This is a genomic window from Reyranella sp. (assembly GCF_965279465.1).
Lineage (GTDB): Bacteria > Pseudomonadota > Alphaproteobacteria > Reyranellales > Reyranellaceae > Reyranella.
This window is the reverse complement of the sequence record NZ_OZ257242.1, coordinates 5,693,411-5,807,396: the sequence shown is the minus strand read 5'-3', so window position 1 is coordinate 5,807,396 and position 113,986 is coordinate 5,693,411. Positions and strand designations below refer to the sequence as shown.

Annotated in this window: 101 protein-coding genes and 2 pseudogenes (1 of these 103 only partly in view); 51 read left to right on the top strand and 52 right to left on the bottom strand. The window is 64.7% G+C overall.

The window, feature by feature from the left end:
- Nucleotides 1–24: 24 nt before the first annotated feature.
- From ACQY8M_RS28335 to ACQY8M_RS28245, 19 genes are all read right to left on the bottom strand, one after another.
- Entirely contained in the window at nt 25–1,254 is a 1,230-nt protein-coding gene (locus ACQY8M_RS28335) for a GTP-binding protein (protein WP_428675518.1), read from the bottom strand.
- 83 nt (nt 1,255–1,337) lie between these two features.
- A complete protein-coding gene (locus ACQY8M_RS28330; protein WP_428662917.1) occupies nt 1,338–2,399 on the bottom strand; it encodes an NAD-dependent epimerase in 1,062 nt (353 codons plus the stop codon).
- A gap of 14 nt (nt 2,400–2,413) precedes the next feature.
- Nucleotides 2,414–2,614 carry a hypothetical protein gene (locus tag ACQY8M_RS28325; protein ID WP_428662914.1) on the bottom strand — a complete coding sequence of 67 codons (201 nt, stop codon included), beginning with the start codon at nt 2,612–2,614 and terminating at the stop codon, nt 2,414–2,416.
- 630 nt (nt 2,615–3,244) lie between these two features.
- A complete protein-coding gene (locus tag ACQY8M_RS28320) occupies nt 3,245–4,606 on the bottom strand; it encodes an MBL fold metallo-hydrolase (RefSeq protein ID WP_428662911.1) in 1,362 nt (453 codons plus the stop codon).
- 496 nt (nt 4,607–5,102) lie between these two features.
- Nucleotides 5,103–6,044, bottom strand: coding sequence for a hypothetical protein (locus tag ACQY8M_RS28315; protein WP_428662908.1), 942 nt, complete (start codon nt 6,042–6,044; stop codon nt 5,103–5,105).
- Between the two features lie 44 nt (nt 6,045–6,088).
- A complete protein-coding gene (locus tag ACQY8M_RS28310) occupies nt 6,089–7,228 on the bottom strand; it encodes a DegT/DnrJ/EryC1/StrS family aminotransferase (RefSeq protein ID WP_428662905.1) in 1,140 nt (379 codons plus the stop codon).
- The gene (locus ACQY8M_RS28305) at nt 7,225–8,241 is read right to left on the bottom strand and encodes an NAD-dependent epimerase/dehydratase family protein (RefSeq protein ID WP_428662902.1); all 1,017 of its coding nucleotides are present in this window, start codon (nt 8,239–8,241) and stop codon (nt 7,225–7,227) included. Before ACQY8M_RS28305 ends, ACQY8M_RS28310 begins: the two co-directional genes overlap by 4 nt.
- On the bottom strand, nt 8,231–9,355 hold the full coding sequence (locus ACQY8M_RS28300; protein WP_428662899.1) for a DegT/DnrJ/EryC1/StrS family aminotransferase: 1,125 nt from the start codon (nt 9,353–9,355) through the stop codon (nt 8,231–8,233). The genes ACQY8M_RS28305 and ACQY8M_RS28300 overlap by 11 nt, the downstream gene beginning before the upstream one ends.
- Complete coding sequence (locus tag ACQY8M_RS28295) at nt 9,352–10,377, bottom strand: Gfo/Idh/MocA family protein (RefSeq protein ID WP_428662896.1); 1,026 nt, start codon at nt 10,375–10,377, stop codon at nt 9,352–9,354. The genes ACQY8M_RS28300 and ACQY8M_RS28295 overlap by 4 nt, the downstream gene beginning before the upstream one ends.
- On the bottom strand, nt 10,374–10,886 hold the full coding sequence (locus ACQY8M_RS28290) for an acyltransferase (protein WP_428662893.1): 513 nt from the start codon (nt 10,884–10,886) through the stop codon (nt 10,374–10,376). Before ACQY8M_RS28290 ends, ACQY8M_RS28295 begins: the two co-directional genes overlap by 4 nt.
- Nucleotides 10,887–11,178: 292 nt before the next feature.
- The gene (locus ACQY8M_RS28285) at nt 11,179–12,399 is read right to left on the bottom strand and encodes a TIGR03087 family PEP-CTERM/XrtA system glycosyltransferase (RefSeq protein ID WP_428662890.1); all 1,221 of its coding nucleotides are present in this window, start codon (nt 12,397–12,399) and stop codon (nt 11,179–11,181) included.
- Nucleotides 12,400–12,403: 4 nt separating this feature from the next.
- Complete coding sequence (locus tag ACQY8M_RS28280; RefSeq protein WP_428662887.1) at nt 12,404–13,450, bottom strand: FemAB family XrtA/PEP-CTERM system-associated protein; 1,047 nt, start codon at nt 13,448–13,450, stop codon at nt 12,404–12,406.
- A 1-nt stretch (nt 13,451) separates the two neighbouring features.
- Complete coding sequence (locus ACQY8M_RS28275; RefSeq protein WP_428662884.1) at nt 13,452–14,318, bottom strand: XrtA system polysaccharide deacetylase; 867 nt, start codon at nt 14,316–14,318, stop codon at nt 13,452–13,454.
- Nucleotides 14,315–15,301: an ExeA family protein gene (locus ACQY8M_RS28270; RefSeq protein WP_428662881.1), complete on the bottom strand. Its 987-nt coding sequence runs from the start codon at nt 15,299–15,301 to the stop codon at nt 14,315–14,317. Before ACQY8M_RS28270 ends, ACQY8M_RS28275 begins: the two co-directional genes overlap by 4 nt.
- Nucleotides 15,302–15,310: 9 nt before the next feature.
- Complete coding sequence (locus ACQY8M_RS28265; RefSeq protein ID WP_428662879.1) at nt 15,311–17,065, bottom strand: TIGR03016 family PEP-CTERM system-associated outer membrane protein; 1,755 nt, start codon at nt 17,063–17,065, stop codon at nt 15,311–15,313.
- Nucleotides 17,049–17,834, bottom strand: coding sequence for a hypothetical protein (locus ACQY8M_RS28260; protein WP_428662877.1), 786 nt, complete (start codon nt 17,832–17,834; stop codon nt 17,049–17,051). The genes ACQY8M_RS28265 and ACQY8M_RS28260 overlap by 17 nt, the downstream gene beginning before the upstream one ends.
- 200 nt (nt 17,835–18,034) lie before the next feature.
- Nucleotides 18,035–19,510: an XrtA system polysaccharide chain length determinant gene (locus ACQY8M_RS28255; protein ID WP_428662875.1), complete on the bottom strand. Its 1,476-nt coding sequence runs from the start codon at nt 19,508–19,510 to the stop codon at nt 18,035–18,037.
- A gap of 3 nt (nt 19,511–19,513) precedes the next feature.
- On the bottom strand, nt 19,514–20,146 hold the full coding sequence (locus ACQY8M_RS28250) for an XrtA/PEP-CTERM system exopolysaccharide export protein (protein WP_428662872.1): 633 nt from the start codon (nt 20,144–20,146) through the stop codon (nt 19,514–19,516).
- A 251-nt stretch (nt 20,147–20,397) separates the two neighbouring features.
- Nucleotides 20,398–21,645, bottom strand: coding sequence for a VanZ family protein (locus ACQY8M_RS28245; protein ID WP_428662869.1), 1,248 nt, complete (start codon nt 21,643–21,645; stop codon nt 20,398–20,400).
- 747 nt (nt 21,646–22,392) lie between these two features.
- On the opposite strand from ACQY8M_RS28245, the gene ACQY8M_RS28240 reads away from it, so the two are divergent.
- Genes ACQY8M_RS28240 through ACQY8M_RS28230 form a run of 3 tightly spaced genes read left to right on the top strand, consistent with a single transcriptional unit; the run spans nt 22,393 to nt 25,403 of the window.
- A complete protein-coding gene (locus ACQY8M_RS28240) occupies nt 22,393–23,169 on the top strand; it encodes an exopolysaccharide biosynthesis polyprenyl glycosylphosphotransferase (RefSeq protein ID WP_428662867.1) in 777 nt (258 codons plus the stop codon).
- 3 nt (nt 23,170–23,172) lie between these two features.
- On the top strand, nt 23,173–24,444 hold the full coding sequence (locus ACQY8M_RS28235) for a glycosyltransferase family 4 protein (RefSeq protein ID WP_428662864.1): 1,272 nt from the start codon (nt 23,173–23,175) through the stop codon (nt 24,442–24,444).
- On the top strand, nt 24,441–25,403 hold the full coding sequence (locus ACQY8M_RS28230; RefSeq protein WP_428662862.1) for an NAD-dependent epimerase/dehydratase family protein: 963 nt from the start codon (nt 24,441–24,443) through the stop codon (nt 25,401–25,403). The genes ACQY8M_RS28235 and ACQY8M_RS28230 overlap by 4 nt, the downstream gene beginning before the upstream one ends.
- On the opposite strand, the gene ACQY8M_RS28225 is transcribed toward ACQY8M_RS28230, so the two are convergent.
- Nucleotides 25,386–25,586, bottom strand: coding sequence for a hypothetical protein (locus tag ACQY8M_RS28225; protein ID WP_428662860.1), 201 nt, complete (start codon nt 25,584–25,586; stop codon nt 25,386–25,388). The genes ACQY8M_RS28230 and ACQY8M_RS28225 overlap by 18 nt on opposite strands.
- Before the next feature lie 144 nt (nt 25,587–25,730).
- Here ACQY8M_RS28225 and asnB point away from each other — a divergent pair, with 144 nt between their 5' ends.
- The 7 genes from asnB (at nt 25,731) to ACQY8M_RS28190 (ending at nt 35,129) form a co-directional block, all read left to right on the top strand.
- A complete protein-coding gene (asnB, locus tag ACQY8M_RS28220) occupies nt 25,731–27,677 on the top strand; it encodes an asparagine synthase (glutamine-hydrolyzing) (protein ID WP_428662857.1) in 1,947 nt (648 codons plus the stop codon).
- Entirely contained in the window at nt 27,674–28,786 is a 1,113-nt protein-coding gene (locus tag ACQY8M_RS28215) for a glycosyltransferase family 2 protein (RefSeq protein ID WP_428662854.1), read from the top strand. The genes asnB and ACQY8M_RS28215 overlap by 4 nt, the downstream gene beginning before the upstream one ends.
- Nucleotides 28,786–29,949, top strand: a complete 1,164-nt coding sequence (locus ACQY8M_RS28210; RefSeq protein ID WP_428662851.1) for a glycosyltransferase family 8 protein — start codon at nt 28,786–28,788, stop codon at nt 29,947–29,949. Before ACQY8M_RS28215 ends, ACQY8M_RS28210 begins: the two co-directional genes overlap by 1 nt.
- A 184-nt stretch (nt 29,950–30,133) precedes the next feature.
- Nucleotides 30,134–31,600: a lipopolysaccharide biosynthesis protein gene (locus tag ACQY8M_RS28205; RefSeq protein WP_428662848.1), complete on the top strand. Its 1,467-nt coding sequence runs from the start codon at nt 30,134–30,136 to the stop codon at nt 31,598–31,600.
- A 248-nt stretch (nt 31,601–31,848) separates the two neighbouring features.
- Nucleotides 31,849–33,000, top strand: a complete 1,152-nt coding sequence (locus tag ACQY8M_RS28200) for a glycosyltransferase family 4 protein (protein WP_428662845.1) — start codon at nt 31,849–31,851, stop codon at nt 32,998–33,000.
- A 158-nt stretch (nt 33,001–33,158) separates the two neighbouring features.
- Entirely contained in the window at nt 33,159–34,028 is an 870-nt protein-coding gene (locus ACQY8M_RS28195) for a glycosyltransferase (RefSeq protein WP_428662842.1), read from the top strand.
- 123 nt (nt 34,029–34,151) lie between these two features.
- A complete protein-coding gene (locus tag ACQY8M_RS28190) occupies nt 34,152–35,129 on the top strand; it encodes a glycosyltransferase family 2 protein (RefSeq protein WP_428662840.1) in 978 nt (325 codons plus the stop codon).
- A gap of 77 nt (nt 35,130–35,206) precedes the next feature.
- On the opposite strand, the gene ACQY8M_RS28185 is transcribed toward ACQY8M_RS28190, so the two are convergent.
- Entirely contained in the window at nt 35,207–36,169 is a 963-nt protein-coding gene (locus ACQY8M_RS28185) for a glycosyltransferase family 2 protein (RefSeq protein WP_428662838.1), read from the bottom strand.
- 745 nt (nt 36,170–36,914) lie between these two features.
- Between ACQY8M_RS28185 and ACQY8M_RS28180 the strand changes: the two genes are divergently transcribed.
- Together ACQY8M_RS28180 and ACQY8M_RS28175 are read left to right on the top strand one after the other, a co-directional pair.
- Nucleotides 36,915–37,673: a YdcF family protein gene (locus tag ACQY8M_RS28180; protein ID WP_428662835.1), complete on the top strand. Its 759-nt coding sequence runs from the start codon at nt 36,915–36,917 to the stop codon at nt 37,671–37,673.
- A gap of 10 nt (nt 37,674–37,683) precedes the next feature.
- Nucleotides 37,684–38,808, top strand: a complete 1,125-nt coding sequence (locus ACQY8M_RS28175) for a glycosyltransferase (protein WP_428662833.1) — start codon at nt 37,684–37,686, stop codon at nt 38,806–38,808.
- Nucleotides 38,809–38,820: 12 nt separating this feature from the next.
- On the opposite strand, the gene ACQY8M_RS28170 is transcribed toward ACQY8M_RS28175, so the two are convergent.
- Nucleotides 38,821–39,771, bottom strand: a complete 951-nt coding sequence (locus ACQY8M_RS28170; protein ID WP_428662831.1) for a right-handed parallel beta-helix repeat-containing protein — start codon at nt 39,769–39,771, stop codon at nt 38,821–38,823.
- A gap of 323 nt (nt 39,772–40,094) precedes the next feature.
- Here ACQY8M_RS28170 and ACQY8M_RS28165 point away from each other — a divergent pair, with 323 nt between their 5' ends.
- The gene (locus tag ACQY8M_RS28165; protein WP_428662829.1) at nt 40,095–41,090 is read left to right on the top strand and encodes a glycosyltransferase family 2 protein; all 996 of its coding nucleotides are present in this window, start codon (nt 40,095–40,097) and stop codon (nt 41,088–41,090) included.
- 108 nt (nt 41,091–41,198) lie between these two features.
- Here ACQY8M_RS28165 and ACQY8M_RS28160 read toward each other — a convergent pair whose 3' ends face one another.
- The 6 genes from ACQY8M_RS28160 to ACQY8M_RS28135 all read right to left on the bottom strand — a co-directional run bounded on the left by ACQY8M_RS28160 (nt 41,199) and on the right by ACQY8M_RS28135 (nt 50,378).
- Entirely contained in the window at nt 41,199–42,491 is a 1,293-nt protein-coding gene (locus tag ACQY8M_RS28160) for a glycosyltransferase family 4 protein (RefSeq protein WP_428662826.1), read from the bottom strand.
- 574 nt (nt 42,492–43,065) lie between these two features.
- Nucleotides 43,066–44,466: an MBL fold metallo-hydrolase gene (locus tag ACQY8M_RS28155; RefSeq protein ID WP_428662824.1), complete on the bottom strand. Its 1,401-nt coding sequence runs from the start codon at nt 44,464–44,466 to the stop codon at nt 43,066–43,068.
- 235 nt (nt 44,467–44,701) lie between these two features.
- Nucleotides 44,702–45,922 (bottom strand): acyltransferase family protein, encoded by a 1,221-nt coding sequence (locus ACQY8M_RS28150; protein ID WP_428662821.1) that lies wholly within the window; start codon nt 45,920–45,922, stop codon nt 44,702–44,704.
- 610 nt (nt 45,923–46,532) lie between these two features.
- On the bottom strand, nt 46,533–47,603 hold the full coding sequence (locus tag ACQY8M_RS28145) for a glycosyltransferase family 4 protein (protein ID WP_428662819.1): 1,071 nt from the start codon (nt 47,601–47,603) through the stop codon (nt 46,533–46,535).
- A gap of 415 nt (nt 47,604–48,018) precedes the next feature.
- Complete coding sequence (locus tag ACQY8M_RS28140; protein ID WP_428662816.1) at nt 48,019–48,681, bottom strand: methyltransferase domain-containing protein; 663 nt, start codon at nt 48,679–48,681, stop codon at nt 48,019–48,021.
- A 332-nt stretch (nt 48,682–49,013) separates the two neighbouring features.
- Nucleotides 49,014–50,378 carry a putative O-glycosylation ligase, exosortase A system-associated gene (locus ACQY8M_RS28135; RefSeq protein ID WP_428662813.1) on the bottom strand — a complete coding sequence of 455 codons (1,365 nt, stop codon included), beginning with the start codon at nt 50,376–50,378 and terminating at the stop codon, nt 49,014–49,016.
- Nucleotides 50,379–50,778: 400 nt separating this feature from the next.
- On the opposite strand from ACQY8M_RS28135, the gene ACQY8M_RS28130 reads away from it, so the two are divergent.
- Nucleotides 50,779–54,834, top strand: a complete 4,056-nt coding sequence (locus ACQY8M_RS28130; protein ID WP_428662811.1) for a hypothetical protein — start codon at nt 50,779–50,781, stop codon at nt 54,832–54,834.
- A 461-nt stretch (nt 54,835–55,295) separates the two neighbouring features.
- Nucleotides 55,296–56,021, top strand: coding sequence for a DNA-binding response regulator (locus ACQY8M_RS28125; protein WP_428662809.1), 726 nt, complete (start codon nt 55,296–55,298; stop codon nt 56,019–56,021).
- A 162-nt stretch (nt 56,022–56,183) separates the two neighbouring features.
- Here ACQY8M_RS28125 and istB read toward each other — a convergent pair.
- The 4 genes and pseudogenes from istB to ACQY8M_RS28105 form a co-directional block, all read right to left on the bottom strand.
- Nucleotides 56,184–56,798 (bottom strand): annotated as a pseudogene (gene istB / locus ACQY8M_RS28120) (IS21-like element helper ATPase IstB); the annotation flags it as partial.
- Nucleotides 56,795–57,061, bottom strand: coding sequence for a Mu transposase domain-containing protein (locus ACQY8M_RS28115; RefSeq protein ID WP_428675517.1), 267 nt, complete (start codon nt 57,059–57,061; stop codon nt 56,795–56,797). The pseudogene istB and the gene ACQY8M_RS28115, both read right to left, overlap by 4 nt.
- Nucleotides 57,062–58,141: 1,080 nt before the next feature.
- On the bottom strand, nt 58,142–58,921 hold the full coding sequence (locus ACQY8M_RS28110) for a Crp/Fnr family transcriptional regulator (protein WP_428662807.1): 780 nt from the start codon (nt 58,919–58,921) through the stop codon (nt 58,142–58,144).
- 704 nt (nt 58,922–59,625) lie between these two features.
- On the bottom strand, nt 59,626–60,579 hold the full coding sequence (locus ACQY8M_RS28105; protein WP_428675516.1) for a Crp/Fnr family transcriptional regulator: 954 nt from the start codon (nt 60,577–60,579) through the stop codon (nt 59,626–59,628).
- A 644-nt stretch (nt 60,580–61,223) separates the two neighbouring features.
- On the opposite strand from ACQY8M_RS28105, the gene ACQY8M_RS28100 reads away from it, so the two are divergent.
- Nucleotides 61,224–61,823 carry a Crp/Fnr family transcriptional regulator gene (locus ACQY8M_RS28100; RefSeq protein ID WP_428662805.1) on the top strand — a complete coding sequence of 200 codons (600 nt, stop codon included), beginning with the start codon at nt 61,224–61,226 and terminating at the stop codon, nt 61,821–61,823.
- A 601-nt stretch (nt 61,824–62,424) separates the two neighbouring features.
- On the opposite strand, the gene ACQY8M_RS28095 is transcribed toward ACQY8M_RS28100, so the two are convergent.
- The 4 genes from ACQY8M_RS28095 to ACQY8M_RS28080 all read right to left on the bottom strand — a co-directional run bounded on the left by ACQY8M_RS28095 (nt 62,425) and on the right by ACQY8M_RS28080 (nt 64,497).
- A complete protein-coding gene (locus ACQY8M_RS28095) occupies nt 62,425–62,658 on the bottom strand; it encodes a hypothetical protein (RefSeq protein ID WP_428662803.1) in 234 nt (77 codons plus the stop codon).
- Between the two features lie 588 nt (nt 62,659–63,246).
- Complete coding sequence (locus tag ACQY8M_RS28090) at nt 63,247–63,663, bottom strand: GFA family protein (RefSeq protein ID WP_428662801.1); 417 nt, start codon at nt 63,661–63,663, stop codon at nt 63,247–63,249.
- Between the two features lie 49 nt (nt 63,664–63,712).
- On the bottom strand, nt 63,713–64,171 hold the full coding sequence (locus ACQY8M_RS28085) for an SRPBCC family protein (RefSeq protein WP_428662798.1): 459 nt from the start codon (nt 64,169–64,171) through the stop codon (nt 63,713–63,715).
- Nucleotides 64,168–64,497 carry an ArsR/SmtB family transcription factor gene (locus tag ACQY8M_RS28080; protein WP_428662796.1) on the bottom strand — a complete coding sequence of 110 codons (330 nt, stop codon included), beginning with the start codon at nt 64,495–64,497 and terminating at the stop codon, nt 64,168–64,170. The genes ACQY8M_RS28085 and ACQY8M_RS28080 overlap by 4 nt, the downstream gene beginning before the upstream one ends.
- 254 nt (nt 64,498–64,751) lie before the next feature.
- Here ACQY8M_RS28080 and ACQY8M_RS28075 point away from each other — a divergent pair, with 254 nt between their 5' ends.
- The 3 genes from ACQY8M_RS28075 to ACQY8M_RS28065 are packed head-to-tail and all read left to right on the top strand — an operon-like array spanning nt 64,752 to nt 66,815.
- Entirely contained in the window at nt 64,752–65,561 is an 810-nt protein-coding gene (locus ACQY8M_RS28075; protein ID WP_428662793.1) for an HpcH/HpaI aldolase family protein, read from the top strand.
- A 28-nt stretch (nt 65,562–65,589) separates the two neighbouring features.
- A complete protein-coding gene (locus tag ACQY8M_RS28070) occupies nt 65,590–66,360 on the top strand; it encodes an SDR family NAD(P)-dependent oxidoreductase (protein ID WP_428662791.1) in 771 nt (256 codons plus the stop codon).
- A gap of 11 nt (nt 66,361–66,371) precedes the next feature.
- Nucleotides 66,372–66,815 (top strand): GNAT family N-acetyltransferase, encoded by a 444-nt coding sequence (locus ACQY8M_RS28065; RefSeq protein WP_428662788.1) that lies wholly within the window; start codon nt 66,372–66,374, stop codon nt 66,813–66,815.
- A 2-nt stretch (nt 66,816–66,817) separates the two neighbouring features.
- Here ACQY8M_RS28065 and ACQY8M_RS28060 read toward each other — a convergent pair whose 3' ends face one another.
- The 3 genes from ACQY8M_RS28060 to ACQY8M_RS28050 form a co-directional block, all read right to left on the bottom strand.
- Entirely contained in the window at nt 66,818–67,579 is a 762-nt protein-coding gene (locus ACQY8M_RS28060; RefSeq protein WP_428662785.1) for an SDR family NAD(P)-dependent oxidoreductase, read from the bottom strand.
- A gap of 30 nt (nt 67,580–67,609) precedes the next feature.
- A complete protein-coding gene (locus ACQY8M_RS28055) occupies nt 67,610–68,770 on the bottom strand; it encodes a hypothetical protein (RefSeq protein ID WP_428662783.1) in 1,161 nt (386 codons plus the stop codon).
- 126 nt (nt 68,771–68,896) lie between these two features.
- Nucleotides 68,897–70,243 carry an LLM class flavin-dependent oxidoreductase gene (locus ACQY8M_RS28050; RefSeq protein WP_428662781.1) on the bottom strand — a complete coding sequence of 449 codons (1,347 nt, stop codon included), beginning with the start codon at nt 70,241–70,243 and terminating at the stop codon, nt 68,897–68,899.
- A 72-nt stretch (nt 70,244–70,315) separates the two neighbouring features.
- Between ACQY8M_RS28050 and ACQY8M_RS28045 the strand changes: the two genes are divergently transcribed.
- Nucleotides 70,316–70,768, top strand: a complete 453-nt coding sequence (locus tag ACQY8M_RS28045) for a GFA family protein (protein WP_428662779.1) — start codon at nt 70,316–70,318, stop codon at nt 70,766–70,768.
- Nucleotides 70,769–71,046: 278 nt separating this feature from the next.
- Nucleotides 71,047–71,448 carry a YciI family protein gene (locus ACQY8M_RS28040; RefSeq protein WP_428662776.1) on the top strand — a complete coding sequence of 134 codons (402 nt, stop codon included), beginning with the start codon at nt 71,047–71,049 and terminating at the stop codon, nt 71,446–71,448.
- Between the two features lie 26 nt (nt 71,449–71,474).
- Here ACQY8M_RS28040 and ACQY8M_RS28035 read toward each other — a convergent pair.
- Nucleotides 71,475–72,446: pseudogene (locus ACQY8M_RS28035) on the bottom strand (LysR family transcriptional regulator).
- Nucleotides 72,447–72,562: 116 nt separating this feature from the next.
- Here ACQY8M_RS28035 and ACQY8M_RS28030 point away from each other — a divergent pair.
- Nucleotides 72,563–73,087, top strand: coding sequence for a hypothetical protein (locus ACQY8M_RS28030; RefSeq protein ID WP_428662773.1), 525 nt, complete (start codon nt 72,563–72,565; stop codon nt 73,085–73,087).
- A 57-nt stretch (nt 73,088–73,144) separates the two neighbouring features.
- Here ACQY8M_RS28030 and ACQY8M_RS28025 read toward each other — a convergent pair whose 3' ends face one another.
- Complete coding sequence (locus ACQY8M_RS28025; protein WP_428662770.1) at nt 73,145–74,143, bottom strand: DUF808 domain-containing protein; 999 nt, start codon at nt 74,141–74,143, stop codon at nt 73,145–73,147.
- A gap of 250 nt (nt 74,144–74,393) precedes the next feature.
- Between ACQY8M_RS28025 and ACQY8M_RS28020 the strand changes: the two genes are divergently transcribed.
- Genes ACQY8M_RS28020 through ACQY8M_RS27995 form a run of 6 tightly spaced genes read left to right on the top strand, consistent with a single transcriptional unit; the run spans nt 74,394 to nt 80,086 of the window.
- Nucleotides 74,394–75,272 carry an N-acyl homoserine lactonase family protein gene (locus tag ACQY8M_RS28020; RefSeq protein WP_428662767.1) on the top strand — a complete coding sequence of 293 codons (879 nt, stop codon included), beginning with the start codon at nt 74,394–74,396 and terminating at the stop codon, nt 75,270–75,272.
- A gap of 22 nt (nt 75,273–75,294) precedes the next feature.
- The gene (locus ACQY8M_RS28015; RefSeq protein ID WP_428662764.1) at nt 75,295–76,227 is read left to right on the top strand and encodes an ABC transporter ATP-binding protein; all 933 of its coding nucleotides are present in this window, start codon (nt 75,295–75,297) and stop codon (nt 76,225–76,227) included.
- The gene (locus ACQY8M_RS28010; protein ID WP_428662762.1) at nt 76,224–76,925 is read left to right on the top strand and encodes an ABC transporter permease; all 702 of its coding nucleotides are present in this window, start codon (nt 76,224–76,226) and stop codon (nt 76,923–76,925) included. Before ACQY8M_RS28015 ends, ACQY8M_RS28010 begins: the two co-directional genes overlap by 4 nt.
- Nucleotides 76,926–76,929: 4 nt before the next feature.
- Nucleotides 76,930–78,465: a GldG family protein gene (locus ACQY8M_RS28005; RefSeq protein ID WP_428662759.1), complete on the top strand. Its 1,536-nt coding sequence runs from the start codon at nt 76,930–76,932 to the stop codon at nt 78,463–78,465.
- Nucleotides 78,462–79,013: a hypothetical protein gene (locus tag ACQY8M_RS28000; protein WP_428662757.1), complete on the top strand. Its 552-nt coding sequence runs from the start codon at nt 78,462–78,464 to the stop codon at nt 79,011–79,013. Before ACQY8M_RS28005 ends, ACQY8M_RS28000 begins: the two co-directional genes overlap by 4 nt.
- Nucleotides 79,010–80,086 (top strand): HupE/UreJ family protein, encoded by a 1,077-nt coding sequence (locus tag ACQY8M_RS27995; protein WP_428662754.1) that lies wholly within the window; start codon nt 79,010–79,012, stop codon nt 80,084–80,086. Before ACQY8M_RS28000 ends, ACQY8M_RS27995 begins: the two co-directional genes overlap by 4 nt.
- 22 nt (nt 80,087–80,108) lie before the next feature.
- Here ACQY8M_RS27995 and ACQY8M_RS27990 read toward each other — a convergent pair whose 3' ends face one another.
- From ACQY8M_RS27990 to ACQY8M_RS27965, 6 genes are all read right to left on the bottom strand, one after another.
- Nucleotides 80,109–80,756, bottom strand: coding sequence for a glutathione S-transferase family protein (locus ACQY8M_RS27990; RefSeq protein ID WP_428662752.1), 648 nt, complete (start codon nt 80,754–80,756; stop codon nt 80,109–80,111).
- Entirely contained in the window at nt 80,753–81,193 is a 441-nt protein-coding gene (locus ACQY8M_RS27985) for an SRPBCC family protein (protein WP_428662749.1), read from the bottom strand. Before ACQY8M_RS27985 ends, ACQY8M_RS27990 begins: the two co-directional genes overlap by 4 nt.
- Entirely contained in the window at nt 81,190–81,504 is a 315-nt protein-coding gene (locus ACQY8M_RS27980) for an ArsR/SmtB family transcription factor (RefSeq protein ID WP_428662746.1), read from the bottom strand. Before ACQY8M_RS27980 ends, ACQY8M_RS27985 begins: the two co-directional genes overlap by 4 nt.
- Before the next feature lie 130 nt (nt 81,505–81,634).
- Nucleotides 81,635–82,690 carry an NAD(P)-dependent alcohol dehydrogenase gene (locus ACQY8M_RS27975; RefSeq protein ID WP_428662744.1) on the bottom strand — a complete coding sequence of 352 codons (1,056 nt, stop codon included), beginning with the start codon at nt 82,688–82,690 and terminating at the stop codon, nt 81,635–81,637.
- A gap of 61 nt (nt 82,691–82,751) precedes the next feature.
- On the bottom strand, nt 82,752–84,125 hold the full coding sequence (locus tag ACQY8M_RS27970) for an NAD-dependent succinate-semialdehyde dehydrogenase (protein ID WP_428662741.1): 1,374 nt from the start codon (nt 84,123–84,125) through the stop codon (nt 82,752–82,754).
- A gap of 45 nt (nt 84,126–84,170) precedes the next feature.
- Nucleotides 84,171–84,626, bottom strand: coding sequence for a GlcG/HbpS family heme-binding protein (locus ACQY8M_RS27965; RefSeq protein WP_428662739.1), 456 nt, complete (start codon nt 84,624–84,626; stop codon nt 84,171–84,173).
- A gap of 236 nt (nt 84,627–84,862) precedes the next feature.
- On the opposite strand from ACQY8M_RS27965, the gene ACQY8M_RS27960 reads away from it, so the two are divergent.
- Nucleotides 84,863–87,715 carry an ATP-binding protein gene (locus ACQY8M_RS27960; RefSeq protein ID WP_428662737.1) on the top strand — a complete coding sequence of 951 codons (2,853 nt, stop codon included), beginning with the start codon at nt 84,863–84,865 and terminating at the stop codon, nt 87,713–87,715.
- Here the strand turns inward: ACQY8M_RS27960 and ACQY8M_RS27955 are convergent.
- Entirely contained in the window at nt 87,712–88,020 is a 309-nt protein-coding gene (locus ACQY8M_RS27955; protein ID WP_428662734.1) for a putative quinol monooxygenase, read from the bottom strand. The genes ACQY8M_RS27960 and ACQY8M_RS27955 overlap by 4 nt on opposite strands.
- Nucleotides 88,021–88,253: 233 nt before the next feature.
- Here ACQY8M_RS27955 and ACQY8M_RS27950 point away from each other — a divergent pair, with 233 nt between their 5' ends.
- Nucleotides 88,254–89,261: a C-terminal binding protein gene (locus ACQY8M_RS27950; RefSeq protein ID WP_428662731.1), complete on the top strand. Its 1,008-nt coding sequence runs from the start codon at nt 88,254–88,256 to the stop codon at nt 89,259–89,261.
- 28 nt (nt 89,262–89,289) lie between these two features.
- Nucleotides 89,290–90,504 (top strand): CaiB/BaiF CoA transferase family protein, encoded by a 1,215-nt coding sequence (locus tag ACQY8M_RS27945; protein WP_428662729.1) that lies wholly within the window; start codon nt 89,290–89,292, stop codon nt 90,502–90,504.
- Between the two features lie 123 nt (nt 90,505–90,627).
- Here the strand turns inward: ACQY8M_RS27945 and ACQY8M_RS27940 are convergent, their stop codons facing one another.
- From ACQY8M_RS27940 to ACQY8M_RS27930, 3 genes are all read right to left on the bottom strand, one after another.
- Nucleotides 90,628–91,494, bottom strand: coding sequence for an HpcH/HpaI aldolase/citrate lyase family protein (locus ACQY8M_RS27940; protein ID WP_428662727.1), 867 nt, complete (start codon nt 91,492–91,494; stop codon nt 90,628–90,630).
- An 80-nt stretch (nt 91,495–91,574) separates the two neighbouring features.
- Complete coding sequence (locus ACQY8M_RS27935; protein WP_428662724.1) at nt 91,575–91,970, bottom strand: hypothetical protein; 396 nt, start codon at nt 91,968–91,970, stop codon at nt 91,575–91,577.
- 243 nt (nt 91,971–92,213) lie between these two features.
- Entirely contained in the window at nt 92,214–93,008 is a 795-nt protein-coding gene (locus ACQY8M_RS27930; protein ID WP_428662722.1) for a DUF1349 domain-containing protein, read from the bottom strand.
- A gap of 20 nt (nt 93,009–93,028) precedes the next feature.
- Here ACQY8M_RS27930 and ACQY8M_RS27925 point away from each other — a divergent pair, with 20 nt between their 5' ends.
- The 13 genes from ACQY8M_RS27925 (at nt 93,029) to ACQY8M_RS27865 (ending at nt 106,230) form a co-directional block, all read left to right on the top strand.
- Nucleotides 93,029–94,147 carry a hypothetical protein gene (locus ACQY8M_RS27925; protein WP_428662720.1) on the top strand — a complete coding sequence of 373 codons (1,119 nt, stop codon included), beginning with the start codon at nt 93,029–93,031 and terminating at the stop codon, nt 94,145–94,147.
- Between the two features lie 32 nt (nt 94,148–94,179).
- A complete protein-coding gene (locus tag ACQY8M_RS27920) occupies nt 94,180–94,620 on the top strand; it encodes an AbrB/MazE/SpoVT family DNA-binding domain-containing protein (protein WP_428662717.1) in 441 nt (146 codons plus the stop codon).
- Nucleotides 94,601–95,131, top strand: coding sequence for a DUF6036 family nucleotidyltransferase (locus ACQY8M_RS27915; RefSeq protein WP_428662714.1), 531 nt, complete (start codon nt 94,601–94,603; stop codon nt 95,129–95,131). The genes ACQY8M_RS27920 and ACQY8M_RS27915 overlap by 20 nt, the downstream gene beginning before the upstream one ends.
- A gap of 77 nt (nt 95,132–95,208) precedes the next feature.
- Nucleotides 95,209–95,541 (top strand): hypothetical protein, encoded by a 333-nt coding sequence (locus ACQY8M_RS27910; RefSeq protein ID WP_428662712.1) that lies wholly within the window; start codon nt 95,209–95,211, stop codon nt 95,539–95,541.
- Complete coding sequence (locus ACQY8M_RS27905) at nt 95,538–97,700, top strand: DEAD/DEAH box helicase (RefSeq protein ID WP_428662709.1); 2,163 nt, start codon at nt 95,538–95,540, stop codon at nt 97,698–97,700. Before ACQY8M_RS27910 ends, ACQY8M_RS27905 begins: the two co-directional genes overlap by 4 nt.
- A gap of 57 nt (nt 97,701–97,757) precedes the next feature.
- Nucleotides 97,758–98,405 (top strand): nitrile hydratase subunit alpha, encoded by a 648-nt coding sequence (gene nthA / locus ACQY8M_RS27900; protein ID WP_428662706.1) that lies wholly within the window; start codon nt 97,758–97,760, stop codon nt 98,403–98,405.
- Complete coding sequence (gene nthB / locus ACQY8M_RS27895; protein WP_428662704.1) at nt 98,402–99,058, top strand: nitrile hydratase subunit beta; 657 nt, start codon at nt 98,402–98,404, stop codon at nt 99,056–99,058. Before nthA ends, nthB begins: the two co-directional genes overlap by 4 nt.
- Nucleotide 99,059: 1 nt before the next feature.
- The gene (locus ACQY8M_RS27890; protein WP_428662702.1) at nt 99,060–99,449 is read left to right on the top strand and encodes a nitrile hydratase accessory protein; all 390 of its coding nucleotides are present in this window, start codon (nt 99,060–99,062) and stop codon (nt 99,447–99,449) included.
- A gap of 218 nt (nt 99,450–99,667) precedes the next feature.
- Complete coding sequence (locus tag ACQY8M_RS27885; RefSeq protein ID WP_428662700.1) at nt 99,668–100,837, top strand: efflux RND transporter periplasmic adaptor subunit; 1,170 nt, start codon at nt 99,668–99,670, stop codon at nt 100,835–100,837.
- Between the two features lie 11 nt (nt 100,838–100,848).
- Nucleotides 100,849–104,001: a multidrug efflux RND transporter permease subunit gene (locus ACQY8M_RS27880; RefSeq protein WP_428662697.1), complete on the top strand. Its 3,153-nt coding sequence runs from the start codon at nt 100,849–100,851 to the stop codon at nt 103,999–104,001.
- A gap of 1 nt (nt 104,002) precedes the next feature.
- Nucleotides 104,003–105,529, top strand: a complete 1,527-nt coding sequence (locus ACQY8M_RS27875; protein WP_428662695.1) for an efflux transporter outer membrane subunit — start codon at nt 104,003–104,005, stop codon at nt 105,527–105,529.
- A gap of 51 nt (nt 105,530–105,580) precedes the next feature.
- Nucleotides 105,581–105,928: an ArsC family reductase gene (locus tag ACQY8M_RS27870; protein ID WP_428662692.1), complete on the top strand. Its 348-nt coding sequence runs from the start codon at nt 105,581–105,583 to the stop codon at nt 105,926–105,928.
- 80 nt (nt 105,929–106,008) lie between these two features.
- On the top strand, nt 106,009–106,230 hold the full coding sequence (locus ACQY8M_RS27865; RefSeq protein ID WP_428662690.1) for a cell envelope biogenesis protein OmpA: 222 nt from the start codon (nt 106,009–106,011) through the stop codon (nt 106,228–106,230).
- 102 nt (nt 106,231–106,332) lie between these two features.
- Here the strand turns inward: ACQY8M_RS27865 and ACQY8M_RS27860 are convergent, their stop codons facing one another.
- The gene (locus ACQY8M_RS27860; RefSeq protein ID WP_428662688.1) at nt 106,333–106,665 is read right to left on the bottom strand and encodes a DUF2794 domain-containing protein; all 333 of its coding nucleotides are present in this window, start codon (nt 106,663–106,665) and stop codon (nt 106,333–106,335) included.
- 107 nt (nt 106,666–106,772) lie between these two features.
- On the opposite strand from ACQY8M_RS27860, the gene ACQY8M_RS27855 reads away from it, so the two are divergent.
- The 7 genes from ACQY8M_RS27855 to ACQY8M_RS27825 all read left to right on the top strand — a co-directional run.
- On the top strand, nt 106,773–107,417 hold the full coding sequence (locus ACQY8M_RS27855) for a tetratricopeptide repeat protein (RefSeq protein WP_428662686.1): 645 nt from the start codon (nt 106,773–106,775) through the stop codon (nt 107,415–107,417).
- A gap of 4 nt (nt 107,418–107,421) precedes the next feature.
- Nucleotides 107,422–108,744, top strand: coding sequence for a PQQ-binding-like beta-propeller repeat protein (locus ACQY8M_RS27850; protein WP_428662684.1), 1,323 nt, complete (start codon nt 107,422–107,424; stop codon nt 108,742–108,744).
- A complete protein-coding gene (gene der / locus ACQY8M_RS27845; RefSeq protein ID WP_428662681.1) occupies nt 108,731–110,170 on the top strand; it encodes a ribosome biogenesis GTPase Der in 1,440 nt (479 codons plus the stop codon). The genes ACQY8M_RS27850 and der overlap by 14 nt, the downstream gene beginning before the upstream one ends.
- A gap of 229 nt (nt 110,171–110,399) precedes the next feature.
- Nucleotides 110,400–111,566 (top strand): ABC transporter substrate-binding protein, encoded by a 1,167-nt coding sequence (locus ACQY8M_RS27840; RefSeq protein WP_428662678.1) that lies wholly within the window; start codon nt 110,400–110,402, stop codon nt 111,564–111,566.
- Between the two features lie 9 nt (nt 111,567–111,575).
- A complete protein-coding gene (locus ACQY8M_RS27835) occupies nt 111,576–112,442 on the top strand; it encodes a branched-chain amino acid ABC transporter permease (RefSeq protein WP_428662675.1) in 867 nt (288 codons plus the stop codon).
- 12 nt (nt 112,443–112,454) lie between these two features.
- The gene (locus ACQY8M_RS27830; protein WP_428662672.1) at nt 112,455–113,453 is read left to right on the top strand and encodes a branched-chain amino acid ABC transporter permease; all 999 of its coding nucleotides are present in this window, start codon (nt 112,455–112,457) and stop codon (nt 113,451–113,453) included.
- A gap of 1 nt (nt 113,454) precedes the next feature.
- On the top strand, nt 113,455–113,986 hold the 5' portion of the coding sequence (locus ACQY8M_RS27825; RefSeq protein ID WP_428662669.1) for an ABC transporter ATP-binding protein. Its footprint extends 245 nt past the window's final position; only the first 532 of its 777 coding nucleotides appear in the window; it begins with the start codon at nt 113,455–113,457; its stop codon lies beyond the right edge, outside the window.

The window sequence follows — 113,986 nt, the reverse complement described above, 5'->3', positions numbered from 1 at the left end:
GTCGAGGATTATGACCGACCATTCTCAGCTCGGGCTGGGATCGAGAACTTTGGGAGTGTTCGCGTAGCCGGCCAGACCGGCGTTGCGGTGCAGGCCGGGCTTCCGACCGATGGGCATCCTCGGGCGCGGAACGAGGCACGCCTCGAGGGCCGCCGTGATCGCCGCGCGATTCATGCCCTTTCCGATGAAGACGAGCTCCTGCCGGCGGTCGCCGAACGGGGCGCGCCAGTTCCCGTGGATCCGGGCGACGGCCTCGGGGATGGTCGGCCAGTCCCTCTGCGGCGTTGCCGCCCACCAGCGTCCGAGGGGACGGAGGTCAGCCAGGCCGCCGGCGACGCTGTATTCGAAGATGAGGTTGGGGTCGGTATCGGTCCAGAGCCAGCCCTTGGCACGGAGGACGCCCGGCATGGCGTTGGCGAGCACGGCCCGGACTCGTCCGGAGTCGAACGGCAGGCGGGCCCGCCACACGAAGGACTCGATGCCGTATTCCTCGGTTTCGGGGACGTGGTTCTCGTGGCCGTTCAGCTCCTGGACCCAGAGCGGGCGGGTCCGGGCCTTCTCGAAATCGAACAGACCGGTATTGAAGATGTCGGTCAGCGGGACGTCGCAGAAGTCGGTCTCGATCAGCCGCGCGCCGGGGTTGAGGCTGCGGATGATGCGGCGGGCGTCGGCCAGCCGCTCTGGACCTGCGGAGGTCACCTTGTTGAGCACGATGACGTCGGCAAATTCGATCTGGTCAACGAGGAGCTCGACCAGGGTGCGCTGATCCTGGGCGTCGCGCTGCTCGCCGCGGTCGCGCAGGAAGTCGTGGCTGGCGAAGTCGCGGGTGAGGTTGGCGGCGTCGACCACGGTCAACATCGTGTCGAGCCGGGCAACGTCGGAGAGGCTGACCCCCGCCGCGTCGCGGAAGTCGAAGGTGGCGGCGACCGGCAGCGGCTCGGAGATACCGGTCGATTCGACGATCAGGTAGTCGAAGCGGCCGTCGGCGGCGAGGCGGCGCACCTCGGTCAGGAGGTCGCCGCGCAGGGTGCAGCAAATGCAGCCGTTGCTCATCTCGACGAGCGTTTCGTCGCGGTGCAGCACCTCGGGGCCGCCGGCGCGCACGCGCTCGGCGTCGATGTTCACCTCGGACATGTCGTTGACGATGATGGCGATTCGCATCCCCACGCGGTTGCGGAGTGCATGGTTCAGGAGCGTCGTCTTGCCCGAGCCGAGGAAGCCGGACAGGACCGTGACGGGCAGGCTGGTCTGCATGGCGCTCACGCTTTCGTTTCGATCGATCCCTGACGGCTGATGCGCCACCGGGACCAGTCCGTTCACCGAGAGGGGGGACCCGCTCACTTGCTGAAGACCGCGTCGCCGACGAGCGCCGGCGGCCGGCGGGTCAGCGCGCGATAGATCTGGAACCATTCGACGAACCGGCCGATGCCGTCCGCGATCGAGGTCGCCGGCTTGAAATCGACCTCGCGCGCGAGGTCGTCGACGTCGGCATAGGTCTCCAGCACGTCCCCTGGCTGCATCGGCAGGAACTCGCACTCGGCCTTGATGCCGATCGCCTCTTCGAGCAGCCGGACGACCTCGAGCAACTCGACCGCACTGTGGTTCCCGATGTTGTAGACGCGCCATGGGGCTGCGCTCGATGCGGGGTCCGGCTTGTCGCCGCTCCAGTTCGGATCGGTTTGCGGCGTGCGGTCGATCAGCCGGATGATCGACTCCACCACGTCGTCGACATAGGTGAAGTCCCGCCGCATGCGGCCGTGGTTGAAGAGCTGGATCGGGCGTCCGCTCATGATGGCGTCGGCGAACAGCCAAGTCGCCATGTCGGGCCTGCTCCAGGGTCCGTAGACGGTGAAGAATCGCAATCCGGTCGTCGGCAGGCCGAACAGGTGCGAGTACGAATGCGCCAGCAGCTCGTTGCATTTCTTGGTGGCGCCATAGAGGTTCAGGGGATGATCGACGTTGTCGTGGACCGAATACGGCAGGCGCGTGTTGGCGCCGAACACCGACGAGGAGGAGGCATAGAGCAGGTGCCGGCATCCGTTATGCCTGCATCCTTCAAGGACGTTGGCGAATCCGACGAGGTTGGATTGCACATAGGAGTGGGGGTCCACGAGGGAATGCCGCACACCCGCCTGTGCCCCGAGATGGATAACATGGTGAAATCGGTAGCGGGCGAAGAGCGCCGCCAGGCCATTGCAATCGGCCAGATCGAGCCTGTGAAACTCAAAGCCGGGGTACATTTCCAGCTCGGCCAGGCGCGCCTCTTTCAGGGCCGGATCGTAATAGGCGTTGAGGTTGTCGAGGCCCACGACCGTATGCCCGTCCCGCAGAAGCCGGTGCGCGACGTGAAAGCCGATGAAGCCGGCCGCGCCGGTGACGAGTATTGGATTCGCGGGCATGATCGGGGCCGCTGCTATTCTTGCAACAGGGCGTCGGCGCAACGGCGCGCGACGCGACCGTGGCATATCTGGCCGGAGGCGCCGTTCCGGCCGGTGACCCGCTTGAGCGGCCGGGCCGGATTGCCGGCAGCGACCAGACCAGCCAGAACATCGCGCAGCACCACTGCGGCCATGCCGATCTCGATGATCGCATTCTCTCGCTTGATCTCGTTCATGCACGCCTCGCAACCACGCATTGCCGACGGAAAAGACCTGAATTGCTCGATGACGACCGCGGGACGTCCTGCTGTCGCCGTGACCCTCGCCCCGCGGGTAAGGGGCACTTTGCCTTACGTCTTTGATGCAGGAAATCCTTAGAAGCCCGGACATTCGGAGTAATCCCTTTTCACCCGGTGGAAACCGCTCTGTTATTCTTTCACCTGGGGTCTCTGAGAATTCGCTGTGGCTGACGATCAATCGCGAGCACGCACTGCGCGGGCCAGCGGCCGTCTTGAGGTTGGCAGGATGGGCTACACTCAAAGATGCAGAACTAGTGGTCGCGCAAGGCGCTCGCGCATTCTGCTGGGGCCGGAATGCGGCGACGAGACAAGCGGTCATCCAAAGTACGCACGGCTCTCAGCAACGGACGAAGACCAGATCAGTCGATGGCACTGCCTGTGCAGGATGTGAGGCTTCACCGCTCGTTCGCCGCGCGATCTCGTCGAGGCGCAGAGGCAGATCGGCAGCGGTCAAATGGCTATCGGTACCCGCTGAGAATCGAGCTCAAGGAACTGGCTTCCAAGGCTCTGTGTCCATTGCCACTCAGGATCGCAGCCAAGCTTAGCCCCGAGATGATTCAAGCAACCTCATCTCCGCAAGAAATCCTTCATGAACTTCTCGTAGCCGAGCCTCGCTCCCGGCGTGGTGTGAAAGATTGAATCCAGCACAACGGTTTTCGCCACACTGTACATATTCTCCCATTTCAGCCCGCCATCGGGCGTCAGGCGTTTGCCGATGTTGTTGGCGTAATAGATAAAGAAGAACACAAAAAAACGGTAGGCCGTTCGATAGTTGAAATGGGCACGGCCGTTGATCGTCAGCGTTCCGCGGCCGAATTTGCTGAGAAGCAAGAACTTCAACACCTCCGACGAGACGGCGATATCATAAGTGTCGTCCACAACGCTTGTCATGGTCCCTTCGTAAAGATCAAGGTGTACAGTCTGACCCAGGTCGGTGATCTTCACGTTGAGGTCGATGGAACTACAGCTGGTCGAACGCGCTAAGCTCAAATCGTTAGTATGCCAGATTTCTGCATGAAAACGCGCAAATTCAGCCCGCAGCTGCTCAAGTGTCAGGTGTTCCTGAGCGTGGTCGATGGGCTTGGACTTACTATGAAGCTCGGTCCAGAAGGCGAGCCCCGTCTCATTCGGAGAGCTGAAATCGGCCTCATCAAGCGCTTCCAGATGAATCACCTGATTCGGCTTGGGCAAAATCAGCTTGGTCGACGGGGCCAACTTGCTTGCGACTTCATCAGCCCAGAAGTGCGCATTCCAGTGGAAGTTCTCATCATGAGAAAAATAGACATAGGAGGCAAATAGCAAGGTGGCCTTTGGCTTGATGGTCGCGATCACCATTTCCATCCGCGCAACTACCTGTTCATGAAGGTAACGCGGGATCGCATCGTCTCCCACATTTCCTGCCCAATTGGCGTAGGAGAACTGGATCGTGAGCAGGTCAATCGGGCCGGAGTCCTTTGCGATCCGTTCGATTAGCCCGTCCAATTCTGCGCGACAATCGTTAAGGTTCAAGACCTTGAATCCGTCTGGCAGCGTAAATAACGCTGCAGAATCGTATCCGTCGGAAGTAAACACTTGGCAGGTTATGTCGCCAAAGCTAACGGTTTCCCAGTCATCGACTTCGCGGACCTCGTGTCCCTTCGCCTGAAGATAGGCGCGGACCTTGCCGTCTGGCGCTGCTTGATAGATGAACCGACTCGGCCGCTTAAGTTGCTTGAGAGTGGGAAGTGAAAAGTGGTCAGGGTGTTCATGCGAGAGCCAGATCCAGTCGAATGCGATCGTGTCGAGATCGTGACTGTCCTCGAATAGGAGGCGCCAGCCACCGTCAAAGGCGGCACCCGTGAACCAGGGATCGCAGAGAATGGTTGTTGTTGCGGACGAGATACTGATGCAACTATGGTTAAGAAAAGTAACTGTTGAAGAATGGGACATATTGCACATCTGGTTGGCCAGCTTACGTTTAGTCTATCCAGATCTACATGGATGCGGCGAAGTCCAGTCGGGCTAGTCGTACGACTTGTTAGTGGTAATTCTATTGGTGGTGCGCTCTCTGCTCGGATTTTGGCATTCATATCGACACTTGAAGCAATTGGCTCGTGCGACAGGAGTGTTGTCGTCAGTTGTCGACTGATCAATATTTTGGGTTCACGCGGGGCGAGGCGAGGGTGCGCAGCATGCTCGAAAAATGCGCGTACTGCCGCACATGTTCCATCCGCTCGGGCACAGCGCCGAGGTCTACATATTCGTCACTTTCAGGGCCTGCTGTCTGCACGCGAACTTCCGCGCCCAGCTGCGCCGGCTCACCTCAGGCCTCACGCCGTCCTCAAGAGATCGCAAATATCACGATGCGCGACGTGCACTTCGCCACCTCAGATGGCCGAATTCCGGTCCTCGCCGGCCGCCCCGCCGATCAGGGCGACACGCATCGTCAGACGAGTTCTGCTATCCCATCGGGCGTAACCGGATCGCCGCGCCATACGCGCGACGCGGCGGCTAGTCCGCCTGCCTGTAGCCGTACGACCGCTTCGGGCCCGATGTCGGACATCAGCACAGCCATGTGGCCTGTGCGTGGCGCCTGCGGCGGCCAGGCCTCGAAGCCATGCGCTGCAAGCGCCGTGCGATCGATGTCGCCCCAGATTTGCACGATCGCCGCATCCGCCGCGACCGACGCCAGCCGCGCCGCTGCCGCCGCGTCGATGCGCGGTTTAGCATGAGGGTGCAACGCGACTAACACGGCATCCCATGCGCTTTGCGGCATTGCGGTCACCTCGGTGAACACCGCAGCCTCTACGCCGTTGTTGGAGAGGCTGCGAAGTATGTATGGTCCGAAGGCATTGTCGCAGAGCAAGGCGACGCGCCCGCCATAGCAGGCGACACCAGCGTCCTGCAAAGCGTGGAGGGACAGTGGGCCGAGATAGGAGAACACGTCCACTGCTGCATGCCGCTCATTCACGGCGGCGATTCGGATGCCGCGTGCCCGGCAGGCATCGATATCGATGTCGCCCTCGCGCAGCTCCCATGCCTCGAACATCAGGGCAATCACGGCATTGCCTGGCAGGCGCGTGATCATAGCCGCATCGATCGGGCGAAGATGCCCACTGTTCGTTACGATCCCGTAGCCGGACAAATCTTGTGGCACTGCCTGCACGATGCGTACCCGCTCCGCCACGCCGGCGGCGCTGGCAAGCTCCATCACGGCATACTCTGCATCGCGCGCGCTGCCGTAGCGGCTGTCGCGAGCGAGCGCCGTGACCTGAGCGCCGGCGAGCGCAGCGATCGGTGCCGTGACGGCGTAGGCGCCGGTCGCCGCCTCGGTCAACACGGCAGTCCCCCCCAGATCGAGGCTGCATCGCTGCACCGCCTCGCGCATCAGGCGGCATATCCGGCCCGCGCTCCAGCCCGGTGCGGAAGGCTTCACTGCCGGACGGCTCCAGCCAGCCCACTCACTACCTGATCCTGCTCGCCCTCCGTCATCTGCGGATAGAGCGGCAATACGATCGTGCGGTCCTGTGCGTCTTCTGACACCGGCAGGGGAAAGCGCGCCGTTTCGGCATAGGGCTTCTCACGGTGGATGCACATGATGCCGCGGCGTGTCGCGATGCCGCGGTCGAGCATCGATTGCATCACCTCGCGCTGGTTCGTCCCGTCGGGAAGACGCACCGCATAGGCTTGCCAGTTCGTGAGCGCGCGATTGGGCTCCACAGGCGCGGCGATCTCCGGCGTCTCGGCCGCGATGCGTTCGCGGTAGCGCTCGGCCAGGGCGCGGCGGCGCGAGACGATCTCCGGCAGGCGCTTGAGTTGTTCGATGCCGACCGCCGCCTGAATATCGGTGAGGCGGTAGTTGAAGGCCTCCGCCTCGTAGGATTCGAAGATCACCTGCGCGCTGCCATGGCGCACCGTGTCCGACACCGTCATGCCGTGCTGGCGCAAAAGGCGGAAGCGCGCATCGAGATGGGCGTCGTGCGTGGTCAGCATGCCGCCGTCGCCGACGGTAACGACCTTGCGCGGGTGCAGCGAGAAGCACGCAACATCGCCCGCCGGGTCACCGACCTGCCGCCACGATCCGTCGAACTGCATTTCCGAACCCAGCGCGCAGGCCGCATCCTCGACCACGCGCAGCCCGTGCGCGCGAGCGACCGCCATGATCCCCTCCATATCGCAGGGCATGCCCATCTGGTGTACGCAGAGGATGGCACGTGTCTTCGGGGTGATGGCCGCGGCGATCAGCGACGCATCCATGCCGTAGCCGAGCGGCTCGACGTCAATGAAGACCGGGGTTGCGCCGCATTGGCGGATGACGTTGGCGCAGGCGACGAAGGTGTGGCTGACGGTGATGACCTCGTCGCCCGGCTCTACGCCGACCGCCAGTAGGGCGAGATGCAGCGCCGTGGTGCAGTTGGATACGGCGCAAGCATAAGACGCACCGGTGATGGCGGCGAACGCTTCCTCGAAGCGCGCGACCCGCGGGCCTTGCGTCAGCCAGCCGGAGCGCACCACCTCGGCGGCAGCGAGGGCTTCCTCCTCGCCGACCAGGGGCTTGGTGATGGGGATCATGCGGCGGCTCCGGCAAGCATGGTCTCGGACCGCCACCAGTCGACCAGCTCGGCGACGCCTTCTTCGAGGGGCTGGGTCGCTTCGAAGCCGATCAGGGTGCGGGCCTTTGACACGTCGGCGAGGCGCTTCGGCACCGGATTCGCAGCGCGCGCCTCCTGATGCACCGGCACGAGCTGCGGTTGGCCCATGACGCGGCACAGGAGCCGTGCAAGGTCGAGCAATGACGTTTCCATTCCGCTGCCGACATTCAGCGCTACGTCGCTGGCCGGCGCGACGGCTGACAGGATGTTCGCACGCGCCACGTCGCGCACATGGACCATGTCCATGGTTTGCAGGCCGTCGCCGAAGATGATCGGCGGCTCGCCGCGGGCGAGGCGTTCCATCCAGCGCACCAGGACTTCGGTGTAGCGGCCGTGGATATCCATGCGCGGGCCATAGACGTTGAAATAGCGCAGCGTGACGTAGTCCAGTCCGTGCATGTCGTTGAAGGAGCGGTACAGCCCCTCGTTGAAAGCCTTGGCTGCGCCGTACAGGGTGCGGTTGTTGTAGGGGTGCTGCGCCTCGGTGGTGGGGAACTGGTCGGCCATGCCGTAGACGGAGGCGGTCGAGGCGGCGACCAGCTTGCGGATATTCGCCGCGAGGCACAGCTCCACGAGATCATAAGTTGCCGCGACCATTACCTCGAACGCGGTGCGCGGTTCCTGGACGCAGTGCGTGATACGCAGCGCGGCCTGGTGGAAGACCGTGTCGCAGCCGTCGACGAGCGGCTTCATCGTTGCCATGTCCCGGATGTCGCCCTCGATCAGGCGCACCCGGTTGCTGGCGAGGGCGCGGGCGAGGTTATCTCGCCGTCCCCGCACCATGTTGTCGATGACACGCACCTCCGCCACTCCGGCGTCCAGAAGCAGCTCGACGATGTTCGAGCCGACGAAGCCGGCGCCGCCGGTGACGAGGCAGGTCGTGCCGGCGAGCACGCCCTGAGGATCGAGGGTTTCCTTGATTTCACGCGGCATGGCTGGTCACCGAGGCAGGAGCGAGGAGGTCACGCAACGCGCCGGCGATATGGCGTTGCTGGTCGGGCGTGAGCTCGGGGAAGATGGGCAGGGAGAGGAATTCGGCGGCGAGGGCCTCGGCCACCGGGAAGCTGCCGGGGCCCCTGCCGAGATCGGCATAGGCCGGCTGCAGATGCACCGGGCGCGGATAGTGCAGACCCGTGGCGACGCCGGCGTCCGCGAGTCCCCGGGCAAGCCGGTCACGCTGCGGATGACGCAGCGCGTAGACGTGGTAGGCGTGTTCCAACGCCTTGGGCTTCGCGGGCAGCTGAACGGGAAGATCGGCAAGCAGCGTATCGTAGAGGGCTGCGACCTCGCGCCGGCGTTCCGTCCAGCGCGGCAGGTGTGCGAGCTTCACCGACAGGATCGCGCCCTGGAGGCCATCCATGCGGTAGTTGAAGGCATGCTCGACGTGGTTGTAGCGGCCTTCCTGGCCCCAGTCGCTAAGCTTGCGCATCCGGGCGGCGAGGGCGGGATCGTTGGTGACGGTGCCGCCGCCTTCGCCGCAGGCGCCGAGGTTCTTGCCTGGGTAGAAGCTGAAGCAGCCGATCGAACCGATCGTGCCCGCGCTCCGTCCTTCCCATGTCGCGCCATGCGCCTGGGCGGCGTCTTCGATGACCGGAAGGCCATGCTGTGCCGCGATCGCCATGATGGCGTCCATGTCGGCCATGCGGCCGTGCAGATGCACGGGGATAATGGCCCTGGTGCGCGGCGTGATCGCGCGAGCGATACCCGTCGGATCGATGTTCCAGGTCAGCGGATCGGCGTCGACCAGCACCGGCGTCGCGCCCGTATAGCGGATCGCCGCGGCTGTCGCGACGAAGGTCATGGCGGGCGCGATCACCTCGTCGCCCGGCCCGATGCCGAGCGCGAGCAGCGCGAGGTGCAGCGCGGAGGTGCCGGAATTCAGCGCCACGGCTTCCCTGGCACCGGTATAGGCGGCGAAGGATTTCTCGAAGGCATCGACCTTCGGACCGGAGACATAGGCGCCGCTCGCGAGCGTCTCGAGCACTGCGGCATTGAGTTCGTCCTTGATGCCGGAATACTGGGCGCGAAGGTCAAGAAGCGGGATCATGAAGCCATCCTTACGGGAGAGATATCGATCGGCTGGCCGCGCTGGCGGAGGGAGCGCATTGCGGCTTCGAGTGTCTCGACAACGGCCAGGCCGCAGCGACCGGAGGTGATCGGCTCGCGTCCGTGAGTCACGCAGTCGACGAAATGTTCCATCTCGGTGAGCAGCGCTTCCTTCACCGAGAGCTGCGGCGCCCACATGTCGCCGCTGCGGTAGGAGATGCGCGCGGTCGCCTCGTCGATGCCGTCGCCGAGGGTCACGCCGCGGTCATAGACCTTGATCTTCTCGGTCGGCTCGAGGTCGTTCCAGACGATCATCTTCCGGCTGCCGCCGATCAGCGTCTGGCGTACCTTTACCGGTGCGAGCCAGTTGACGTTGAGATAGGCGACGGCGCCCGAGGGATAGAACAGGCTGAGATGGGCCATGTTCTCCTGCCGCCCGTGGATGTGCCCCGCGGCGCTGGCCGAGACTGCGGCGGGCTTTTCCTGCAACAGATAATCGAGCACCGAGAGGTCATGCACCGCGAGGTCCCAGATCACATTCACATCGTGCTGGAACAGGCCGAGATTCACGCGGGTGCTGTCGTAGTAGTAGACGTTGCCGAGATCGCCGGAGCGGATCAGCTCGCCGATCTTCTGCACCGCGCTGGTGTAGACGAAGGTGTGGTCCACCATCAGGGTGAGGTTGCGCCGTGCCGCTTCGTCGATCAGCCGGCGCGCATCGTCGGAGGAGGCCGTGATCGGCTTCTCGACGATGACGTGCTTGCCGGCGCGCAGCGCGGCAACGGCCAGGTCGTGGTGCGTCGCGACCGGCGTGGCGACCAGCACCGCATCGACGGCGGGGTCGTCGATCAGCGCCCGCGGGTCCTGATGCAACGCAACGCCCGGATAGCGTTTGCTGGCGCGGCCCAGCGCGGCAGCCGAGAAGTCGGCGATGCCGGCGAGGCGGCAGCCTTCCGTCTCGGCGACCGATCGCGCGAGGTTCGGCCCCCAATAGCCGTAACCGATGACACCGATACCGATCATGGAGTCGCCATTCCTGTTGATTGAGTGGGAAGATCTTCGCGGTCGCGGACATCGCCGATCACCTTGGCCGGCACGCCGGCGACGATCGCGTAGTCGGGCACGTCGCGTGTCACCACCGCCCCTGCGCCGACCAGCGCGAAGCGTCCGACCGTGTTGCCGCAGATGACCGTGGCATTCGATCCTATCGAGGCGCCATGGCAGATGCGCGTCGGCATCATCGTCCAGTCGGCGTCTGTTTGGAGCCGCCCCTCCGGTGTGCAGGCGCGAGGGAAGAGCCCATTGGTGAACATCACGCCATGGCCGATGAAGACCTCGTCCTCGATCGTCACGCCTTCGCAAATGAAGCTATGGGAGGAAATCTTGCAGCGGGCGCCGACATGGCTATGTTTCTGAATCTCGACGAACGGGCCGATTCTCGTTCCGTCGCCAATCGAACACTCGTATAGATTTACGAGATCGGGGTGGGTGATGACGGTCTCAAGACCAAATTGGACATTTCGTAGTGGCATGGCCGGAGTATTTGTTTCCGCCGGTACCGTCGCAATCGAGCAAGAGGAGTAAGACCAAAGTCCACTCGGGCCCGGAGTGGAGGCAGGGGCGCCCCATCGCGGGAGTCTCGAAATCCCCCCCTGTCCGCACCGCTATTCGTTGTATCTGGTGCAACTTTGCCCGCAATCCGGCGGCAATCCTCGACGGAAGGCCGGCAAGCTCGGACGTACGCCAAAGGCTTGCTGCCAATCGGCTCGCTACAAGGTCGCAGGTCGCCTGCGGGATGATCCGACGGGGCTGCGCCCGTCCGGTTCAGGCGGCCTTGCTCCGCGATGCCGCTTCCACGATGCCGTCCAGCCGCGCCAGCGTCGCCTTCCAGTCGTGTCCGGCCAGCACGGCGGCGCGCGCTGCGGCGCCCAGGCCGGGCATTCTGCCGGCCAGCACCTGCGTCACCGCCGCTGCCATCGCTTCCGCGCCGTCCGCCACCAGGAGGTCGCGTCCGGCAACGGCCCGCACGCCCTCGTGTGCCTCCGGCGAGGCGACCACGGGGCGTGCCATCGCCATAGCCTCCAGTACCTTGTTCTGGATGCCGCGCGCGATGCGCAGCGGCGCCACCGCGACCGCCGCATGTGCGAGGTAGGGCCGCATATCCGGCACGCTGCCCGTGACGTGCACGCGCGGCAGCTCGGCCAGCGCCCGCACCGCGGGCGATGGATTGGCGCCGACGATGTGGAAATGCGGCGCCGGCGAGAGCGACGCCAAATGTGGCATCACTTTAGTGGCAAAGAAGCTCACCGCCTCGACATTCGGGCGGTAGTCCATCGTGCCAGTGAAGACGATGGCAGGCGATGTGGCCGCGAAGGGGTCGGACCCGTGGCATTCCGGATCGAAGCGCGCGATATCGACGCCATTCTCCATCCAGTCTATCCGGGACGCGACCTCGGGCGCGAGCGTGGCGAAGGTCTTCGCTTCCTGCTCCGAGACCAGCAGGGTGCGATCGAAATGCGCCGCGACGCGGCGCTCGAAGGCCAGCAAGGTGCGCGCCTCGCGCGCCCAGACGAGCCGCTTGGGCCCGCTCTCGGAAGCGGCGTAAGCGCGCCATTTCTCGGAATCCACATCCACCATGTCGAGGATGCAGAGCGGCCCCCCGGGCCCCGGCGGCACATAGGCCGCCATGGCCGAGGAATAGGCCAGCACCGCCTCGTAGCGCCGCGCGCCGAGGCCGGCACGCACCCAGCGTGCGAGGCCAGGCTCATGGAACCAGGCGAGGCTCAGCGGCTGCCCGGGCCGCGTGCCGAACAGGGTACGGGCGATGCGTCCGTTGCGCGTCACAGGTGCGGCATGGACCTCCGCACAGCAGCCATGCAGGACAGGCAAGTGCTGGGCGTCCGCCGGATCGTCCACCATGCAGCCGAGGTCCACCGCCCAGTCCCGCGTCAGATGCTCCAGCATGTGCCATGCGCGGATCTTCTCCCCCTTGTCGGGCGGATAGGGGATGCGATGCGCGAGGAACAAAAGCCGCGGCTTGCCCATGAGTTCAGCCCAGGCCGCGCACAAGATGCGGGCCAATCGCGTTGGCCACTGGCAACGGCAACCGCTTCCAGGCCGAGATGAAATAGCGGTACTTCGGATTGTTCGGGTTGTTGTCCGGCACCTTCGCGCCCGTCGCGAGGCGATAGCAATAATGAAGCTGCTCCGGCTCGAAGCCCCAGTTTGTCTTGAAGGCGAAGGCGCCGGTATCGGCCTTGCTGCGGCCGAAATCGAACATCGTGGCGCCGCGGTCCCGTGCCGCGCGGCGCATCACCTCCCAGTACATCACGTCGGCCGCCGCAAGGCCGCGCGCTCCCCGCGTGCCGCCGCCGTAGTAGGGGAGTACCTCCTTCTTGAAATGGAAGGAAAGCACGGAGGACACCGGCTGGCCATCGTGCCACACCGTGGTGACGTCCGATTCCTCGGGGAAGGCCTCGAGCAGCGCGCGGAAGTACCGCTTGGGAAAGACCGGGCTGCCGAGGTTGCGCACGCTCTCCGCATAGACCCGGAAAAGCGTCTCGACATCGCGGTCGGTGCGGGTCTCGAGACCACGTTTCGGCCCCTTGCGAACCTCGGCGCGCTGCTTGCGCGGGATGTTGGCGGCCATGTCCTTGGCCTCGTCGCCGGTGAGGGCGGCGATCGGTTTGCGGAATGTGTAGTAAAGCGCCGGCCTTTCGACCCATCCTGGGTCGGCCGCGCCGAGGCGGCGATATTCCAGGCACGGCGCGCGAAGCCTCGCCTGCAGCTCGAGGGCATGCGCATCGAGCGCGGCGCCGCCTTCCGGCGTGGCGGCGATTGCGCCGCCATAGACGCAGTAAGGCGTGGAGGCGAGCACATCGCCGAACAGCAGGGTCTTCATGCGCACCAGCGGCAGCACGCCGACAACCGCGCCATCCTGTTCGGCCAGCGCGTAATGAGTAGAATGCCCGAAACTCCGTGCGATCACCCGGGCCCAGGCCGAAAGATGGAAGAAGCTGCCCTCCGGCCGGGCACGCACGAAAGCATCCCAGGCGCCGGCATTGGTCTCGTCGAGGGGGCGAATGCGGACCGACATGTCAGGCTGCCTCGATCTGCGGCGCGGCAATCGAGGCGCCGAACACTTCGTCTACAGGCCCCCATTTGAAATCGCGCAGGAGCTGCGCCAGCCGCGCTTCCGTCCGGGGAAGCCCGACATAGTGGCGGAAGCGCGAAAGTCGCCCGGCTCCCTCGACGCGGGGTTGGCCGGGGTCGATCTCCCACGGATGGAAATAGAACACACCGGGCTGGCCCTCGGTCGCGTTGACGCGGCGGAGGCCGTGGCGCGTCAACCCATAGGGCATCAAGCGGAACCAGCCGCCGCCAGAGCAAGGCAAGCTGCGCCCGAAAGCCCGTACGGTCGTCATGGGTATCTCGGCGACGCCATCCGGGCGCGGCCGGTGCGGCCGGCGCGGAGCATCGGGGTCGCCGTAGAGGTCGTGGCGCACGGGGAAAACCGAGGAGGAGTAGCGGTAGCCCTCTTCTGCCAGCACCGCATGCGCCCACGGGGTGTGCCTCGCGCTGATCGAGAAGGTCGGGGCGCGATAGCCGATCACCGGCACGCCGCCGATATCCTGCAGGATCGCTCGGGCGCGCCGGATGTCGGCGCGGAACGCGGCCTCGCCGATGGCATTTACCTGTTCGTGGCCATGGCCGTGGCTTGCCAGCTCATGGCCCTCGGCAACGAGACGGCGGATCAGGGCCGGGTGCCGTTCAGCGACCCAGCCCAGGGTGAAGAAGGTGGCGCGCACGTCGGCGGCGGCGAAGAGGTCGAGCACGCGATGGGTGTTCGCCTCCACGCGTCGTTCGCGCGCGTCCCAGCTGTCGCGCGCGATGATGCCGGCGAAGGCCTGGACCTGGAACCAGTCCTCGACATCGACGGACATGGCGTTGCGTATCGGGCTCATGGGCGGCCTCCAAGGATGGCGAACGGCGCCCATAGCTTCCGCAGGCGGCGAGGCGGGGGTTCACGGTTCCCCAACGTGCGTTCCAGCTGGCCCAGACGCTCGGTGAGGGTGCGCAACGTCGTCGTGCGGTCCTCCTGGCTCTCCGGCGGCGGGGCCTCGGCGCAGATTGCGCCGAGATCCTGCGACAGCTCGTCTGCGGTGACGCTGACCAGTTCGGCAGTCAGCACCGCGGCATGTTCCAGGGCGCCGGCAACCAGCACCCGGGCGCAGAGTCGGTTGATCCGCCGCGGGATTCCGCCGGAATGCTCATGCACCAGGTCGAGTGCCGCGTCCTCCCAGGCTGGATAACCGGTCCAGCCTACCGAGGTCATGCGGTGCCGGACGTAGAGATGAGTCTCCTCGCGCGTCAGGGCGGCAAGGTGATAGGCGGCGAGGACGCGCTGGCGGAGCTGGTCGAGATCCGGCCGCGCCAGGGTGTGGCGGAGCTGCGGCTGCCCGAGCAGCAGCACCTGCAGCAGCGCCCGCGCGCCCTCGGTCACGTTGGAAAGCATGCGCAGCTCCTCGAGCGAGGCGACCGGCAGGGCCTGCGCCTCGTCCACGATGAGGACGTGCCGTCGGCCCCTCTCGGCGACGCCGCGGCGGAGCGCGGCGATGATGCCCTCCAGCAGCTCCGCCTTGCCGCCCCCGGCCGGGACGCCGAAAGCGATGGCGACGAGGCGCAGTAGCTCCACGGGATCGACCTGTGTCGTCATCACCCGCGCCATGGCATGGTCCTTGGCGGCGAATTCGGCGCAGAGCCGTTCGATCAGCGTGGTCTTGCCAGAACCGACCTCGCCGGTGACGACAACGAAGCCCTCGCGCTGCGACAGGCCGTAAAGCAGATGCGCATAGGCCCGGCCGTGCGCCGTGCTGGGAAAGAACAGCCGCACATCCGGGGTCATCCGGAAGGGTGGCTCGCGGAATCCGTATTGTTCGAGATTCATGGCGCTGCCTCAGAAGGTTCGTCGCAAGCCGGCGCGAATGACGCCCTGCGTGTAGCCCTGGCCTGCCACCGGGGAGGTGGTGCTGGTCCAGGCGGCTTGAATGCCGGCGGTGAGCTTTTCACTAAGCCGGTGCGACAGCGTTGCCGCTAAAGCATAGGTATCCGTGTCGCCCACGACGGTTTGCCCGAAGCTGGTGTTACCGGAGCCGATTTGTCCCCCGTTGACGTGCCCATATTGCGCCGTCGCCGTCCCGGTGGTGTTTGGCGAGAAATCATGCGCCCAACTGAAGGCCGCATAGCCTCCGTTGCTGGAGGTGCCGAGCATAGTGCTGCTAGCAGAGGTAACAGGATCCTGATCCTGCCAGGTGCCGGAAAGGGTGAAGTTGTCTCTCGTCCAGCGATGGTTCAGCGACACCGTACCGGTGCGCATCCGGTAGAGCGTGTTGGTCAGACCGAGGAAAGCATTGATCAGTACGACAGGCGCACCGGACTGGTTGTCCACCGTGTTGCCGAGCGCATCGGTGGTCGTGGTTGCGAGCAGGTTCTGGCCCTGGGTCAGCGACGTACCGAGCGTGTCGCTATACGTGGCAAAAAGGCTGGTGCGCACCCCGAGAGCGACACCTGCATTCAGGCTGAAGGAGTTGAAACCGTTCCGGTGACCGTATCGCACGATGACGAAAGAATCCGGACTCGGAGTCAGCCGCAGCCCGACCGACCAGACCGCATCCTCGATACTGATCGGGTCGGTCCCGCCATAATACTGGTTCTCATAGCCGATATCACCGACGACGGCGACGCTTCGGAGGATGGCGTAGCGCGCTCCGAGCCCGGCGACGAAGTTGTGGGAGCCTTCATATATGCCGTCGCCGACGTACCAGATGCCGTCGACGCGCGCCTGCAGCGCCAGGCGGCCGAGATCTTCGCCGCTGCGCAATACCGCGAAGCCGCGGTGCGCGGTGAAGTTTGAGGTCGCGTTGGAGCTGGCCAAGTCGCTGTTGTTGAAAACAGCCCCGTTCTGCCCCGAATACTGGAAGGAATAACCGAGCTGGGATGAGGCGGCGCTGCCGAAGTTGTGCACCAGAAAGGGCGTGACCTGTGTCGTGTAGGTCTGCACGGTGTTGCTTCCGGTGACCATCTGCCCGCTGCCGGGGATCAACCCCGCTGTTGCTGGCACCACATTGGCCGTCCCCCGCGCGTCGAGATAGAGCGTCCCGGGAATCAACGCGGCGAGGAGCTGTCCGTCGCCAACCTGGTCCAGGCCGTTCTGGCTGGTATCGGAAGCATAAAGGCGCAGCGCCGGCGTGTAGCGCAGGCTTCCGGACAGGCGAACTGTGGAAACCGCGGCTTCGATACTCGGCGCCAGGGTGGTGACGATATCGCTGCGTCGGTCGGAGCTCGTCTGGAACAGATTGTCCGTGGCGAGAACCCCGACCCCGATCGAGGGTCGGATGGCATAGGGTCGGTTGCCGAGATCGGACGTGCTGATGCCGGCAACACCGAGGCCCGGCGCGGTCGTCGCGAAACCCGGCAGCGCGCCGCCTTCTGATGGGCGGGCAGAGAGCGGGGTATCGCGGCCGTCGAGCGAGCCGATCGCCGGCGATTCCAAGGTTGGCGGCGTCGCTGGCGTGGCGCCGCCATCTTCAGTGGCGACGGGTTTCGGTGTCCCGCTATTCGCCGATGGCGTGTTCTGCGCGCCGGCAGGCAGGGCGACCAGCAGCGCTATCACCAGGCAGGCCGGCAGGGTTGGGTCAGGCTTGATGAGCACCGGCCGCCACATTGCCAGTGTGCGCGGCGCGCGCCCTGAAGCGGTCGCTAACCCGCAGCGCCGAGCGGTTCAGGACGAGTTGCAGCGTCGGACAGGCATCGAGGATGTCGAGGGCCGCTTCCACCTCCGCCCGCTTGGTGCGTTCCGCCTCGACCACCAGCGCGACCTGACCGGCCGCCGTGGCGAGCACGCCGGCGATGCTGGATTCCAGGCAGGCTGGCGTGTCGAGGAGGATGATGTGGTCCGATAGCCGTTTGGCGAGATGGAGCAATGCGTCTGTCATGGCACTGCTCTGTGCGCCCGCAGGCTGAACCGCACCATGCGGCAGGACGAACAGGTCGGGGATTTCGGTGCGCCGAAGCAATCCGATAGGGTCGGGATCATCCGTATCGCGTAGCTGCCCGAGACCCGGGGCATCGCGCAGGCCGAGAAGGTCGGTGAGCGAGCCGGCACTCCGCTCGGCATCTACCAGGATCACGGGGCGATGCGCTCCCTCGGCGATGCTTGCGGCGAGGTTGAGCGCGGTAAACGACTTGCCCTCGCCGCTGCGGCTGCTGGTGATCACCACCAGTCGCGCTTGCCGTCCCTCGGCCGGAGGCGTCGCCTCGATGCTGCGCAGCACCTGCTCGCGGATCAGAGCGATCTCTTCCCACGCTGGGCTTGCCGCGTCGACGAGGCCGGCGCGATGCAGCAGCGCACCGGCAATGGGTGCGAGGTCGTTGCGCTGGAGGGGAGCGGCGGCTTGGCTCCAGCCGGCCGGCGGCACCATTGTTTCGACTGCCGCGGGAGGCGTCTCGATTGACGCCAAGGGCGGGCGTGGTGGCGCCGTTTCAGCTACCAGGGGGAGCGTCCCCACGGGCGCCAGAAGTGGTCGCGGCATGCGAGCGGGCAGCGTATCGGCCGCGATGGCGGCGCGGGCTGCATCGGCGGCACGCTCGACCAGGTGGGAGCGCCGAGGGAAGGTGGGCGTCATGCGATGAACTTTGCCATGAATTCGTACGGTCCAATAGCCGCAACGATGAGGCCAAGAGGTAGCGGCAGCAGGCAGGCGACGACAAGCACGACGTCAGCGCTACGCAGACGGCTACGTAGCGGAGCGGAGAGGGTGCCGAGCACCGGCGGGCCGATGCGACGCAGCTCGCGCAACGTATAGAACGAAGTGTCGAGTTGCACTTGCAGGAACAGCAGCGCGCCCCCGGCACCGAGTGCCGCCAGCAGCACTCCGGCCGCCATCAGCAGGCGCTTGGGGCTGGCAGGGGCGGTCGGCAGCGTCGGCGGATCGACCACTTCGAGCGTCACGCGGTCGGTGCCAGTGCGGGCGGCCTCGGCGATGTTCATCGACTCACGGCGAGCCAGCAGTTCCTCGTAGTTGCGCCGAATGACGTTATAGTCACGGTCAAGGTTGGCAAATTCCGCCTGGGCCTCGGGCGCGTTGCGCGCCATCTCTTCCAGCCGGTCGCTGTCCGATTCCACTTCGCGCAACTGGCGTTCCAGAGAGGCGATTTGGGTCTCGGTATCGATCAGGCGCACTTGCAGTTGCTCGCGCGCCGGGTTGGGGAGCGGCGTGCCGGTGGCCGTGCTACCGCTGCCTACGGCGCGGGCAGCCTCCAGGGCGCCGCGAGCCGCGGTCACTTCGGGATGCAGATCGGTATAGCGCCGGCGCAAGACCAGCAGGCGCTGCTCTGCGTCGGCGACGGATGCCGCAGTAGTCGCGGCGGGCGCCGCGTCTTTCATGTCGGCGATCTGCTGATTCAGCAATTTGCGGCGGTTGGTCGTATCCCACAGCTCACCGCGCAGCGACCGGATGCGCGCGCGCACCGCGTCGAGGCGCGAGCTGTTGCCGTTCATCGCCAGCAGGTCCTGGTAGCGTGCGGTGAATTCCGCGCGCCGCCGCTCGGCTTCCTGGAGCTGCTGTTCGTACGCGGCGAGCTGCTGAAGCAGAAACGCGCGGGCGCTCTCCATCTGGCGGCGGTCCGAGCCTTTGGCAAGCTCAAGGAACAGATCCACTACCTGTTGCACCACATTCTGTGCGATGCGAGGATCGGTGTCCATATACTCGACGGTGAAAAGATTGCGGGTCTGACCGCCGAAGCGAAGATCGCGAGCCAGCGCCTGGACGACCTTCTCGCGGTCGGCGCCGGCGGCGATGCGTTGGGACAGCGCAGAGCGGTCGACCATCCGTTCGAGGTTGGGTCGGCTGACCAGGGTGCGCTGCAGCACCTCGACCTGCGCGGCCGGTGAATTGTCCATGGCGATGCCGCGCAGCAGCATGCCGAGAACCGCATCGGCGTCGGCGTAGACGCGCGCGGTGGAGACGTAGCGGTCCGGGAGCATGCGCACGGCAGTCCAGCCGATCAGCGCCACCAGCCAGATCAGCGCCACGGCCTTCCAGCGGTGCCGCCAGGCTGCTGCGGCGTAGCGGCGGACGAGGTCGATGACAGCCACGGCTCAGAACCAGCCCTGCGGGATCACGATGGTGTCGCCCGGGCGAAGCGGCACGTCCTGACTCATGTCACCGCCGCGCATCAGGTCGTCGAGGCGGACGCGCAGGTTGCTCGGCGCCGTGCCGGCGCCGCCGCGGCGGATGATCTCCGCGCGATTGCCGGCCGCATAGCGGGTCAGGCCACGCGCCTCGATGATGGCATCGACGACGGTCATGCCTTCGCGATAGGGCATGGTGCGCGGCTGGGCAGCCTCGCCGATGATGCGCACCTGCTGTGCCGGGGCGCCGACGAAGTTGCGCACCATCACCGTGACATTGGGTTCGAACACATAGGGCAGCAGACGCGCCTTGATGTCGGTGGCGAGCTCGGTGGGCGACCGGCCGGCGGCAACGATGTCGGGCACCAGGGGAGTCGAGATGCGTCCGTCCGGACGTACCGGCAGGCCGGTCGTGCTCAACTCGGGCGACGAATAGACGACGACGTCGAGGCTATCGCCGGGGCCGATCACATATTCGGGCGCGGCCGCTCCGGTCGGCACGGCGGCGCTGTTGGGCGGTGCCGTGCCGGGATTTGTGCAGCCCATCGCCGAGAGAGCGAGAACCGTGACGACATAGTGCAAGACATTTGGTGACCGCATTGACCCTATCCCCAAAGCAATGGCACCGGATGCCGTGCCTGCTCCAGCGAACGTACGCAAAGTCGAATGCAGATCGCAACGTAGAGGGAGACGACAGGATCGGCTCTTTTGGACTACTCTTTTGGACAATCAATAGCTTAATGGGGTGCCGGATAGAGAATTGAGGCGACATAAGCGGCGCCCCGCCGGAATTCTGCCGCTATTGCCTGGTGCGGGAGCTTGCCGCCGACTGTGCAGGGCCTATGCCGTGTTCAAGCGCTTCGTGGAGTCTCGCGGGTGAGCGCAAAGCCGATCGCAAGCAATAGCGCGATCACCGCGTCTGTAATTTCGGCAGAACGGTCAGGCAAGTACATTTGCGTGCAGCTCGTGGCGAAAAGAGTAAGGCTGACGACGAGCGCGGCAGTCGGGAGCCGCCCGCCGGCTTCAATAAACAGGTATATCAAGCTGCCATACAGGAAAGATTTCTCGAAAAGCGACATGACGTTGACCGCTAGCGATCCCCTCATCAAGCTGAGAAATGGCATCCATTCGAAATCCCGTGGCATCGGCGCGAACTCGAACGGCTGCAGTCGTCCGATGAGGACGGTCACGCCCAGCAAGGCAAACAACGAAGCCGCCTTCTGCCGGCTGGAAAGACGATGTAGAAGCGGCAAAAGGCAAATTGCAGCAGCAGCGCCCGCAACCTCGGAAACGCTGAGCACCGTCCCGACGATCAGCACACGGGCCGTCAGGACGAACCCACAAAACAGAACGGAAAGCATTGCCGCGCCACGTTGCCCGACAAGCGTTCCGATCAGCGCGAAAATCGTCAACCATATCGTCGTATGGCTGTAGAGCGATTCGAACGAGAGAACAGGATGGAGGACGATGGGCTTGAGGGCATTCCAGTACTTGTGCAGGTCGATGGTAGGCACATAGGGGTACAGCCGGTATCCGGTCCATGCCGCGATCAGGGCCAATGGTATCGGCTTTGGCGAAAATACCGCCGTCAACGGGACGCGCCAGGGGCGCGAGAGCAACGTTGCGCCCAGGCCGCCCAGTATCGTCCCCGCCAGGTTCGCGTAGAGATCCGCGGCGCTCGTCACTCTTTCCGCCTCGAAATACTGAATGAGTTCCACACTCGCCGACAGCAAGGCTCCAAAGACGGCGACAATAAGGAGCCGCACCCGGAGGCAGCGAGGGAGCGATAGAACTCCGAAGCAACCAAGGGGCATGTAAAGAAGGACATTGGCGATGAGATCGCCCCGGCCGGACCTGGCCATTCCGGAACGCATGAGGGCGCTTATCGGGCCGTCGCCCGTCGCCGGGATACGGAATTGGAAAGGATACAGGGAACCGTGCGCAATGACGGCAATGATGATTGCCGTTATCAATCCGAAGCTTGCTGTTCGCCGATGATGTTGTTGATTCAAGTGAACCGCCTGCAAAGACCGGGCATTGGACTGCCTGCGATAACTCGAGGCGAAGTCCATGCCGCTTCCCGAATCGGACACCGGCATCCGGCGACGCCGATATTGCCGCCATCGAGCGTCGAGGGATCGTCTTCACAAGGGGTAGCACTCACGAGTGAAGCGTGACCGGTTAATCCCTTCGTAACAAATGGTTATTGCTCCTTGAGATGGGAACATATGGGTTTGTGGCGAGGGCCACACTTGGGGCCGCCGGGCGCGCTTTTTGCCGTTTCAGGCGCCAATTTGCGCCTTCGCCGGACGGTGGACAGGCAGCTCCCGTGGCTCCGCCTACTGGGATAGTTGCTGGGTATGGCAAGTGCAATGCGCCGCCAGAGCCGCGATGACCTCCCCGAATCAGCCGAGTTGGCGTACGGCAATAAGGCGGTGCACGCACCGGTTGCTTTGACGCCGTCGAACGTGAAGCCGTGGACCTCGATCGGTACGGCCGCGATCGACGGCCGCCGGCCAAAGCCCGGAGGAAGGTCATTGCCGGCACCGGCAAAGCCAAGGCCAGTGTGATTGCCGGCACCGGCACTGGCAGGATCCGGCTCCGGGCCTGCCGGCATTGACTGCCCGATTGCGGCGGGAATGGAGCACTGTTTGGCGGCGACAGCAACGACGTCTTGGAGCTTGACGCGCCTTTGGTTGGCTCTGGCTACCGTCAGCCGGGCACATCGGAGGTACCTATTCGGCTTGGATGCCAATCTGCATGCGATGTGGATACGGTGGCCCGCCAAGAGCTGGGCAAAGCGTGCGCAACCGTTGGGGGTGTCGCCGCTATGGGAAGGAGAATCCATGTCCGTATTGAACGTTCCTGGGGCCGTACTCCACGATCACGATTTCCGTGGTGGCAACGTAATCGGGGCGGCGCGGGACTTTTCGGGCGGGAAGGTCGCCGTCATGGTGAGCGCGGAAGGGCAGGTGGTACCAGAAATCCTGCCCAAGACCTGGCTGAGTGGGACCCGCGCCCTGCGCCAGGGCGCACTGGAGCACGTCCTTCATCGCGCCCTCGACATTTCCGCCAGCCTCGCCCTGCTGCTGGGGACACTGCCGCTGCTGCTGCTGGTCGCGCTGGCGATCAAGCTCGACTCACGCGGGCCGGTCTTCTACCGCCAGGAACGCGTGGGGCTGCACCACCGCCGCTTCCATATCCTGAAGTTCCGCTCCATGACGGTCGATGCCGAGAAGCCCGGCACGGCGGTCTGGGCCGCGGCGCGTGACAGCCGGGTGACGCGGGTGGGCCGTTTCATCCGCCTCACGCGCATCGATGAGATTCCGCAGGCCATCAACATCCTGCGCGGCGAAATGGCCTTCGTCGGCCCGAGGCCCGAGCGGCCCGAGTTCGTCGAGAAGCTCATTGCCGCCATCCCGCACTACGCGGACCGTGTCGCGGTGCGCCCGGGCCTGACCGGCTGGGCGCAGGTGAAACACCCCTACGGCGCTTCGATCGAGGATGCGCGGGACAAGCTGTCGTATGACCTGTGGTACATCCGGGGGCGCAGCCTGTGGCTGGATCTGCGCATCATCCTCGCCACGGTGCGGGTGGTGGTGCTGCGGGCGGGAGCACGCTGAGTCATGGCTCGTCTGTCCTCCCTGGCCACCGCGACGGCTGATATTCTGCCCTTTCCCGCTCAGGCCGAGCGCAGGGCCGCCGCACCGCTCCGCTTGCTGACCTTCAGCACGCTGTACCCCAACGCGGCGCAGCCGAACCACGGCATCTTCGTCGAGAACCGGCTGCGCCACCTGGTAGCAAGCGGTGCAGCGACCAGCACGGTGATCGCGCCGGTACCCTGGTTCCCCTCGCGCGATGCGCGGTTCGGTGACTGGGCGCGCTGCGCCGCGGCGCCGGCCGAGGAGATGCGATACGGCCTGCGCGTTCTGCATCCGCGATACGCGGCGCCGCCGCGCCTTGGCATGTATACCGGCCCCTGGGCATTGCTGCGCGCCGGCCGCTCGGCACTCGCCCAGCTGTTGGCCGAGGGCGAGCGCTTCGACGCCATCGATGCGCATTATCTCTACCCGGACGGCGTCGCCGCGACGTGGCTTGCGCGCGAGGCCGGATTGCCGGTGGTGATCACCGCGCGCGGTTCGGACACCAGCCACCTGCCACACTTCGCGGGTCCGCGCCGGCTGATCCGCACCGCGCTACGCGATGCGGATGCGCTGATCGCGGTGAGCGCGGGTCTCGCCAAGGGGCTGATTGCCCTGGGTGCGGCGCCGGGGAAGGTGACGGTGCTGCGCAACGGAGTCGATCTCGACGGCTTCACGCCGCCGATGGATCGTGACGCATTGCGGATGAAACTGGGCCTCTCGGGACCAGTTATCCTCTCGGTTGGGCATCTGATCGAGAGGAAGGGGCATCATCACGTGATCGGCGCCCTGGCGGAGCTGCCCGGCGCCACGCTGCTGGTTGCCGGCGAGGGCCCGGAGCGCCGCGCCCTGGCGGCGCTGGCCGAGCGGCTGGGCGTGGCCGGACGGGTGCACCTGCTGGGCGCCCGGCCCCATGATGAACTCGCCAAGCTCTACGGCGCGGCCGATGCGCTGGTGCTCGCCTCTACGCGCGAGGGCTGGGCGAATGTGATGCTGGAATCGATGGCCTGCGGCACGCCGGTGGTTGCCGGACCGGCCTGGGGCAGCCGCGAAGCCATCTCGGCGCCGGAGGCCGGGCTGGTGCTGGACGAGGTCGGCCCTGGGCCGATTGCCCAAGCGCTACGGCAGATTCTGGCCGACCCGCCGGCCCGCCGTGCCACCCGCGCCCATGCCGAACGCTTCGGATGGGGTGAGACGACGCGCGGGCAAGCCGAGCTTTTCGCCGGCTTGCTGGCGATGCGGAGGGGCGCGGCATGACTCTCTGGCTGGTCACCGGCGGTTGCGGTTTCATCGGCTCGCATCTCTGCGCCGCCCTTGTCGCGGCGGGGCAGCGCGTGCGGGTGTTGGACAACCTGTCCACGGGGCGGCGCGAAAACCTCGTCCCCGGTGCACGTTTGCTGGTCGGGGATGTGGGCGACCCGGAGCTGTTGGCGCGCGCCATGGACGGCGTTGCCGGCTGCTTCCACCTCGCCGCCATCGCCTCGGTTGAGCGCGGCGTGCGGGAGTGGCGGGAAACGCACCGGGTGAATCTCTCGGCGTTCGTCGCGCTGCTGGACGCGGCGCGGGCGGTGGGAGGCATACCGGTGGTTTACGCCTCCTCCGCCGCCGTCTATGGCAGCAACGACGCGGTCCCGCTGGCGGAGACGGCCGACACCCGGCCGCTTTCCGGCTATGGCGCCGACAAGCTCGGCTGCGAGCTCGAGGCGCGGGTCGCCGGCACGGTGCACGGCATACCGACGCTCGGGCTGCGTTTCTTCAACGTCTATGGCGCTCGACAGGACCCGGCCTCGCCCTATTCGGGGGTGATTTCCATCTTCGCCGACCGGCTGCTGCGCGGCGAGGCGCTGACGGTGTTCGGCGACGGGATGCAGACCCGCGATTTCGTGCATGTCTCGGCGGTCGTGGCGGCGCTGCGGGCCGGCATGGCCCGGGCGGATACCGCGGCGCCGGTGTTCAATGTTTGCACCGGGCGCAGCACCACGGTGCTGGATCTGGCGCAGACCTTGGCCGAAGCCTGTCACAAGGTACCTGTTATTCGCCACGCGCCCGGCCGCGCCGGAGAGGTGCGCCATTCGCTCGGCGCGCCGCAAGCCGCACGTGCGGCGCTTGATCTCGACGAGCCGTTGGGACTGCTCGAGGGGTTGCGGGACGTAGTCGGTTGGATGCGCGCCGGGCGGCTGCCGCTGGCGGCTGCCGAGCTAGTCGAAAGCGAATGATATGATGGCCACGATGCCGCCCCAGAGCAGCAGCGATAGAAGGAAAATGACGATCACGGCGCGCGGCCACGGCCACGGCGTCCGCAGCATGGCGTGCAATCGCCGCGACTGGACCCGCCCGGCATGGGTTTCGATGACCTTCTTGCCGGCGGGGGCTTCGACCACCTTCTTGGCAATGGACACGCAGAATCCTCGCACCATGAGACCGCGTCGCCGGTGGCCCGACGCCTTCCGGTACGGCTTGTCGCTACCAGCACGGGTAGGCCAACGGCAAGTCGGGAACGCAATCTATTTTGTTACTTGTAGTGGCGACGTGGTGAACGCGCCATGCCGGAAAGGGTTGCTCCAATGTGCGGAATAGCAGGCCTGTTCCACCCTTTTCAGCCCGCGCATCCGCCCGTGCGAACCCTGCGGGCGATGACCGATGCACAGCGCCATCGTGGCCCAGACGGCGAAGGCTTCCATGCTGAGCCGCATCTCGGCTTCGGCCACCGGCGGCTGGCCATCGTGGATCTGGCCGGTGGGGCGCAACCCATGGCCACGGACGACGGGACGGTGATCGTCACCTTCAATGGCGAGATCTACAATCATGAGATTCTGCGCCGGACGCTCGAGGCGCGCGGCCATGTCTTCCGCAGTCGTTCCGACACCGAAGTGCTGCTCCATGGCTGGAAGGAATGGGGCGCGGATATGCCGGCCCGGCTGGTCGGCATGTTCGCCTTCGCGTTGTGGGACCGCGGGGCGGGGCGGCTGCTGCTGGCGCGCGACCCGCTCGGCGAAAAGCCGTTACACTACGCCTGGCTGCCAGACGGCCGCTTCGCCTTTGCCTCGGAGATCGGCGGGCTGACGGCGCTGCCCGATCTGCCGCGCCGCCTTGATCCGGTGGCGCTCGACGACTTCCTGGCCCTCGGCTACGTGCCGGACCCGGCGACCATCTATTCCGCCATCCGCCGCCTGCCGCCGGGACATCTGATGCTTCTCGGCCGAGGGGAGGTGCGGTCGATCCAGCGCCGCTTCTGGGCGCCGCCGCGCACGGCCGGCGCTGGCGACGCCGATGCCGCGGGGGCATTGCAGCGGCGCCTTGATTCTGCGGTGCGGGCCCGGATGATGGCCGACGTACCGTTGGGTGCCTTCCTCTCGGGCGGTATCGATTCCGGTGCAGTGACTGGCCTCGCGGCGATGGCCGCAGGCGAGCCGCTCGCCACCTTCACCATCGGCTTCGCCGGCGCGGCGGATGAGCGGCCGGACGCCGCGATGGTGGCCAGGCGCTATGGGACGCGCCATGTCTCCGAGGATGGTGCGGCCGCGGATTACCTCGCCATGGCACGCCAGATTCCCCGCCTGTTCGGCGAACCGTTCGGCGACCATTCTGCGGTGCCGACCCTGGCGGTGGCGCGCCTCGCGCGGCGCCATGTAACGGTGGCGCTGTCCGGGGACGGCGGTGACGAGGTATTCGCCGGTTATCGCCGCTATCGCTTCCACATGATGGCCGAGGCGGTGCGACGACTGCTGCCGGCCGGGGTGCGACGCGGCGCGGTAGGCGCGCTCGCCCGCGCTTATCCGAAACTGGACCGCGCGCCGCGCTGGCTGCGTGCCAAGACGACGCTGACCGAGATCAGCCTGGACAGCGCGCTCGGCTATTATGGTACGGTTTGCAAGCTGGCGGAGGAAAGGCGGCGGGCGCTGCTCTCGCCCGCTCAGCGCGCCGCGGTGACGGGTCATGATCCCTCGGCGCGCTTTGCGGCGCTGATGGAAGAATGCGACCCGGAAGACCCACTGCTGCAGGCGCAATATGCCGATCTCCATACTTATTTGCCTGGCGACATCCTGACCAAGGTAGACCGCACCAGCATGGCGGTGTCACTGGAGGTGCGCCCGCCGCTACTGGACCCGGACCTGGTAAGCTGGGGCATGACGCTGCCGGCGGAGGCGAAGCTGCGCGGCGGCGTCGGCAAGCGCGTGCTGCGCGAGGCTGCCGCGTCGCTGTTGCCGCCGGACCTGCTGCAGCGGCGCAAGCGCGGTTTCGCAGCGGAACTCAGCGGGCATTTCCGCGCCGCCGGGCTGCAGCTCAGGGCGCGGCTGACGGGTGGGCCGATGGCCGAGAGCGGACTGTTCGATCTGCAGGCGCTGAGACAGCTGGTGGATCGACATGCCTCCGGTGCGGCGGATCATAGCCAGGCACTGTGGCATCTGCTGATGATGGAAGGATTCCTCGCAGGGCAGCAGGCTGAGCAGCCTTCGCGGGAAGTAGCACATGCGGAGGCGGCGCCATGAGTGGCAAGGATATGAGTGGACCCGCGATGACCATGGCCTTGCGCGGATCCTCGCCTTTATCCGCGATGTCCGCCACCACGACCATGGGCGTCGACGTCTTCATTCCCTGCTACAACTACGGGCATTTCCTGGAGCAGTGCGTGGACAGCATACTGTCCCAGGACGGCGTTCAGGTCCGCGTGCTCATTATCGACGACGCCTCGACGGATGGCTCATTGGAGGAGGCACGCCGCCTCGCGGCGCGGGATTCCCGCGTCTCTGTCTTCGCGCATCCGGTGAACAAGGGGCATACCGCCACTTACAATGACGGCATCGCCTGGGCATCCGCGCCATACATGGTGTTGGTCTCCGCCGACGATCTACTTGCCCCTTTGGCCTTGTCGCGCAGCATTGCCCTCATGGAAGCCCGGCCGGAAGTAGGTTTCGTTTACGGAGCGCTCTGCCACGTTGATGGTAGCGTGAATGGCGAGGCGGCGATGGCCCAGGCACGTGCCGCCGACCCCTGTGGCTCGGTGACAACTGGCCGAGATTTCATCGCGAGCCTATGCCGTCGGCCCATATGCTTGGTGCCGGCCTCGGGTGTGATCGTGCGGACGACGTTGCAGCAGCGGCTCGGAGGTTACCTGCCCGAGCTTCCGCATAGTGGAGATCTGGAGATGTGGCTCCGATTGGCCGCGCATGCCGACGTCGGCATCTTAGGTGCGCCAACCGCCATTACACGCATCCACGCTTCCAATATGCGTCATGAATACCATGTAGATCGATTGATACCGGACTACCAGCAGCGCGCACTGGCGTTCCGCCGGTTTTTCGAACGGCAGGCCGAGCACGTTCCCGGCGCCGGGGACCTCGCGCGAAGCGCGATGCGCCGGCTGGCGGAGGAAGTGGTTGTCGCATCCGATTGCTGGTTCGACCAAGGAATGGAGGCCGATGCAGCGGGACTTGCGGCTGTCGCGTTGGAGATCGACCCAACGGTCGTGCGCACCAAGCGGTGGTGGAGGACCGCTGCCAAGCGCACCGTCGGATGGAAGTTGTGCCAGAGTTACGGTAGGGCGAAAGCGGTTTTGCGTGGAACTGTGATCGCTCCGAGGCATGGAGGGATACTGTGATGACCCTGCTTGGCGATGCAACGGTAGCCAGTTCCTCCGAACCCGGTCAGCCGATCCGCGTGATGTTCTGCTGCGATCCCAGATTCTATCAGCATCTGGCCGTGGCAATAGCATCGCTGCTGAAAAATAACCAACGGCACTCTTTGGATATCACCGTCGTCTCGAGCGGCCAGGATGCCGCGGCCGAGCGCAAGCTTGTCAGCATCCTTCCCTATCATCCCGATGCGAAGGTGACTATCAAGCACTTCGGACTGGAGGGGTTCAACGCACTGCCTACGTCGGGGCACATCACGGTCGAGACCTATCTCAGAATTCTAGCGCTCGATACACTCCCGCCTGACTGCGAGAAGATCATATATCTCGACTGCGACCTCGTGGTGGTGTCCACCTTGGATGGTCTCTGGGAGGTTGATCTCGGCGACTACGCATTGGCGGCTGTGCCGGACCCTTATGGGGCTGAGCGACCGAGAGTGCTCGGGATGCCGGATAGTGCAACCTATGTGAACGCCGGGGTGCTTCTCATTAACGTCAAACGCTGGCGCGACCATGACTTGGCTGCCAGCATCATTGCCTACGCTGAGCATGAGGGAGATAGGCTCCGCTATCACGATCAGGACGCCATCAACGCCCTGCTTCATGCCGAGACCCGCATTCTGCCATTCCGCTGGAACTGCCAGGCGAGGATGTTCGAGACGAACCGGTCATTCTCCGCGCGAGAGCGGAAGGCTATTGCGGTTGCGACCCGCGACCCTGCCATCATTCACTACACCACTCCGCAGAAGCCTTGGATATCGACCGCATACACGCCGCAGCGCGCGATTTACCGCCGTTACCTGGCCATGACGGCTTGGAACGGCGCGCCGATGCGGCAGTCAATCGATGATCTGCCGGAAGCGCTGTACAACCGCATCGCCAATGCCTGCGGATCGTCCTTGCCGTACAAGCGCTTCCTGGAAAGCACGAATGCAGGCCGCGTGATTTTTCGCAGCTGGCAGGCAGTAGGCTGGATTGCTTCATTGCTGAGGACCGATGCCGTCTCAAAGGTCTTCCGGCGAACCACGACCGGCGCGCCAAAGGCAGGGCGGCGTTACAGGCCTGATGCTGGGCTCTCCCGCCCAGCTTGGCCGGACGCCGTCGACCCAGTCCAGAGAGACATGCCGTGACACCAGTCTGCAGACGTCGGCCGCGCGACATTTGCGTCGTCACTGGCTGCGTGCATCGGCGGTCGATCAGCGTCGTATCCTGCCGCGGCACGGTTGCGGCAGATCGAAATGCCGAGGCGGGCCGCTGCCTGCCCGCCTCGCTTCCGCAGCTTGACGCCCGATCGGCTGCGGATGAAGGAGCTGGATGATGAGCAACGGTATCCGCCGTTCCTTCGCCTTCTCGGCAGTGGAACGCTACGCCTCGATTGCTGTCAGCTTCGTGACGTCAATCATCTTGTCACGACTCCTTACGCCGCAGGATTTCGGAATCTTTTCCATTGCGATGTCGTTCGTAATCCTGGCGGACATCTTCCGCGAATTCGGCACCGGCAATTACTTGGTTCAGGTCAAGCAGCTGACCGATCAACACCTTCGCACAGCGTTTACTACGTTGTTCGCCACCTCGGCGCTGTGTGCATTGGTCATCCTGGTAGGAATGCCATTTATTGCCGAATGGTACGACGATGCTCGGTTCCGGCAACTTATGCCTCTCTTTGCCGTCAATATGCTGTTAGGTCCTTTCGGGCTTCCAAGCCGAAGCCTCCTCCTGCGGGACCTCTCTTTCGACATATTAGCGGGAATTAGCCTGCTGGGGACCGCGATTTACCTCGTCGTCGTCGTTGGCCTTGCTCTGCTTGGGCATGGAGTGATGAGCTTGGCGTGGGCCGCGCTCGCTTCAACCGCGTCCGGCGTCCTGATGGGATGGGTCGTGCGTCCCTGTTTCACGGCCTTCCGCGTCTCCCTGCGCGGATGGAGGGAGCCGTTCGAGTTTGGCACCGTCTCGACGGCGACGGCCATTCTCAACGTCTTCTACGAACACCTGCCACAGCTTATCATCGGGAGGAGTATCGGATTGGCGGCTGTTGGCCTTTTCGGACGGGCCGCTTCGCTCTGCCAGTTGCCCGACCGGTTGGTCATCAGCGCTTTCAGTCCTGTGCTCCTTCCCGCGCTGTCACGGCAGACCCAGGCCGGTGTCGATCTGAAGCCGTCTTACCTTCTCGCGCTTTCCCACATGTCGGCATTGCAATGGCCGATCCTGCTCTGCCTCGCCTTGCTCGCCGAGCCTGCGGTGCTCATCCTGTATGGGGAGCAGTGGAAGGAAGTCGCACCCCTGGTCCGCATCATGGCGCTCGCGGCGCTCGCGATGTTTCCCGCCTTCATGACCTACCCAACGCTCGTTGCACTTGGCCGTGTGCGCGACACGCTCTGGATGAGCCTGATATCGCTGCCCCCGTCCATGCTTCTGATTCTTGTGGCATCGCCCTTCGGTCTGGAAACGGTGGCCGCGACACAATTGGTAACCGCGCCGATGCAGGTCTTCGTCGCCGTCAGCTTCATCGGGCGGAGGATCGGTGTTTCCTGGGCCGACATCGCGGCGGCGGTCTGGCGCAGCATCGTCGTCGCGATCTGCTCTTCGGCGGTGCCGGCGCTGGTCATCGTGTTGCAAGGCGGGTTCAGTTTCAGCATCTCGCATTCGGCACTGGCTCTCGCGCTCGCCGGTGCTGCTGCGGGGTGGTTGGTCGGTCTCCTCCTGTCGGGGCACCCTTTGCGGGAAGAGTTGTGGAACGGGACGGAGTTCGTCGGCCGTCGCCTCCGCCGATGGTCCTCATGAGGGTCCCCTTCGCGCCGCGGCGCCTGCGCGGATTCGATGAGCGCCGTGCCATGCACGTCGATTGGCCAGCGTGGTGCGATGGCGATGCTCAGTTCGACCATGGGGCGAAGGGGCCTTGCAAACACCAGTTCCTGTCGAGCTGCAAACCTTCCTATCTTCCGGACGACCGGTCTGGGCAACGACCTGGAGTCAAGCCTGCTTGCCGAGCAAGATGCGCGCGTCGGGCCGCGCAGCGGACGGAGCCTAGTTTGCGCATCCTCTACAGCCATCGGATCCAATCACACGACGGGCAGGGCGTTCATATCGACGCGCTGGTCGCCGCATTGCGCGCTGCCGGGCACGAGGTCTGCGTCGTCGGCCCGCCGGCGTACGATGCGGTAGCGCTGGGCGGCGAAAGTCCGGCTCTCGCACGTATCCGGCGCCTGCTGCCCGGTGCGCTGCGCGAGTTGGCGGAGATGGCCTATGGCCTGGTCTCCACGGCGCGGCTGGCGCGGGCGGCGCGGGATTTCTGCCCAGACATCATCTATGAGCGTGCCAACCTCTTCCATATGGCAGGAAGCTGGGTGGCCCGGCGTCGTGGCGTGCCACTTCTGTTGGAAGTGAATTCGCCGCTCGCCGAGGAACGCGCCCGCTTCGGCGGCCTTCGGCTGAACCGCCTGGCCCATGCCGCTGAGCACTTCGTCTGGCGCCGTGCGGACATCGTCCTGCCTGTCACAGAGGTATTGGCCGACCATGTGACCAAGGCGGGCGTGCCGCGCACGCGCGTCGCAGTGGTGCCGAACGGTATCGACCTTCAGGATTTCGCCGAGCTTCCCGCAAGAGCGGCGAGCGAGGCAGTGCAACTCGGCTTCGTCGGCTTCGTGCGCCACTGGCATGGGCTTGACCGTGTGCTGCGTGGGCTTGCCGCCTGGCAGGGAACGCCGCGCCTTGACCTCACCGTGGTAGGGGAGGGGCCGGCGCGCGCCGATCTCGAATCACTCGCCGCGGAACTCGGACTGGCCGATCGCGTGCGCTTCACCGGCCTTGCGACCCGGGAGCAGATTCCGCGCCTGGTGGCCGGCTTCGACATCGCGTTGCAGCCGGCCTCCGTGCCCTATGCCTCGCCGCTGAAGCTGTTCGAATACATGGCGGCGGGGCGAGCCATCATTGCCCCCGACCAGCCCAATATCCGCGAAGTATTGGAGCAGGGCCGCACAGCGCTGCTGTTCGACCCGGCCAGCCCTGAGACGATGTGGCAGGCGGTCGAGACCTTGGCGCGCGACTCGGCGCTTCGTGCACGCCTCGGCACTGCGGCGCGGGAGGAGATATTGCAACGAGATTTCACCTGGGCCGGCAACGCGTGCCGCGTCGTTGCCTTGGCCGAACGTGCGCTGGACGGGAAGAAGGACATGGGGCGCTGATTGATGCGGTACGCATGTCATCGCGCGCACCAATGCAGACCCATGGAGGAACTGTGTCCGTGCTGGGCTGTTGGCGGTTTAATTGGAACTCTGCGGCATGCCAGTGTTTCGATTGAGCGTTCGCAAATAAAACTCGGCCAGAAGGAGTAGAGGCAGTGATGGAAGTCACGACGTCACCGCTGCTCTGCATTGCTGTGCTTGCGCACAACGAGGAGCGGCGAATAGCCCGATGCCTTGCTTCGCTGCTGCAAGACGCGGACGGCGCACCGATCCACGTCATCGTCAACGGTTCGACCGATCGAACGGCGAAGATAGCACGGACCGTGCCGGCACCTAACGTGGCCGTCCATGAATTTGCCCGGGGCGGCAAGTCTCGAACATGGAATCGCTTCGTGTTCGATACTCTCGAGGAATTTTCCCAGGTGCATGTGTTTGTCGATGGTGATGCGGAGATTGCGCCAGGCTCGGTCACTGCCCTGGTTTCCACTCTGGCGCAAGACAGGCATGCGAATGTCGCCGCCGGCATGCCCCTCAACGGGCGGCGGGCAGAAGCTTACCGTGCCGAGATGCGCGCGCGACACGGTCTCTTCGGAGATCTTTATGCGGTGCGAGGCAGCTTTCTCGCGCGGATGAAGAAGAAGGCGATACGCCTGCCTGATGACCTGATCGGTGATGACGGCCTGATCGCAGCCATGGCCAAGACAGATCTGGAGAATGAAACCAACTGGGACGATCATCGGGTTGCTGTCTGCGAGAAAGCGGGGTTCTTTTGCGAACCCGTGCAAATCACGCGCTTGCACACTCTGCGTATCCAGTATCGGCGCATGCTCAGCTATTCCACGCGTCACTTTCAGAACCGTATTATCAGCCAGATCATGCGGGATGTTGGTCCGGTCGGGCTGCCAAGATATCTGTCAGCGCTTTACGCGGAACACTGCAATCGAATGGTACCGCGCCGGTCGTTGCCCTGGTGGTATTTCGATCGGCTTGCACTTGCACGGATGCGAGCGGTGCGTGAGAAGGCCTAAGGTGACAGCAAAATGGTCCGTGCGTTCGTGCTCGCTATCAGTTATCGCACCGGCTGACGCAACGAGAGACCGTCTCCCCGGTCTCTATGGTGCAAAAGGCCAGTAGATGCGGGACTCACCCTAATGCCCCCTATCGCTATCATCATTCCGTTCTATCAGAGGAAGGCTGGCATCCTGGCAAGGAGCCTCGATGCCGTCCTCGCCCAGACGACGCTGGATGGAGTTGCGATCCACATTGTTGATGATGGGTCGCCAATTGATCCGATCGACGAAATTGGCCGAGCCCGAGCCGAACTGGGGAATGACCGCATAACGTTGCACCGCAAGCCGAACTCTGGCCCTGGTGCTGCGCGGAACTACGCTTTGGACCGCTTGCGTGAGGCCGAGGTGGTGGCCTTTCTGGATTCGGATGACCGTTGGCCCGATTGCCATATTGCAAATATAAAGGGTGCCATATCGCGTGGAGGCGATCTGTACTTCGCGGATTACAGAAGAGAAGGAGATGCCGCATCGCGTTTCGAGCAGACGGCATTCGCCTGGGAGGGCATGCAGATTGTCGACAATCTTCGCGAGTTTGCGGGGGATCTTTTCTCGCTCATCCTGGTCAACTCGCCGATCGGTACTCCCACGGTGGCCTACCGTTTCGCGGCGATGTCGGACCTGCGATTCCGGGAAGGGTGGCGGGCTGGAGAGGATACGCTCTTCTGGCTTCAGATTGCGCAGCGCGCCCGCAAGGTCTTCTTCTCCCCTTCAGATCAGGTGATTTGTGGACGCGGTGTCAATATTTTCGCCGGATGCGAATGGGGTACAATCGACGACCTCGTTCGGCTGCGGCACGTAGTGGCTTTCCACATGCATGTCCAGCGGCATTTCAAGCTGAGCGCCGCCCAGTCCCGTCGTAACCGGGAGTGGCTTGCCCAGCTGGACCATGCATTCCTTCTCTCGTTTCTATCGGCATTGCGTAATCGGCAGCCGCGTTGCCTCTCCGAATTGGGCGGCTATGTGCGGGACCGTCCGTCGTCGGTTCTCAGATTGAGCGCTGCCCTGCGGCAGGCTGCCTCGATGTTGTGCGATAGAAGATTGAAGGCTTTCACCAGATGACTGCAACACTCGCTCTCGCGATCGAAGTCAATCGCTTTGCAACTGCCTGGCTGGATCCTGCGGATTTACAGTCGATCCTACTTCGCAGGCCGCCTGCATCTCCTTGACCGCGTCTCGCGCCAATATTGCAACATTCCACAGTAGTGGGCGTTGACCTTCAAGGCCTCGATCCACTGGGGCGCGTGCGCGGCGATGCGCAACCAGGCAAAACGAAGCCATGAGGTCGGACATTTAAGCCACAGCCATCGCGGCGCTCCGAAAAGAAACGGTGCACCCCTGTCGCCCTCGATTTGCGCTACGGTCGCTCCTTCAGCCTGGTAATATTTCCGGATGTAAGCCGTCGTCTGGCGGCTGGGAGGGATGCGATGTCGGACGCGACTGTCAGGTACCCAATAGCCCGTCGCCCCACTATTCAGCATTGCCTCGATGACCAACTGTTCCTCTCCCAGCCGCGCCCGTCCCGGCGCGACGCCGAAAGCCGGGTCGTAGGGAAAACGGTGCTGCTCACGGGTTCTGACTGCATAGTTTGCGCCGTATGGGAGCCGATTGTCAGGAACGGATAAGGGCAGCGGTGCGTCGCCAAAATCCCGTTCGGCAAGCATGCCCGACAGCAGTTGTCGGCCGTGCACAAACCAGGTCGGCGTTGGCGCCTGGATCAATGGTATGATTTTGCCGCCGAAGACGGCTGCGTCCGGCCAGCGCTTGAATGCTGCCAAATAGGCCGAGAGCCAATTCGGATCGACCGACACGTCATCGTCGGTCCAGAGGAGGTAGCGGCCTCGTGCAGCGCGTATGCCGCAGTTGCGCGCGTTGGATAGGCCCGGAGTGGCCTCGACGACGCGGCGAACCGGTAGCTTCCCTTCAAATTCGCCCACTACGGAGGCGGTGTGGTCTGTGCTGCCGTTGTCTACAACGACAATCTCCCATTGGGTGTCGTCCGGTATGCCCATCGCGGTTAGCGATGTCAGCATCTCGCGGAGCGAGACCGCACGATTGCGCGTGCATACGATCACGCTGGCATGCAAGTTTGTCTCTACCATCAGCCGATCCGTCGATTGTCTCGGGTTCATGAGTCTAAGTCGGCAGGGTTACGAAAGATACTACCCTATGCTTCATCATGGCTCGGTGCTATGTCGCCCACCCGCTGGCGCGGTGCGCAAGGAAGCGTATGGGGCATCCCGCTTCTGAACTTCGGCCGCAACAGCGCGTTGCGGAACGTACGGCTGATCGATAGCGGGGACCGTGATTGTCCGGCTCAATGTGCCGCTCGAGGCTTTGGGCTCTATCGCCCTTTCCCCCGCAAGTGCGACCGCGTCCGGCGCGCGCGAGTTTTCCGATGAGTCGCAGAGTTGGAAGACGGACAAGAATGGAACACCGATTGCAAATCGTTCCTTGGATCTGGAAGAAGCTAACTGCCTCGAGGTGGAGACGCGAGGCTCCGCCATTCTTGCGAGGCGATGCGAAAATGATTTCGCAAGTTCGCGCGAGGGTCTACGGTTATAAAAGGCAGTCCGATTTCAGGTTTTGGCGGTCGATTGAGGGGAGCGGCCACCTTGAGACGCCGTATGACATGATTGCTCATTGCCAGTCACAGCTGCCCTCCTCGAGGGACTGCCGTATGTGTAACGTCGTGGCGACATCGCCGCTCGGCGTCGGTATTGTGCCGTCCTTTGGCGAGAAGCCGATCTCCGGCCTTGTTTCTGGGCGCGGTCAGCCAGTCCGGAGGTCGCTCGCAGGCGACTCGCTGACTGATGAGTTGCGCGGCCCTGTGGGGCGGGTGCGGCGATGGACGTAGCCCCGACCGAGCCGCTGTTCGCCTCCGTGCGGGGCATGCTCGGTACACTTGCCCTGCCGCCAGACGTGCTGCTGCTGGTCGCCCTCGCAGGTGCCGCGCTCGCCTGGCGAGGCTGGCGTCGTGGCGGCGCAGTGGCGGTGCTTGCCATCGCTGCGGTCCTGCTGCTCGCTACACCAATGGCGTCCGGACTTCTGTTCGCTTCGCTTGAATGGGCGGCACCGGTGACGCCCGCGGCTGTGCCGGGCGCCATCATCATCCTCGGCGCGGAGGCAAGCAACGGTCCGGACGGGCCGGATGTGGGCCCGTTGACGCTGGAACGGCTGCGCCGCGGTGCCGCCCTGCAGCACAAGACGGGCCTGCCGATGCTCGTCACCGCCGGGCCGCCCGGGCTGGACGTCCCGCCGCTGGCCGCCACCATGCGCGCCGTGCTCCAGCAGGATTTCGCCGTTCCGGTGCGGTGGGAGGAGCCTGCCGCACGCAACACGGGAGACAATCTCCGCCTCGCCACCGCCATGCTGGGCCAGGCGGGCATCGGCGCGGCCTATCTCGTCACACATGCCTGGCACATGCCGCGCGCGCAGCGGGAGGCGGCGCGCGCCGGCCTGCCGGTGCTTCCGGCAGCGGTGCCTCGACCGCGCCGTCCCGACGGTCGACTCTCCGACTGGGTGCCCCGCGCGGACTACCTTGCCATGAGCTGGCTGGCATTGCGGGAGTGGGGCGGCCTCGTGGCGCTGGAGGCCGGGCTGTGAGGCCATCATCATGATCCTTCCGAGTGGGGCCGCGATGCGCGCTGCCGCGCCCCTCCTGCTGCACGTCTTCCCGACCTTTGCCGTCGGCGGGGCGCAAATGCGGTTCACCGTCCTCGCGAATCGGTTCGGTGACCAGTTCCGTCATGCTGTAGTGGCGATGGATGGGCGGTACGAGGCGCGATCGCTGCTCAACCCTGCGCTCGACGTCAGCTTCCCCCAGGTCGATGTGGTCAAGGGCGACACGTGGGGTAATCTGCGCCGTTTCCGGGGTGCGCTGCGCGACATCGCCCCCGCCGTGCTGGTCACCAGCAACTGGGGCAGCATCGAATGGGCGCTGGCGCGGGTCGGCATGGGAGTGCCGCATCTGCACATGGAAGATGGCTTCGGCCCGGAGGAACGCACGCGCCAGCTGCCGCGTCGCGTGCTCACTCGCCGTCTGGTGTTGCGTCGGTCCACGGTGGTGCTGCCCTCCCGCCTGCTGTGGCGCATCGCCACCGAGATATGGCGCCTGCCGCCAGCGCGATTGAGGCTGCTGCCCAACGGCGTCGATCTGGCGCGTTTCGCTGCCGCCGGACCGCGCGACCGCGAACAGCCGGTCGTCATCGGCACCGTTGCCGCGTTGCGCCCGGAAAAGAACATCGCGCGGTTGATCCGCGCTCTCGCCCGCATGCGCACCGTGGTGCCGGCGCGGCTGGTGATCGTCGGTGATGGCCCTGATCGGGCGGCGTTGGCAGCCCTGGCCGCGGAGGCGGGGGTCGGCGGGCAAGTGGAGTTCGCCGGTCACCGCGCGGATCCGGCTCCGCTCTACGCCAGTTTCGACATTTTCGCGCTCTCGTCCGACACCGAGCAGATGCCGCTCTCCGTGCTCGAAGCGATGGCGTCGGGGCTGCCTGTGGCGGCAACCAATGTCGGCGACGTCGCTACGATGCTCGATGCGGCAAACCGCCCCTATGTCGTGGCGCGAGAGGATGGAGCCCTGGCCGATGCGCTGGCGGAGCTCGCGACGCGGCACGATCTGCGGGCTGCCCTCGGCGCCGCCAACCGGGCGCGCGCCGAGGCTGAATTCGCGGAGGCGGACATGGTTGCCGCCTGGCGCGACCTGTTCTCCGGCCTCGCGCTCGGGCGACGACCGTGATCTCACGAAGATTCAGCGAAGGGTTCCTGACTCGGATAAAACCTGTCCATCCCCGCGCAAGGGCGTGACCGTCGGTGGCAGCTTGTTTCCTCGCAGCAAAGCCGGGGTCGCCGTGCGATTCGTGACGAAGACGGTGCGATAGCTGCCGTCGACGGTGAGGACATTCGATTCAATGCGGATCTCCGGCGTCGGCCGGTCCAAGCCTTCGGCGCCGATGGAAATCACCGTGCTGCGGTTGCCCGAGCGCGGGCCTTTGGACAATCGGTTGCCGCGTACCAGCGCCGCGCCGCCATTCGGTATGTCGATCAGATAGCTCGCCGTTCCCTCGGGCCCGTCCTCGATGTGGCAGTCGAGCACCTCGGTTCGGAAAGCGCGCGACTTTACGTGGTGGCCTTCCCGTGTGGCGAGGAAGTGGGAGCGTTCCAAGCGCAACAGCTCGAGCGGTCCGGCATAGATGCCATGGGCGCAGGCCTGCTCGCAGCTGCCATTGCCGATGAATGCGCTATCGCGGACGATCAGGGCGCCGCGCGTCACGCCGGCATAAAGGATGCCATTCTCATTGCGCAGGAAACGCACATGTTCGACGGTGAGGTTGACTCCCTCTGCACGGATACCGGCGCCATTGGCGTTGGCGCTGCGCGCACCGGTCAAAGTCACGCCTCGGACGGTGACGTCGTTGCCCGAAATGACGAAAACGCCCTTCTCGTTGCAGGTGCGGTTGCCGACAATAACACGCTCGAAATCTTCCCCTTCGATGACGATCCCGTTGGCACGCCATACCGCGCAGTCCTCGTAGGTTCCGGGAGCGATCCTGATGACATCTCCCGGCCGGGCTGCGACGGCGGCGGCAGACGGCAGAGCGAAAGGACGACCCGGGCCCACCTCCAGCACGCGCGCGTCGGCACGCGGCATGCCCGACAGCGGCAGAAGGACAAGCATAAGCAGGAGTGCCGCGGCACGCATGGATCATCGCCTTTCAATGGGAGGACCGGGTTTCTACATAGGGCGAATTCCGCGCCGCAGCCAATCCGCGGCATGGACGCCGCTAAGGTGTGTCGCACTGCAGGCCATCGGCACGCCAAGCACAAGGCGTCGTCGCTCCCGACCTGCAGGCGAAAGTCAGCCCGGGCTCAGACCTCGAACGTTGGTCTTGACACTTTTTCAGGGAGTGACGCATTACTGGCGGCCAAGTGCTCGGTAGCTGGGTGCTCGTTCTCGCCTGCACCTGCTGTGCCTCGCGATTCGGCGAAAGGGGCGAAGGGCCACCGATCGTGTTTGGGGGCAAGATGAGCGTCGGCGTTGTTATACCGACCTACAACCGCGCAGCACTTCTGCCGGCCACGCTTGACGCCGTGTTGGCGCAGACCCTGCCTCCCGACGAGATCATCGTGGTGGACGACGGATCGCAGGACGACACGGATGCGGTGTTGAGGCGCTACGCATCGAAGGTCCGGCATGTGCGCATTGCGAATTCCGGCGACCTCGTCGCCCGCAACATCGGCGTGCGTGCCACAAAATGCGACCTCGTTGCCTTCTGCGACAGCGATGACCTATGGCGGCCGGGGTTTCTTGCCGCAATGGCCTCGCTCTGGCAGGCCGAACCCAAGACACGGTGCGGCTATGCCGACTTCGTGACAGTCCATGACGGAAAATGGAGCTCCACGAGCAAGTTCTCCTCCGCCCCAGCCGAATTCTGGCGAGGCTTGCGGACAGCGGGATCGGGAACCGCGCTCGGATGGTTCGATGAGCCTTTGGTAGATCGGTTGGTCGCCTTCCAGCCTTTTTTCCCCTCGTGCATGGTCGCGGACCGCGCTTTCTTCCTGTCTGTCGGGGGGTGGGATGAGGCGGTCAGCCGCATTGTCGGGACAGACTTCGCCACCGCCCTCCGAATGGCCGAGCATCCGCCCCTCGGCGTCGTTCGTGGGGCGCCACTGGTCGGCATCCGCAAGCACGGCGGCGGCTTCTCGGCCGATGTGCAGGCAATGAATCTCGGAGACAGCCGCATCCTCGAGCACGTCCTAGCCACCCGGCCTTCGGTGGCGCCGTATGCAGGGCTGATCCGCGACAGCATTGTCGATCGCCGGCTGGGGGCGCTCGATACGGCGTTCGCGCGGGGCGATTTCCAGGCCGTGCGGGATATTCGCGCCATGATCCCGTCGCAGAAGCTTCCGCTGACGAGCCGTGCCAAGAGCTGGGTCGCCTCGTTGCCTGCGCCGCTACGGCGTGGTGTTGCAATGAGCCTGCTCGCCGCCGGTTCCGCTACCGCGCGGCGTCGAAGGTGACCTGACGAACCGTCAACTCCGATTCTTGCCGTGCTCGGCGGCTGTTCCCGCGGCCATTGCCCGAAGTTTCAATCAATCCTGGGCAGGGCCATTCGGCACGCCGGATGGTTATCGCACCGTACAGCGCTTCAGGAACATATCTGTTCGCTTCGACCAGCCGGAGGCCGCGGCAACCCTCAGCCCGCCACGGCGCAGCTTGTCTCGCAGCGTCGCATCCTTTCGCAGCAGACGCATGGCCGCAGCGACCTCCGCTACGGACGCGCCATCGACGACCAGACCATTGTCGCCGTGCTGCACCGCGTCGGTGCTACCGCCGTCGCGACCGGCGATCACGGGCAGGCCGCAGGCATTGGCTTCCAGGAACACCAGGCCAAAGCCCTCAGTGTCGCCGTCGGGAAGCCGGCGGTTCGGCATCACGAAAACGTCCCCCAGGCGATAGTGGTCGGCCAACGTGGCGTCGGGCACCGCACCGGCGAATACAACGCGGTCGGCCACGCCATTGAGCTCGGCCAGCCTGCGCAATTCCGGCTCGAAGGGACCTGCGCCGACAGCCAGGAGCATCGCGTCGGGAACCGACGACAGCAGTTGGGGCATGGCGCGGATCACGTTGTCCAGGCCCTTACGTTCCACCAGCCGGCCGACCGAGACATAGACGAAACGGCCGCTCAGCCCATAGCGCTCGACAAGCTCGGCACGGCGCGGGAGCGGCCGAAAGCGCTGCCCATCGACACCGTTGGGAATGAGCGCCAGCTTGGCATTTCCTTCCGCCGGTCCGAGGAGTTCGTGCGCCACCGCCTCGGTGAAGCGGCTGACGACGATCACGCCATCCGCCAGCCGCAAGGTTCGGCGCGTCCGCCGGCGCTGAGGGTCCCAGGAGCTGATGGTAGTAAGTTCCTCGCCGTGCACATAGACGATCGTACGAATGAAGGGCACCCAGCGCAGCAGCGCAAGCATCCACCCGCCCGACAACGCGTCGCCGATGCAAACCGTCTTTGTCCGCTCGGTGACGATCAGCCGAAGCAACCTTGCCGAGATGACAAGCCGCAGCGCCAATTCAGACAGCAGCAGCCGCCCGCGCGCCATCCCGCGGACCTCGTCCTTCGGCAGGCGGGTGCGCAGCAGGGGGCAGCGCTCGATGCGGTAAGGCGCCGCCGCGTCGAACGCCTGCCAGCCCGCCAATTCGCTTCCATCGACATAGTTGACGGTAGGCGCCAGGACGGTGATGCGTCCAGCGGCGTGTCGAGCGAGGTTCTCGTAAACGACGGCGGATCCACCCAGAACGGGCGGGAAGATGCTGGCGACGAGCAGCACCCTGTCTCTTTTCGCCGCGATCTTCGAAGCATGTCGCGCCTTCGCGTGCGGGGCGGGGCGAAACCCGAAAAACGACAAACGCGTGATCATGCCGACACCATAACGGGCGTAATCACATTCGGTAGCGAACGGTGTGACCGCGGTACCCGAGCCGGCGCGTACCAGGCACACGACGCATCGGTGCGATACGGAGCAGTCGCTCCGGAAGCATTATTCCCGCGTGGCAAGCAATCGCCAGCGGAAGCGCATAGCCTCGCGATGGGTCGGGGACCGCCAATTTCCCGGTCCAGTGCTCCCACCACAGTCGGGAGAACTGGCGGCTGCCCCTGGTTCACATCAGTCATTGTTTCCCCAGGCATTGATCGTCCTGCACCCCATTCAGATGACTTTTCCAGGTTCGCATCCAGAGCGCCGCGCCTGACCAGGAGAGTGGATTGCTCACGCGCCGGCAAGCGGGTTGTAGCACGTCGATTGCTCAAGAAATGTGCGCGGAAAAGCAGGCATATTGGGGCATCGGACTTACCCCGACCGAATGTGTCCGAGGATGCGCCCTGCGATTTTTTCCGATCCCTGCCTTCCGTTTGCCCGGACTGGCATTGGGGCTCGCCAAAGCAGTGCATCCACGTACCAACGTCGCTCCGCCGACCGGGCCGACTCGATTTCGTTACCGAGAGCCGACAGACTCTCCGATCAACCGTCGATAAAAATACTTCAAAGGGCGCTTAACTCCGAGCTGTTCCGACAGGGTCCGTACCCAAGGCAGGACAGTCTGCTCCCATTCGACCACTGCCTTATATTTCAGCATCCCTATGGGATTTCTCCGATAATAATGCGCCAAAAATCGGAAATATTGCCCTCTTGTGTAGACTTTGGCATTCCCGCCGATCTTCGCCACCAGCGGTGTGAAATGCGGATATAGTCGGGTATTGATCAACTGGACCTTCATGAAGTTGCCGATCAGCAGATCATCAAAATAGCCGTACTCTATTGTCTTCAGTAGGGAATCCTTTGGAACGTGAAAGACGATGCCTCGGGCGTTCTTGCTGTTGCCCCGGCCGTTAAGAGGAATATGGCGGACCTCTCCTCCGACATTGAATTTCACGAAGTCGATATATCGCCGGACCAGCTGGAACTTGCTCATGAAAGCCTCGACGCGGTTCCATTCCGGAATGGTCAGCGTGCTGGACCAGTCATCGTCCGCAGTCGTCGCCGTGATCTGGGTTTCGTCTGATACTTGGCGGGAATGATTCCGCGAATACGTACCGGTCGCGAGATCAACGGTCACAAATGGCTCTATGAGCTTTACCTCTGGCCGCGACCAGTAGCGCTGCATATCGGCCCAGCCAATGCGATGAGGGTTTGCCCAAACGGAATCCGCCCTCACATAGATATGCTGTGACGAGGAGCAACAAAAAAAGCCAACTCCGAGTTGAGCCGCCTTTCGCGCGACCACCTCGATCGCACCGGGCTTTCGCTCGTCCGGGGGGCCAGCAAGTGGCCGGCCAGCCTCGTCCACGAAATTGAACATGTCCGCGTCGACCGAGCAAAGCGCCAAAAGGTACGTCTTTTCACGCGAATAGCTTCGGATCAACTGCCGCAAGAAGCCGAATTCGCCGCAAAGCGGCGAATCGTTGAGATCGACGATCAGCGATCCGCCCGCTTCGATGACAAGAATGGCATCCTGATTGATATTGTCGATGCACATCACCCGAACATCGGGCGTCAGCCGATGCCAGGACCGATAGGGCAGGACGGTCACCGCGAAACCCCGGCTCTGCAGCCCGGTCGCTATATCGGTGTCATAATGGTCCGGCAATAGGATTTGCTTTCCTGCGGGCAGCAGGCTCAGCGATTCATCGTGCAAATGATCAGGATGACCGTGCGAGATCCAGATCCATTCGGCGTCGACCATGTTCCTTATCTGCTCGGGCGAAAGCGGGTGATCCAGCGCCCAGCTGCCGAAATAGCAAGTGCCGACCAGCCAAGGATCGGTGGCTAGCAAGGGCTTGCCGTTCTCGAATACGAGGACGCTCGCATTGCCGAGAGTTTCAAATCGTACACTCATGGCTTTTTCCCTATCCTAGGACGACGTCGGCGCTAGCCGCAACGTCTCGTCCATCGCGGCTCAATCGTGAAGTTCCACTCTGGATGGAACGCGTCGCCGGCGACGTCGAGGCGGCGAGCGGGCAGTGATTCCGATACCACCGCTGGCGATAGCCGCCGGAGAAGGGCGCTTGCGGCGTTCCGACACCCAGGCCAGTGCGGTCATCGGTGGACTGTCTCGCTCTCGACCTCCGGCGTTAAGAGCTGCTCCTGAGCCGCGGCGCCAGCAATCTCCTACCGACATCGATCATCGGGTTCTCCACCAGCCGGAACGTGATCATCGAAAGCGCATAAGTCACGGGAAGCGCGACCAGCCACAGAGCAAAGCACACGAGGATTGCCTGCCAGCCCGTTGCGCGGACATCGAACACATCCGGCAGCAATTGCGGCAATTTGTGAAGCACCGCAAAGTGCAACAGATAGGCACTGAAGCTGACCTGACCCAGAGAGCAGATGGCCCGGTTGATGAACGGGCTGCGCGGATTGCTCCCAAGCACTGCAACCACGATCATGAAGATCAGCGATGCCACCAGAAGCGCCGGCAAGCCAAGTGGGGGCGCGAAGGGGAGGCGGCCGGGAAAGGGCAGGTTCGCCGCTACGACGCTCGCCGCGAAGCAGGCGATGATGATCACCATGCCGTACCGGCGAAGCAAAGTTGCAATCGCGCTCTGGGGGCTGGCCTGCAGCCGCAGCAGGACAAAATATAGCACTGTGCCCAGCGCAAAAACGGGAAGCTGGTTGGGAAACCAGAAATAAAGGAAATTCTCGATCGCCGACGTGCTGTAGTGGCCATACAGTGCGTTGTACATCATCGGATTCGCAATGCATCCGACCGCCAGCGCGACTCCACAAAACACGAGAGCGCCGCGCATCGAGCGGACCAGCAAGGCCATCAGCGGAAAGAAGAAATAGAATGTGAACTCGACGCCAATGCTCCATCCGCCTGGCACCACCATCCAGCGATCTGGAACTGTCGGGATCAGGGTCGGATGCCACGCATTTACGAATGTCAACGTCGCCAGCATTTGGCCGAGATCAAAGCCGCTCGGCGGCGTCTCGATGACGAAATAGAGCAATGCCGCCAGATAGTACATCGGCGCGATACGAAATAGCCGCCGAGTCCAGAAGTCCGTCACGCTGGCGCGGTTCTTGGCTTCGTCGGACCGCCATGACAGCAGCAACGTCACACAGCTCATCAGGAAGAACAGCTGCACGCCATGCCAGCCGAAGTTCGTCAGCTTCTTGAGCGGATACGGAAGCTCCGAGAACATTCCGCCAGTATGGCAGGTGATGACCAGCAACACTGCATAGCCGCGCACCGCGTCAATGTATGCGAACTTCCTGGTCTGATGCGCCGCCACAATCGGAGGAACCTCTGATCGGCCCTGCGCCACACTCGCCGTTGTTGCCCCAAGCATTTGGTCGTCCTGTGATCAGATCGTTCATTCCGGGTTCTCATCGAGGGTTTCGCGCCGTATGGGAACCGTCGGACCCGAAGTGCCGGTTCGTATGCCCGACACAATTCAAGCCGAGACCGACGCATGCCCTGATTGCACGAAGCCCTTGAAATCCCACGACAACCGTTGCTACACGTCGCGCCATATGCCCGGAGCGTCGTCGCGTGCTTCGATCAACTGCAGCATACGCGATTGGCAACGTACCGATAGCCCGCCATCAGGTGTTACCCCGTTCGCGCTGCACCAGAGGGCGTGGGCGTCCAAGTCGTTGGCGCCAAAGCATGACTCGCATTTGTCGGTCCACTGCTTCGAAAGCATCTGCCGCAGCACGGTAGAAATTTGCGGCGAGCCGCGCCAGGCTATCCACTCAATTCGCAACGGCAGGACCGGCGTCACCAATTCAGGCGCCGCGCACCAGCGCGCTTATGGCCGCCGACAAAGGCGATACGGTCCACTCGGTGCGATCAGCGTGCGCCAAATCCGGATAGATCAGGAAGAAATGAGGGAAGCCGAGTCCCGCGCATCGTCCCATGCATCGCGACCGGTCGACTGTGATGTGGCAGTTGCTGGACTAACCCGGATTTTCCAGTGCTCCCCGAGGCCGCGCAACGCCCGCGGAGGGAGGCGGCAGAAGGCTTTTGTACAGATCGGCCACGCGCTGGAAATGCAGGCGCGGATGAAAATGCCGCTCCGCGAAGGCACGGGCGCGCCGTCCCATGGCCTCCGCCTCCTCCGGGTGGCGCCAGAGGTCGAGTATGGCGGCGCGCAAGGCGGCGGCATCGCCGACAGGAACGATCCTGAGCGCGTCCGGCGGGGCGAAATAGTCGCGCAGCGCGGGATTGTCGGTGACGATGGTCGGGCGCCCCATAGCCATCGCCTCCATTAGCGCGGTGACGCCGCTGGCATTTTCGGTGGCGTGGGTGGTGACGACGACGATGCGTGCCCTGGCATAGAGGCGGCGGAAATCGGGGTAGGACAGGCGCTCGAAATTCTGCCGTACCGTCGCATGGCCGACCGGATCGAGCGGCAATTTCCCGCCCGTCTTGATCAGCACGGGCAAGCCCAGGCCGTGGCACGCTTCGAGCAGCAGCGGGAAATCGCGCCCGTCGTCGAAACCGCAGGAGAATATCTCGCTCGGCGTCTCGTCCGGGCAGGCCTGCGCCCGGAAGAAATCGAGGTCGATGCAAAACGGGATGCAGACAAGCGGGGCGCCGGGATCGAATCGCTCTCTGGCCAGCTCGATCTGGTTGGAGCCGAACACCACCGAACAATCGGCCCGCCGAATAGCCAGCCTGTTCACGATGACGCGGAACCGCCAGGAGGCGGACCATTGCAGCTCCCAGACAACAACCCTGGCGCGTAAGCGGAACAGCCTGCGCAGCAGCAGCACGATCAAGGCGCTTTCCGCGTGGGCGCAGATGATTGCAGCATCGCGGCGCAACAGCAGGACGCGCAGAGCGCGCAGCGGGTCGAGCCCGCGAAAGGCATTGTGATGACGCGGCCCGAGATTCCAGGGCGATTGGTTTGGGTTTATGGTCTCGATCCGGAAACCGGCTTCCTCGAGGCAGCTCTCGTAGCGCCCGTGCTGAGGCCTGTCGTCCCCTCCGCCCCGATCGGGGCCGCCGTTGAAAAGCTGGACCACGAGCGATCTGCAAGGCGGCGTCTGCGCTTTTTCTCCCGTTGCCCGCCATGCCATCGAACACCCCGCACCACTTGCCGAAGCCCCTAACCCCGCGGCGAACATATCCGCTCGGCGCGGCAGGTCAACGGCTGGTAGTGGAGCAGACCGAATTGTCTCGCTCTGCCTTGGCCTCCGCGAAAGGTCGATTGCTCATCGGTGTACCACCAACGTGGTGCTCCTTGCAGGGTCGGAAATCGTCGGTCCGCTCCCGTTGGTCGTGCCGCAGTCCATGGCGATGCATCGGAGCTCCACTCGGGCAGATCCTCCATGGATCACATCCCGCTTCGCCCGCAGGGCTCGTCTTGCGACCAAGTCGCGCCACCCGGATCGGTTTGGCGCGCTTCCGAGTCGGCAAGCCGACAACCGGCGATACGTTCTAGGTGGGTTTGCGGGCAAGAGCCCAAACTTGAAGCGGATAGGCTGGTTCGTTCGGAAAATTCTTGCGCCAGCCGGCGCGGGCCCAATTGACCAGATTCGCCTTGAGCATCTTTCGGTTGCCCCAGGAATTGGTTCGGATCTGATCGAAATCAAAGCCGCATTCCGCTAGGAAGTGATGCAGCCCCATCTCGGTCCATCTGCTGCAATCTGTGGGAACAGCATGCACGCGGATCAGGAAGGGGGTCATTATGAGAAAATGACCACCGGGCTTCACCATGTCGTAGACGTTTCGGCCGGCACGATAGGGCCAAAGCAAATGCTCAAATACCTGGTCCGCGATGATGAGATCAAATTGGCGGTCAATTTTCTGGGAGCATATGTCGTATTCTGGATAGTTCATCTCTGAATAGGATTTGAATGGCAAATTTCTCCAGGATGCCCCGGCAGAAATTTCGAGAACGTCCAGTTGCTGTGGATTGAGATCTCCGATCCATTTCTGACATTCTTCTTCGTATACGATGCGTATCGCATGCTTGAGATCGTAGCCAATACTCTCGGAGAACTGAATAATCAGGTCTTTGACGCGTGGATTGTCGATTGCCAGCGAGTTGAGCCTACGGATGATCCCGGCGATTGCTCCTGTCGTCATATCTTTGCCCATCGGACGGTAGTTTGCGCCCGAGCAATTTCAGGCGGCCAATAGGAACCGGGGCAGGCTCGGCGGTCAAGATACACAAATATCCGGGCTTTAGCCCATCTTCGCCGATTGGGGCCGGATCGAGGGGATCGGTGTTGATTGGCTCAATGAGTTGGCGGAAGAGTCGCCACGGCAGGCGGGCGCTTGGTGAAGGTCGGCAGACGTGATGCGTGCGGCAACGTGAGCTCGATGCCGTCGATCAGACGTTTGAGTTCGGACTGAGCGTAGCGGGTGAGCGCGATTTCACCGCGGCCGCGGCTGGCTGATGGACATCGATCCTCGGGACGGGGCGTGAGCTATCTCGGAAGCTTCGCCTGCGCAGCACGTCGGCGCCAGCCGGCGGGCAGGGCCGGTGTGATGCGGGCTTCGGCCGCCGCAGGCGCCGGCTGCGCCGCCGCTCGGTGTAACGCAGCCGAGGCGCTGACCGCCAACGCGAGCAGGTAGTATTGCAGCGGTTGAAAAGCGATACTGACGAAGGCCGCGCCGGCCATGAAGATGAGCATGCCGTGGCTCAATGCGCGGGCGAGGTCGCCGAGCCATTCGAGATCCGGCCGGTTCCGCACCTGACGTCGGATGCGCTGCATGTCGACGAAAAACACGACAATGATTGTGAAGAAGATGGCGAGGCCGATCCAGCCCTGCTCCCCCAGCACCTCGAAATAGATGCTGTGAAAGGCGCGGCGTTCCTCGACTATCTCCTCACCAGCCTCGTTGCGCCACTCGATCCGGCTGGCGAGTTCGGCCATGAAGCCACCGCCGGCTGGATGTTGGTTGGCGAAGTCGACAGTCCACGCCCAGATCAATAGGCGTGTGTTGGCGCTCTGCTCCTTGGCCGGCTCGAAGGTCGTCGAAATGCGCGCCAACCAAGCATCGCCCATCAGCGGTACCACGGCCGCGGCCGCGGCTACCATCACGACCGCAGTTTGCAGCTTGCGGCGAGATTGCCACCAGGCCAACGCCGCCCAGACGAAGCAGGCGATCAGCGCTGCGCGCGCGAAGCTGCCGAAGGCACCAATGACCGCGAAGCCCGGAGCTGCCAGATAGACCCAACGGAGCCAACCCCGCCCAGGCGCCAGCAGAGAATGGCGCTGCAGATAGGTGACCAGCGGCAGGCATGCGAACGCATAGGTGCTGAGAGTGCTTCCCTCTCCACCCCAACCGCCATTAACCGGAACCAGCCCAAAGGCGCGGCCATAGCCGCCGCCGCCGCCGAACACCGACTTGAACGCGAAAGGCAGCACATTCGAAGCGATGCAGCAAAGAATGACGAGCAGCGCAGCTTCCATCTGGATACGGGAGCGAAAGACGAACGGCAGCAGCGTCGTGAACATGATCGTCTTGAAAGCCCAGTCCCATTTCCACCAGGCGACATAGGGAAACAAAGACCAAGTCGTCGTCAGGGTGATCCACACAGCCCAAGCGACCAATAGTCCGGTAAGCAGTCCAAGACGCGGCGGGTCTCGTCGATCCAGCGCCAGATAGGCGCCGACCGCCATCACGGCAGTTACCATAGAGAACGGAATGAATTGACCGAGCGTCGGCGCGACGTCCTGCGGGCGGAACAAATCCACCCAGATATAGGCGAGCGCTGCGGTAAAGGGCGCCACGAAGCCGAGCCCGATCAGGGACGCCCAGCAGCCAAAAATGAACAGTGCCTGCATTGGGGCGGTTCGTTCAGCGCCGCGTCCGGCGGCCGGATCCGGCGCTATTCCTGCGTTCCATCAAGATCGCGCGAATCGCGACGGCCACGATGCCGCCGCAGGTAAACAAGATGACGAGATTGTCGATCATGCCTTCGTTCCGATGTGGACGGCGCCCGGCGGAGAGCAAGAGGCCACACCAAGGTCACTCGTTCCTTCCACTTTTTTACCGCATAAGCGACAGCCTGTTAGCAACACCGTAGCACTTTCCAGCCATACAACCAACCGGCGGAGAGAGAAGGCCGATTGCAAAGAGTGGCGTGATTAGACATGCAAAGTTGCATAAATCACGCTAGATGTAGTGTGATACCCAAGAATGGGTAATACCAATAGCGTCGCGAAGCGGCGGGGGAGAATGGGGATGAGCGGGGAGAATGTGAGTTTTAGTCTTCAGAACGTGAAGACGGCGGGCAGCGCTCGCCAGTATATCCGGTTTAACCAAATTTTCGCCGAAGGAGACGTGCCGCAGGGCCAGTCCGTCAGCGCCACGATCGGCACTCAGACTATAGCGTTACAGATGGACGTGGTGTCGCGCTACGCCGACGGGTCGGTGAAGTCGGCCGTTCTGACCGCCGTCGCGCCGACAATAGCCGCCGGCACCACATTGCAGGGCAGTTTGACGCCGAGCAGTGCGACGGCGGGGACGGCCATCGCGGCCAATGCGGCCCTGGCGCAGGGCTACGATCTCAAGGTCAACATGGACATCGCGGGCTTGGGCGCGGTGACGGTCGATGCTGCACAGAAGCTCTCCGCCGCTGTGTCGGGCAACAATTTCGACGTAATCCGCCAGGGCCCGCTGGCCACCGAAATCAGTTTCGACGTGGCGGTTACCCGCGCGCTACGCCTCACCTTCGATGTCGTAACCTATGCCGATGGCAGCGTCTCGACCAAGGTGTGGTTCCGGAACGACGCCGCCATGGGTTCCTCCGGCGGCGCAATCCAGTTCAATAGCCTGTCGATCGTCGAGGATGGTACCACCCGCTTCAGCAAGACAAACCTGACCCAGTACCAGTACCAAGTCTGGGCGCAGGATGTCACTGGGGACAGCAGCGCCACGCAGACGCTGAACGTCAAGCATGACATCGACTACCTGGAGCGGACCGGCGCCATCTGGAGCTACGACCTTACCGCCTCGGTGGGCGCGGCGGGCGCGGTGCCGAGTTCTTGGACCAATGTGCTCGGGGGCAACGGGCTTACCCAGTACATGCCAACCACGGGTGGGCGGCCGGACATCGGCCCGACCACCGACCTGAACGCCCGCTGGCTAATCACGCAGGATGCCTCGGCCGCCGCCCTCGCTCTTGCCCAAGACCAGGCCGCAGGCAGCATTCCCTGGCATTACTACGACAATACCAAGGGCCATTACCTTGCGGTCACGGACTATCCCCAGCTGTGGATCGACGGGCGCGGCGAGGTTCGACCCTCCCAAATTGCCGGTTCCGAGTCAGGCTGGACCACCGACCGCTCGCACAGCCCGGACCTCTCGTACGTCGCTTGGCTGATGACGGGCGACCAGTACCATCTCGACATGCTGAATGCCCAGGCCTCCTGGGTGATCGCCAATACCTGGAACCCTTCGCGTCAGGGCGCGAAAGGTCTCGTCGCCAACGGGGTCGAAGAGCTGCGTGTGCAGGCTTGGTCGCTTCGCACGGTGCAGGAAGCCGCCTACGCCAACCCCGACGGGTCCTACGAGAAGGCCTATTTCACGCAGATCGCGAACAACAACTGGGCCTTTCTGCGTGCCACGACGGCGACGCTCACTGTCAAGCAGGGCGAGGTCCACGGCTATTTCGAGGGCAACTATGGCGGCGAGGTGATTGCGCCCTGGCAGCAGGATTTTTTCGCCAGCACCGCCGCTCTCGGTGCACTTCAGGGTAACGAGGATGCGCGCGCCGTGCTGAAATGGGAGGCGAATTTCCTCAGCGGGCGGTTCCTCTCACCCGACCTCAATCCCTACAACGGCTTCAACTACACGCTTAACGTGTATGATAGCGCCGGCAACGCGCTGACGAGCTGGGCCGACGTGGCGGATGGCTTGCGTTCCTGGGGCAACTATCAGACTGGCCGCTCTGCGTTCAACGACGGCTACTACGCGGAACTCGCCGCGATGAGCAACGCGAACATCATCAGCGTGTTCGCGGGCGGCGACGATCCCACCGACCACCGCGTCGCGGCCGATGCGATGCGTGCTTACGGCTGGATCATGGGTTCCGACATGCCGTACCTTCGGGCCGATCCGCAGTACCAGATTGTCCCGCGCTTGGCCGACGGCGGGCAGATTGGCGTTACGAAAATGCGCGTCGTCGCACCCACGGCGCAGAACACCACGCTCACCTTCACCGGCGACAACGTCTTTGCCTTTGATCAGGGGATCGGCCGCACAACGCTGAACGGCACGGCCGGCGCGGACGTGATCATCGACAATTCGACCAATGGCGGCGATCGTCTCGCGGGCAACGGCGGCGACGACTATCTGATCGGTGGCACTGGCGCCAATGTCTTCGCGCCGGGCGCCGGAAACGACTACGTTTTGATCCGCGGCGGCGCGGCGCGCCTCGAGGTGAGTGCCGCGAGTTCTGGCCGGCTCGAGATCGAGGGCTTTCGGCCCGGCACGGACATCATCGTCCTGACTGGTACGATTTCGCTCGCATCAATCCTCGCCTCGGCCGTGTCGGATGGGTTCGGTGGCACGCGGATTACCATTTCGCCTCAGCGGACCATCCGGTTGAACGGTATCGCGCCGTCCGGGATCAGCGGGGCCATGTTCGACGTCAGCGGCACCGTGCCGATCAACGTTATCTTAGGCACGACTGGGGCCAACACGCTTATCGGAACCCCCGGATCCATTGCGATGCAGGGCGGCGCTGGCAACGATACCTACTACGTCGACGATGCTGGCGATACGGTGATCGAGAAAAGCGGTGAGGGAACGGACCTGGTCAACAGCTCCGTCAGCTTCAACCTGACCGGCCAGTATATCGAGCGGCTGACCTTGACCGGCAGCGGCAATATCAACGGCACCGGCAATTCGCTTGCCAACACTCTGACCGGAAACGCCGGCAACAACGTCCTCAATGGCAAGACGGGCGCGGATACGATGACCGGCGGCGCCGGCAACGACACCTACACGGTCGACAACGCCGGCGACGTCGTGGTCGAGAAAAACGGCCAGGGAACGGACCGGGTCAACAGCTCCGTCAGCTTCAACCTGACCGGTCAGTACATCGAACGGCTGACCTTGACCGGCAGCGGCAATATCAACGGCACCGGCAATTCGCTTGCCAACACTCTGACCGGAAACGCCGGCAACAACGTCCTCAATGGCAAGACGGGCGCGGACACGATGGCAGGCGGCGCCGGCAACGACACCTACGCGGTCGACAATGCCGGCGACAGGGTGATCGAGAAAGACGGTGAAGGAACGGACCAGGTCAACAGCTCCGTCAGCTTCGACCTGACCGGCCAGTTTATCGAACGGCTGACCCTGACGGGCAGCGGCAACATCAACGGCACTGGCAACTCGCTCGCCAATACCATCACCGGCAACGCCGGCAACAATGTCCTCGACGGCAAGACGGGCGCGGACACGATGACGGGCGGCGCCGGCAACGACACCTACACGGTCGACAAGGCCGGCGACCTCGTGGTCGAGAAAAACGGTGGAGGAACGGACCAGGTCAATAGCTCCGTCGGCTTCAACCTGACCGGCCAGTACATCGAACGGCTGACTCTGACGGGCAGCAGCAACATCAACGCCACCGGCAACTCGCTCGCCAATACCCTCACCGGCAACTCCGGCAACAACGTCCTGGATGGCAAGACGGGCGCGGACACGATGACCGGCGGCGCCGGCAACGACACCTACACGGTCGACAATGCCGGCGACCTCGTGGTCGAGAAAAACGGCGGAGGAACGGACCGGGTCAACAGCTCCGTCAGCTTCGACCTCAGCGGCCAATACATCGAACGGCTGACCCTGACCGGCAGCAGCAACATCAACGGCACCGGCAACTCGCTCGACAACACGCTCGTCGGCAACGCTGGCCGCAACTTCCTCAATGGCGGAACGGGTTCGGACGTGCTGACCGGCGGGCTCGGCGCCGATGTATTCGTCTTCAGAAGTGCCCTTGGCTTGTCCAATATCGACACGATCACCGACTTCGACGTCGCCGCGGACACGATCCAACTCGACAACGCGGTCTTCACGGCCATCGCGGGCACCGGGACGCTGAGCCTTGCCCAGTTCGCCGCCAATGCCAGCGGCACGGCGCAGGATGCCAGTGACCGCATCATCTACGAAACCGACACCGGCAAGCTGTTCTACGACAGCAACGGCAACGCCGCCGGCGGTGCGACACAGTTCGCAACGCTCTCCCCCGGCCTCGCGCTGAGCAACGCCGACTTCTCCGTCGTCTAGGGGCAATACCCCAGCAATCTGCTCGACCAGAGCGGAGGGTGTGATTGTCTGTTGCCAAGGAAGTGGACCCGGTGCGACCTAAACTGCTCTGGCTCGACGATCACCATTGGCAACAGATCGAGGCACGTTGCCGACCGGCGTAAGCAGCAGGAGGCGATACATACCTCACGTTCCTGGACGATATGCTGCCCTTCGGCGCTGCCGATGATGGCGACAGGGCCCGGCGGCGATGGTCACTCTCGAGCGCCGAGCTGATCCGCACGGCGCGCTGACCGCCGAGGGGATGCTTAGCCAGCAGCGCCCGGGACTTGCATCATCCGATTGCACTGGGTGTGCCAAAATCCACGGCCAATCGCAGGCTTAAACAATCCCACAAAAGTGAAGGGGTGACTTATCCTGTGTTAATTCGGTGACCTCTGCACCCTTGTACGGTTCCTTACCAAGCTGGTGGGGGCCGAAAGATGCAACAGGGTATCGCGACGATTGTCATTGAGCCGCGTTCGCTGGTACGCGAAGCACTTGTCTCGCTTATGGCCAGCCATTCTTATCGGGTAGTTGGAAGCGTTGCTTCAACGACCGACATCGAAAATCCATTGCTTGTCGTAGATGCGCCGAGGCTCGTCATTCTTGGTGCGCTGCCGGTCGACGAGGCGGCCACGGCCGCGGCCAACATTCGCAAGCGCTGGCCGGAAACCAAGATCATTCTACTTTTCGATCGTACGTCGGCGGCCGATTGTCAGACGCTGCTGGCTTCGGAGATCGATGGATTCATTCCACTGTTCGCGTCGCCCGATACGCTTGTCGGCACTCTCCAGCAGATCATCAAGGCAAACCTCAGGATCCTGATCCTCAAGACCGAGATATCGCCGATGCCCAGCTCGATGGAGTGCCAGGAAAAAGTCGATGAGCTAGGCTTGGCTCCAAACAATCCGGCACCGGGCGACGATGCGGAGGATGGTGCCGTTGACCGGAGCAATTCGCTTCGAATTGTTCATGGCCTATCCCAGCGCGAGGAGGAAATCCTCAAGAGCGTGGTGAGGGGCCATTCAAACAAGATGATCGCGCGCACGTGCGGTGTTACCGACGCGACGATCAAGGTGCACATGAAGTCGATCCTGCGGAAGATACGCGTGGCGAACCGAACGCAAGCAGCCATTTGGGCGCTCGAGCAGGGATTACGGTGCTGATTGCATTTGCCGCTCGCCCGCGCTTTGAAAGCGTCGGGAGAACTGCCACTCGCCGCTATCGGCTGTGTATCAAGCGACATCCGGAAGTGCCCCTGGCGACAGCTAGAACTGCTCCCCGTTGATTGAGGGGAGGCGGTTCATCCGCGGAGCCCACAGGAGGGCATCGCGCAGGCGATAGCTGTCGCCGCGGATGGTGACGACGTGGCTGTGGTGGAGCAGGCGTCGAGGATGGCGGTGGCCACGACCGGATCGCCGAACACGAGCCTCACTCGGCGACCGAGCGGTTGGAGGCGATCAGCAGGCTGCCACACTCGTGACGCCGCGACACGAGCTGGAAGAACAGGTGCGCGCATTGGGATCGAACGGCAGATAGCCGAGCTCGTCGATGATCAGCAGCTTGGGTTTGGCGTAGAAGGCCAGGCGCTCCTCCAGCCGTCCCTCGGCGGGCGCCGTGACCAGCCCGGCGACGAGCGCCGACACGAACAGCACCGAGTAGCCCTCGCGGATGGCCCCACGGCCGAGCGCGATCGCCAAGTGCGTCTTGCCGACGCGAGGCGGGCCGAGCAGCAGCAGCGCGTCGCCGTTGGCGACCCAGCGGCACGCTGCCGGCGCGCGGATCTGGCCCTTGTCGAGCGATGGCTGGGCGGCGAATTCGAAGCCATCGAGATCGCGCAGGGTGGGGAAGTGGGCGATCTTGCTGGCCATCTCGATGCGCCGCTCGTCCTTGCGCGCGACCTCGCGCCGGCACAGCAGGGCCAGTGTCTCGCCCAAGGTCAGCTCATCGGTGCGATGCCCGCGAAGTGTGCCGGCTCGACCAGTCGTCGGCGCCGTCCGGCCGTCTCAGGATGGGCCGCAACCTCCTGGCCGCGGTGCTCGATGCTGACCCGCCCGCCGGCCACCACCCGCAAGGTCTGGCCGATCAGCCGCCACGGCACGCTGTGGGCGTTGGTGTCGACCTCGATGCAGCAATCCGAGGTGTGCGCGACCAGCGCCCGCGCATTGTCCAACAGCACCTCCTGCGCCACCCCGCCGAACGACATGAAGGCACCCTCAAGGTCGTCGAACACAAAACGTCGGTCAGACTCTTGGCCACGCTGGATTGGGCTAGCGGGGCCTACTGGTCGGTAACCGCCGCGCGCGAAGTCTACGCTGCTCAGTCCCTAACTTCGGGGGGCCCGTCTAGTGCCAAGGGTGCGGCAACTCGTACTGAGTCTGCCAGGGCTTCCGCCCGTGTGGAAAATGTCTTCTCTGACCGCGCCATTTCAACTGAGTCCTGCTGGCGGATGATTTGCCAGCCAAACGGTGCGGTCGATGGACCCCGGCGGGTGATCCGCAAGAGATACCGGATAGGGCTGCTCATTTTTTCTCGAGACCCACCCTGAAGCTGATCCATCTGTTCTGAGTCACATGAGATGCGCTCGGCTCAAGGCCTGTCATCCCCGACCAGATGCTAGAGGCCTCGAGCATCGCGACGACCAGCCACTTGGCATACGTGCCCCTTCGGAGCAACGTCCACACGCAGCCGCAACGACCAAAAATGTAGCGCCAAAGACTATCCCCACACCCCTCGCGCCTGTTCCATTGGCAAATAATATGAACGGCGGCAAGCTAATTTTGGAAGCTGCGTCCGTGCAGGTCCACTTACTCAGTCGATTTGCTCCATGCTCTAGGTGGTTGGGAAGTTTACCAGGCTGGCGGGCCATCATATCTGCGAATGCCGCACCGTGGGCTGCGCCGGCTTTGCGGCGTTTCATCGGGCGCGTCGCGTCGTGCGGGGAGCGTCGAGAGGGCCGACTTCATGGTGGTCGTTGCGAAAACTCGACGGACTGCTGGACGATCAATGGATTCCGGCCGCGTCATCTGAAGGCGCGGGGCGAGCTGTTCGTGCAGGTCCCGAAGCTTGCCAAGACAGCGGGTTTTGTAACGCCGGGGTACGGGGCGCTGATGGCACGAACATCAAGGCGAACGCGTCGCGGCACAAGGCGACGAGCTGGAGAAGCGGGAAACGAGTTGCAAGCCGAGCTTGATCACTGGTTGGCAACGACGGAGGCATTCGAACGCGAGGACGGCCATCAGACAAGCCAAGGTCGAAGTGGGCTGAAGCCAATGCGGCAGCCGAACTATCTGTCAGTTTCGATGTCTATCTTCCATTTCGACAGAAGATCTCGCATATTCAAGTACTTTCCGTCGAAGTTGGCGAGCTGAGCTAGTCGTTCCCTGCTTGCGACTTCAATAGTCCGCTTCTTATTCGAGAGAGCGCCAAGTTTCCGAAGATCTCGAATAATACGATTTACGCGGACGACGGAAATCCCTCCGGCATCGGCTAAGTGGCCCTGCGTGAGAGGGATTGTGGCACTGCTGGTATTGATCGCCTCAAGTCGAGCTAACTGTTCGCAGAGGATGCCAGCAACCTGAGCAAGGGCTGCTCGCCCACTTGTATTGAGCAGTTTTTCACGAACGATGCTCGCCTCAAGCATCGAAGCGCGCCAGAATGCCAGACCGATCTTAGGGCGCCGTAAAAGCATTTGATCGAGGTCGTCATAGCGAATTGTGCCGATCGAGCAGTCGGTCAAAGCCGTCACCGTTACAGTCTGATCCATACCCGGCAGAACGCATCGATAGAGGTCGCAAAAGTCACCCGAGTACTGAAAGGTGTAGATTCGGCGGCTGCCATCCTTAAGTCTCTTGTGCGTGCACGCCACACCCTTCAGGAGCACCGTTAGTTGTCGTGGCGGACAATGCGTATCGCCAATACTTGCACCGCGGTTCACGGTCTTCCCGGCCTTTACGAGCCTCAAGGCGTTTCGGAGGTCTGATCCGGAGCTAAGGCCGAGACTTCTGAATTTCAAAGCCAGGGCGTCGAGCTCGCCGGCCTCTGCAGGCTTCATCGAGCCAACCATCGCCGCCTCCATGCTGAAAGAACGACCGGAACTACGACTGGCAGAGCTGCCGGCATAGACTGAGCGAGACTGCTCGGGTGCCTCGAGAAATGAAAACAGACGGGATCGAGCCACGGGCGATAATTGCGGATGTCAACGAAATCCTGGGTCTTGGGTGCCCTGAACTCACCGTCGAGATGAACCGGCATCTGCCACGATTTAATGAGGCCAACGGTCACAGTCGCTTGCATCGCATGGACTCCGGTCGAATGCATTGATAGGGCAACGAGAAATTGTTGTGGTTCTCACAAGGCTTGCGATCCTCATCGACATCAATATTTTGAAGGTTTCCTGTGATATCTCGCGGTTCGACTAAACGCCGCCGAAGTCCGCCTTCCTTTCTGTCACTTCTTTTGCTCAGACTAAGACCGGAATTGCAGATCTCAATCGCGACGGGGTGAGGACCTGACGGTTTGGTTGCGGCGAGCAGGACAGCACTAATAAGGCGAGCATCGGCCTGAGGGCCTGGCGTCACTTCATGCCGCGATTGGCTGGCGTAAACTTCGCGCTCCAATTCGATATCTGTCCGCTTGAGATGTCTCATCCGCTTCTGGACAACACGCCGCCCCTCGGCATGACCGCGTCGAGGTGCGGCGGCTCGTCATCTGCCATGCTTTCAGGCAACTACGTCCCCGCTAGCTCACCAATTGGCCGGCGCACATCTCTCACGCGCAGACTTCAGCTAACAAGCGGCCTGCATCGGACACACACTCGACAACCGCCAGGAAGGCAAAGATGCGCGTTGCCGTGCCGGATCCGATCACTCGCCGTGCAGGCTTTGAATGCGAGTGCTTTGCGGAAGATGGCGGATGACACATGGCAGATGATCGTTTGGCTGACGTTGAGGCGCGCCCTATCTTGACCTGCCAGCCAGAAAGCAGCTGCGGCATATTCAAATAGCTTCCCTCAAAAAGCGCGATGGAGACGAGGCGTTCTTTGTCTATTACTTTGACGGTGCGCTTCTCTTTCGACAGAACATTTAGTCTCCGAAGCTCCTGGAATGTGCGATTGGCGTGTACGATCGAAAGTCCCGCCGCATCTGCCAAGTCTATTTGTGTGAGTGGAATGGTAGCATCGTCGATGCCAGCTGCTTCCCGGCGGGCCAATTGCTCGCACAGGAGGTGGGCGATGCGCCGAAGCGCCGGTTGTCGCCCAACGGTGAGCGCCTTCTTGCGGATTATGCTCGCCTCGAGCATGGTTGCGCGCCAAACAGCCAAGCCCAATGACGGATACTGCGCTATCAGTCGCTCGAGGTCCTTGTCCTCGATGATACCGATCGAGCAGTCCGTCATCGCCGCAACAGCGACTTCACTGCATGCTTTTGGCAATACATGCCGATGAAGATCGCAGAAGTCGCCAGGATACTGGAATGAATATATCTGGCGGTGGCCGTCCTTGAGCCGCTCGTACAAGCAGGCCACCCCTTCCACAAGCACCGTTGAGCATCTCCGCGACCTATCGGAGGCTATTATATCCTCACCTCGACTGATGCCCGCTTTCACGTTGATGCAATTCAGAACGGCATCCAGTTCCCTGTCACTCTCCACGCCCAGATTTCTGAGCTTCTCTATGAGAGGACCAAAGGCTTGCCGCCCTGGTCGCTTTGCAGAATTAGCCATGTGCAAACCCCAAGAAAGATAGTCCATCGGACATCTTATGCAACCAAGCGGAACCCACCACCTCCTTGAGAAGTCCCGCACCCCTGCGGCGATTCCCACAGCCCTATGAAGCTCCCTACACCCCTGCGGAGAGCTGCCCCGAAGACCCTACACTCATCGCGTTGATAGTTGCAATGTCAGAACAAGGATGTGATAGGCATCACATCTGTGCGGGTAGCTGTGCGAATTGCACCGCTTTTTTTTCCTGAATGCGAAGTGTCACTCTGTGGAAGGATCAATGCGACTCTATCGGGAGTGGGGTCGCTTCAGTTCTTCCATCTCGTTCCCTCGAAACGCGGAAAGATCCGACCACATCTTCCTACTTGCAACGGCGAATTGGTGCCAACGTCCTGGTTTCTGGGGCAGCGCTGCACACCGGCCTTGGCTCGCTGATTTTGCCGTTGCAGGCAAGCGGGGTTATTCGGCTTACTTTGCAGAAGCAAGAAGGGCGTTACAGAGCCTAATATGAGCTTCGGAAATGCACACTGGAAGGCGTAAAGGTGATGGCGGGTCGAACTACTTCCCTCGATTCTCGCAATCTGGTGTCGGCGCTCCCGGCTGAGTGCTCCTCGCGATTGCTGGCAGAGGCCCCGACGATAAAGCTCATGAAAGGGCAGGCACTCTTTGAAATCGGTGCTCCAGGCGATGGATGCTATTGGCTCAAGGAAGGCGCGCTCAAGGTTGGCGTAGCCTCAAACCAGGGCGCGGAGCGAATCCTCGCGATCCTGGGAACCGGATCAATTGTGGGAGAACTCGCAATGATTGATGGGCTACCAAGGTCTGCTTCGGTTCATGCGCTGAGAGACAGCAAGTTGACCTTCATCGCCCGCAGCACCTTTTTCGAATGCTTGCGTGCATCTCCAGGACTGTACGCCCACCTCGTGGACAGCCTTGCCGCACGACTGCGGCAAGCCAATGAAGAGGTTGCGGCCGCGAGCTACCTTTCGCTCAAGGCTCGCGTTGCACGCGCGCTTCTTCAGTTCGCCAAGCACCTTGGCGAACCCACGGGCACGCCGGACCAAGTCGTTGTCCGCGACTTCCGCCAACAGGACGTGGCCGCACTGGCTGGCGTGGCACGCGAGAACGTCAGTCGAATCCTGAGTGAATGGAGAAGGCAAAAACTCATCGTCCAACAGTCGCGGTCCGTCTATCTAATTCTCAAGTCGGGGCTGGATCGAGAGGCTGGTGTGCGGTCGAAATCATAGCTGAGACTGTCTGCCGATCCGCGGCCGCCTACGAGCTACCCCCTATGCATTCGTGAAGCTTGGCTCTCCGGGGCATACTCTTTCCACTATCGCCAGCTGCTTTTGTTGGTGCGTTTCTCGCTACAAGGGATCGCATCGCGAGGGATGATTTCCGGGGCAACGGAGTTTCTCCCCTTATTTTGATCTTGTTCCACCGAATTGTGGGAGTGAAGAATGGCTCTGACGCCCCAGTTCCTTCGCGCGCGAGCGCTGCGCTATCAGCGACTGGCTCTTAAGGTCCGCAGAGAGGCAGGCGCAGAATGGGGAGATCCGATTGCTCCGCGCCTGATTGAGCTCGCAGAGAAATTGGAGCGGGACGCGGTACAGGACGACCAGGAGGCTGGGATTCTATCGAAAGCGTGGGACGCTGGAATTTCCCGCCCACTTCCCGAGTGATGGCGGCAGCTTACTCTCGAAAGGCTCGGGTGACGCAGACGATCGGTTGTCTTCTCGTTGCTTGACTTCCGGGCGCCTTCCCCAGGTGGAGCAGGGGAGCTTCTTGCCCCTGTAATTCTCTCCCGTTAGCCAGCAAGCGTCGAGAAATAGGTGGGCCTCGACGCGTTCAGGATCGACTACGCATCGAATCTGGCGGAATGCTCGACCTCATTTCGGGGGACCATAAGCGGCGCCTTGCGTCCGGATCACCGGGAAACTGCGCCTGAAGCCGCTTGAGCTTGGCATCCATTTCCACGATCAAGTTCGTCAGGCGCAATCGCTTTCTCTCAAGCCCGCCACCCTCAACCGGCTCGGAATAACGCCTGCCGTTTATGGCGACTTCAACGTCCGTCAGCTCCATCAGAGATTTCTCAATCCCGCGCTTCAGGGCTCTAATCCTCCGAGCCATCGTCGTATCGCTATCGCCCACACCGCTCATAAGCCACCTCATCGTCGGCCCGCGCCGGGATAGTAACCGTGAGTGACGCCAACGCGCCGACGCAGAGGACTGACCACACTTGGGCTACCCCTCGAGCGAGGCGGCCTGTTGGCACGAGGTTACCGCTGTGCTTTCTGCCGTCGCGAGATAAGAAACGTCCGCGCGCTCTTTCTCCAGAGTGACGTGCCATAATGTGAAGTCCGCGGCAGCGCGGAACTGCACGGCTGGTCCGCTGGGCTCAATGCCGCCACGGCCGATCCAGTACTGCATGGCGCGGGATAAGGGCGGCCCCGCACGGGCAGGGTATACCCATGCAGGGCCTAACCACTCACTGCTGGGTTTGGGGTGTGCAGCGAGGGCTGTGGCAACCTACCCCACGCGCGGGCAACCGGGGGTGGCAGCAAAAGAGCTACCTACAATGGGACGTGCGCAGCACCCGCCAATTCCTGCATGCAGTTCGAGGGATGATGTCGGCCCCGATCGAACGATCGGCGCGGCCGGTTCGCCCCCTCAGGCCGGCGGCATTTTCTCGAGTATCGGCAGGGCCGGATCGACGTGGTCCCACGCGGGACCGCGGACACCGTAGGTCACCACTTGCGGCGTATACCGGCCCGGATCGTCGAGGCTCGCGGCGTGCACGGTGAACAGGTCGGGCATGGCCGCGAACGTCAGGTAGACCGGCGATCCGCAGGCGGGGCAGAAACCCCGCGTCTTGACGTTGCCGCTGTCGGCGACCGCGTCCCAGTGTGTCGCCCGGCCCGCAACCTTCACCTGCGCGCGCGACGGGAAGGTCAGGTAGGAGCCGTGCCCGGTGCCGCTCGTCTGCTGGCAGTCGCGACACTGGCAGTGGTTCATGAAGATCGGTTCGGCCGAAATCTCGTAGCGGACCGCGCCGCAGGCGCAGCCGCCGGTATAAGCGTCGCTCATTCTTCTCTCCTGTGATGAAGCGTCGGCAACGGCCCGGCGCCGGGCCCGGTCAGTCCTGCTCGCCGGCGATGGCGCCGAGGTTCGGGACGACCTTCTTCCAGCCACTGCCCATGGTATCGAGCGCGGACTTGTTCCTTGGCACGACGAAGCCGGCATGGACGAGGCGCAGCCGCGTGCCGTTCGCCGTCCGGGAGAGCGTCCAGGTGACGATCGTGTCCAGCGGCGCGCCGTAGCCGACATTCTCCTCGTGCCCGCCCGTCCAGCTGTAGACGAGCCGCTCGTTCGGGATAACCTCCAGCACCTGGCAATGAATGACGCCGTCCCATGCCCCGCCGGGCTTGGTCTGGAAGGTGAAGCGCTTGCCTTTCACCGGCTCGAACCCCGTCTGAGCCATCAGCCAGCGGCCGATCAGGGCGCCGGTCGTCAGCGTCTTCCATATCTTCTCCGGAGGATGCGGAAAGACCTCCTCGACCACGATGTCCCGGGTGTCGATGGCAACGTCGTTCATGGATCGATTTCCTTGAGGAGGGTACGGAGGTCGGCAAACCGGTCGCGCCAGAAGGCGCCGTAGTGGCCCATCCAGTCGGCCAGCGGCTCGAGCCCCTCGGGCCGGGCGCGGTAGTAGGCGTTGCGGCCCTCAGGGCGTTCGACGACCAGGCCCGCCAACTTCAACGACTTCAGATGCTGGGAGATGGCTCCCTGCGTCACGCCGCTACCGCGCGTCAGCTCGACCACGGTGATCTCGCCGGACCGGACGATACGCTCGAACACCGCCCGCCGGGTCGGAACGGCGAGCGCCTGCATAACGGCGTCGATGGGGGCGGTTGCGGGCATGGCCTAGTAAATAGTATATACTAATCAATTAGTCAAGGCTATTTTATGGGATCACTTGGCGATGGCTGATCCATTTCGTCCAGCGCTTTCATTTCGGCCTCCACGTTGGCTGGTTGTCGCGTTGCCGCCGGCTGTCTCGCACCCATCGCGCTGCCGGTGACATGGATCAACGTACCCACCATCATGGCCATCGAAAGAGGGCGCGCTCGCGACAAGGGTAGCCGCGTCCTGGCGATGGGAGCCTCGTACGATCCATGAAAGACAACAGCATCCACCGCGCCGTCCGCGAGGGCCGTGCCGCGCTCGGGACCGGGCTCAAGGAGTTTGCGTCGCGCGGCGTGCCGTGGATCATCGAGGCCGCGGGCTTCGACTACTGCATGATCGACCACGAGCACGGCGCCTTCGACCTCGAGACGATCGCCAATCTCGCCGGGTGGTTTCAGGCTACCGACGTCTCGGCGATCGTGCGGATCCACAAGTCCTTCACCTACCTGATCCCGGCGATCCTCGATCAGGGGATCATGGGCGTCCAGGTCTCGGAGGTCGACAGCGTCGAGGAGGCGCGCGCGATCGTGCGCGAGGCGAAGTATCCGCCGATCGGCAATCGCGGCATCGCGGGGCAGGGGATGCATACCGGATACAGGGGCTATGGCGCGCGTCACGCGTCCGAGTACGCACCCTGGGCCAACGCCAACATCATCGTCTGCGTGTCGATCGAGTCGCTCGAGGGCCTGGACAATGTCGAGGCGATCGCCGCTGTCGAGGGCATCGACATGATCGCCTACGGCCACTCGGACCTCAGCGCGCGCCTCGGCGTGCATCTCCAGCTCGAGCACCCGACATTCAAGGCCGCCGTGCGCCGGATCGCGGACGCCTGCAACGCGCACGCCAAGCTCGCCCGCGGGTCCGCGGAGACCGAGGCGCAGATCGAAGAGTACTGGCGCCTCGGCTGCAAGGTGCTGAACCTGCCCGGCAACGACATCAGTACCTATCTCGATGGCCTGAAGGCGCGGGCGGGGCGCGCCCACGCGCGGCTGAAATCGATCGGTGTTCCGACGCCGTGAGACACACTGAAAATAAGGGGAGGACAGGATGCGACTGCGGGGCAAGGTGGCGTTGCTGACCGGTGCGGCGGCGGCGATCAAAGGCGAGCTGATGGGCTTCGGTGGGGCGGCGGCGCATCTCTTCGTGCGCGAGGGCGCGAAGGTGGTGCTGACCGACATCCGCGACGAGCTGGGCGAGCGTGCGGCCGCGTCCCTGCGGGCCGATGGCCATGACGCGCGCTACCTGCATCTCGACGTGACCTCGGAACAGAACTGGACCGAGGTGGTTGACGCGGTGATGGCGGTGCACGGGCGGCTGGACATCCTGTTCAACAACGCCGGCGTTGCCTTTCCCGGCAAGGTCGAGAACCTCCCGGTGGATGTCTGGGACCGCGAGCTCGGCGTTCATGCCAAGGGTGTTTTTCTCGGCACCCGGACGGCGATCCCGGCGATGCGCAAAGGCGGCGGCGGGTCGATCGTCAATACGTCCTCGGTCATGGGCCTCGTCGGCAGCCCCACGTCGCCGGCCTATTCGGCCGCCAAGGGCGCCATCACGCTCTTCACAAAGTCGGCGGCGCTGCAATATGCGAAGGAGAATATCCGCATCAACTCGGTGCATCCGGGCTATGCCGATACGCCGCTGACCGACAGGCGCTTCAGCGATCCGGCGGTGCGCCAGCAGTTGCTCGACCGCACGCCGATGGGCCGGCTCGGCACCGCCGAGGACATCGCCAACGGCGTGCTGTTCCTGGCCTCGGACGAATCATCGTGGGTCACCGGCTCGGAGCTGGTGATCGACGGCGGCATGACGGCGCAATAGGACGAAGCGACATGATCCGGCAAGCTGAAGCGAGCGATGAAGCCCAGATCCGGGAGTGCGCCGAGCAGGCCTATGCCCGCTATGTGCCGTCGATCGGGCGGAAGCCGGCGCCGATGGTCGCCGACTTCGCCGCGCAGATCGCTGCAGGAGAGGTCTTCGTTGCGACGGATGACCAGGCTGCCTTCCAGGGCTTCATCGTGTTCTATGCCGAGGATGGGTATATCCTGCTGGAGAACGTGGCTGTCCTTCCTCGTGCAGCCGGACGCGGTGTGGGCAAGGCCTTGATCGGCTTTTGCGAAAATGCCGCACGGCAGCGCGGCATGAACGTGCATCTCTATACCAACGAGAAGATGACCGACAATCTCTCGATCTACCCCAAGCTCGGATATGTCGAGGTAGGGCGCCGTTCGGAAGACGGTTTCAACCGCGTTTACTTCGAGAAAACCTTCACCTGACGCTAGTACGCCGAGAAGCCTCCCTCGGCCGGAATCGCGGCGCCGTTCACCATGCGCGATTCGTCGGAGGCGAGGAACAGGGCGACGTTCGCGATGTCCTCGGGCTGTCCGACGGCGAACGGGTATTGTGCGGCCAGGTTGTCGATCCCGCCGAAGCGGATGTGGTTGCCGCCGGTGAAGCGCGCCGCGACCCGTTCGGTCAGCACGACACCGGGACAGATGGCGTTGACGCGGACACCCTTGGACGAGTAAGCGCCGGCCAGGGCCTTGGTGAAGGAGATCAGGCCGCCCTTGGCCATGACGTAGACATGCGCGATGTGGTTGCCGCGCAACGCCACCACCGACGAGAAATTGACCACGCTGCCCTTGCCCTGCTCGACCATCACGGGGATGACGTGCCGGCAGCACAGGAACGGCCCTTTCATGTCGAGGTTGATGGTGTGGTCCCAGACCGAGGGATCGACTTCGGTCACCGGCCTGTCCTCGGGGATGGAGCCGCCGGCGCAATTCAGCAGCACGTCGATACGGCCGAATGCGTCTTTGGCCTGTTGCACCATCTGCTTGACGCTCTCTTCGTCGGTCACGTCCGTGCGCACGAAGCGGGCGCCGGCGCCGGCCTCGCGCGCGCTCGCCTCGCCCAGGGTCGCGTCGATCTCCGCCACGACGACCTTGGCGCCTTCCGCAACGAACATCTTCGCCGACGCCCGGCCGATGCCGGAGCCCGCGCCCGTGATCACCGCGACCTTGCCCTCAAGACGATTCATCTGTCTCTCTCCCGGTTATGGTTTGCATCTTCAACCCCAGAGCCGCTGGCTGGCGATCGCAGCGCCGTCGCGCATCGCCTCGAGCTTGGCCCAGACCACGTCTTCGGACACCTGGGTGTCGCCGACGATGGTGCCGAAGCCGCAGTCGGTTCCGGCCATGACCCTCTCGCGGTCGCCGACCGCGCGCACCGCGCGTTCCAGCCGCTCGGCGATCACCTGCGGGTGCTCGACATAGTTGTGCGTCGTTTCGATCACGCCGCAGACCAGGGTCATGCGATCGGGCAGCTTCTGGGTCCGGAACGCATCGACCTCGTGGCTGTGGCGCGCATTGGCGAAAGGCAGGCAGAGCGCGCCGGCCTTCACCTGGTAGCAGACCGGCAGCACGTCGGGGGCCGGCACGTCGTTGACGTGCGGGCTGTCGCGGTTGCCCCAGCAGGCGTGGAAGCGCACCCGCTCGGGCGGGATGTCGGCCAGGGCCTCGTTCAGCGCCGCGACATGCATCTCCATCGCCGCGAGGAACTTCGGCAGCGGCTCGTCCTGGAAGTAGCCGGCGCGTTCGATGCCCAGATCGGGCGAGTCGATCTGCAGTATGTGGCCCTGCGCCACGATGAACTCGTATTCCTGCTTGAGCTCGCGGGCGAGCGCGAAGACATAGGCCTCATGGCTGTCGTAGTGCTGGTTCTCCATCGAGCACGCGGCGAAGCCCGGCGAGACGGCGGTCACGAAGGTCTCGGCGAAGCGCCGGGTCTGGCGTGCCAGCGCGCGGGCGAAGGCGTCCAGCTCGGCCCGGGCGCCGTCGAGACTCTCGTAGCGCACTGGCCCGATCGCGGCCGGGAAGCCGTAGACGTTGAGCCGGCGTGTGCCGCGCGCCTGGAAGTTCTGCCACCATTGGGGGAACTGCTGCATGTCGCGGATCGGCCGGCGGTTCGATTGGCCGCCGAAGCCCGACATGCGTTCGATGATGTAGCCGAAGAAGGTGGAGCGCGGCATCTCGCCGTCGTTGCCGACATCGATGCCGCAGTCGAGCTGGCGGCGCACGATGAGGTCCATTGCCTCGTCGGTGAGCGCCGGAATCCTTGCGGAATCGACCGGCCGGCCCTCGGCCTGGGCCACCAGCAAATCGGCCAGGATGGCCGGCCGCGGCAGGCTGCCCATATGGGTGGTCAGGATGCGATCCGTGCTCTGCTTCATGCGTTCGGTCTCCCAGAAATCTTGTCATCCCGAGCGCATCGAGCGATCTATGGTCGGTGCTGCCATAGATCCCGCGCTGCGCTCGGGATGACACGGTTTTTGTCGCGAGTGTAGTGCGCTACTCCCTTACTCGGCAGCCTTCCGAGGCTGGCTATAGCGGCTCGTCACGGGTCGCAAGCCGAGGTTTTCGCGCAGGGTCCTGCCTTCGTACCCGGTGCGGAACAGCCCGCGGCGCTGCAGCTCAGGGACGACCATCTCCACGAAGTCCTCGCCGCCGCCGGGCAGGGTGGCCGGCGTGATGTTGAAGCCATCGCAGGCCGCCGCCTCGAACCACTCCTGCATGGTATCGGCGATGTCGGCGGGCGTGCCGATCCGTGCGGAGCCCGTGATGCCGGCACGGAGATACAGTTCGCGGATCGTCGGCTTCTCCCGTTTCATCCGCTCGACGAGCTGGGCGCTGAGGCTGCGGAGTTCCTGCGGGCCCAGCGCGCCGTCGGGCACCGGCTCGTCCAGCGCGTGGCCCGACAAGTCGCCGAACGCGCCGTACAGCGATCCCAGCCCGGCCAGCGGGTCGAACAGCGCCTGCAGCTCGTCGTACTTCGCCTGTGCTTCGGCGCGCGTGCGGCCCACGACCGGGCAAAGCGCCGGCATGATCTTCAGATCGTCGGGCTCTCGGCCGTATTTCGCCATCCGTCTTTTGACATCGGCGTAGTAGGCGCGCGCGCCCTCGAGCGAGCCGGAGACCGCGTAGATCACCTCGGCGGTCGCCGCGCCCAGCTCCCGGCCTTGCTCCGAAGCGCCGGCCTGCACGATCACCGGATGGCCCTGCGGCATGCCGGCGACGTTCAACGGGCCGCGCACCTTGAAGAACCGCCCCCGGTGATCGAGCACGTGCATCTTCGCTTCGTCGAAATACCGGCCAGCCGCCTTGTCGAACAGGAGCGCGCCGTCGTCCCAGCTGTCCCACAATCCCTTGACCACCTCGACGAACTCGGCGGAACGGGCGTAGCGCGTGTCGTAATCGAGCGTCGTCTCCAGCCCGAAGTTCTGAGCCTCGAGCTCCGACCAAGACGCGACAACGTTCCAGCCGGCGCGGCCCTTGCTGATCAGGTCCAGCGTGGCGAACTTGCGCGCCAGGTTGTAGGGCTCGTTGTAGGTGGTGGAGGCGGTCGTCACCAGGCCGACATGGGTGGTGACCATCGCCAGCGCCGGCAGCAATGTCATCGGTTCCAGCTCGACCATGTCGCGGCCGGTCCGGGCCAGCGAGCCGCGCGGCTGGTCGCCCTGGCGAATGCCGGCACCGTCGGCAAAGAAGATCATGTCGAGCTTGCCGCGCTCGGCGACCTGGGCGCTGCGGACATAGTGCTCGACGTGCAGCGTACCGTCGGCCGGGACATCCGGATGGCGCCAGGCGGCCGGGTGATAGCCGTGGCCGCGGATCGACAGGCCGAGCCGCATCTTGCGTGCCGTCATTGTTACGTCTCCTCCCGGGCGAGCTTGCCGCTGCGCGGTGGACTATGTCACGGTCGATATAAGGAGGCCGACATGCTGGAAACACGGGAAGGCGGGTGCCATTGCGGTCGCGTGCGGTTTCGCGCTGAGGTCGATCTCGACCTGCTGTCCCATTGCAGCTGCTCGATCTGCACCAAGAAGGGCATCCTGCACCTGGGCACCGATCCTGCGGCGTTCCGGCTGCTGAAGGGCAAGATCGCACTCAAGGCCTACACCTTCGGCACCGGTGTCGCGCAACACACCTTCTGCTCGCATTGCGGCATGCACGCCTTCTATATCCCGCGCGCGAACCCGCATCGCATCAGCGTCAATGCCCGCTGCCTGGACGAGATCGATGGGTCGAGCCTGAAGCCCACGCGGTTCTTCGACGGCCGCCACTGGGAGGATGCGCAGCGCCGGCGGATCGAGGAGACCGGCGAGGCGCCGCCGGCGGACGCGCACGGCGCGAAGACTCTGCAGGCAATTCTCGACCGGGCGCAGGAGTAAAGCTTCCAGCGCCCGGAGCCCCGCACGGCGTCGTCGAGATCGCCGGCCCCGAGCGCGCACCATTCAGCGACGTCGTCGCTCGCTACCTGCCGGCAATCGGCGACTTGCGCGAGGTGGTGAGCTTCTGTTCGGAAACTGAAAATCGTTCCAGGCCTCGGCCGGTGATTTCTCTGCGTCTCGACCGCCGGATATTTTGCAGGACGGTGTCGGTTCCCGAAGGCTTCGTTCGTCGTTCCGATATCAGGCCGACGAGGCCGGCTCGTACAAGGAGACAGGCGATGCGTGTGATGGTGCTCGTGAAGGCGACCGAGGAAAGCGAAGAGGGCTTTCGGCCCACGCCCGAGACGATGACGATGATGGAGGAGATGGGCAGGTTCAACGACGAGCTGCAGAAGGCCGGCGTCCTGCGCTTCGCCGATGGCCTCAAGCCTTCATCGGAGGGCAAGCGTGTGGCATTCGACGGTCCGGGCCGTACGGTCATCGACGGGCCTTTCGCGCAGCCCCGCGAGCTGGTTGCCGGCTTCTGGCTGTGGGAAGTCAAGGACATGGACGAGGCGGTCGCCTGGGTGAAGCGCTGCCCCAATCCCATGTCGGGACCGAGCGAGGTCGAGATCCGGCCGCTGTACGAGATGGCCGATTTTCAGCGCGACTCCGGCGCTGCGAGCCTCGGAAAGCCGTGACCGCGTCCAGTTGCGCGACGCGTCCGTCAGCGTATTCCCGTGCCACGCGCTTGCCCTTCATCGACGGGGGCCCGGGCGTTGCCGGTGGTGCCCGAACGGATCTTCACGTGATCGATGAACGCTCTCAGCTTCGGCGTCATATGATGCCGGCTGGGATAGTAGAGAAACACGCCCGGGGCCATGGTCGCGAACGGCTCCAGCACGCGGACGAGCTTGCCTGCTTTCACCATGCTTGCTGAGATCGGCGCGGGCACTTGTGCAAGCCCCATGCCTTCCACGGCAGCGCCGAGCAGGGTGGAAAAGTCGTGCGCGATCAGCGAACCCGAGACGATCGCTTCGACCGGCTTGCCGTCGTCGACGAAGGACCACGGCGCGATCGACCCGTTCGAGCGACGCATGCGCAGGCAGGCATGCCGACGCAGATCGTCAATGTGTTACGGCCGGCTCCGCCGGCGCAGATAGCCGGGGCTTCCCACGACCACGAACGGGAAGGGCGGCGTCAGACGCACTGCGACCATATCGGCGGTAATGAACTGGCCCATCCGCACGCCGGCATCGAATCCTCCGGCCGCGAGGTCGAGCAGTTCCCCGCTTGCGGCGATCTCCACTTCGACCTCGGGAAAGGCCCGGCAGAAGGAGGCGATCAGCGGTTCCAGCAGGAGCGGCACCACGGCCCGTGGCACCGTGAGGCGCAACAGTCCGGCCGGCCGCTGGCCGAGATCGCGGGCAACCGCGCTTGCGGCGACCAGCTCCTCGAAGGCGGGCTTTGCGCGTGACAGGAATCGCTCGCCGGCTTCGGTCAGGCCGACACTTCGCGTCGTGCGGATGAAGAGCGCTGCGCCGATACGCGCCTCCAGGGTGCGTATCGCCTGGCTGATTGCCGACGGAGTCACCGCGAGGTCCGCCGCTGCTTTACGGAAGTTGCGGTGCCGGGCCACTCCCAGGAATGCCTCCACCCCGTCGAGCGCGCCCTGTCGCATCGTGAAGTTCTGCTTCATGACCCGTCGACATTATCGCGAATAGTGTCTTGCTGGAAAACTGCCCTTAGTCCGGCTCCCGGATCGGAGTTGCGGTGTCCGAGGCCGCAACCATCGCCATCTGACAGGAGGCCGAAATGTCGACGGAGCCCATCTTCCAGGCACAACTCATCCTGGGTTATGTCGCGTGGCTGCTTTGCCTGGGCGCGTACATCCTGCCTTGGCTCAAGTCGATGGACAGGATCGAAGCGCACCGCGCGATCGCGACCCTGCACAGCTTTCGCTTCTTCGGGCTCGCCTTCATGGTGCCGGGCGTCGTCAGTCGCAGCCGGCCCGATAGCTTTGCCACCTTCGCCGCCTATGGCGACTTCGTGACCGGATTGCTCGCTTTGGCGGCGCTCCTCACGATCAAGATACGTCCTGCCTTCTGGCTGTTCGTCGCCGCCTTCAATGTCGTAGGGACGGCTGACCTCGTTCTCGACTACTACCATGCCATCCAGGTCGGCCTTCCTGCGCGGGCAGGAGAGCTGGGCGCCGCATACGCCATTCCGATCCTCTATGTTCCCTTGCTGATGATCACGCACGGCGTCGCCTTGTATCTGCTGGTGCGTTCTCCCGCGAAGGCCGCGCATTTGCCCACCGGCGATGCGGCCACCTCATAGATTACCGAGGTTCGCGACGAGAAGGATTGGATCGAGCGGCACCGGCCAATTGGCTGGTCAGCGGGGCAGGACCTTGCGGCCAAGCGACCTGGCTTGCCGCCAGAGGGGTAACAGCACCCGGCCCGTCAGCGGAATGGCCAGCAGGCCTACGAGGAAGCCGGCAACGCCGGCTCCGGTGGCTTCCACCAACCAGGCGACCAATGGCTTCGCGACCGGAACCGCCTCCGCAGCGGCGGCGCCCGCGTCATGGAGCGTATGGGCGGGCCAGCCCAGGCCGTACGTCTCGAGGCCGTGGAGGATGATGCCGCCGCCGACCCAGATCATCGCGGCCGTGCCGACCATCGCCAACGCGCCGAGAAGATACGGCATGGCGTGGACGACCGCGCGCCCGGTGAGGCGAAGCGGGGCGGCGACAGGCGACTCGGGCGCCAGGTTCGCCAGCGCCAGGCCGAGATCGTCCGCTTTGACGATCAGCGCAACGACCCCGTAGACCGCCGCCGTTATGCCAATGCCGACGACGGCGAGGATGATCGCCTGCTCCACGGCGTTGTCGCCGGGAACGGCGGCGAGCGTGATGGCCATGATCTCGGCCGAAAGGATGAAATCGGTCTTGATCGCGCCGGCGACCTTCTCGTCCTCAAAGGACCCGGCGTCGAGAGCCCCCGTTTCGGCCTTTGCTTCCGGCGCATGCGGATCGTGCGGGATGAAGAGCTCGGTGACCTTCTCCGCGCCTTCGTAGCAGAGGTAGGCCCCGCCGATCATCAGGAGCGGCGTGATCGCCTCGGGCAGCAGAAGGCTGAGGGCCAGCGCCGCGGGCAGGAGGATCAGGAGCTTGTTCTTGAGCGAACCGAGCGCGATCTTCCCGATGATCGGCAACTCGCGCGCCGGAGAGAAACCCGTGACATAGCGTGGCGTGACGGCCGTATCGTCGATCACGACGCCGGCAGCTTTCGCGCCGGCCTTGGTGGCATGAGCGGCGACATCGTCGACCGACGCGGCGGCGACTTTCGCCAGCGCGGCGATGTCATCGAAAAGAGCCAACAGACCGCCGCTCATGAAGCACCACCAAAGCTGCTGCGTGGAAGGATCGCGACCGAGGCTCACACCTTCGGCCCCGGTGTCGCGCAACATAGCTTCAGCTCACACCGAGTGCATGCACGACCGCGCGCTGCCACGACGAAGAACTTCTTCTCGTCTCATCTCAGAAGCATTGACGGCCACCGAGGCATGTGGTCATTTCACAGGATAGCTGCGCGTACCCTGTAGCAGACTCTAATTAGGTCGTTACCTCAGCGGGGAGGGTCGCATGATTCGTAAAATGATGATCGGTTTGGCGGCGCTCGTTTCGGGAGCCGCGTTCAGTGCCTCGTCGTACGCGCAGGATCTCAAGCTCTACGCTTTCAGTTCGGGAGCGCTCACCATCGGCAAGGGCGCGCTGCTGAATACTGCCTCGATGACCGACATCATCCAGGTTCCGGTGGGTTTCTACGTGGTCAAGCACCCCAAGGGGACCGTGCTGTTCGATACCGGCAACAACGACAAGATTATCACCGACCCGTCCTATTGGGGCGAGGCGTTCAAGGCGCTGAAGCCGGTCAACACGCCTGACGTCGCCATCGACACGCAGCTGCAGAAGATCGGCCTGAAGCCGGACGACATCACCTTCGTGGTCCCGAGCCACATGCATCTCGATCATGGCGGCAACGTCGGGAAGTTCCTGAAGTCGACGATCGTGCTCCAGAAGGACGAGATCGCGAATGCGTTCTGGCCCCAGCCTGGCACGGGCGGTCCCTACATGATCGGGGACATCATGCCGCTGCGCTCACCCAATACCGACCTCCCGAACGCCGTCAGGATGCTGCAGCTCGAGGGGGACAAGGATCTCTTCGGCGACGGCACCGTGGTGGTGAAGCGCTGGGTCGGCCACACCCCGGGCAGCCAGATGATGACGGTGAAGCTGAAGAACAAGGGCCTGACGATCCTCACCGGTGACAACGCCTACTTCCGCGAGAACGTCGAGAAGGGCGTCCCGCCGAACATCGTGCTGGCGTACTCGCCGAGCGGCATGCTCAGCGCCTACGAATGGATCCGCTACCAGATGGCCACGGAGAAGGCGGACTTCATGACCGCCCATGATCCGGACGCCTTCAAGGCGATGAAGAAGGCGCCGGAATTCTACGACTGAGGTCCTGAGCCGTCGCTCCGCCATGGCGGTGGTTTCACTCGAGGGCCTGAGCAAGAGATACGGTCCCCACCTCGCGGTGGACGACGTCTCCTTCAACGTCGGCCACCGCGAAGTCATGGGTCTGCTGGGTCCCAACGGGTCGGGCAAGACCACTATCCTTCGCGTCCTGACCGGCTATCTCCGCCCGAGCGCGGGAACGGTTCGCGTTGCCGGCTTCGATGTCGTGCGCGACGGCCGGGCGGCACGGCGTCGGGTCGGCTATGTGCCGGAAGACGCGCCGCTCTATCCCCATATGCGGGTCAACGAGTTCCTCGAGTTCATGGGCCGGCTGCGCGGTCTCGACGGCAGCGGGTTGCGCGCCGCGATCGGGGGGGCCAGCGAGCGCCTCAGCCTGGGAGATGTCGGCGAGACCATCATCGGCCGGCTCTCGCGCGGCTATCGTCAGCGTGTGTGCCTCGCGCAGGCCGTGCTGCACCAACCCGACCTGCTGGTGCTCGATGAGCCAACCAACGGCCTCGATCCGCGCCAGATCATCGAGTTTCGCGAGCTCATCCGCGGCCTCGCGGAGCAATGCTCGATCGTCGTCACCTCGCATATCCTGGCGGAGATCGCGCGGCTGGCCGATCGGGTGGCCATCCTGCTCGGAGGACGCCTGCTGGCCGTGCGCCCGCTTGGTGCCGCGGGCCTCGTCCGCCTCAGGGTCCGCAACGATATGGGCGCCGGCGTGACGCCGTTGCTGCGGGCGGCAGCGGCCGAGGCCGGGGCCGAGATCGTCGAAGAGCCGGTGGCGGACGGCATGGTCTCCTGGCGCGTGCGGGCGGCGGAGCCTGCCGCGGTCGACCGGCTCGTCGCCCGGCTCGGGGCCGCCGGCATCGCGGTCGTCGAGTTGTCAGAGGCCGGCTCGGACCTCGAGGAAACCTTCCTGGCGGTCACCGCGCGAAAGCCGGTCCATTGACGATCCTGCGCACGCTCACGGTCAAGGAGATCCGCGCCCTTTTCGCTTCGCCGATCGCCTATGCGGTGGTCGCGGTCTTTCTGCTCCTCAACGGCTACAGCTTCGTCGTCACCCTGGCCCTCTCCAAGCAGGCGACGCTCGTCCACATCTTCTTCCAGTCGGCCATGCAGCTCGTCCTCCTCGTGCCCCTGGTGACCATGCGGCTGTTCGCCGAGGAGCGCCGCGGCGGCACGCTGGAGCTTCTGCTGAGCTCGCCGGCGCCCGAGATCGACATCGTGCTCGCCAAGTTCGCGGCGGCGATGCTGATGCTCATGACGATGATCGGCCTCACCGCGACCTACGCGCTCACCCTGGGGCTGTTCGGCCGGCCCGACTGGGGGCCGGTCTACAGCGGCTATCTCGGGCTGGTCCTGCTCGCGGGCGCGCTGGTCTCGATCGGGCTCGCCATCTCCGCGCTCACCACCAACCAGATCGTCGCCGCGGTCGCGTCGCTCGGCCTGTTCGGCGTGCTGTGGTCGATCGATTCGCTCGCGGCGCTGCTGCCGGCACCGATCGACAACTGGCTCCTCGGCGTGTCGCTGCTGGCCCGCTTCACGCCCTTCGCCGTGGGGGCGATGTACACGTCCGATGCCGGCTTCTTTCTGTCCGTCATCCTGTTGGGACTTTTCCTGACAGTGCGCGCGCTCGTGCGCCGCTGAAGCGATGGAACAGCATTCGCTCGAGATCGTCCCCCTGCTCTGGCTCGGCGGATGGCTCGTGGCCATCGTGGCGGTGTTCTGGGCCGCCCTCCGGCTGCCGCTCGACATCGGTTACGGCTCCTGGCGCGGCAGGCTCTATATGGCTGGCATCGTTCTCGCCTCCGTGGGCGTGTGCGCGCTCGCCAACGTGGCGCTCCACCTCCACGACGGCCATGTCGACCTGACGCGCGAGAAGATCTACACGCCGTCGCCCGCTGCCCTGAAGGTGGTCGACGCGCTCGATCGCGATGTCGCGGTGACCTATTTCTATAACTCGCGCGACCCCGCCGCGAAGCGTTCCCGCGATGTGCTCGAGGTCATGGAGCGGCGCAATCCACACTTCAAGCTCCGGGCGGTCGATCCCGACAAGGAACCGACCCTCGCCCGCACCAGCGGCATCAAGATCTACAACGCCGCAATGATCGAGGCGGAGGGACGCCGCGTGCTGGTGCACAGCACCGACGAGTCCGAAATCGCGCTCGGCATCCAGCGCGTGCTGCGCGAGCGCAAGATCACGGTCTGCTTTGTCGAGGGCCACGGCGAGCTGCCGATGGACAATTTCGAGTTCCACACGCATCTCGAGAACGCGGCCGACCACAGCCACGGCGATGCGTCGTCGCACGTCGTTGAGATGCCCGGGCATGGTGTCGGACGTTTCCGCCGGGCGCTCGAAGCACAGGGCTACGACGTTCAGAAGGTCGTCCTCGCGACACGCACGGAGGTCCCGGCCGATTGCACCGTGGTCGTGCTGGCGAGTCCCCGCACCACGCTGCTTCCGGCCGAGAGCAGCGCGCTGCGCGACTTCCTGCGGCGAGGCGGTTCCGCGCTTTTCCTGTTCGACCTCGGCTTCGTGCTCGAGCCCGAGCTCGAGCGCCTGATGGCCGGTCTCGGCATGCGCTTCGAGCAGCAGGTCGTCATCGACCCGTTGAGTCACTACCAGAACGATCCCGAGCTGGTGGCAGTCGCTGGTTACGATCGGCACCCGGTCACGCGATCGCTGTCGTTGACGATCTATCCCGGCATCCGGCCCCTGAGCCTTGCGGCCCCGTCGGCAGGCGTGCAGATCGTGCCGCTTCTGGCGAGCAGCCGTGACAGCTATACGCGGCCGGTGGCGGCGGCGGAGCATCGGGTCGCGGGGGCCGCCCCGGTCGGCGATGCCGCCGCGGTTGTCCCGCCCGTCCCGAGGCCGCGCGTGCTGGGGGCGATCGCCGAGGGAACGATCGAGGGCGGCAGCCAGCCGATGCGCGTCGTCGCCGTCGGCGACGGCGATTTCGCCAGCAACTCGTTCTTCCCCTACATGGCCAACAGCGACCTGCTGCTGTCCGCCATCCGCTGGCTGGCGCGCGAGGAGCGCAACACCGCCGTTGCCGCGCGCGTTCCCGTGCCGCCCCACATCCTCCTGACGGGCCTGCAGACCCAGCTGGTATTCGGCATCATCGTCATCCTGCTGCCGCTCTCGGTCGTCGCGCTCGGATGCTTCGTCTGGTGGCGCCGGCGATGAGCAGGGCGCGCACGTTCGTCCTGCCGGCCGTGGCGCTCGTCGCGCTGGTGTTTCTCGTCGGCATGGTGCTGAGCGGCAGCCAGCCCGTGCTGCGCCAGAACGTGTCCTTCGAAGCGAAGGGCGTCCTCGGCCTGTTGCCGGAGCAGGTTCGCCGGGTTGAGATCATCCGTGGCGGCGAGCGGCTCAGCGCGGTGCGGACCGGCGACAAGAGCTGGGCGATGGTGGACGGCGCCGACATCGGTAGCGACGCCGGCAAGCGCCTCAGCATGGCGGTGCAGATGATGCACACCTCGGCGCCCGTCAACGAGATCCCGGCGGCGGAGCTGGCCGGCGCCGATGTGGCGGGATTCGAGCTCGATCCGCCGCACCTCGCGGCAAGGCTCTATGCGGACGGTCCCGCTCCGGTGCTCGCGGCGCAGTTCGGCGCCTACAATCCGGAAGGCTACCTGCAATACGTGCGGGTCGACGGCGAACCTCGGATTTATCTCCTGTCGCGATTCGTCGGCGAGGAATGGACGAAGGCGCTGGACGGGAGCCTCCACCGGTGAGGCGCGGGTGGCGCGGTCTCGCCTGCGCGCTCCTGCCTTTCGCGCTGCTCTTCCATTGGGTTGGATTGGCGGCGGCGCACACCGGCGGCACGACGGGCTTCGCGCGGATTACGGTCGAGGGTGAGACGGTCCGCTACAGCCTGACGCTCGACGTCGAGGCGCTGTCCAAGGCCCAGAACGGGCCGCTTGCGGCCGACCAAGATACGCTCGCCAGCATCGTCGCGCGCCACGTCGAGATTTCGGCCGACGGCACGCCCTGCGCGGCGCTGCCCGGCACAGTGCAGCCGGCCCAGCCCGGCCGACCGATCGTGGTGGTCGTCATCCACTACGCCTGCGCGGCGGCGGTCGGCACATTGACCCTGCGTGACGGGCTCTCCGCCGTGTTCGGCCGCGACCACCATACGCTCGCCAGCATCGAGGGGCCGGCAGGAACCGAGCAGTTCCTGCTTGATCCGAACCGGCCCGAAGTGCGCGTCGCGATCAGCGGCCCGCCGGCCGGGGCGTCCGCCGCGGAACTGGCACCGGAAAGCGCGTACGGCTTCTTCCGGCTGGGCATCGAGCACATCGTGACCGGCTTCGATCACATCCTCTTCCTTTTCGCGCTGATGCTGCGCGGCGGGCGGATCGGATCGCTGCTGGCAATCGTCACCGCCTTCACAGTCGGGCACAGCCTCACGCTCGGGCTCTCGGTCCTGGGGATCGTGCGGCTACCGGCGGAGATCATCGAGCCGCTGATCGCGGCATCGATCGCCTATGTCGCCTGCGAGAACATATTCCTGCAGCGCGCACCATCGCGGCGATGGTTGGTCAGCCTGCTGTTCGGCCTGGTGCATGGATTCGGTTTTGCCGGCGCCTTGCTCGAGCTCGAGCTGCCGCGCGACGGGCTGTTCTCGTCGCTGCTGTTCTTCAATCTCGGCGTCGAGACCGGTCAGGCCATGATCGTCGCGCTGCTCTTCCCGGCGCTCGTCCTGCTGTCCCGCTTCGCCTGGGAGAAGCGGGCGGTGACCGTCATTTCGGCTGTCGTCCTGGTGGCAGCGGTCGGGCTACTGACGGAACGGACCTTCCTGCCGTAGACGGCCGCCGCAGCGGATCATCTCAAGCTGCATCTGCTGCCGCAAAATGCGCCATCTGATCGGCATGTGCCTTCAAGAAGGACGGGCGGGCCGTGGCGCGCGCGACATAGTCGTGACAAGCGGGATAGTTCGCCAGGCCGCCGAACCGATCGACCAGGCGCAGCACGTCGGCCATGAGGATGTCGGCGACGGAGAAGCTCCGGGCGAGCCATTCGCGCGCCGCCAAGACCGGCTCCATATGTTGAAGTCGGTGGACCTTCAGGAACCCGTCAAAAAGCCTCCAGGCCGCCGTTGTGTCGCTCTCGCCCGAGAACGCCAACAAGGACCAGGGCTGGCTCGCTGCCTCGACCGAGTTGAGGGCCGCGAAAAGCCATTCCTTGGCGTCGCTGCGACCGCGCGTATCGGCGGGCAGCAGGGCGTCGCTGCGCTCGCCGAGATGAAGCAGGATCGCGCCGCTTTCGAAGATCGAGATGTCGCCATCGGTCAGCCACGGCACCTGGCCGAAGGGCTGGTGCGAGAAGTGCTCCGCATTGCGAGGGCGAAACGGCGTACTCTCAACGCGATAGGGCAACCCGGCCTCTTCCAGCGCCCAACGCACCCGTATGTCGCGCACGTGGCCGCGCGGCAATTCGGGAACCCAATCGTAGGTCGTCAGCACCAGTTCACTCATTCGGGATCTCCAAGGAAAGAGGGGAGCTTGTCGAGAAGGCCATTCCAGCCTTGCTCGTGACTTTTGCGCGCCTCTTCGTCGGGAAGATGCTCGTGGAGCAGTGTCAGCTCGGTGCCGCTGTCGTGCGGCGCAAGCAGAAAAGTGACCAGCGATTCTCTTTCCGGCATTCCGGGCCATTCCCAGGTGAAAACCAGCTTCTTCTCGGGAACCACTTCCTGATAAATTCCAGTGGGGTTGTGCTCCTCGCCATTCAGCAACCTGAATACGATGCTGAATCGGCCTCCGGGCCGCACGTCTGCCTCGGCGCGGAGTGTCGGCCCCGCGTCGGGACCCCACCACTGCATCATTAGCTTGGGCTGCGTGATCGCCGCCCAGACCTTGGCGGGTGGGGCCTTGATCCTGCGCACGATGGTCACGCTCGGCAGGTTCCTGGTCATCGGCTGCCATCCTCTTCCACGAGCGCAGCGAGCCGGTCGATGCTTACCGTCCAGAAGCGTTCATACCGTCCGAGCCACTCCATCGCCTCCCGCATCGGCCCGACCGAAAGGTGAACCGACACGGTGCGGCCGGTCTTGGTCCGCGTGATCAATCCCGCATCGGACAGGACATCCAGATGCTTCATCAACCCGGGAAGCTTCAGCGAAAGCGGGCGGGCGAGCTCGCTCACCGACAGCCCGGGCTCCTCCTTCAGCCGTAGCAGGACGTCCCGCCGGGTAGGATCGGCGAGCGCGGAGAACGTGCGGTCCACGCTCGACGTTTGATACTTCACCATGTGGCGAAGTATCGCTTCGGTGCCTGGCAGGAGTCAACCGTCAGGCATCTCCGAGTCCCAGGGGCTGCTCAGCTCTCCTGAGCGGCGGCGCGTGTCCGCCCGGCGATCAGAACGTCATCACGGCCCGGCCGACGATCTCGCCCGCCCTCAGAAGCTCGAGGTTTTCATTGAGCTGCTCGAACTTGATGGGCTTGATGGTGTGGCGGATCTTGCCTTGTGCGGCCAGCGCCATGACCTCGGTCAGGTCCGTGTTGTTGCCCCAGTATGAGCCATGCAGGGTTTGTTCGCGCGAGACGCGCGGGAACAACGGAATGTCGATGCGATCGCCGACCAGCCCGACATCGGCATAGTGGCCGCTGATCGAGAGCAGGGCGAAGGCCAGCTGCACCATCTCGGGCGCGCCCGTGCAGTCGATGACGGCATCGAGGTCGCTCTGGCCCGTGGCCTTGCCGAGCTCCTTGGCAATATCGGCCGCGGACTTGCCCTTGATGGCAATGGCGTGATCGACTCCGTATTCCTTCGCGACCGCGAGCTTGTCGAGGTTACGGGCGAAGGCGACCACCGTCGCACCGCCGCCGAGCAGCTTGGCGTACTGGACGGCGTATGCGCCCAGCCCGCCGATCCCGAACACGCCCATCACCCGGTTCGGGCCGAGCGCGCCGGCATCGCGCAGCTTCTTGATGCCGCGATAGGGCGTCAGGCCGGCATCGGTGAGCGGCGCGAGCTCCTCGAAGTCGAGGCGCTTGTCGACCTTGATCACGTAGCGTGCCGGGACGGGCAAGAATTCGGAGAATCCGCCGTATGGACCGAAGCCTGGCCAGCGCACGTTGGGGCAGATATGCGTGTTGCCGACCAGGCAGTGACGGCAGGTGCCGTCGCCCCATCCGGGCGCGACGACGACGTGGTCGCCCTCCCGAAGTCCGGCCGCCTTGGGCACGACGCCGCCGATCTTGTGCACGATGCCCGTGATCTCGTGGCCCATCGTAATCGGCGTCGGGATGTCGGCGTATTTGCGGAAGTATCCGTCCATCAGCTGCACGTCGGAGCGGCACATTCCGCCCGCCTTGACCTGGACGAGAACATCGTCGGGCTGGATGTCGGGAACCGGCACGTCCTCGAGAACGAGGGGCTTGCCATACTCGTGCAGGCGCGCGGCTTTCATGTCTGTGTCCTTTCGTGTCGATGCTTGGGGTGGAGACTTGCGGGTGGGTCGTCGGCGACGTTCAGCCTTTGGCGACGACGACCATCTTCGGGTTGACGAGTTCCTTGATCCCGAATTCTGAGAGCTCGCGACCGTAGCCGGACCGTTTCACGCCGCCGAACGGCAGCTCGGGAGCGGTCGACGAGCGCGTGTTGATCCAGACTGAGCCGGTCTCGATCCGCGATGCCAGGGCCCTGGCCCTGTCGATGTCGGCGCTGAAGATCGCGCCCGACAGGCCGAAGGGCGAATCGTTGGCGATCTCGACGAGTTGCTCGTCGTCGCGCACGACATGGACCTGTGCCACCGGACCGAAGAACTCCTCGAAATAGGCGGGATTGTCGCGCGTGACGTTCGTGAGGATCGTCGGCTGGAAGAAGGCACCGGGTCCCTCGATCGCAGCGCCGCCGTGATGCAGCGTGGCGCCGGCCTTCACCGCCCTCTCGACCTGCGCGGCGATGTCGTCGCGCGCGTTCACCGAGCATAGCGGTCCCAGGCCGACGCTCTCGTCCATCGGGTCGCCGATCTTGATGCCGGCGAGGATGTCGGTGAATTTCTTCAGGAATCTGTCGGCGATCTTCTCCTGGATCAGGAAGCGCTTCGCTCCGTTGCAGACCTGTCCGGCTCCATACAGGCGGGCGGCGGCACCGGCTTCGGCGGCCTTGTCGACATCGGCGTCGTCGAGCACCGCGAACACATCGGCGCCGCCGAGCTCCATCACCGACTTCTTGAGATGCTTGCCGGCCTGCGAGGCGACGATGCTGCCTGCCTTCTCCGAACCTGTCAGCGCCACTCCCTGGACGCGGTCGTCGGCGACCAGAGTGGCGATCTGCTCGCCGGTCGCGAAGATATTCGTCCATGTGCCCTTCGGCGCACCCGCAGCCGTCGCAACCTCCTCGAAGGCGACGGCGGCTCGCGGAACGATGCTGGCATGCTTGGCCAGCACGGGGTTGCCGATGGCGATATTGGGACCGGCGACGCGAACCAGCTGATAGTAGGGGAAGTTCCAGGGCTCGACGGCGACGATCACGCCGATGGGGTGATATTCGACCCAGGCTTCGCCACGCGGGGTCCGGATCTTCTCCGGCGCCAGAAAGGTCGCGGCGTTCCTGGCGTAGTAACGCGCGATATCGGCGCTGAGCCGGACCTCGTCGCGCGCCTCCGAAAGGCGTTTCCCCATTTCCTGCACCAGTATCCGTGCAAGGGGCTCCATGCGTTCTTCCATCAGGTCAGCGATGCGAGAGAGCACCCCGAGCCGTGGTTCGATCCGCCCTTTCGACCAATCGGACTTGAAGAGCGAGTGAGCGATGGACAAAGCCGACTGGAGTTCGGCGTCCGTGTGATTGGCGAAGGTCTCGACGACTTCGCCTGTTGCTGGGTTGACGCTCGTGTACGGCATGGTTCTTGCCCTTCCGCGACGGAATCGGAACGGAGTGTTCTCGTGCTATTGCGCGCTTCGCCCTGCCTTCGGAGCGGAGGGCGAGCGACCGAGCGCGGCGATTGCCGCCTCGGCCACGGCGATGTCCTGCTCGACGGTCCCGGCGCTGGCGCCGACGGCGCCGACAATATTTCCATCGAGCATGACGGGAATGCCGCCGCCGAAAATGACGACCTTGCCGGCGTTGCTCTGCTGGATGCCGAACAGCGGCTTTCCCGGCTGCGCCAGCTCTGCCAGATGAGCGGTCGTCTTGTCGAAGAGCCTGGCAGTCGTCGCCTTGCCGATGGCGAGGTCGATGCTGCCGACGAGCGCGCCATCCTGGCGCAGGAAGGCGAGCAGGTGGCCTCCTGCATCGACGACGGCGACATTGTAGGCGACCTCGAGGCTCGCGGCCTTCGCCTCGGCGGCCGTTAGCATTCGCTTCGCCTCTTCGAGCGTTAGGCTGTCGTATGACCGTGGCATGTCATCCTCGGCGTCGTCGAAGCATGAAGGCCGCCGATCGCTCGAGGCAGCCGATGGTTACGGTTATAGCGGCCACGCGGCGGCACGCAGGTTAAACGAAGTAAAACCGGGGACTTCGCTGCCCGGTCGCGGTGCCGACGACCGCGATTGTGCTTGCTGCGACCGTTTCGCATAGTCGGATCGCAACGATGCGAGGGCAGCGCCGATGCCGGTTATCGTAGAGTGTAAAAAGTCCAATGCCGCAGGAATCTGCCTACACGTTCGGATCGTTCCGTCTTTTGCCGGCCCGACAGTTGCTCGTCCTCGACGGCTCTGCCGTCAGGTTGGGGGGCAGGGCATTCGAACTCCTCCACCTGCTCGTGCGACGCAGCGGTGAGTTGATAACCAAGGACGAATTGATGACCGCCGCCTGGCCGGACATCTTCGTCCACGAGAGCAACCTCAAGGTCAACATCCACAGCCTGCGTCGGTCGCTGGGCGACACGCAGAAGCAGCCGACCTACATCGCAACGATCGCCGGGCGGGGCTACCGCTTCGTGGCGCCCGTGCAACTCGGCGTCGCCGATATCGCCGATGCGGGTGTCACTCCGGAAGCAGGCGGGCCGGGCAGGTTGCCCCTGCCGCGGGATGTCGTCGCGCGAGAGCGGGAGATCGCGCATCTGCTCGCCCGGCTGCGGGGCAAGTCGCAGGTCAGCGTGCTCGGTCCCGCCGGCGTCGGCAAGACCACCGTGGCCATCGCCGCCGCGCGCGCGTTCGAAGCGGATTGTCCGGACGGCGTGCGCTTTGTCGATCTGTCGACGATAGACGATCCGACTCTGCTTCCGTCTGCGCTGGTCGCGGCTCTGGGGTTGCGCGGCGACATGGGAGATGCGCTGACCGCGGTCGTCGATCACCTTCGACAACGCTCGATTCTTGTCCTGCTGGACAATTGCGAGCATGTCCTTCCGGCAGTCGCCATCTTCGCCCGCAAGCTCGCCAGCCAACCGGGCAGGTCCAAGCTGCTGGTCACCAGCCGCGAACCGCTGGGCGTACCCTCCGAAAGTGTGATGCGGCTCGATGCGCTGGCAGTCCCGCCTGACGGCACCCCTGCCAGCATCGACGATGTCCTTCGGTTTCCTGCCGTGGAGCTGTTTGTCCGCCGGGCGTCCGAGTGGGCCGGATACCAGCTCGTCGACGCAGATTGCGCTTCTGTCGCCCAGATCTGTCGTTCGCTCGATGGACTTCCGCTGGCCATCGAACTGGTGGCGGGCAAGCTGGACCTTCACACGCCGCAAGAGCTGGTCGCAATGGTGGACGAGCATTTCGGCTTCCACAACGAACGTACCGACGGGGCGTCGCCGCGGCATGAGACGCTGCTGGCCGCCATCGACTGGAGCTTCGGCCTCCTGGCGCCGAACGAAGCGACGATCTTCTGCCTGGTATCGGTCTTCGTCGGCGCGTTCGACCTGGAAGATGTCGTGGCGGTCGCCGCGGCGCGGGCCCTCGCTCCGTTCGATGTCATCGCCGGCCTGGGAGGGCTCGTCGCCAAGTCGCTGCTGACCGCACAAGTGAATGGTGCCGGTTTACGCTATCGTCTGCTCGACAGCACGCGGCGCTATGCGACGAAAAAGCGGCACGAGGCTGGACTCGACGCACAGGCGCGGCGTTCCCACGCGCGGCGCATCCTCGCCTTGTTCGAGCAGTCGGAGGCGGAGTGGGGGTGGCGCGACAGCGACGACTGGACGCAAAGCTACCTGGGCCGTACCGCCGATGTGCAGGCTGCATTTGCATGGGCCTTCGGCGACCCGGGTGACGCCGCACTCGGTGTCCGCCTGACCGTTGCCACCATACCGCTGTGGTTCGAGACGTCGCTCATCGCGGAGGCGCAGGGCAGGGTTGAAGTGGCGCTGGAACATGCGGAGACGTTCCGATGTGACGATCTTCTGAAGACCAAGCTGGCGATGTCTCGTGCCTGGAGCATGATGTATGCTCGGACGTACGTGGCCGAGATCGAGAAAGCCTGGCTGACGGCCATGGTGTTCGCGGGGCGTGCGGGCAACCTCGCCTACGAGCTGCAGGCGCTGGTCGGTCTTGCCATCTACCTGATGCGCATCGGACGCATCGCCGATTCGATCGGCCGGCTCGAGCAGTTTCGGGCGATCTGTGCCCGCCGCCAGGATTGGTCCCTGTCTCCGGAAGGCGAGCGCATGCTGGCCTGGGCAAAGGCGCACACGGGGGAGCTGGCGGAAAGCCTGGCGGTGCTCGAAGGACTGGCGGCGACCCATTCGCGCGTCGGCAGGGGCTCGCGGATGGCCGGCTTCCAGGTCGACCGCTTCATCGGCATTCGCTGCTACATTCCCGTCATTGCCTGGATGAGCGGACGTCCCGACCAGGCGGCGGCCGTTGCGCGCGATGCGATCGAGGCGGCGGAAGGTCTCGGCCATCTGGCATCGCAGTCGAACGTGCTGGCGGTGGCGGGCTGTCCAGTGGCTTATTGGATCGGCGATCTCGACGCTCTCGACCGATACACGACCAGGCTGCTGTCCATCCTGGAGCGGGAGACGATCGGGCTCTGGGTTCCGATCCAGAGATTTTATGCTGCAGCGCTCGATGACTTGCGCGGCAACAAGGCGGCGATTTCGCGGATGAGGGGGGCGATCGACGAGATCATCGAGAGTCGCTTCGTCCAGCGCGTTGCCGGATGCATCGGCATTCTCGCAGAGAGTTTCGTGCGCGAAGGCCGGTTGGACGAAGCAAGCGATGCGATCGCGGAGGCGATGCGCTACGAGGCGCAGCTGGGCGAACGATGGTGCCGTTCCGAGCTGATGCGCATCGAGGCCCTTGTCCTGGACCGGGCAGGGTATCATGAGCGCGCCGAGGAGCTTCTCCTGAGCGCGCTCGACGAGGCCCATGTCATCAAGGCCCTGTCCTATGAGCTCAGGATAGCCACCGATCTGGCCGCTCATCATGCCCGCACGAACAGATCCGATGAGGCGATGTCTTTGCTTTCCCCGGTCTATCGCCGCTTCAACGAAGGCTTTGCGACAAGGGACTTGATGGCAGCCTCCCGGCTTCTGCAGCGTGCCGGCGGTGGCAGAGCGCCGCTTTAGAGTTCCGGAGACCCAACCTCGACGGGCTCGAGGACGAATGCGACGGGGTCGGCAAGATCGTGGATGCCGGCCAGATAGTACTTGAAATGCGGCGTCTCACGATGCGCGGCGACGGCATAGTCGTTCTCATAGAGCTCGTCGAGCACATATCGGTCTGCCTGCGAACGATCCTGCCAGATATCCCATCGCAGGTTCCCCGGTTCGGCCCGGCAGTGGGGGATCATGCCGTGGAGAAGCGCCTTCAGTTCGCCGGCCTTGCCGGGGTGGGCGGTGAGGATCGCCATGATCTTGATCGGGGTCGTCATGATCGCAGTCCTTCGGCAAGGCCCGGCATTGCACTGCCCGCTGTTCGTTTGGAACTGTATCGCAGAGAGCCGGAGACGGCCGGTAAAAGGAGGTAAAATCCGATACGTCGCTGATCGGCCGGCTGCCGCGCGTCTGCTGGTCGAAATCGGCGCCGCGTCGCGGACAAGCAGCGGCTGGAGGTGTAGCCGGCGGTTGCTAGGATGCGCCGTGTCACGGAGGGAATGCCCAGGCCATGATCAAGACGGTGCTCTACGCGGAGAAGCTGTACGACAACGACAAGGTCGAGCGCGAGGTGTTCGGGTCGGACGTGCGCGTGGTGTGGCGCAACGTCTCCGACCTGTCGCAGCTCGAGGATCGAGACTGCGCGGACGTCGACGGGCTGATGACGCTGCGGCTCGGGATGACGGCCGAGCACTTCGCCAAGTTCCCCAAGCTCGCCTGCGTCGTGCGCATGGGCGTCGGCTACGACAAGATCGATCGCAAGGCGGCCGAGGCGCGCAACGTGATGGTGTGCAACGTGCCGGACTACGGTACCACCGAGGTGGCCGACCATGCGCTCGCCCTTGCCCTGTCGCTCCGCCGCGGCATCGCCCTCCATCTCGAGGCCCAGCGCCGGCCGCAGCCTGCGCCGTGGCGCTACATCAATGACCCGCTGCTGCGGCGCAACGGGGTGCAGACCTTCGGCATCGTCGGCCTGGGCCGCATCGGCACCGCGGCGGCGCTGCGGGCCAAGGCCTTCCAGTTCCGCGTCGTCGCCTATGATCCGTACATGCCGAACGGCACGGAACTCGGGGTCGGCGTCGAAAGGGTCAATTCGCTCGAGGCCTTGATGGAGCAGACCGACACCTTGTCGATCCACGCTCCCTTGACCCCGGAAACGCGCGGCATGATCTCGCGCGCCATGCTGGAGCGCATGCCGAAGGGCGGGGTGGTGGTCAGCACCGCGCGCGGGCCGATCTGCGATGTCGATGCGCTCGCCGACCTCCTCAAGCGCGGCCATCTCGCCGGTGTCGGGCTCGACGTGCTGCCGGTCGAGCCGCCAGTCGAGCCCATCCCCGAGCTCCTGCGCGCTTACCGCGCGCGCGAGCCGTGGTGCGAGGGGCGGCTGATCATCACCCCGCACTCCGCCTTCTTCACGCCCGAGGCCTGGGACGACATCAGGCTCAAGTCGGCGGAAACTATGCGCGCGGCGATGGTCGGACCGCGGCCGCAGAACGTCATCACGCCGGACATGTTCTGATCAAGCCACCAGGTAAGGGAACCGCATCGTGTCCGACAGTGCCTCGAACAACCGTCCGCTCGCCGGACTGCGCGTGATCGACATCGCGACCTACATCGCCGCGCCGTATTGCGCGACCCTCATGGCGGAGTTCGGCGCGGAGGTGATCAAGGTCGAGCAGCCCAAGGTCGGTGATCCGTGCCGCAGGCTCGGCACGGTCAGCGAGTGCGGCGACACGCTGGTCTGGCTGTCGGAAGCGCGCAACAAGAAATCGGTCACGTTGAACCTCAAGTCGCCCAAGGGGGCGGCGATCCTCCAGCAGCTCGTCGCGAAGGCCGACGCGCTGACCGAGAACTTCCAGCCGGGCACGCTGGAAGGCTGGGGTCTCGGGTGGGACGTGCTGAGCGGCGTCAATCCGCGCCTCGTGATGCTGCGGGTCTCGGGCTACGGCCAGACCGGGCCCTATAGCCACAAGCCGGGATTCGGGCGGATCGGCAATGCCTTCGGCGGAATCTCTTTCCTGGCCGGCGATCCCGACGGTCCGCCCGTGACACCGGGTTCGGCAACCCTTGCGGACTACATGGCCGGACTCTACGGCGCACTTGGGGTGATGATGGCACTGCGCGCCCGCGACGCCACCGGACGGGGCCAGCAGATCGACATCGGGCTGTACGAGCCGATCTTCCGTATCCTCGACGAGATGGCGCCGGCGTACGACAAGGTCGGGTTCATCCGCCGGCGCATGGGCGCGGCGGCGCCCAATGTCTGCCCGCACAGTCACTACCAGACCGGCGACGGACGGTGGATCGCCATCGCCTGCACCAACGACAAGATCTTCGCGCGCATGGCCGGGCTGATGGACCGACCCGAGGTGGCCGGCGACGGCATCTACGGCACCATCGCCAAGCGCGAGAAGCAGCGCCCTGCGGTCGACGGCCTCGTCGCCGACTGGGCAAGGAAGCACACTCAGCAGGAGGTCGTGCGCCTGTGCGAGGTGGCGGAGGTGCCGTGCGGCATCGTGGCGTCGGTCGACGAGATCTTCCAGGATCCGCACTATGCCGCGCGGGGCAACATCGCCCGCGTGCGCGACCCGCGCGCCGGCGAGCTCGCCGTGCCGAACGTAGTGCCTCGTCTCACCGACACGCCGGGCGGCGTCGACACGCTCGGCCCCGGCCTGGGCCAGCACAACGCGGAGGTTTACGGCAGGCTGCTGGGAATGAGTGCCGCGGATCTGCGCAGCCTCGAAACCGAAGGCGTGATCTGACCGCGCCATTCCAATGGGCTCATGGTGTCCATCTTCCGGACCGCGAGCCTCCGGCTCGCCTCATGAATCTGAGCGAGCCGGAGGCTCGCGGTCCGGAAGAGCATGAGCGTTCCGATGAGGCTTTCAGGCTGCGGTAGCGCGGACGGCGTCGAGCGTGCGTTGCGCCTTGTAGACGATCGGATAGTCGATGAAGTAGCCGTCCAGCTGGATCGACGATGACCCTTCGCGCTCCGCCTTTTCGAAGGCGGCGACGACGCGCCGCGCGAAGGCGATCTCCGTCTCGGTCGGCGTGAACGCGCCGTTCACCAACGCGACCTGTGGCGGGTGTATGCACATCTTGCCTTGGAAGCCGAGCTGCCGGGCGCGCTTGGCTGAACGCGTGAGACCCTCGAGATCGTTGATGTGCACCCATACGGTGTCGATCGGCGCTTCGAGGCCGGCGGCGCGCGACGCCACGGCCATCTCCGCCCGGGCGTGCTCCAGCTCGCTCTCGCCGAGCGTCCATTCCATGTTCATGTCGAGGGTGTAGTCGCCCGCCCCGAAGGCCATGCGCTTTACGCGCGTGCCGGCGGCGGCGATGCTCCGCGCATTGGCGATACCTTTGCCAGTCTCGATAATCGGGATGATGTCGACGCCACCGATCGGCAGGCCACGCTCGCGTTCCAGCGCGCCGACCAGCCAGTCGAAGGCGACAATCTGGTCGCGACTCTCGACCATCGGCAGGATGATGCCGTCGAGGCCGGGCCCGACCACTGCCACCGCGTCGCCATAGCAGAACTCGGTGCCGAAGGCGTTGACCCGCACGTATGCGCCGCCCCTGCGCGGTCGCTTCAACGCTTCCACGACGAGCGCGCGGGTCGCGACCTTCTCGGCCTTGGCGACCGCATCCTCCAGATCGAGGATCACATTGTCCGCGCCGCAGTCGAAGACTTTCTGGACCTTCCGCGCATGGTTTCCGGGAGCGAAGAGAAAGCTGCGGTACGCGGGCATGGAATTTCCATAGGGCTATCGGTGAAGATGCCAGGGGCGGCGGAACGGCCAGCGCATCTCATTCGCCCGGCGCATCGCCGTCAACGAGGGCGATGCTCCGTCCCGATACCCGCGGTGATGAATAGCGCCGTCGCGTGGTCGGCGATATCGGCCGTGTGCCAGACGCCGCGTGGGTTGATCGCGTATTCGCCCGGTCGCAGGGTTACGCTCTCGGTCCCGTTCGGAAGCTCCTGGAAAAGTGTGATCTCGCCCGCGGTGCAGATCACCACCTCCTCGCCGGCCGGATGCCGTTCCCAGCTCGTCCAGCTCTCGCTGAAGCTGTATTGCGAGACGAGTCGCCCTTCGGTGCCGTCGGCGGCATTGCGCTCGGCATAGCCCGCGTACCATTCCATGCCGGTGAACTCGGGCTCCGACACGGCCCGGGCGCCGAGGCCGAGATGGAGAGGGAAACGTTCCAGCGACAAGGGAGTCGTCATGCTGCTACCTCGATGGCGGGGGCCTGCGGGCCCGGACGGGGATCCTCCGCTTTCAGGAAATCCGTGATACGGTCCGGAACGGGCTGGATGCCGTTCTTTTGTAGCAGGAGTGCGACCTGCCCGCGATGCCCGGCGGCATGCATCGCCACGTGCAGCAGCACCTCGCTGCGTTCCCTTCGAGATTGTGGCTGAGGTCGCGCGCATGTTCGTGAGCTATCTGCGGCCGGGACAATCGTAGCGGGGCTACGTGAGATCGTGCAGAGCCTTTTGGCTGGGAGGCTCGACCGTGAAGTCCGAGAACAGGACGGAGAGCCCTTCGCGCTCCGGGGTACAGCACATCGGCCCGACAAGGTAGTGCGGTGCCGGAGGGAACGGGCAAAGCCGGACCAGCGGCCAACGTCTCCCATCTGTAGAGACCTGAAGGCGCAATACGTTGTTGTCCACGGTGACCCTCAGCCAGAAATCGGAAGCATCGCCGGGAAACGCGCCCGTGGCCCAGTCCGAGGAGCCGACCGTCAGCACACTGCTGAGCATTGCCTCGCCATCGGATATTTCGACGCCCGCCTTGATCCAATTGTCGTTGTCGATGAGAACCATGAGCCCGGCCTGGTCGTACAGGCTTTCAAATTTTCCGCGGACGCGGAGGCTTGCGGTGAACCCGCCCGTCGCCGTGTATCCGAAAAGGTGCCCGCTGTGGCGCGTAAAGCCGTAGTGCGTCTTGGACCAGAAGTCGGTAGCGTTGTCCGTGACGACCTCAAGGCCGGCTCGCGACAGCTTCCATTGCGCCGGTTCATTGCGCCACTCGCATCGATCGAACATTCCAGCCTCAGCCTGGCGACACTGCCGGCAATCAAGTTGATGGGGAGGAGCATGATGCTTGGCCCCTGCAAACCGTGCACTCGAAAGCGCAACGTCCTTGGCCGCCACTAATTTGTCACTGCGGCGCGGTGACTGCTCCCCGCGGTTGGCGCTCGATGCCTGTTGATTAAAAATCGGCGACGCACGACAGCGAAGCGATACATTGCCGGCTTCGATCACGCGCGCATAGGCAGAGAACGATGACGACCACCGTCCCTGGAATGCGCTCCAACAAGCTAATGAGCATGGATATCGATCAGCTTCGGGGATGGGCGGCGTTCATGGACAAAGCCGTGATCGTGAGCCTTGTTGCCGTCATCCTGGCCGTTGTGGCGCTCGGTATCACGACGTGGCTGTCGTTCCGCTACAACGGTGCCGTGCGCGCCCAAGAGCAAGCCGCTCTCGATCGATACAAGGCCATGGAGGGGGACTCCCTGCAGCGCGAGCGGGATGTCGCCGCGGCACGAGATCGCGTGGCGGCGCTCGAACAGGAAGTATCTGCGGCGCGCGAGCGGACGGCAGCGCTCGAACGGGAAGTCTCTGCGCGGCAGGGACGGGCGGCGGCACTCGAGCAGGAAGTCTCCACCGCGCGGGGGCGGACAGGAGCGCTCGAACAGGAATTGTCTGCAATGCGCGCGCGGACAGCGGCGCTCGAACAGGACGCCTCTACGGCGCGCGAGCGTGCGGTGGCGTTCGAGCAGACCGCCCGCGAAGCCAACGAGCGGGCGTCACGAACGACTCGCGAGAGCGCAGCGGCCAGCGAGAAGGTGCGGACGCCGCAGCTCGACACAGCGGAAATCCAGCAGCGACTGGCCGATTTGGGGAAGCTCGTCAGGGAGGCTGCCTCGCGTACCGCAGACTCCGCGCCGCAGGCGCCGCGCCAGGGCGTGGGGCAGGGCATTCCTGAAAGCGCTGCGGCAACTCGGGAACTGCAGCCGTCGCCGGTCGTCGCGAGCCTGCGGAAATATGCCGGCACGAAAGCGGCCGTGTTCGTTGTCCAGCCGATATCCGACGCCCAGGCCGTGGGTTCGGCCATCTCGGCCTATCTCAGCGATGCCGGCTGGGCGCCGGGGACCTGGACATGGACCGGCGTGGCGGGGATCTTCGGGGTGGTCGTGCTCATCAAGGAAGGCAGCGACTCCGCGACGAACGAGGCGGCGTCCACCCTCGTGGAGGCCCTCCGCTCGGCCGGCTTCAACGTGACCAAGGGCGACTGGCCGGCGAACTGGAGCCGGTTTCGCGGCATGCTCGATGGTCCGCAAACGCCCGGGCCGACGGAAGCTGCCATCCGGATCGTCATCGGCGCGAAGCCGCGTTGATTTTCGATGTTATAACAAGTTATAATATCGACATGAAGCTGTCCCTCCGGCGTATTGGTAACTCTCTTGGGGTCATCGTTCCCAAGGCGACGCTTGATGCCTGGGGTGTGGGCGAAGGCGATGCGCTCGAATTGACCGAAGTCGGCATACGTCCCGCGACACGCCCCAGCTTGTCGCACGAGGCGTTGGATGAGCTGAAGCGGTCGATTGCGCTGGCGGTCGTACGGCAGTTCACGCCGCGCGAGATACGGGCGCAGACCATGGCCAATCTCCATCGCTGGCGCCGGCAGGGGGCTTGGGTATCGGCGTATGACGAGTGGGAAGCCATTGCCACGCGGGGCGACGACGGCGAGCTTTTCGCGGCGATGCTGGGCCGCGACGACAATGCCGTCCGGCTGCGCCAGTCGATGCCGTTTGTTGGCCTCCTGCCGCAGACGGAAGTCCGGAGACTTCGTGAAGAAGCAACAGCTTGACCACGTTCTGCGCGCCGCCGGCGAGATCACGGGCGAAAAGCAGTTCGTGATCATCGGCAGCCAGGCGCTGCACGGAAAGTATCCGGATCTGCCCGACGACATTATCCGGTCTGTCGAGGTTGACCTGATGGTGCTGAGAAAGCGCGATCAGACGGAATTGCTGAACGAGATCGGCGTTGATTCGCCCTTTCACCAAGAGTTTGGATTTTACGCAGATCCGGTCGATGAAACGGCGGCAAAGCTGCCCAAGGGCTGGAAAAACAGATTGGTCAACTTGAAGCCAGGCAACACGCACGGCGTGAAGGGACTGTGCCTCGAGCTACATGATCTCGCTATCGCGAAGTACGCAGCGCGCCGTGAAAAAGATCTCATCTTCACGCGCGAACTTGCCCGCCGTGGTCTCGTCTCGCGGGAACGACTGCTGTCGCTCGTCGATCTGACGCCAGTCGAGGCGGAGGTGCGGAAGCGCATTCTCGCCGACATTGCGAGCGACTTCGAATTATCCAAATAGCGTCGGCACGGGGAAACGGGCATGAGATGCGGGATCGATGTCTCACGGGAGATCCTTTTTCAACGAAGTGCACTTCCATGAAATCCGACCGCCGAAAGTCGAAGTCCGCGACCAAGCCGACCAAGGAACCCAAGCTCTCGCGCAGTCGTGCGCCCGACGACCTTTCGTTGCTGGCGTGGCAACGAGGCTTGCGCCGCCAGTTCGGCCGCGAGCAGGCCTTCGGGCTCGAGAATCTGGGCAGCGACCCGTTCTTCTCCGAGTTCCGGGTCAGCAATCCGGCTTCGAAGTCCAGCTATCGTGTGCGATTCGGGGCCGCGGTCCGGGCGGCAATTTCTGTTCGTGTCCCGACTATTCCACCAGCGGTTTGGGGACGTGCAAGCACCTCGAATTCACGCTTGCCCAGCTGTTGAAGAGGCGCGGCGCCAAAACGGCGTTCGCCCGCGGCTATCAGCCGCCATTCTCGGAGCTCTATCTGCGCAACGACGGCCGGCGCCGCGTGTACTTCCGCGCTGGAACGGATTGCCCGCCGGCTGTGCGCGAGGCCGCCGCCGGCTTGTTCGACTTCGAGAACGGCGGGCTCCTGCCGGACGAGCGCCTCGGCGAGCTGGAGCGTTTCCTCGCCACGGCGTCGAACGGCGATCACGAATTGCGCGCCTATGACGATGCGCTCGAATTCGTTGCGGCATGGCGCGATGCGGAGCGGCGGGTGGCGAAGCTCGAGCGGCTGTTCCCGCGCGCCGCTGCTGATCCCAATCTTCTGTCGCTGCTGAAAGTGCCGCTCTATCCCTATCAGGCGGAGGGGGCGCTGTTTGCGGTGCGCGCCGGCCGGGCGCTGATCGGCGACGACATGGGCCTGGGCAAGACCATCCAGGCGATTGCCGCCATGGAACTGCTGGCCCGCCATTTCGGCGTCTCGAAAGTGCTGGTGATCTGCCCGACCTCGCTCAAGTACCAGTGGCAAGGCGAGATCGCACGCTTCACGGGGCGGCAGGGCGAAGGCGCAGCGCGCGTCATCGGCGGCGGCCGGGCGCAGCGGCAGAAGGACTACGCCCTGGACGATTTCTGCAAGATCACCAACTACGAGAAACTGAAACCGGACCTCGACCTGATCGCGGCCTGGGCGCCCGAGCTGGTGATCGTCGACGAGGCGCAGCGGGTGAAGAACTGGAACACCATCGCCGCGCGCGCCCTGAAGCGGATCGACAGCACCTACGCCATCGTGCTCACCGGTACGCCTCTGGAAAACAAGCTGGAGGAGCTGATCTCCATCGTCCAGTTCGTCGACCAGCACCGGCTGGGGCCGACCTGGAAGCTGCTCTACGAGCATCAGGTCACGGACGATAGCGGGAGGGTCGTCGGCTACACAGGGTTGGAGACGATCGGCGAGACGCTGGCGCCGGTGATGATCCGCCGGCGCAAGTCCGAGGTGCTGCGGCAGCTGCCGAGCCGGACCGACCAGAACCTGCTGGTGCCAATGACCGAGGCGCAGCAGGGCTATCATCAGGAGAACGCCGACATCGTCGCCAAGATCGTCCAGCGCTGGCGCCGGACCGGGTTCCTGTCGGACAAGGATCAACGCCGGATGACCTGCGCGCTGCAGAACATGCGCATGTCCTGCAACAGCACGTATCTTCTGGACCAGGAAACCGACCATGGCGTGAAGGCCGACGAGCTGGCGGCGCTGTTCGATGACCTGTTCGCCGACCCGGAGGCCAAGGCGGTGGTGTTCTCGCAATGGACGCGGACCCACGACATCGTCATCCGCCGTCTCGAGGCGCGTGGGCTGGGCTACGTCAGCTTCCATGGCGGCGTGCCGTCGGAGAAGCGGCCGGCGCTGGTGGAGCGGTTTCGCGACGACCCGACCTGCCGCGTGTTCCTGTCCACCGATGCCGGGAGCACGGGCCTCAACCTGCAGCGCGCGTCGACCTTGGTGAACATGGACCTGCCGTGGAACCCTGCGGTTCTCGAGCAGCGCATTGCGCGCATCCATCGCATGGGGCAGTCGCGGCCGGTGCGCATCATCAACTTCGTGTCGAAGGGCACGATCGAGGAGGGAATGCTCTCGGTGCTGGCGTTCAAGCGCTCCTTGTCGGCCGGCATTCTCGACGGCGGCAACGGCGAGATCCTGCTCGGCGGAACGCGACTCACCCGCTTCATGAAGGACGTGGAAAACGTCACGGGCCACATGGGTGAGGGCGAGGCGGTGGCACCGGCCGAGGAAGTGGCGAATGTCGTTGCCGTCGATGACGGCGCATTGGATGACGCTCTGGATGAGGCAACCGGAAGCGATACAGATCAGGACGCCGTCGCGCGAAATGGTGGGACCGGAGCGCCGCCGCTCGATACCGCTCCCAACCCGTGGCCGGCCCTGATGCAGATCGGCGCGCAATTCGTTGCGGCCCTGGCGACCGCCGGCAGCCCGAACGCGGCGGCGCATCCCTGGATCGAGCGGGACGCTGCCACCGGCTCCAGAAGCCTGAAGATGCCGCTACCGCCCCCGGAGACGACAAGACAGCTGGCCGACGTACTTTCCGCGCTTGCCGACAGCTTGCGGGGCAGGAGCGCGTGATGCGGTGCCGGCAATTGCCACTGTTCAGGCGGCCGTGCGGCTGGTTTTATGGCGGTCATGAGCACGCATGATCACCCTGGGCATCATCACCATCACGACCACGGCGAGACCTCCGACCTCTCCGAAACCGAGCTGCGCGTGCGCGCGCTCCAGACCATCCTGATCGAGAAGGGCTATACCGATCCCGCGGCGCTGGACGCGATCGTCGAGACCTACGAGACGAAGATCGGACCGCATATCGGCGCGCGCATCGTGGCCAGGGCCTGGACAGATCCTGCTTTCCGCGAGGCGCTGCTGACCGACGCCAGCAAGGCCGCCGCGCCGTTCGGCCACGAGGGCAGGGTCGGCGACCATCTGGTGGCGGTGGAGAACACACCCGATCGGCACAACATCGTCGTCTGCACCCTGTGCTCCTGCTACCCGTGGGACGTGCTGGGCCTGCCGCCCGTCTGGTACAAGTCCTTCGCCTATCGCTCGCGCACGGTGAAGGAGCCTCGTGCAGTGCTGCGCGAGTTTGGCGTGACCGTGCCGGAGCAGGCCGAGATCCGCGTCTGGGATTCGACCGCCGAGGTCCGATACCTGGTCCTGCCCGAGCGCCCCGCGGGCACCGAAGGCTGGAGCGAGGAGCAACTCGCGGAACTGGTGACGCGCGATTCGATGATCGGCACCGGCCTGCCGCGCACACCCGCAGGAGACCGGCCATGAACGGCATTCACGATATGGGCGGAATGGACGGCTTCGGCACGGTCGATCCCGACGAGAGCGGACCGGTCTTCCACGGCAAATGGGAAGGCCAGGTCATGGCCGCGAGTCGCGTGATGGGCGCGATCGGAGGATGGAACATCGACCAGGGCCGCTATGGCATCGAGCAATTGCCACCGCATCGCTACCTCACGTCCTACTACCATCGCTGGCTGGCGCGCTGCGAATGGGCACTGGTCGAGTATGGCTACGCCGACCCCGACGAAATCGCGGCCGGTCACTCACTTCGCCCCGGCAAGACGCCGCCGAAGGGCAAGTTCACCGTGGCGAACCTCGATCGGATCAGCCGTCGCGGCAGCTTCACCCGGCCTGAGCCTGCGCCCGCGCGATTCGCCGCGGGCGATCGGGTTCTTGCCAGGAACATTCATCCCAGGGGGCACACGCGCCTGCCGCGCTATGTCCGCGGCCACGTCGGCGTGGTCGAGCGGCTGCACGGCTGCCAGGTTTTTCCGGACAGCGCGGCGACGGGCGGCGGTGAAAATCCGCAATGGCTCTACACAGTTCGCTTCGACGGTCGCGACCTGTGGGGCGGCGATGCCGATCCGACCTTGAAGGTTTCGGTCGAGGCGTTCGAGCCCTACCTGGAGCCGGCCTGACATGACCCCGATCGATCCTGACGCCACCCAAAGCGCGCTGGAGGCCAATCCCGGCCTGCCGTCCGACGCGCAGGGGCCGGTGTTCCGGGAGCCATGGCAGGCGCAGGCTTTTGCCATGACGCTGGCGCTGCATGCCAGGGGCCTCTTCGCATGGAGCGAGTGGGCGACGATGCTGGGCGAAACCATCAAGGCTGCCCAGGCGGCCGGCGATCCGGATACCGGCGAAACCTACTACCATCACTGGCTCGCGACGCTGGAACGCATGATGGCGGAGAAGGCCGTGACCACTCGGTCCGATCTGACGACCTATCGTGACGCCTGGGAACGCGCCGCCGCGCGGACCCCGCACGGTCAGCCGATCGAGCTGAAGACCGGCGACTTTGTCCGTTAGCATTCGCGGCGGAGCGCCCTCCCGTAGCACGTCATGCTCGATTGGTTTCGCCCCGGCCGGGTAGGGCCATTCCGTTTCGATTCAAGGGCTTGAAGGCGGTTTTTGGACTTCTGCGTCTTTGTGTTGCATCGCAGCATATTGCGCTTGCAATCGCGTTGCATTCGATATGAACTTCTCGCCTCCCATCCTGGTCCTGACGTTCAGTGAGAAGCGAGGCAATGATTTCCCTGCGAATCGCCGTTCCTTTCGCCTTGGTCTGCGTTGTGGGTGCCGTCCTCCTTGTCCGGGGTGAAGGCCGCGCCGTTCCGGCCGAAACAGCCACCCCCCAGACCGTTGGCGTGATGACGATGGTGCCCGCGACGCGGCCCTATCTGCGCGAATTGCCGGGCCGGATCGCGCCCACGCGCATTGCCGAGGTGCGCGCCCGCGTGCCTGGGGTCGTCATGGTCCGGACCTTCGCGCAGGGCAGCGAGGTGTCGGCCGGTGACGTGCTCTACGAACTCGATCCGACGCCGTATCAGGTCGAGCTGAGTGCGATGTCGGCGGCGCTCGAAAAGGCCGTTGCGGTGTTCGAGCACGAAACGCGTCAGGCCCAACGCGTCGAGGCGCTGGTCGCGACGCGCGCCGCCTCCCAGTCCCAGTTCGAAGTTGCCTCCGCATCGGCGCGTCAGGCCAAGGCCGACGTGGCCCTGCGCCAGGCGGACGTCGCGCGGGCGAAGCTCAATCTCGACTATACGACGGTCCGGGCGCCGATCGGCGGTCGCATCGGCCGTGCGCGGGTTACCGAGGGCGCGTTGGTCGGGCAGGGCGAGGCCACCCATCTCGCGACGATCCAGCAGATCAGGACGGTCTACGCCGATTTCACGCAGTCTGTCACCGAGATGCACCAGCTTCGCCGCGCGCTCGCGAAGGGCGACCTCGAGGCCGCCGGCCCCGAAGCGGCCAAGGTCCGTCTCGTGCTCGACAACGGCGAAGCCTACGATCACGACGGCAAGCTGCTGTTCTCCGACACCACCGTCGATCCCAGCACCGGGCAGGTGACATTGCGCGCCGAGTTCCCGAATCCGGACGGCGACCTGCTGCCCGGCATGTATGTCCGCGTGCAAATCGTGCAGGGCGTCGATCCCGACGCGCTCGCCGTCCCGCAGCAGGCGGTCCGCCGCAATGACGCCGGCATGAGCGAAGTGTTTGTCCTGCGTGACGACAATCGCGCCGTGTCGCAGCCGGTCCGGCTCGGACGGGTGGTCAGCGGCAACTGGCTGATCGAGGAGGGCCTCAAGCCAGGCGATCGAGTCGTGGTCGACGGCTTCCAGAAGTTCGTTGCCGGCGACGTGGTCACCCCGCAGCCCTGGCAGAGCGAGCGGCGCGCCGATTCCTCGATCCGCTGACGGATCGAACCATGCCGAGCTTCTTCATCGACCGGCCGATCATGGCCTGGGTCGTCGCCTTGCTGGTTTGCCTGGGCGGTATCCTGTCGATTCCCCAGCTGCCGGTGGCGCAGTATCCGATCATCGCGCCGCCCTCGATCTCGATCAGCACCAGCTATCCCGGCGCCTCGCCCGAGAATCTCTATAACAGCGTCACGCGGCTGATCGAGGAGGAGCTGAACGGCGCCAACGGCATCCTGAACTTCGAATCGACCAGCGACTCGCTGGGCCAGGTCGAGATCATCGCCAACTTCGTGCCGGGTACCGACACCGGAACGGCATCCGTCGAGGTCCAGAACCGCATCAAGCGTGTCGAGGCACGGTTGCCGCGCGCCGTGATCCAGCAGGGCATCCTGATCGAGGAGGCATCGAGCGCCGTCCTGCAGATCATCACGCTGGAGTCGACCGACGGCAGCATCGACGAGGTCGGGCTCGGCGACTTCCTCGTGCGCAACGTGCTGGGCGAGATCCGCCGCATCCCCGGCGTCGGCCGCGCGACGCTCTATTCGACCGAGCGGGCGCTGCGGATCTGGATCGACCCGACCAAGCTGGTCGGCTTCGACCTGACCGCCGACGACGTGAGCAAGGCGATTACCGCGCAGAACGCCCAGGTCGCCTCTGGCGGTATCGGCGTCGAGCCGAGCAATTCCGACCAGCAGATTTCCGCGATGGTGCTGGTCAAGGGCCAGCTCCAGTCGCCCGACGAGTTCGGCGCGATCGTGCTGCGCGCCAACACCGACGGCTCGACCGTGCGCCTGCGCGACGTGGCGCGGATCGAAGTAGGCGGGCTGAGCTATCAGTTCAACACCAGGCAGGACGGCAAGCCGTCCGCCGGCCTCTCGGTGCTGCTGGCGCCGACCGGGAACGCTCTCGCCACCGCCACTGCGGTGAAGGCGAAGATGGCGGAGCTGTCGAGGTTCTTCCCGGCCAACATCAAGTACGCGGTGCCCTACGACATCACGCCGGTGGTCGAGGCGTCGATCCAGAAGGTCCTGATGACGCTTCTCGAAGCCGTGGTGCTGGTCTTCCTGGTAATGCTGCTGTTCCTGCAGAACGTGCGCTACACGCTGATCCCCACGATCGTGGTGCCCATCGCGCTGCTCGGCACCTGCGGAGTGCTGCTGCTGATGGGTCTGTCGATCAACATGCTGACCCTGTTCAGCATGGTGCTCGCCATCGGCATTCTCGTCGACGACGCGATCGTCGTCGTCGAGAACGTCGAGCGCATCATGTCGGAGGAGGGGCTGTCGCCGAAGGAGGCGACCAAGAAGGCGATGGGCCAGATCACCGGCGCCATCATCGGCATCACGCTCGTGCTGGTCTCGGTGTTCATCCCGATGGCATTCTTCCCGGGGTCGGTCGGCATCATCTACAAGCAGTTCTCCGTGGCGATGGTGGCCGCGATCGGCTTCTCCGCCCTGATGGCGCTGACGCTGACGCCCGCCCTCTGCGCGACGCTGCTGAAGCCGGTCGAAAAGGGCCACCATCACGGCAAGAAGGGTCTGTTCGGCTGGTTCAACGCCAGGGTCGAGGCGACCCGGAGCGGCTACGGCCGCCTGGTCGCCTGGTCGCTCGGCAAGGCGGGCCGCTTCATGGCGGTCTATGCCGCTCTGCTCGTCGGCGTGGGCTGGGCCTTCGTCTCGCTGCCCGGCGGGTTCCTGCCGATCGACGACCAGGGCTTCATCACCACCGACGTCGAGACCCCGCCGGAGTCCTCGTACAATCGCACGCTCGACGCCATCAAGAAGGTCGAATCCTACCTGCTGCAGCGGCCCGGCGTCGACAACGTCACGTTCCTGACCGGCTTCAGCTTCCTCGGCCAGGGCGCCAACACCGCACAGGCCTTCATCACCTTGAAGGACTGGTCCGAACGCGGTGCCGACGACTCGGCCGCAAGGATCGCGAGCGACGTGAACACCAAGCTGGCGCCGACCATCCGCGACGCCGACATCTCTGCACTCGAGCCACCGCCGATCGACAATCTCGGCAATTCGAGCGGCTTCAGCTTCCGACTGCAGGACCGCGGGCAGAAGGGCTATGCCGACCTGATCCGGGCGAGGGACCAGCTTCTCGCGGCGGCCAAGCGCAGCCCGATCCTGCGCGATGTCTATGTCGAAGGGCTCCAGCCCGCTCCGCAGGTCGAGCTCATCATCGACCGCGAGCAGGCCGCCGCGTTCGGCGTGACCTTCGAGGACATCAACAACACGATCTCGATCAATCTCGGCTCGGCCTACATCAACGACTTCCCCAACCGCGGCCGCATGCAGCGGGTGATCCTGCAGGGCGACCGCCCGTCGCGCATGCAGGCCGAGGAGATCCTGGGCTACAACGTCCGCAACAGCCGCGGCCAGCTCGTGCCGCTGTCCTCGTTCGCGCGGGTGAACTGGGCGGTGGGACCGACCCAGATCGTGGGCTTCAACTACTACCCGTCGGTGCGCATCAGCGGCTCGGCGCAGCCAGGCTATACCAGCGGCGATGCGATCCGCGAGATGGAGCGGCTCGCCGACGAGCTGCCGCGCGGCTTCGGTTACGAGTGGACCGGCCAGTCTTTGCAGGAGAAGCTCTCCGGCTCGCAGGCGCCGCTGCTGCTCGGCCTGTCGGTGCTGCTGGTCTTCCTCGTGCTGGCCGCGCTGTACGAAAGCTGGACCATCCCGCTCGCCGTGCTGCTGACCGTGCCGCTCGGCATCCTGGGTGCGGTCATTGCCGCGTCGCTGCGCGGCCTGCCCAACGACGTCTACTTCACGGTGGGCATCGTCACGATCATCGGCCTCGCGGCGAAGGACGGCATTCTCATCATCGAATTCGCCAGATCGTTGCGCGCGCAGGGCAAGTCGTTGAGGGAGGCGACGCTCGAGGCGTGCCATCTGCGCTTCCGGCCGATCCTGATGACCGGCCTGGCCTTCTGCTTCGGCGTCGCGCCGATGGTGATCGCGGCCGGCGCAAGCGCGAAGAGCCAGCAGGCTCTCGGCACCGTGGTGATGGGCGGCATGATCGCCGTCGTCGTGCTCGCCCTGATCATGGTCCCGATCTTCTTCGTGGTCGTGAACCGGGTCTTCGACCGGCGGACGAAGGATCCGAAGCCGGTCCGAGCCGAAGCCGGCGCCGCGCCGCAGCTCGGGGACTGACATGCCGGTTTTTCCGCTCCCGCCTCGCTCGGTTTTCTTGGCTTGTGGGCTGCTGCTGGGCGGCTGCACGCTCGGTCCGGATTTCACGCCGCCCGATCCGCCCAAGGCCGACTCGTTCCTGCCTGACACGACGAGTGAGTTCGTCGCCACGAACATTCCCGGCGGCGAGGCGCAGCGGCTGGTGCAGGGCCTCGACATCGCTGGCCAGTGGTGGGGCGTCTTCGAGTCCGCGCCGCTCAACGGCCTGATCGAGCGGGCATTGAGCGCTAATCCCGACATCCGGGCCGCCGCGGCCGGGTTGCGGATGGCGCGCGAAAATGCTCGCGCCCAGCGCGCCACTCTTTTCCCGCAGCTTCAGGGCGGCCTGGGCGCGTCGCAGAACCAGACGCCGGGTTCCCTGTCGCCGGTACCCGCGTCTGGCGGATCGATTTACGGGCTGTTCACCGCCGGTCTCACCATCACCTATGCGCTCGACCTGTGGGGTGCCAACCGCCGGCAGATCGAGTCCCTCGAAGCGCTGGCCGAGGCCCAATGCTTCCAGCTCGAGGGTGCCTACCTGTCGCTCGCCGCCAATGTCGTCGCCGCGGCGATTCAGGAGGCGTCGCTACGTGGCCAGCTCGAGGCCACCCAACGCATCATCGCCGCTCAGCGCGAGACGCTCGGCATCCTGGAGCGCCAATCCAGCCTGGGCGCGATCGCCGGGGTCGACGTCGCCGCCCAGCAGGCGGCGGTCGCCCAGGCGGAGGCCACGTTGCCGCCCCTGCAGAAGGCGCTGGCGCTGCAGCGCAACCTGCTCGCCACCCTGACCGGGCGGCTGCCCAACGAAGCTCTGACCGAGCAGTTCTCGCTCGCCGACCTGCGCCTGCCGCACGAGCTGCCGCTCAGCCTGCCGGCGAAGCTGGTCGAGCAGCGGCCCGATGTGCGCGCGGCCGAGGCGAACCTTCACTCGGCCGGTGCGCTGGTGGGCGTCGCCATCGCCAACCAGTTCCCGCAGATCACCCTGAGCGCCGGCGTCAACACCCAGGCACTGAGCGTGGACACGCTGTTCGGGCCAGGCCTTACCGGCTCCACGGTGGCCGCCAGCCTGATGCAGACCATCCTCGACGGCGGTGCGCTGTCGGCGCGGAAGCGGGCGGCCCAGGCCGGTCTCGAGCAGGCCGACGCGCAGTACCGCTCGACGGTGCTGGCTGCGTTCCGCAACGTCGCCGACGTCCTGCGCGCCCTGGAGTATGACGCCCTGGCCCTCAAGGCCGCGGTCGACGCCGAGCGCGCGGCGGCGACCGCCCGCGAGATCGCCCGCCGCCGGCTCGAGCTGGGGGACATCATCTACAGCGCCGTGCTGCTGACCGAGCTCGCGTACCAGCAGACGCTGCTGAACCGCGTGCAGGCTCAGGCCGCGCGCTTCACCGATACCGCGGCGCTGTTCCAGGCACTGGGCGGCGGCTGGTGGAACCGCGATGGTGGAGCCGGCCAAGCGGGCCGCCCGCGCTGCCGCCCGCCGGTACCGGCGGTCTCGCAGGGGCGGTAGCCGTTCGCCTATGCTGGCGCGAGCGACCACCAGCGACGGGCGAGGGCGGGGATGAGCGTCACGATCTACGGCATCAAGAACTGCGACACGATGAAGAAGGCGCGGGCCTGGCTCGACAAAGCAGGCCATGCCTACGCCTTCCATGACTACAAGACGGTCGGAATCGACCGGGCGCGGCTAGAAGGCTGGGCGAGGACGGTGGGATGGGAAGCGTTGCTTAACCGGTCGGGCACGACCTTCCGGAAGTTACCCGACACCGAGAAGGCAGAGCTGACCGAGGCCAAGGCGATCGCGCTGATGCTGACCCAACCCTCGATGATCAAGCGGCCTGTCCTCGAGCTGCCCGGCGGCAAGCTGCTCGTCGGTTTCAAGTCAGCGGACTACGAGTCAAATTTGTGACTATATATCAATCTATTAAAGATCAATCTTGACCTTAAGCCTCAAATGGGGAACGCTGAAGTCCCTTCTGAGGTCCAAAGATGAAAAGCAAATTCGCTGCTGTGATGCTGATCCCGCTCGCCCTGTCGTTGTCGGCCTGCGGCGATACCTGGGGACAACGCGCCGTGACCGGCGGTGGCATTGGCGCCGGCACTGGCTTGGCCGTGGCTGCAGTCGCCGGCTGGCCGCTTCTCGGGCCGGCGCTGGTGGGCACCGCGCTCGGCGCCGGCATAGGTGCGGCGACGGCGAAAGACAGCAGATAGCAGGCAGCCTTTCATCGCTGGGAGCGCGGTTCTCCGGAGCCGCTCTTCCTTCGGTTGGCCACCAATGCTGAGCGGCTGTGGAGAGCCGCGCTCCCAGCCGCCTTACCCGAGCAGGACCCTGAGCTTGCGATCGAAGATGGCCAGTACGTCTTCGAGATTGTCGCCATGGGCGAGTTTGCGCGGACCGTTGTAGACCATATAGGCGCCTTGGGCGGTGCCCGGCACCTTTGCGATGGCGAACACCGGCTGCTCGGCGGTGTGGCGGAAGATCGAAAAGATCGCCATGCCCGGCCGGAAGTCGATGGCGTAGTCGCGCCATTCCCCCGAGGCGACTCGCATGCTGTAGAGATTCAGCATCCGGGTCAGTTCCCGCCGGTCGAAGGAAACGATCCGGCGCCGGGCCTTCTGGTCGGCCAAACGGTACAGATTGCTCATTGGTCGACTGAATTGTTGCAGATGGCTGACGGTTTGCCAAACCCCCAATGGGGGGCTATGAACCGCCGCCAAAGCTGTTGATTCTTCTTCATTTTCGGGAGCTCTGCGTGTCCGACTCCGCTGCTTTTCAGGAAGTCGACGATGCCGTCCGCCAGGATGACATGAAGCTCTGGTGGAAGCGCTGGGGCACTTGGGTCGTCGGCGGCGCCGTAGTGGCCGTGGTAGCGGTGACGGGCATGGTCGGCTATCGCCAGTACGACAGCGCCCAGCGCGCGGCGGCGAGTGCCGCCTATTCGGCCGCCCTGGCGAAGATCGGACAGGACAATGCCGCCGCCCGGGCCGAGCTGAACAGGCAGGCCGGAAGTGCTCCGGCACCTTATGATTCGCTGGCCGCGCTCGCAGCCGCCCAGCTGCTCGACAAGCCGGAGGAGCAGGTCGCCGCACTCGAGGCGGTGTCCGCCAAGCTGCCGCCCGAGCTCTCCGACCTCGCCCTGGTGATCGCGGGCTACCGCAGCGTCGACGCCGGCAAGCTCGACACAGTGGTCGCCCGACTCGATCCGCTTGCCATGCCCGACCGGCCATTTCATGCCAGCGTCACCGAGCTGAAGGCCTTGGCGGCGGCGCGCAAGAACGACCTCAAGCGCGCCCGCGAGCTGTGGACGGCGATCGTCAAGGACCCCGCTTCGCCGCAGGGCGAGCAACAGCGTGCCCAGGCGATGCTCAGCTACTACGGTCCGGGCGAGGGCAAATAGCGTCATGATCACCGCTTCGCGTATCCTGCTGGCCGCACTCCTGCTGCCGCTGTCGCTGACCGGTTGCAGCATCTTCGACAAGAGCAAGCCGCCGCTGGCCGGGGAGCGGATTGCCGTGTTCTCCGATCGCCGCGAGATCGAGCCCGACAAGGATGCCGGCAGCATCCAGGTCACCCTGCCGGCGCCGGTCGTCAACGATTCCTGGCCGCAGTCCGGTGGCTTCGCCAACTACGCCATGCAGCATCTGGCGATCGGCGACTCGCCGCAGGTTGTCTGGACGGCCGACGTCGGTGCGGGATCCTCATCGTCGCGCATCCTGACCACGCCGCCCGTGGTGGCCGACGGCAAGGTCTTCGCCAAGGATGCCGAGAGCACGGTCTCGGCATATTCCGCGGACACCGGCCAAAGGATCTGGAGCGTCACGCTCAAGCCCGAGAAGGCGCGCGACACCGATGAGTTCGGTGGCGGGCTGGCGTGGTACGGCGGCAAGCTGTTCGTCACCACCGGCTTTGCCGAGGTGTTCTGCCTCGATCCCAACACTGGTACGGAGGTCTGGACCTCGATGGTGAGCGCGCCGATCCGCGGCGCGCCACTGGTGTTCGGCGATCGCGTCTTCACCATTTCGATCGACAACAAGCTGCATGCCATGGCGGCGGTCGACGGCTCGGACTTGTGGAATTTCTCGGCCCTGCAGGAGGTCGCAGGCTACGTCGGCGGCAACAGCCCCGCCGGCTCGGGCGACGTCGTCGTGGCGCCCTTCACATCGGGCGAGCTGGTCGCCTTTCGGCTCGATAACGGCCGGCCGATATGGAATGAATCACTGGTCGGACCGCGCCGCGAAGCGCGTGCCTTCGGCAACCTGGCGGACATTCGCGGCCGGCCGGTCATAGATCGCGGCCTGGTGCTGGCGATGGGCATAGCCGGCACGCTGACCGCCATCGACCTGCGCTCGGGCCAGCGCCAGTGGGAACGCAATATCGGCGGCAACCAGACGCCGTGGGTGGCGGGACGCTTCGTCTTCGTGGTCACGGGCTCGGCTGACGTCGCCGCGCTCGAGCGCGACTCGGGCAAGGTGAAGTGGGTCACGCCGCTCAGCCAGTACCAGGACGAAAGCCGGCGCAAGCCGATCCTCTGGGGGGGGCCGGTGCTCGTGTCAGACCGGCTGCTGATCGCGGGCTCAACCGGCGAGATGGTGTCGCTCTCGCCCTATACCGGCGAGATCATCGGCAAGCTCGACTTGCGGGAGCCGATGCGACTGGCTCCGGTGGTCGCCAACCGCATGATCTTCGTCCTGGCCGCCTCGGGCAGGCTCATTGCGCTCCGCTGACCCCCAGCCCTCCGCGGCGGCGCTTCCGCGCGTCGCTATCGTCGGTCGCCCCAATGTCGGCAAATCGACGCTGTTCAATCGCCTGGTCGGCAAACGCCACGCCATCGTCGACGACACGCCGGGCGTGACGCGCGACGTGCGCGAATCGCCAGCGCAACTCGGCGATCTCGCTTTCACGCTGCTCGATACCGCGGGCTGGGAGACGATCGGCGGTGAAGCGCTCGAAGCGCGGATGCGCCGCTTCACCGAGCGCGCCGTCGACAGCGCCGACGTGGTGTTGTTCCTGATCGACGCGCGCGCCGGCGTCCTGCCGCTCGACGAGAGCTTTGCCAACTGGCTGCGCAAGCGCTCCTCGAAGGTGATCCTGGTCGCCAACAAGTGCGAGGGCCGGGCCGGCCAGAACGGACTGGCCGAAGCGCACGGCCTGGGCCTCGGCCAGCCAATCCCGATCTCGGCCGAGCATGCCGAGGGCCTGAGCGATCTGCACGAGGCGCTCGGCCAGCACATCGAGCCGATGCCGGACGAGGAGGATGCGCCGGAACTCGATGTCGAGCAGGTGCTCGATGCCGACGCCGAGGAGGCCGCCAAGCGGCCGATGATGCTGGCGATCGTCGGCCGGCCCAACGTCGGCAAGTCGACCCTGGTCAACCGGCTGGTGGGCGAGGAGCGGGTGCTGACCGGGCCGGAAGCCGGCATCACGCGCGATTCGATCCGCGTCGAATGGCAGTGGCGCGACCGCAAGATTCGCCTGATCGACACCGCGGGCATGCGGCGGCGCAGCCGCATCGACGCCAGGCTGGAGCAGGCCTCCGTCGCCGACACGCTCGACGCCATTCGCCTGGCCGACGTGGTCGTGGTCGTTCTCGACGCCGGCGACATGCTCGAGAAGCAGGATCTCGCGGTCGCCGGTCGCGTGATCGAGGAGGGCCGCGCGCTGGTGATTGCGGTCAACAAGACCGACCTGCTGGCCGACGACCGGCGCGAGGCGAACAAGCAGTGGCGCAAGCTCAGCGACCGGTTGGAGGCGTCGTTCGCCCAGGTCAAGGACGTGCCGATCGTGGGCTTCTCGGCGCTCAGCGGCCGCGGCGTCGAGCGCCTCATGCCCAAGGTTTTCGAGACCTACGACATCTGGAACAAGCGGGTGAAGACGCCGAAGCTGAACCGCTGGCTGCGCGAGATGGAGACGCTGCATCCGCCGCCGCTCGCCAAGGGCCGTCGGATCCGCCTGCGCTTCATGACCCAGATCAAGATCCGCCCGCCGACCTTCATGCTGTCGTGCAGCCAGCCGGACGAGCTGGGTAACGACTACGTGCGCTACCTGATGAACCGCCTGCGCGACGATTTCGACATGCCCGGCGTGCCGATGCGCATCACCATGCGCAAGCCCGACAATCCCTTCGCGAGCCGCGCGAAGAAGCAGCGCTGAGAGTCCGCGGTATCTTGATCTCGGGCGACGCAGTCGGCGCGCCCACGCCTGCTCAACATCGGCGCACCGACCCACGGGGATCGAAAACGGGCAGTTGCGTCTTGCCGGTGGCGCATCATCCTTTTTGGTTGCCAAACATCCTTCTCACACCAATGATGCGCAAATAATCACAAGCTTCTGCGGGCCGGTTCACCGGGGTTGATGGAAGCGGCGCGAGGAGGGAACGACCATGAACGTCAAACGGCGTCGCGTGTTGTTGGCTGGCGCATCGCTTACGGCACTGGGTGTCGGGCAGGCGCAGGCGCAGGCGAAGGTGATTGCGGTCGGTGTCAGCCTTCCGTTGACCGGTCCGGGAGCGGCGACCGGCATCACGACGCAGCGCACCCTGGAGCGCGGGGTGGAGCTGATCAACGCAGAGGGCATCCAGATCGGGCCCGACCGTTACACGCTGAAGCTTTCGTTCTACGACAACAAGTACGTGCCGGCCGAGGCCGTGACGATCGTCGAGAAGATGCTGGCGGATGGGACGCGGTTCCTAATCTCGCTGGGCTCCGGCAATTCGGTGCCGGTGGTGGCGAAGACCACCGCGGTCAAGGCGCTGCAGATGTCGTATGCCTCAGGCAAGGCGCATCTCACCTCGCCCGATTTTCCGTTGAGCTTCCGCGTCGCCCCGACCAACGAGACCGCCTATGCGGTGTATCCGTGGCTGCGCGCAACCTACAAGGACGTGCAGAAGACCGGCCACATGAACCCGTCTGACGAGGCCGGGTTCACCGAGTCCGAAGACCGTCGGATGATCGCCGAGAAGAACGGCTTCAGCAACGTCGCCAACGAATACTTCAAGCGCGGTTCGACGGATTTCTACCCGGTTGCAACGCGTCTGGTGAACGCGAAGCCGGATCTGATCGACTTTGGCGGCACGATCGGCCGCGATCAGTCTCTGGGCTGCAAGGCGCTGCGCGAGCTGGGCTACAAGGGCAAGATCATGCTGGGCTATTCGGACGCCAAGTCGTTCGTCGAGGTCGCCGGCGCGGACGCGGCCGAGGGTACCTTGCTGTTCGACACGCTGGTGGACCCCCAGAACGCGCAGCAGAAGGAGCTGCAGGACTGGTGGCTGAAGAAATACGGTCCGCCTTTCCCCACCTTCGCCTACTCCGCTTGGGACACGCCCTTCATCCTGGCGATGGGCATGAGGAAGGCGCAATCGACGGACCCGGTGAAGATTGCCGAAGCCATGCGCGGCGCCAAGTGGGACGGGCTGTACGGCCCGGAAGCCTTCGGCATGAAATCGGTGTATGGTATCGACACGTCGATCACCCGCGCCATTCCGATCGCCGTGATCAAGGGCGGCAAGCCCGTCCAGCTCACGACCATCCCCTGGCCCGCCGACGTCTGATCGCCGCGCATGACCCTCGCGTTGCAGATCGTCACCAGCGGTTTGGTGACGGGACTCATCTACATGCTGATCGCGCTGGGGGTCACGCTCCTGTTCGGGATCATGCGCGTCGTCAACTTCGTGCACGGCGAGCTGGTGATGCTGTCGGCGTTCGCGGTGTATTTCCTCGGCGTCGGTGAATTGGGGCTGCCGTTCGCTCTTGCGATGCTGTGCGCCGCTGCTGCAGCGGCCGCGGTCGGGGTGCTCTGCCAGTACGTGCTGTTCCGGCCGATGCACTACGACATCCTGAACTGCTTCATCATCGGCATCGGTGCGTCCTTCGCCATCCGCTCGGCATCCTGGGCGATCTTCGGGCCGGAGCCGATCGCCATCCCGGCGATCGTGCCCGGCGTCATGAATCTGGGCGGCGTCTTCATCGCCAATCAAAGGCTGTTCGCGGCCGGGCTGTGCGTGGTGCTGGCGATCGCGCTCTATCTGTTCCTCCACTACACGCGCCCGGGCAAGGCGATGCGGGCGGTGGAACAGGACCGCGAGGCGGCGCTGCTGATGGGAATCAGCAGCGAACAGGTCTACGTCACGGCCTTCATCGTCAGCGCCGCGCTGGCGGCGGTGGGCGGAGCCATGCTCGGCTCGCTGTTCGGCATCGACCCCGAGATGGGTGCGGAGCCGTTGCTGAAGTCTTTCATCATCGTGCAGATCGGCGGCATGGGCAGCATTGCCGGCACCGTGGTCGCCGCCCTCTTCATCGGGCTGACGGACAGCGCGACGGGGACGCTGTTCGGCGGCGAGCTCGCCTTCATCATCGACTTCGCGATCCTGATGCTGATCCTGATCGTCCGGCCGCGTGGACTGTTCGGCTACGATGTCTCGCACTGACAGGGCGTCGCGATGAGCCCGCGCAGCACGCCGCCGACGGTTGCGTGGATTGCCGCGCTGATCGCGGGCCTCGTCGCACTGCCCCTGCTGGTCAGCGACGCCTACATCCTGCATGTCATGATCCTGATCGGCATCAACGTGATGCTTGCCGTCAGCATGTGGCTGCTGGGGGTCAGCGGGCTGATTTCCTTCGGTCAGGCAGGCTTCATGTTCATCGGCGCGATGACGACGGCGCTGCTGACCAAGTCGGCGGGATGGCCGTTCTGGGCGGCGCTGCCGCTGTCGGCGCTGGTTCCGGCGCTGGTTGCCGCCCCGGTGGGCCGGCTGAGCCTGCGCGTCCGGGGCGTCTATTTCTTCCTCGTGACGCTGGCCTTCGGTCAGGTGGTGAACGGCCTCTTCGCCTATTTCCAGGATCCGTTCGGCGGCTGGTACGGCATCCGCGATGTTCCGCCGCCCCAGCCCGCCGCGTTGTTCACGACGCTCAACAAGGTCCCGTTCTACTACCTGTGCCTGGCCCTGACGCTGATCACCGTCGGCGTGGTGTATCGCGTCAGCCGATCGTGGTTCGGCAATGTGCTGTGGAGCATCCGCGAAAGCGAGCTGCTGGCGGCGTCGGTCGGCATCGACGTGCCCGGAACCAAGCTGATCGCCTTCATCGTGGCCGCCCTGTTCGCCGGCGTGGCGGGCAGCTTCTATGCGGCCTACTTCGCCTACATCAGTCCGCTGGTGTTCACCTTCGAATACTCGGTGAACATGCTGATCTTCATCGTGGTCGGCGGGTTCGCCTCGATCGCCGGGCCGATCGTCGGTGCGGTCGTGCTGACCCTGGTGCCCGAGATGTTCCGCATGACCGGCAAGTATCAATTGCTCGCCTTCGGGCTGATCCTGATCCTGTCGATGCGGCTGATGCCGCAAGGCATCGCGGGGACGTACGCCGCTTTCAGGGCGCGCCGCGTCGGATCTTCGCTGCCCGGGAGTGTTCCGTCTCCCGGCGTGGATCGCGAGACCTGAGATGGCTTTGCTCGAGGCATCCGGGCTCACCCATCGCTTCGGCGGGCTGGTCGCGGTCAACGACGTGACGCTTTCGGTCGAGGCCGGCGAAATACGCGGGTTGATCGGTCCCAACGGCGCCGGCAAGACCACGCTGTTCAACGTGCTGACCGGCGTGCTGCGTCCGACCGAGGGGCGCGTGCGCTTCGAAGGGACCGATATCACCGGCGAGCCGACGCACCGCCTGGTGCGCCGGGGCATCGTTCGGACGTATCAGTTGTCGCAGTTGTTCGCCGGTTTCACCGTGTTCCGCAACGTGTTGAGCGCGCTGCACGTGCATGCGCGCAGTGGCTTCTGGGCCGGTCTGCTGGAGACGCCCGGGACGCGCCGCCAGAACGACGCCCAACGCGAGCGCGCGCTGGAGATAATCCGCTTCGTCGGGCTCGGCGGGCGCGAGGAGAATATCGCCGGCAGCCTGTCGCACGGCCACAAGCGGCTGCTGCAGATCGCCGTGGGCCTCGCTCCCTCGCCGCGGCTGCTGCTGCTGGACGAAC

What these genes read in the sequence shown, in the direction of transcription:
- ACQY8M_RS28335 (WP_428675518.1), bottom strand. Translation starts at nt 1,254, where the DNA reads ATGCAGACCAGCCTGCCCGTCACGGTCCTGTCCGGCTTCCTCGGCTCG.
- ACQY8M_RS28330 (WP_428662917.1), bottom strand. Translation starts at nt 2,399, where the DNA reads ATGCCCGCGAATCCAATACTCGTCACCGGCGCGGCCGGCTTCATCGGC.
- ACQY8M_RS28325 (WP_428662914.1), bottom strand. Translation starts at nt 2,614, where the DNA reads ATGAACGAGATCAAGCGAGAGAATGCGATCATCGAGATCGGCATGGCC.
- ACQY8M_RS28320 (WP_428662911.1), bottom strand. Translation starts at nt 4,606, where the DNA reads ATGTCCCATTCTTCAACAGTTACTTTTCTTAACCATAGTTGCATCAGT.
- ACQY8M_RS28315 (WP_428662908.1), bottom strand. Translation starts at nt 6,044, where the DNA reads ATGCGCGAGGCGGTGCAGCGATGCAGCCTCGATCTGGGGGGGACTGCC.
- ACQY8M_RS28310 (WP_428662905.1), bottom strand. Translation starts at nt 7,228, where the DNA reads ATGATCCCCATCACCAAGCCCCTGGTCGGCGAGGAGGAAGCCCTCGCT.
- ACQY8M_RS28305 (WP_428662902.1), bottom strand. Translation starts at nt 8,241, where the DNA reads ATGCCGCGTGAAATCAAGGAAACCCTCGATCCTCAGGGCGTGCTCGCC.
- ACQY8M_RS28300 (WP_428662899.1), bottom strand. Translation starts at nt 9,355, where the DNA reads ATGATCCCGCTTCTTGACCTTCGCGCCCAGTATTCCGGCATCAAGGAC.
- ACQY8M_RS28295 (WP_428662896.1), bottom strand. Translation starts at nt 10,377, where the DNA reads ATGATCGGTATCGGTGTCATCGGTTACGGCTATTGGGGGCCGAACCTC.
- ACQY8M_RS28290 (WP_428662893.1), bottom strand. Translation starts at nt 10,886, where the DNA reads ATGCCACTACGAAATGTCCAATTTGGTCTTGAGACCGTCATCACCCAC.
- ACQY8M_RS28285 (WP_428662890.1), bottom strand. Translation starts at nt 12,399, where the DNA reads ATGGGCAAGCCGCGGCTTTTGTTCCTCGCGCATCGCATCCCCTATCCG.
- ACQY8M_RS28280 (WP_428662887.1), bottom strand. Translation starts at nt 13,450, where the DNA reads ATGTCGGTCCGCATTCGCCCCCTCGACGAGACCAATGCCGGCGCCTGG.
- ACQY8M_RS28275 (WP_428662884.1), bottom strand. Translation starts at nt 14,318, where the DNA reads ATGAGCCCGATACGCAACGCCATGTCCGTCGATGTCGAGGACTGGTTC.
- ACQY8M_RS28270 (WP_428662881.1), bottom strand. Translation starts at nt 15,301, where the DNA reads ATGAATCTCGAACAATACGGATTCCGCGAGCCACCCTTCCGGATGACC.
- ACQY8M_RS28260 (WP_428662877.1), bottom strand. Translation starts at nt 17,834, where the DNA reads ATGGTGCCGCCGGCCGGCTGGAGCCAAGCCGCCGCTCCCCTCCAGCGC.
- ACQY8M_RS28250 (WP_428662872.1), bottom strand. Translation starts at nt 20,146, where the DNA reads ATGCGGTCACCAAATGTCTTGCACTATGTCGTCACGGTTCTCGCTCTC.
- ACQY8M_RS28245 (WP_428662869.1), bottom strand. Translation starts at nt 21,645, where the DNA reads ATGCCGGTGTCCGATTCGGGAAGCGGCATGGACTTCGCCTCGAGTTAT.
- ACQY8M_RS28240 (WP_428662867.1), top strand. Translation starts at nt 22,393, where the DNA reads ATGTCCGTATTGAACGTTCCTGGGGCCGTACTCCACGATCACGATTTC.
- ACQY8M_RS28235 (WP_428662864.1), top strand. Translation starts at nt 23,173, where the DNA reads ATGGCTCGTCTGTCCTCCCTGGCCACCGCGACGGCTGATATTCTGCCC.
- ACQY8M_RS28230 (WP_428662862.1), top strand. Translation starts at nt 24,441, where the DNA reads ATGACTCTCTGGCTGGTCACCGGCGGTTGCGGTTTCATCGGCTCGCAT.
- asnB (WP_428662857.1), top strand. Translation starts at nt 25,731, where the DNA reads ATGCCGGAAAGGGTTGCTCCAATGTGCGGAATAGCAGGCCTGTTCCAC.
- ACQY8M_RS28215 (WP_428662854.1), top strand. Translation starts at nt 27,674, where the DNA reads ATGAGTGGCAAGGATATGAGTGGACCCGCGATGACCATGGCCTTGCGC.
- ACQY8M_RS28210 (WP_428662851.1), top strand. Translation starts at nt 28,786, where the DNA reads ATGACCCTGCTTGGCGATGCAACGGTAGCCAGTTCCTCCGAACCCGGT.
- ACQY8M_RS28205 (WP_428662848.1), top strand. Translation starts at nt 30,134, where the DNA reads ATGATGAGCAACGGTATCCGCCGTTCCTTCGCCTTCTCGGCAGTGGAA.
- ACQY8M_RS28195 (WP_428662842.1), top strand. Translation starts at nt 33,159, where the DNA reads ATGGAAGTCACGACGTCACCGCTGCTCTGCATTGCTGTGCTTGCGCAC.
- ACQY8M_RS28190 (WP_428662840.1), top strand. Translation starts at nt 34,152, where the DNA reads ATGCCCCCTATCGCTATCATCATTCCGTTCTATCAGAGGAAGGCTGGC.
- ACQY8M_RS28185 (WP_428662838.1), bottom strand. Translation starts at nt 36,169, where the DNA reads ATGGTAGAGACAAACTTGCATGCCAGCGTGATCGTATGCACGCGCAAT.
- ACQY8M_RS28180 (WP_428662835.1), top strand. Translation starts at nt 36,915, where the DNA reads ATGGACGTAGCCCCGACCGAGCCGCTGTTCGCCTCCGTGCGGGGCATG.
- ACQY8M_RS28175 (WP_428662833.1), top strand. Translation starts at nt 37,684, where the DNA reads ATGATCCTTCCGAGTGGGGCCGCGATGCGCGCTGCCGCGCCCCTCCTG.
- ACQY8M_RS28170 (WP_428662831.1), bottom strand. Translation starts at nt 39,771, where the DNA reads ATGCGTGCCGCGGCACTCCTGCTTATGCTTGTCCTTCTGCCGCTGTCG.
- ACQY8M_RS28165 (WP_428662829.1), top strand. Translation starts at nt 40,095, where the DNA reads ATGAGCGTCGGCGTTGTTATACCGACCTACAACCGCGCAGCACTTCTG.
- ACQY8M_RS28160 (WP_428662826.1), bottom strand. Translation starts at nt 42,491, where the DNA reads ATGATCACGCGTTTGTCGTTTTTCGGGTTTCGCCCCGCCCCGCACGCG.
- ACQY8M_RS28155 (WP_428662824.1), bottom strand. Translation starts at nt 44,466, where the DNA reads ATGAGTGTACGATTTGAAACTCTCGGCAATGCGAGCGTCCTCGTATTC.
- ACQY8M_RS28150 (WP_428662821.1), bottom strand. Translation starts at nt 45,922, where the DNA reads ATGCTTGGGGCAACAACGGCGAGTGTGGCGCAGGGCCGATCAGAGGTT.
- ACQY8M_RS28140 (WP_428662816.1), bottom strand. Translation starts at nt 48,681, where the DNA reads ATGGGCAAAGATATGACGACAGGAGCAATCGCCGGGATCATCCGTAGG.
- ACQY8M_RS28135 (WP_428662813.1), bottom strand. Translation starts at nt 50,378, where the DNA reads ATGCAGGCACTGTTCATTTTTGGCTGCTGGGCGTCCCTGATCGGGCTC.
- ACQY8M_RS28130 (WP_428662811.1), top strand. Translation starts at nt 50,779, where the DNA reads ATGAGCGGGGAGAATGTGAGTTTTAGTCTTCAGAACGTGAAGACGGCG.
- ACQY8M_RS28125 (WP_428662809.1), top strand. Translation starts at nt 55,296, where the DNA reads ATGCAACAGGGTATCGCGACGATTGTCATTGAGCCGCGTTCGCTGGTA.
- ACQY8M_RS28115 (WP_428675517.1), bottom strand. Translation starts at nt 57,061, where the DNA reads ATGTCGTTCGGCGGGGTGGCGCAGGAGGTGCTGTTGGACAATGCGCGG.
- ACQY8M_RS28110 (WP_428662807.1), bottom strand. Translation starts at nt 58,921, where the DNA reads ATGGTTGGCTCGATGAAGCCTGCAGAGGCCGGCGAGCTCGACGCCCTG.
- ACQY8M_RS28105 (WP_428675516.1), bottom strand. Translation starts at nt 60,579, where the DNA reads ATGGCTAATTCTGCAAAGCGACCAGGGCGGCAAGCCTTTGGTCCTCTC.
- ACQY8M_RS28100 (WP_428662805.1), top strand. Translation starts at nt 61,224, where the DNA reads ATGAAAGGGCAGGCACTCTTTGAAATCGGTGCTCCAGGCGATGGATGC.
- ACQY8M_RS28095 (WP_428662803.1), bottom strand. Translation starts at nt 62,658, where the DNA reads ATGGAGCTGACGGACGTTGAAGTCGCCATAAACGGCAGGCGTTATTCC.
- ACQY8M_RS28090 (WP_428662801.1), bottom strand. Translation starts at nt 63,663, where the DNA reads ATGAGCGACGCTTATACCGGCGGCTGCGCCTGCGGCGCGGTCCGCTAC.
- ACQY8M_RS28085 (WP_428662798.1), bottom strand. Translation starts at nt 64,171, where the DNA reads ATGAACGACGTTGCCATCGACACCCGGGACATCGTGGTCGAGGAGGTC.
- ACQY8M_RS28080 (WP_428662796.1), bottom strand. Translation starts at nt 64,497, where the DNA reads ATGCCCGCAACCGCCCCCATCGACGCCGTTATGCAGGCGCTCGCCGTT.
- ACQY8M_RS28075 (WP_428662793.1), top strand. Translation starts at nt 64,752, where the DNA reads ATGAAAGACAACAGCATCCACCGCGCCGTCCGCGAGGGCCGTGCCGCG.
- ACQY8M_RS28070 (WP_428662791.1), top strand. Translation starts at nt 65,590, where the DNA reads ATGCGACTGCGGGGCAAGGTGGCGTTGCTGACCGGTGCGGCGGCGGCG.
- ACQY8M_RS28065 (WP_428662788.1), top strand. Translation starts at nt 66,372, where the DNA reads ATGATCCGGCAAGCTGAAGCGAGCGATGAAGCCCAGATCCGGGAGTGC.
- ACQY8M_RS28060 (WP_428662785.1), bottom strand. Translation starts at nt 67,579, where the DNA reads ATGAATCGTCTTGAGGGCAAGGTCGCGGTGATCACGGGCGCGGGCTCC.
- ACQY8M_RS28055 (WP_428662783.1), bottom strand. Translation starts at nt 68,770, where the DNA reads ATGAAGCAGAGCACGGATCGCATCCTGACCACCCATATGGGCAGCCTG.
- ACQY8M_RS28050 (WP_428662781.1), bottom strand. Translation starts at nt 70,243, where the DNA reads ATGACGGCACGCAAGATGCGGCTCGGCCTGTCGATCCGCGGCCACGGC.
- ACQY8M_RS28045 (WP_428662779.1), top strand. Translation starts at nt 70,316, where the DNA reads ATGCTGGAAACACGGGAAGGCGGGTGCCATTGCGGTCGCGTGCGGTTT.
- ACQY8M_RS28040 (WP_428662776.1), top strand. Translation starts at nt 71,047, where the DNA reads ATGCGTGTGATGGTGCTCGTGAAGGCGACCGAGGAAAGCGAAGAGGGC.
- ACQY8M_RS28030 (WP_428662773.1), top strand. Translation starts at nt 72,563, where the DNA reads ATGTCGACGGAGCCCATCTTCCAGGCACAACTCATCCTGGGTTATGTC.
- ACQY8M_RS28025 (WP_428662770.1), bottom strand. Translation starts at nt 74,143, where the DNA reads ATGAGCGGCGGTCTGTTGGCTCTTTTCGATGACATCGCCGCGCTGGCG.
- ACQY8M_RS28020 (WP_428662767.1), top strand. Translation starts at nt 74,394, where the DNA reads ATGATTCGTAAAATGATGATCGGTTTGGCGGCGCTCGTTTCGGGAGCC.
- ACQY8M_RS28015 (WP_428662764.1), top strand. Translation starts at nt 75,295, where the DNA reads ATGGCGGTGGTTTCACTCGAGGGCCTGAGCAAGAGATACGGTCCCCAC.
- ACQY8M_RS28005 (WP_428662759.1), top strand. Translation starts at nt 76,930, where the DNA reads ATGGAACAGCATTCGCTCGAGATCGTCCCCCTGCTCTGGCTCGGCGGA.
- ACQY8M_RS28000 (WP_428662757.1), top strand. Translation starts at nt 78,462, where the DNA reads ATGAGCAGGGCGCGCACGTTCGTCCTGCCGGCCGTGGCGCTCGTCGCG.
- ACQY8M_RS27990 (WP_428662752.1), bottom strand. Translation starts at nt 80,756, where the DNA reads ATGAGTGAACTGGTGCTGACGACCTACGATTGGGTTCCCGAATTGCCG.
- ACQY8M_RS27985 (WP_428662749.1), bottom strand. Translation starts at nt 81,193, where the DNA reads ATGACCAGGAACCTGCCGAGCGTGACCATCGTGCGCAGGATCAAGGCC.
- ACQY8M_RS27975 (WP_428662744.1), bottom strand. Translation starts at nt 82,690, where the DNA reads ATGAAAGCCGCGCGCCTGCACGAGTATGGCAAGCCCCTCGTTCTCGAG.
- ACQY8M_RS27970 (WP_428662741.1), bottom strand. Translation starts at nt 84,125, where the DNA reads ATGCCGTACACGAGCGTCAACCCAGCAACAGGCGAAGTCGTCGAGACC.
- ACQY8M_RS27965 (WP_428662739.1), bottom strand. Translation starts at nt 84,626, where the DNA reads ATGCCACGGTCATACGACAGCCTAACGCTCGAAGAGGCGAAGCGAATG.
- ACQY8M_RS27960 (WP_428662737.1), top strand. Translation starts at nt 84,863, where the DNA reads ATGCCGCAGGAATCTGCCTACACGTTCGGATCGTTCCGTCTTTTGCCG.
- ACQY8M_RS27955 (WP_428662734.1), bottom strand. Translation starts at nt 88,020, where the DNA reads ATGACGACCCCGATCAAGATCATGGCGATCCTCACCGCCCACCCCGGC.
- ACQY8M_RS27950 (WP_428662731.1), top strand. Translation starts at nt 88,254, where the DNA reads ATGATCAAGACGGTGCTCTACGCGGAGAAGCTGTACGACAACGACAAG.
- ACQY8M_RS27940 (WP_428662727.1), bottom strand. Translation starts at nt 91,494, where the DNA reads ATGCCCGCGTACCGCAGCTTTCTCTTCGCTCCCGGAAACCATGCGCGG.
- ACQY8M_RS27935 (WP_428662724.1), bottom strand. Translation starts at nt 91,970, where the DNA reads ATGACGACTCCCTTGTCGCTGGAACGTTTCCCTCTCCATCTCGGCCTC.
- ACQY8M_RS27925 (WP_428662720.1), top strand. Translation starts at nt 93,029, where the DNA reads ATGACGACCACCGTCCCTGGAATGCGCTCCAACAAGCTAATGAGCATG.
- ACQY8M_RS27920 (WP_428662717.1), top strand. Translation starts at nt 94,180, where the DNA reads ATGAAGCTGTCCCTCCGGCGTATTGGTAACTCTCTTGGGGTCATCGTT.
- ACQY8M_RS27910 (WP_428662712.1), top strand. Translation starts at nt 95,209, where the DNA reads ATGAAATCCGACCGCCGAAAGTCGAAGTCCGCGACCAAGCCGACCAAG.
- nthA (WP_428662706.1), top strand. Translation starts at nt 97,758, where the DNA reads ATGAGCACGCATGATCACCCTGGGCATCATCACCATCACGACCACGGC.
- nthB (WP_428662704.1), top strand. Translation starts at nt 98,402, where the DNA reads ATGAACGGCATTCACGATATGGGCGGAATGGACGGCTTCGGCACGGTC.
- ACQY8M_RS27890 (WP_428662702.1), top strand. Translation starts at nt 99,060, where the DNA reads ATGACCCCGATCGATCCTGACGCCACCCAAAGCGCGCTGGAGGCCAAT.
- ACQY8M_RS27885 (WP_428662700.1), top strand. Translation starts at nt 99,668, where the DNA reads ATGATTTCCCTGCGAATCGCCGTTCCTTTCGCCTTGGTCTGCGTTGTG.
- ACQY8M_RS27880 (WP_428662697.1), top strand. Translation starts at nt 100,849, where the DNA reads ATGCCGAGCTTCTTCATCGACCGGCCGATCATGGCCTGGGTCGTCGCC.
- ACQY8M_RS27875 (WP_428662695.1), top strand. Translation starts at nt 104,003, where the DNA reads ATGCCGGTTTTTCCGCTCCCGCCTCGCTCGGTTTTCTTGGCTTGTGGG.
- ACQY8M_RS27870 (WP_428662692.1), top strand. Translation starts at nt 105,581, where the DNA reads ATGAGCGTCACGATCTACGGCATCAAGAACTGCGACACGATGAAGAAG.
- ACQY8M_RS27865 (WP_428662690.1), top strand. Translation starts at nt 106,009, where the DNA reads ATGAAAAGCAAATTCGCTGCTGTGATGCTGATCCCGCTCGCCCTGTCG.
- ACQY8M_RS27860 (WP_428662688.1), bottom strand. Translation starts at nt 106,665, where the DNA reads ATGAGCAATCTGTACCGTTTGGCCGACCAGAAGGCCCGGCGCCGGATC.
- ACQY8M_RS27850 (WP_428662684.1), top strand. Translation starts at nt 107,422, where the DNA reads ATGATCACCGCTTCGCGTATCCTGCTGGCCGCACTCCTGCTGCCGCTG.
- ACQY8M_RS27840 (WP_428662678.1), top strand. Translation starts at nt 110,400, where the DNA reads ATGAACGTCAAACGGCGTCGCGTGTTGTTGGCTGGCGCATCGCTTACG.
- ACQY8M_RS27835 (WP_428662675.1), top strand. Translation starts at nt 111,576, where the DNA reads ATGACCCTCGCGTTGCAGATCGTCACCAGCGGTTTGGTGACGGGACTC.
- ACQY8M_RS27830 (WP_428662672.1), top strand. Translation starts at nt 112,455, where the DNA reads ATGAGCCCGCGCAGCACGCCGCCGACGGTTGCGTGGATTGCCGCGCTG.